Source organism: Promicromonospora xylanilytica, from assembly GCF_054782895.1.
Genome location: NZ_BAAGRP010000002.1, coordinates 173015 through 287124, shown reverse-complemented (window position 1 = coordinate 287124; position 114110 = coordinate 173015). Strand labels below are relative to the sequence as shown.

The following is a 114110-nucleotide window of genomic DNA, read 5'->3' as shown; positions in this document are numbered from 1 at the left end:
CCCCTTCGAGCGGGCGGTGCGCACGTGGTCGCCCTGGTAGGACTCGAGCTGGCCCGCGCGGACCAGGCGGATGAACGCCGCCGACCCGGCGAGGCCGAGCAGGATGCCCGGCACGAGGACGGTGGCCCACGGGTGCTCGGGGTCGAACGACGGCTTGAACCAGTAGGGGGGCCAGCTGTTCTCGCCGAAGGTCCGCTCGGCCCACCCGTTCAGCGGTACGGCGACGACGTAGCGGTAGACGATCAGCAGCACGAAGACGGGGAACGCGTCGATGAGCACCGAGGTGAGCCGGATGCCGTGGTCGCTGGGCGAGCCGCGCCAGCGCGCGGCGACGGAGCCGAGCACCATGCCGAGGGCGAGCCAGGTGACCAGGACGACGCAGAAGAGGCGGATCGTGTTCGGCGCCGCCGCGGCGACGATGTCCGAGACCTCACGGCCGCGCAGGTTGGTGCCGAAGTCGCCCTGTGCGTACTGGCCGAGGCGTTCCACGAACGGGCCGACGCACGGGTTGCCGACCTGGTCGAAGCAGGGGTCGTCGAGGTTGAAGCGCTGCTCGACGGCGGCGATCTGCGCCGGCGTCGCGACCTTGTCCCCGAAGAACGCCTGCGCCGGGTTGCCGTTGAGCTGGATGGCGACGGTCGTGAGCAGATGCAGCAGCAGCATCACGAGGAGCAGCGTGCCGACCGCCTGCAGCACACGCCTGAGGATGTAGCGACCCATGGTTTCCTTCGGGTGGTACTGATCTGTCACGTGTCAGACGTACAGATCACCGGGGTGACCTGTACGTCTGACACAGAGCGGGGTGGGTCGGTTACTCCGCGATCTCGATCTCGCGCAGGATCGGCGCGCCCGAGAACGGGTTGAGCTGCACGTTCTCCAGCCGGTCGCTGTAGTACGTCGCGCTGAAGCTCCAGGTGAACGGGATCGTCGGGAACTCGTCGGCGAGGATGCCCTCCGCCTCCTGGTAGAGCGCCACCGCGTCGTCGAGCGTCGGCGCGGCGTCCGCCTCGTCGAGCTTGTCCTCGAACTTCTTGCTGTACCAGCCGAACTGGCTGTCCTTCGCCGAGCCGGAAGCGTAGAACCTGAGGTAGTTCTCGTTCAGCGGGTAGTCGGGGAACCAGTTGTTCCGGAACATGCCGTCATAGCCCTGTGCGGCCCGGGTGCTGAAGTAGTCCGGGTCGACGTTGAGCTCGTACGGGATGCCGAGCACCTCCTCGATCGAGTTGCCGATCGCGGTGAAGCGCTCCACCTCTGCCTCGTCGTCGCCCAGGCTGATCTGCAGCTTCTCGCCCTTGGGCCAGCCGCCCGCCTTCTCGAGCGCCGCCTTGGCGGCCTCCGGGTCGAAGGTGCACCACTCGCAGGTGCCTGCCTCGCCGCCCGGCACGCCGTCGGGGACCACCCAGGAGTCGGCCGGGATCGCCTGGCCGGAGCCGAGCGAGGAGACGATGCCCTCGCGGTCGATCGCCATCGAGATCGCCTTGCGGAACTCCTTGTCGTTCCACGGGCCGTCCGTGTACCCGGAGAAACCGATGTAGGTCAGGGCGGAACCGGGGCGCTCGACGTACCGCTCGGAGAGTTCCGGGTCGTTCTTCGCTGCCTCGACCTCCGCGGTCGGCGGGAACGAGATGTCGATGTCGCCGGACTTGAAGTCGGCCCAGCTCGCGGTCTCACCCGCCGAGTACTCCGTCCAGTGGATCGAGTCGTACTCCGGGGTCTCTTCCAGCGGGTAGTCGGCCCACTTCTCGGCGGTGAGCTCCTGGCCCTGCTGCCAGTCGGTCACCTGGAACGGGCCGTTGCCGATGGGCGCCTTGGCGCACGCTTCGACGTCGTCCAGGCACTCCTGGGCGATCGGGAAGAAGCCGGTGTAGCCGAGCATCGTGGAGAATCCCGCGAACGGGGCGTTCAGCGTGACCTCGAGCGTCAGGTCGTCGACGACCTTCAGGCCGGACAGCTCGTCCGCCGCGCCCTCCTTGACGATCTCGTCGTTCTCGTCGGTCTCGGGCTGCATCTCCTCGTAGCCTTCGACGACGGTGAAGAAGTAGTTGGAGTACAGGCCGTTGTCGCCGTCGGCGGTGTAGTTCCAGGAGCGGGCGAACGCCTCGGCGTCGACGGGCTCGCCGTTCTGGAACGTGAGGTCCGGCTTGATCTTGATGGTCCAGACCGTGTTGTCGTCGCCCGCCTCGATCGACTCGGCCACGTAGTTGTACGGCTCCGTGGTCTCCGGGTCGTACCGGACCAGGCCGTCGTAGACGACGTCCAGCACGCTGATCGGGTCGTAGGACCCGGCATCGCCCGGAAACAGTGTCTCCATGTCCTGGCTGATCCAGGTCTCCAGCGTGACCGGGCCTTCGCTCTGGGACTCGGTGTCGTTCGGGGTGCACCCGGCGACCGTCAGAGCTACGGCGGCACACGCGGCGACCGTCGCGAGCGGGCCTCTTTGTCCAACTCGTGCTTGCCTCACTGCTTGCCTCCCCATGTCGGCTCCCCGATCCGGGGGACGGGGAGGTTTGGACCATATCGCCAGAGCGAGCCGGCTGCGCGAAAACTCGTGTAAACCGTCTGTAACGATTCGTCAGGATCCCTTCGCGAGGACCGGGCAGGAGGTCGCGGGGACGTCGTACGGGAGGATCGCAGCGCCGGGTTTGCCCCGCCCGGAGTTGTTTCCGCCCACTGCCGTACTTGGCGGAAACAACTCCGGTCGCGTCACGGGCCGGCCCTGAGCGCCCTGTCGGGCTCAGCGGCTGCCGTTCAGCACACGCCGAGGTCCTGCCACGGCCCCCACGGTGCGCCGCCCGGCTCCTGGTTGCGGCTGTACCACGTGGCGGCCCAGCGGTGACCGTCGTGGACGGCCGTCTCGCCCTCGTCGTACCGCCACGACGAGGTCCACGCGGGATACGTGCCGTCCGCGCAGGCCGTCGGGCTGCCGACCTCGGCCCACGGCCCCCAGGGCGTCGCACCGGGACGCTGGTCCCGCGTCCACCACAGCGCGCTGTACACGGCGCCCGCGTGGGCGACCTGGTCGCCCGCCCGGTACACGGTGTCCGCCGACCAGGCGGGAACGGGCAGACCCACGAGCTGCCCCACGCCCCACCGGGCGGTGGACTGGTAGCCGGCCCCGGTCGGGTCGGCCCAGTTGCGGATGGCGGTCCGCGCGCCGTCGGCCGCGTCGTTGACCTGGAAGTCCAGGCCGTGGAACGTGCCGAGCCCGCCGTAGGACAGCAGGTCGACGGACGCCTCGACGCGGTACCCGCCGTCGGTCAGCGTGGTAGCGCTCGCCACCCGTGCGCGCTGCGCCGCCTCGTCGCCCGTGCCGAAGGACACGGCGTTCTGCGCCGAGATGCGGATCTGCGTGTCGTCGGCCCGGTACCCGCCGTTCTTCGCGTTGCCCCCGTCCACATAGATCTCCACGGAGTCCTGGATCCACGGGTCGGACCCCGAGACGTCGACCACGGCGTCCGCGACGTCGGCCAGGACGTACAGCGACCCCTCGTGCCACAGGGTGCTGACGGTGGCGACCGCCCCGCCCGAGCCCTCGACCTCCTTGGTGGTGGTCACCACGCCTGCCGAAGCCCACAGGTCCTCGACCTCTCCGTCGACCACCGGTGCCTCGACGGCCTCGGGGACCTCCAGGTACGACAGCTCCTCGACCGGCGTCAGGGTGCCGAGCGCGCCAGGGGTGTTCCACGAAGACGTCGCGTCACCGCTGGTCACGCGGGCATCGAACGCGACCGCGGCGCCTTCTTCCAGAGCGGCCGGCAGGTGCACGACGACGTCGTAGCCGCCCTCCCGCTCGGCCACCACGGCCGCAGCGCCCTCCGCGCCGCCGGTCACCGAACCGTCCCGGCCCACGACGTACTCGTCCGCGTCGGCCCCGTCGCCCAGCACCAGCGTGACCGCGTCGCCCGCAGCCGCGTCGGCGTCGTCCACCGAGACGAACGCCGTCAGGTGATCGGGCGCCCAGCGCAGCTGGAAGGCGGTCTCTCCGCCGACCGGCGCGTCGAACGTGTGCCGCGGCAGCCGGTCCCACACCGGGGAACTCGTCGCCGCACCGTCCAGCGGCACGTCACCCGCGAACACGTTCGCGGTGCGCAGGCGCGCGGGCAGGTCGGCGCCCACCGCGCCGTAGTAGGCGGGCTTCGCCTGGTACCGGTCGTCGAAGATCAGCGGCGCCCCGCTGTCCACCCGCCACGACCGCCCGTCCGTCAGCCCCCACGCCGTCACGCAGAACAGGTCGCCCGCGTGCGCGCGAAACACCTCGAACGCATCCCGGAAGTAGTAGCCCTGGTCGATCAGCCTGGCCTCGGTCACCGGAGTGCCCGTGGTGACGTCCAGCTCCGTCACGGCCTGCGTCACCGGCAGGTCCGCGAAGCGCTCGAGGGCCGTCTCCAGCGCGCTCACCGGCATGGCGAGGGACACGTGGAACTGGTGCCCCACCCCGTCCACCGGCACCCCGCGCTCCAGCAGTCGCCCCACCAGGGCGCGGTACCGGTCCTGCTTGCCGCCCTGCTCCGTGTTGTAGTCGTTGATGAACAGCGTCACCGGCCGTTCCGCGACCGTGTCGGACGGCGCCGCGGCGTACGTCTCGTTGAACGCCTCGTCCGCGTACCGGAACGCCAGGTCGATGAACTCCTCGCCCAGGATCCGGAACCACTCGCTGCGCCGCAGGCCGTCCGCGTTCTCGCCGCCGTCGGACACGACCTCGTTGACCACGTCGAACGCGACCAGCGGGTTGGTGTCCGAACCGAACGGGCCGTAGTCGGCACTCAGGTTCTCCGCGATGCCGAACACGTGGGTGCGCAGGCGCTCGCGGAGGGCCGCCCGGCCCGCCTCGTCAGCGGCGAGCGGCTCGCCGGCGTCGTTCTGGAAGAACCAGTCGGGGGTCTGGCTGTGCCACACCAGGACGTGGCCGTAGACGCGAAGGTCGTTCGCCTGCGCGAAGTCCATGAGCGCCGTCGCCTCGGGATGGCGGCGGAACGCGCCGTCGGCGTCGTACCAGGCCTCGGGCTTCATGTGGTTCTCGGGCGTGATCTGGCCGAAGTGGCGGTCCAGGAGCTCCGCGGCCGTGCCCGACGTCTCGCGGCTGTCGATCGCGACGCCCACCGGGAAGTCGACGGTCTCCTTGATGCCGGTCAGGTCTTCGATCGACGGGGGCCGAGGGGCGGACACCACGATGTCGTCGATGAGCCAGTCGCTCGTGATGCCCCCGTCGTAGGCGGTCTCGAAGTAGAGCAGCGCGCTCTCGTGGGCCGGCATCGTGAAGGTGGTGGACACCTGGGTCCAGCCGGAGCTCGTGACCCCGGCGAACTGGTCGAGCGTCGCGAAGGTCTGGGCGCCCTCGGCGTCGGTGCTCGCCAGGCTCAGCCAGAGGTCGCCGGCAGCCTGACCCTCGGCATAGCGGACCCACGCCGAGACGTCGTAGGTCACCCCCGCCCGCAGGACTCCGGTGACGTCGCGGCCGATGCCGTCGCCGGTGGCGTCGCGGCCGGTGAGGGCCGCGGACCGGGTCGAGTCGTGCGCGTCCGAGTCGGTGACCGCGAGTGTGAAGTCGGACGTGTCGGTGCCGTAGCGGGGCGCCCAGCCGTCGAGCGTGCCGTCCTCGAAGTCGGTGCTGATCACCGCGCCCGACGCCGGGGGAGTGCCCTGCGGGAACGTGAACTCCCAGCCCGTGGCCAGCCGCTCCGTGACGACGGTCCGTACCGCCGCGAGCGTTCCTGACCGGTCACCGCCGCCGTCGTGCACCAGGACCAGCTCGCCGGGGACCATCGCGGCGCGCAGGTTCGCGGTCAGGGTGTCGACGTCCTGCGTCTCCCAGTCGGCGATGGTGTTCCGCACGGCGAGCGGCTGCATGCCCAGCTCCACGGCGACGCCGGGGGTCACGCCCCACGAGCCGTTCGGCGCGCGCCAGAACGGGACCTTCTGGTTCGGGTCGCCGAGGGCGTCACGGATGATGTCCAGGTTGGCGACGAGGTCGGCGCGCACCTGCTCCTCGGTCCAGGAGCCCATGTCGGCGTAGCCCGTCGAGTGGTTGCACAGCACGTGCCCGTCGGTGACGATCCGGCGCAGGATCGCGGCCCCGCCGTCGGCCTGGATGTTCTGGCCGATGACGCAGAACACCGCCGTGATCTCGTGCTCCGCGAGGAAGTCGAGCAGGGCGGGCGTGGTGCCGGGGTTCGGGCCGTCGTCGAAGGTCAGGGCGGAGACGTCGCCCGTGCCCTCCGCGAGGTACGCGGGCGTGGGTGTCGGGTTGACGGCGCCGCCGGGGACGACGTCGTCGGTGGCGGCGGGGTTTGAGGTGGCGGGATCTGAGCTGGTCACCATGTTGTCGGTCGTGGTCGTGGTCGTGGTCGTGGTCGTGGCGGTCGCCGGTGCGGCGACGAGGGCGACGGCGAGCACCAGGGTCGTGACGCTCGTGCCGGTTGCGGCTGTTAAACGATTTCTGGTCTGAGAACCGCGATGGGTGAAACGATTTCGACTAGGCATGCTGCGCTCCCTTGCGCGTGTCTCCGGTGGGGGCGAACGCCGGAGCGACGGTGCTGCGGCGGACGTAGTGGCAGCGTAGCCAGTAGGGGCGGCGCCGTCGAGAGTCTGCGTCGAGCGCCTCGGCGGACGGGCAGGGCGGGAGTAGGCCAGCGCGCTGGAAGGTCCGCTTCCAGCATGCGGTCCGGCATGGTTCGAGCGACAGAACCATGCCGGACCGCATNGGAAGGTCCGCTTCCAGCATGCGGTCCGGCATGGTTCGAGCGACAGAACCATGCCGGACCGCATGCTGGAAGCGGACCTTCGTCGGTGCCGGGGCCACCGCGCGGTCAGGCCGGGAGCTCCTTCATCGCTCCCTTCGCGATGCGCAGCCGTCGCGGGGTCCGCTTCGCGACCACGGAGTCGTGGGTCACCAGCACGATCGTCAGGCCCTGCTCCTTCCACAGGCCCTCGATGAGGTCGACGATCTCGTCGCGGGTCTCCTCGTCGAGGTTGCCCGTCGGCTCGTCGGCGAGCAGCACCTTCGGGTTCTTCACGAGCGCACGCGCGATGGCGACGCGCTGCTGCTGCCCGCCCGACAGCTCGCCCGGCAGGTGGTCGCCCCGGTCAGCGAGTCCCACCGAGTCCAGCGCGGCGAGCGCGCGCGCCGTACGGCTCTGCCGTGCGAGCCCCGACGGGACGAGCGCCGTCTCCACGTTCTCCGCCGCGGTGAGCGTGGGGATGAGGTTGAAGTTCTGGAACACGAAGCCGATGGTCTGGGCCCTGGCGGCGGTCAGCTGCGCGTCGGTCATGCCGGCGAGGTCCGTGCCGTCGAGTTGGACGCTGCCCGACGTCGGCCGGTCCAGCCCGCCCAGCATCTGCAGCAGCGTGGACTTGCCGCCACCGGTCGGACCCTGGACAGCCACGAGCTCGCCGTCGCCGATGGTCAGGGACACCCCTTTCAGGGCGCGCACCACGCGCCTTCCCTGGCGGTAGGTCTTGGTCAGGTCGTCGATCTGGTACATGGTTCGGATCAGCCTTTCAGGCGAGGGAACGGAGGGCTTCGGCGGGGCGCAGCCTGGCCGCGCGCTGTCCGCCGACGATCCCGGCGAGCAGGCCGCCCAGCACCGCCAGCCCGACGGCGGCGAGGACTATCCACAGGCTCACCGGCGCCTGGAGGACGACGTCGACGGCACTGTCCGCGGCGTCGGCGAGGCCGACGGGGGCGGCGCCGAAGCTGTCACCTGCCGGTGCGGCCCCGCCCCGCACGACACCTCCGGGAGGCTGCTCGCCCGGGCCGCCCATGAAGCCCCCGCCCGACGCGCCGCTCAGCGTGATGCCGGCGAGGTTGACGGCCCAGACGGCCAGCGTCCCGAGCGCGAGGCCCGCGCCACCGCCGATCAGTCCCTGCACCACGGACTCACCGGCGACCTGGCCGACCACGCGGTTCCTGCTCCAGCCGATCGCCTTGAGCGTGCCGAGCTCACGTGTCCGCCGGTTCACCCCCGAGACCGTGAACAGGATCGCGAGGCCGAAGGCCGCCGCGAGCACGATGACGCTCAGCCACGTGCCGAGCGTGGCGATCAGGTCGGACGCCGTGGCGAGCGATCCGGTGACGCCCTCGGCGAGGTCGGACTGGGTGCTCACCGAGGCGTCGGGAACCTCTGCCTCGATGGCGGCGGCGACGGTCTCCACGTTCTCGGCGGAGTCGACCTGGACGTAGACGTCGGTGACCTGGTCGGCGAGGTCGGCGAGCGTCGCGGCGACGGCGAGGGGGACGTAGACGTCGGACGCCGTCGCGACACCCTCGCCGGACGAGGACGCGACGATGCCCACGATCTCCAGGTCCCTGCCGCCCACGGCGATCGTGTCGCCGACGGCGAGGTCCTCCGACGTGGCGTAGGCGCTGTCGACGACGGCGACGTTCTCGTCGTCCGCCTCCAGCGTCCGGCCGTCGGTGACCTCTGCGGTGGTGAGCGGCCCGACGGCGGCGGCCTCCGGGTCCAGGCCGGTCACCGTGAACTGCTCGATCTCGAAGGGAGCGCCGCCGGGCTGGACGTCGTCCCCGCCCGGTTCCGTCGCGCCGCTGTCGCCGCCATCGCCGCTACCGACCGTGGCACCGGGTATCTCGCCGGAGAACGACAGGTTCTGCAGGTCGAGTGCTCCGGCGACCCCGGACACATGGTCGAGCCCGGAGATCTTCTCCAGCGCGGCGGCGTCGAAGGGCATCGCCCCCATCGCGGTTGTGAGGTGGTCCTCCTCGACACGGGTGTCCAGTGCCTCGCCCATGGGGCCGCCGAGCTTGAGCGTCCGGCCGCCTCCCTCCCCCGGTGCGCCGGGGGCTTGCGTGACCGTGATGTCGGTGCCGACGCCGTAGACGGACTCGAGCACCTCGGACTGGGCGTCCTTGACGCCGGTCGAGACCGCGTTGACGACGATGACCAGCGCGATCGCGACCGCGAGACCGATCGCGACCACGACGGTCTGCTTGCGTCGGTTGCGCAGCTCTCTGCGCAGATAGGTGAAGAACATTTCGCTCCTGCCTGGGGTCCGGAGAAGGACGTGCGGACGTTGGTGTCCGCGCGGACCGCCTCGTGGGCGCTGACACCCGGCCCTGGGAACCAGCGAACGGGCGGGGGCGGTGAGCCGTGCGGCGGTCCGCGCCGGACGATCGGAACGCTAGGGAGGCCGACTGTGGTGGGCCTGTCGCCAGCCTGTGGTGACCCTGTGAACCACGGGCGTACGGTGCCGGCGCGGGAGGCGGCGAACGCCGGACCCGCGGACGGTGGACGGTTGCCCGTGCTCTCGGCGGACGTTCTAGGCTGAGGCCGTAACCTCCGAGCAACATCCTTAGAAGGAGATTCCGTGGCTAGCATCGAAGCCGTTGGAGCACGCGAGATCCTCGACTCTCGCGGCAACCCCACCGTGGAGGTAGAGATCGTCCTGGACGACGACACCTTCGCCCGTGCGGCAGTCCCGTCCGGCGCATCGACCGGCGCGTTCGAGGCCGTCGAGCTGCGTGACGGCGACAAGGGTCGTTACCTGGGCAAGGGCGTCGAGAAGGCGGTAGCGGCCGTCAACGACGTGATCGCCCCCGAGCTCGTCGGGTACGACGCCGAGGAGCAGCGCATCGTCGACCAGGCGCTGCTGGACCTGGACGGCACGCCGAACAAGGGCAAGCTGGGCGCCAACGCGATCCTGGGCGTCTCGCTCGCCGTCGCGAAGGCCGCCGCCAAGAGCGCGGGCCTGGACCTGTTCCGCTACGTGGGCGGCCCGAACGCGCACGTGCTGCCCGTGCCGATGATGAACATCCTGAACGGTGGGTCCCACGCGGACTCGAACGTCGACGTCCAGGAGTTCATGGTCGCCCCGATCGGCGCCCCGACGTTCCGTGAGGCGCTGCGCACCGGCACCGAGGTGTACCACTCCCTCAAGTCCGTGCTGAAGGAGAAGGGCCTGGCCACCGGCCTGGGCGACGAGGGTGGCTTCGCGCCCAACCTCGGCAGCAACCGCGAGGCGCTGGACCTGATCCTCGTCGCGATCGAGCGGGCCGGCCTGAAGCCCGGCACCGACGTGGCGCTCGCGCTCGACGTCGCCGCCACGGAGTTCTTCTCCGACGGCGTGTACGCCTTCGAGGGCGGCAAGAAGACCTCGGACGAGATGATCGCGTACTACGAGCAGCTCGTGGCCGACTACCCGCTGGTCTCCATCGAGGACCCGCTGTCCGAGGACGAGTGGGACGCCTGGGGCGGGCTCATGAGCAAGGTCGGCGACAAGGTGCAGATCGTCGGTGACGACCTGTTCGTCACCAACCCCGAGCGCCTCGCCCGCGGCATCGCCGAGAAGTCGGCGAACTCGCTGCTCGTGAAGCTCAACCAGATCGGCTCGCTCACGGAGACGCTGGACGCCGTGACGCTGGCCCAGCGCAACGGCTTCACCACGATGACCTCGCACCGCTCCGGCGAGACCGAGGACACCACCATCGCGGACCTGTCCGTGGCGACCAACGCCGGCCAGATCAAGACCGGTGCCCCCGCCCGCGGCGAGCGGATCGCCAAGTACAACCAGCTGCTGCGTATCGAGGAGGCGCTCGACGAGGGCGGCACCTACGCCGGCCGCTCGGCGTTCCCGCGCTTCCAGGGCTGAGTTCTGGTGCGCCGTCGCTGAGCTGTCAGAGACGCGCGGACGTGTCAGAGGCACAGGTCACTCGGGTGACCTGTGCGTCTGACACGTCCGTCGGTGTCTGACGACTCTTGAGTTCCACAGGTTCGACACACGGCGCGCCGGAGGTAATGCCCGTACAAAGGCCCGGCGAATCGGCACAATCGACCCATGCCTTCCTCACGTCGCCCGGCGCGGCCCTCGGGTGCGGCGCGCGACCCGGGTGCGCGCCCGTCGTCGACCCCTCGTGCGGGTGCCGGCGCGGCCGGCGCGAAGAAGAAGAGCAAGGGCACGACGCCGACCGCCAAGGGGAAGGCCGCGCCCAAGAAGCCGTCCGGTGCCGCGGCGAAGGGCACGACGGCAAAGGGCACCGCGGCAAAGGGCACAGCGGCGAAGCGTGCTGCGGCCGGCGGCTCTGCCGCGAAGGGCGCGACAGCCAGGGCCTCGACGGCGAAGGGCGCCGGTCGGAAGCCCGCCGCGCCGTCGGCGAACAGTCGCTCCGCCGCCCAGCGGACCGCGCCCGCACGGTCGACGACCCGGACCGCGCCCGCACGGTCGACGACCCGGACCGCGCCCGCACGGACCGCGCCCGCACGCGCTGGCGCGGCAGCCTCCCGAGGTGCGCGGGCGACGTCGGGCGGCGGAGCGAAGCGGCCTACGCAGCCGCGCCGCCGTAGCGCGGTGACCGGCAGCGTCGCACCGCCCACCCGCCCGGCACGCGCTGACCGCAAGCGCGGCAGCTTCGGACTCGTGCTGCCCGAGGTGCTGACGGTCCGCGCGATGGTGCTGTCCGTCGTGGTGCTGCTCGCTGTGGTCCTGCTGCTGCCGACGGTGCGCGCCGTGGTGACTCAGCAGGCCGAGCTGCGCGAGCTGCGCTCCGAGCTGAGCCAGCAGCAGGAGCAGAAGGCCGAGCTGGAGACCGAGCTAGCCCGCTGGGACGACCGGTCGTACGTGATCGAGCAGGCGCGCTCGCGCTTCCGGTTCGTCATGCCGGGGGACAAGGTGTGGCGCCCGCTCGACACCGACGCGGTGCAGGAGAAGGAGCCGGCGGCCGGCGTCGTCGAGCCGTCGCCCGGTTCGGCTGAGAGCACGGACGCCCCCTGGTACACGAGCGTGTGGGACTCGGTGCGGATCGCGGGCGGCGACGAGTAGGCCGGACGGGCGAGCGCCGCGAGCGGGCGCTCGCTGGGGGCAGTGGGCGGACTGGGCCACAATGGGTGGGTGAACACCGCGACTGAGACCGTGTCCGACGACGACCTGCGCGTCCTGGCCGAGCAGCTCGGCCGCGAGCCGCGCGGCGTCGGGGGGATCGCGGCGCGTTGCGTGTGCGGCCGTCCCACGGTGGCGCGCACCGCCCCCCGGCTGCCGGACGGGACCCCGTTCCCGACGGTCTTCTACCTGACGCACCCCGGCGCGGTCGCCGCCGCCTCGACCCTCGAGGCGAACGGCGTGATGAAGGAGATGACGGCGCGGCTCGAGGAGGACGACGAGCTCGCCGCCGCGTACCGGAAGGCGCACGAGCACTATCTCGCCCAGCGTGAGGCCATCGGGCACGTCGAGGAGATCGCCGGCATCTCGGCCGGTGGCATGCCGACGCGCGTCAAGTGCCTGCACGTCCTCTTCGCGCACGCTCTCGCCGCGGGCCCGGGCGTGAACCCGCTGGGCGACGAGGCCCTCGCCCTCGCGAAGAACACGTGGCGTCCGGACCGCTGCACCTGCTGAGCCGCCCACGACCACGTGAGGTTCGTCGCGGAACCCGGCGTTCGACGCCATGACACGCCCGCGCCTGGAAGAATCCTCGCGTGACTTTCTCTCGCGTGGCCGCGATCGACTGCGGCACCAACTCGATCCGCCTGTTGGTCGCGGACGTCGACGCCGCCGGAAACCTCACCGAGCTCGACCGTCGCATGGAGGTGGTGCGCCTGGGCCAGGGGGTCGACCGCACCGGTGAGCTGGCGCCCGAGGCACTGCGCCGCACCCTCGCGGTGACCCAGGATTACGCGGCGGCGATCGAGTCCTCCGGGGCGCGGCGGGTGCGATTCGTGGCGACGTCGGCCACCCGCGACGCGCGGAACCGGGACGAGTTCTTCGACGGTGTCCGGTCGGCGCTGGGCGTCGACGTCGAGGTGATCTCGGGGGCGCAGGAGGCGCAGCTGTCCTTCCGCGGCGCCACCGGGGCGGTGGCCGAGGCACACGCAGGCCCGTTCCTGGTCGTCGACCTCGGTGGGGGATCCACGGAGCTGGTGCTCGGTACGGGTTCGGTGGACGCGAGCGTCTCGATGGACGTCGGGTCGGTGCGCATGACGGAGCGGCACCTGCACGGTGACCCGCCGTCGGCCACCGAGATCGCGGCGGCCCGCGCGGACGTGCGCGCCCACCTGGACGACGCCGCCCGCGTGGTCCCCCTCGCGAAGACGGCGACCCTGGTCGGTTTGGCCGGTTCGATCACCACGGTGACCGCACACGCGCTGGGGCTGACGGAGTACCGGCGCGAGCGGGTCAACCAGGCGGAGCTGCCCGTGTCGGCGGTGCTGGCCTCCTGCGAGGCGCTCCTCGCCGCCCCGCGGGCCGAACGTGCGGCGATGGGGTTCCTGCACCCGGGGCGGGTCGACGTGATCGCGGCAGGTGCCCTCGTGTGGTCCGAGGTGATCACGCGGGTCGCGGCCGACGTCGCGGCGGCGGGCGGGTCGCTGACCAGCGTCGTGACGAGCGAGCAGGACATCCTCGACGGGATCGCGCTGTCCATGGCGTGAGCCGCCGCCGGGCCGAAGGACGCAGACATCGTCGCGCTATTACGTATTGCACGGTACCGTGCAACTCGTGGATACGACGCAGCTGCTCAAGGGAGTGCTCGACGCCGCGGTGCTCGCGGTCGTCGAGCAGGAGGACGGGTACGGGTACGACATCGTCCGGCGCCTGCGGGCCAAGGGCGTCGAGTCCGGCGAGGCGTCCGTCTACGGCACGCTGCGCCGCCTCTACGCGGGCGGCTCGCTCACCAGCTACGTGGTGCCGTCGGAGTCCGGGCCGCACCGGAAGTACTACGGCATCACCCCGCACGGGCGGGAAGCACTCAAGACGCAGCGCAAGGAGTGGCAGGAGTTCGCCGACACGGTGGCCGGACTTCTCGGCGACAGGAACGAGGTAGCTCGATGAACACCATCACCAGCAGTGACGCGCTCTCGGCCCACGTGCGCGGCTACGCGCAGGCGGTGCGCCTGCACCTGGCGGACCTCGGCCCGGAGGTGGCCGACGACCTCACCGACGGCCTGGAGGCCGACCTCACCGAGGCGGTCCTGGACGAGGTGTCCGTTCCCACGGCCCCGGGGACCCAGGTGTTCGACCTGTCCGCGCGCTTCGGGCCCGCCGACGAGTACGCGGCCGAGCTGCGCGCGGCGGCAGGCCTGCCGGCGTCCGTCCCCGCGCGGAGCGGCGGACGCGGACCTGGCCGGGCAGTCACGGAGGCCTGGACCGTCGTGTCCGAGCGGGCGCGCGCCGTGTGGCGGCCCGTGGCGAGCACACGGGCCTGGACGGCGTTCGCCGAGCTTGCCCGGACCCTCGCCCCGGCCTGGTGGATCCTGCGCGGCTGGGTCGCCGCGCAGGTCGTCATCTGGTCGTACGGGATCAACGACGTGACCCTCTGGCCGTCGTCGGTGGCCGGTCGCGTCCTGGTGGTCGCCGCGATCGTCGTGAGCGTCCAGTGGGGGCGCGGCAGGTGGGCCCCGCGCTGGGCCTGGTTCCCCCGCGTGGTCGCGGTCGCGTCGGTCGCCGCCGGCGTCCTCGCGATCCCCATGGTGCTCGACGTCGAGGCGGACGCCCGCCCGGTCTCGGCCAACGGTATGGGCTACGACGTCGGGTGGAGCGACGGGTACCACAACGCGCAGGTCTCCGGGGCGAGCACGGCGAACGGAACGCCCCTCGCGGAGGCGGACGGCGTCTGGGTCGACGGCATGCAGGTCAGCAACATCTTCGCCTACGACGCGGAGGGCAACCCGATCCGCGACGTACAGCTCTTCGACGACCGCGGTCGGCCCGTCCGCACGATCGACGACAGCGCGACCTGGGACATCTGGTCGGTGTCCGACGTCGACGGCTCCTGGAGCTTCCAGCCGGCCACGGCGTCCGACGGGCGCTCGCGATGGAACGTCTATCCGCTCAGCGCGGTGCCCGCGGACGAGGTCGGGCTCGGTATCGACGGCAACAGCTTCTACGGCCCGCAGGGGCACAACACCCCCTATCCGCAGCCGCCCACGGGGGTGCGGGCGCAGGACATGCCGTGGCCGTTCCTCAAGGCGCCGACGGCCATCGAGGGCGATGCGACGACCTCCGGCTCCGAAGCGGCCGACGGCGCCGGCGCACCGACGGGCGAGCCGTCGCCCGACGAGCCTGCCACGGGTCCGGCCGGCGGCGACCGCCCGATGAGCCGTACGCATGGGGAGGCGGTGCACCCGGGTGAGGGCCCGACGCCGGGCACCGAGCTCCAGGAGCCGACGCTCGAGGCGACGCAGGCCGACTGACCGGCCCATCACGACGGACTTCCGCCGACCGGGAACTTCCGGTGGTGGTGGTCCGTTGTGATGGCCAGAGGATCGAGGAAGTTCCTGCAACGGCGACGACGGCGTGGTGTGCATCACCCACACGCCGTTCTTTGTCGTGTCAAGACGAATGCGTGGCGCGCGGTACCCTGGGAATCATGCCTCAGAACGACCTGACCTCGGTCAGCCATGCTTCCGACCCGGCGAGCACGCCGCGCCCGCGGAAGGTGCCGCGCATCGTGGTGCTCGGCGGCGGGTCCGTCGGCCTCTACGTGGCGCGCCGCCTGCGTAAGAAGCTGAAGAAGCGGGAGGCGGCCATCGTGGTCGTCGACCCCCGGCCGTACATGACGTACGCGCCCTTCCTGCCCGAGGCGGCCGCGGGGTCGATCGACGCCCGCGACGTCGTCGCACCGCACCGCAAGGCCCTCAAGGGCATCGACGTGCTGCAGGGCAAGGTCACCACGATCGAGCACGGGCGCAAGGCCGTGAAGATCCAGCCCGAGTCGGGCGACGAGTACGAGGTGACCTACGACCAGCTGGTCGTCGGCCTCGGCTCGGTGTCGCGCACGCTGCCCATCCCGGGGCTCGCGGAAGAGGCCATCGGCTTCAAGAACGTGGAAGAGGCCATCGCGGTCCGCAACCACGTCATCAACCGGCTGGACGTCGCGTCGTCGACGTGGGACGCCGACCTGCGCAAGCGCATGCTCACGTTCACGTTCGTCGGTGGCGGGTTCGCCGGGATCGAGGCGCTCGCCGAGATCGAGGACATGGCGCGCTACGCGACGCGGCAGTACAACACGATCGAGGCGTCCGACCTGCGGTTCGTCATGATCGAGGGCACGGGGCGCATCCTGCCGGAGGTCACGGAGCCGATGGGCGAGTACGCGCTCGCCGAGCTCAAGAAGCGCGGCATCGAGTTCCACCTCAACACGTTCCTCTCGTCCTGCGTGGACGGGCACGTGGTGACGTCGACGGGCGTCGAGTTCGACACCGAGACCATCGTGTGGACGGCCGGCGTCAAGGCGAACCCGGTCATCAAGGAGGCCTCCGACCTCCCGTACGACAAGATGGGTCGCGCCATCGTGCTCCCGACGCTGCAGATCGCGACGGAGGACGGCGAGGTCGTCGAAGGCGCCTGGGCAGCCGGTGACTGTGCCGCCGTGCCGGACGTCAACAACCCCGGCAAGTTCTGCCCGCCGAACGCGCAGCACGCGATCCGTGAGGCCGTGCAGCTCGCCGACAACATCGTGGCGCTCTACAAGGACAAGCCGGCGGTCGACTACGACCACAAGAACCTCGGCGTCGTCGCGTCGCTGGGTCTGTACAAGGGCGTGGCCGAGCTGTTCGGGTTCATCAAGCTGCGCGGGTTCTTCGCGTGGGTCGCGCACCGTGGCTACCACGTCATGGCGATGCCGACGGGCAACCGCAAGATCCGTATCCTGATCGGCTGGGTCGGACAGTTCCTCATGGGCCGTGAGCTCGTCTCGCTGGGCTCGCTGCACGACCCGCGCCAGGAGTTCCGCAGCGCGTCCGTACCGCCGAAGCCGGTGGGCGAGAAGGTCGAGCAGAAGGCGGAGTCCTCCGCCCAGCGCGCCGAGTCGGGTTCCACGGCCTGAGCTACGGTCCCGGTCCGTCAGGGGCCCGGTCAGGTGACTCTCGGCGGACCACGCCATCCTCTGCGTTTGCGACCCTGGAGCGCGGAGGATGGCGTGGCCCGCAGGCGATCGCATGGCCTGCGGTCGTTCGTGCGGAGGGCTAGGTAGTCTCTGCGGTGCGCCCCCATAGCCCAACTGGCAGAGGCAGCCGGCTTAAACCCGGCACAGTCCCGGTTCGAATCCGGGTGGGGGCACGCGGCGCCTGCTGGCCCAGGCGATAGTTCAGCCGACCAGCTCCGCGAGATGGCGGCCCGTCAGTGACCTCTCCTCGCGCGCCAGGTCGGCCGGGGTGCCCTCGAAGACCACGCGGCCGCCGTCGTGCCCGCCGCCGGGGCCCATGTCGATCACCCAGTCGGCTCGTGCGACGACCGACAGGTTGTGCTCCACGACGATGACCGACCGGCCCGAGTCGACGAGCCGGTCGAGCAGGCCGGCGAGGTTGTCGACGTCCTGCATGTGCAGGCCGGCGGTGGGCTCGTCGAGCACGAATGCCGGGGTGTCACCGCCCATCTCGATCGCGAGCTTGAGGCGCTGCCGTTCGCCGCCGGACAGGGTGTTGAGGTGCTGCCCGAGCGAGATGTAGTGCAGCCCGACGTCGAACAGTCGGGACAGCATCGGCTGCACCGTCTTCTCCGTGAAGAAGCCCAGCGCCTCCTCGACGGACATGCCGAGCACGTCCGCGATGTTCTTGCCGCGCAGCGTGTAGCCGAGCACCTCGTCGGTGAACCGCTTGCCGCCGCAGGCCTCGCACGGGCTCGCGACCCCCGCCATGAAGGCGAGGTCGGTGTAGATGAGGCCGACGCCCTTGCACTCCGGGCAGGCGCCGGCCGAGTTCGCGCTGAAGAGGGCGGGCTTGACGCCGTTCGCACGGGCGTACTGCTTGCGGATGGGCTCGAGGATTCCCGTGTAGGTGGCGGGGTTGGAACGCCGCGACCCACGGATGACCGACTGGTCCACGAACGTCACGCCGTCGCGCGGCAGGCAGCCGTGGATGAGTGAGCTCTTGCCCGACCCGGCCACGCCCGTCACCGCGACGAGCACCCCGAGTGGGACCTCGACCGAGACGTCCTGGAGGTTGTGCAGGTTCGCGTGCTCGATCCGGAGCGCGCCCGTGGGAGTGCGGGGTGTGGTCTTGAGCGTGACCGCCTGGTCGAGGTGCTTGCCGGTGGCCGTCCCGGATCTCCGCAGCCCGGCGAGGTCGCCCTGGTAGACCACGGTGCCGCCGTGCGTACCCGCGCCGGGCCCCATGTCGACGAGGTGGTCGGCCGCCGCCATGACCTCCGGCTTGTGCTCGACGACGAGCACCGTGTTCCCCTTGTCCCGCAGACGCTGGAGCAGCGCGTTCATCTGGCGCACGTCGTGCGGGTGCAGGCCGATCGTCGGCTCGTCGAACACGTAGGTCATGTCGGTCAGGGCCGACCCCATGTGCCGCACCATCTTGGTGCGCTGCGCCTCGCCGCCCGACAGCGACGACGACTCCCGGTCCAGCGACAGGTACCCCAGCCCGATCTGCTCGAACGTCGTGAGCAGGTCGCTGAGGCCGTCGAGGATGGGTTGCACGTGCGGGTCGGTGAGGTCACGCACCAGCTCGGCCAGGTCGGTGAGCTGCATGGCGGCTGCCTCGCCGATGTGCTTGCCCTTGACCAGCGACGACCGTGCCCGGTCGTTGAGCCGGGTGCCGCCGCACGCCGGGCAGGCCGTGAACGTGGCGAGCCGGTCGACGGCGGCCCGCATGGCGCCCTTCATCGACTCCACGTCCTTGACGAGGTAGAGGCGCGTGATCTTCGGGACGAGCGACTCGTAGGTGACGTTGATGCCGCCCGAGACGATCTTGCGCTCCGCGCCGTACATCAGGTCGTGCCACTCGGTCTCGCTGTACTCCGCCAGCGGCTTGTCGGCGTCGAACAGGCCGGAGTCGGCGTAGACCTTCCAGTACCAGCTGCCGACCCCGAAGTTGGGGAACGTGATGGCGCCCTCGTTCAGCGACTTGCTGCGGTCCACCAGGGCGTCCGTGTCGACGGCGGAGACGCGGCCCAGGCCCTCGCAGCCGCCGCACATGCCCTGCGGGTCGTTGAAGGAGAAGAGGTTGGACCCGCCGATGTGCGGCCGGCCGAGCCGCGACCAGATGACGCGCAGCATCGTGTAGGCGTCCGTGGCGGTGCCGACCGTGGAGCGGGCGTTCGCACCCATGGGCTCCTGGTCCACGACGATCGCCGCCGACAGGTTCGACAGGGTGTCCACGTCGGGCCGCGGGCGGGACGCCATGAAGCCCTGGAGAAAGGCCGGGTAGGTCTCGTCGATCAGGCGCCGCGACTCCGCGGCGACGGTGCCGAACACGAGCGAGCTCTTGCCTGATCCGGAGACCCCGGTGAAGACGGTGAGCTCTCGCTTGGGGATGTCGATCGAGACCCCCTGCAGGTTGTTCTCACGGGCCCCGCGCACCTCGATAGATCCGAACACCACTGTCCTTTCCTGGTCGGTGGTCTCATCGTGCCAGGAGCTACTGACACCCACCCGGCCGCGCCTGAGGGCCCCGAGCCGTGGGCCGGGACCTCGACGGCGTTACGCCAGGAGCAGACGCCGGAACGACCCGGCCTGTCGGTGAGGTTGGGTAGCGTGACGGGTACCAACGGCGGGAGTGGGCAGATGGCATTGATCTCAACCGGTACTGCACGTACTGCTGGGCTCGGCACCACGAACGAGAGCGGACCCGGGGCCAGACCCGGCACGCTCGAGCACACCCGAGAACCGCTGTTACGGGACCTGGTCGGTGGCATCCTGCGCACGACGCGTCGAGAGCAGCGCCGCACGCTGGCCGACGTCGCGACGGACGCGCGGGTCTCCACGGCCTACCTGTCCGAGATCGAGCGAGGGCGCAAGGAGGCGTCGTCCGAGGTGCTCGCCGCTGTGTGCGAGGCACTCGGCATGCGCCTGGTCGACCTCGTGGAGCGTGCCTGGGCGCAGCTCGCCCTGGCACTGGCGGCGCAGGAGGAGACCGGCAGGGTGCGTGTGCTGTCGTCGGCCGCGCGCCGGGCGGCCGGCTTCTCGTCGTCCCGGCACCCGGTCCAGCCCGAGCACGCGGCACCGGCGGGCAGCTCGGGTACCGGGCGACGTGGCGAGGTCGTGCTCCTGGCGGCGTGAGCCGGGCCCGGCGAGGGGCGGAGCCCGGCGATGATCAGAGCCCGGCGCGTCGCTTTCCGCCGGGCCGGACGTCGTTCACCTGGTCCACGACCCTGTCGATCATGCCGTAGGCCAGGGCCTGCTCCGCCGTGAACCAGCGGTCGCGCTCCGAGTCCGCCGCGACCGTCTCGACGGGCTGGCCGGTGTGCTCGGACTGCAGCCGGGTCACCAGGTCCTTCACATGCCGGATGTTCTCGGCCTGGATGACGACGTCGGCCGTCGTGCCGCCGATCCCGCCCGACGGCTGGTGCATCATGATCCGCGCGTGCGGCAGCGCGTACCGCTTTCCGCGGGTGCCTGCGGCGAGCAGGAACTGGCCCATGCTGCCCACGAACCCGACCGCGACGGTCGAGACCGCGTTCGGCAGGAGCTTCATCGTGTCGTGGACCGCGAGCCCGGCGCTGATGGAGCCGCCGGGGGAGTTGATGTAGAGGCTGATGTCCGCGCTCGAGTCCTCGGCGGACAGCAGCAGGAGCTGCGAGGTCACGCGGTTGGCGACGGTGTCGTCGATCTCCGTGCCGATCAGCACGATCCGCTGGTGCAGCAGACGCGTCGCGAGATGGTCGTCGAAGGGCTGGGCGGGGCTGGTCTCGGTCATGTCTCCACCCTTGCCCCGTCCGCTGCCGCGGGGTAGTCGTCTCTGCCCGTCGCAGATCTGCTCACGGCAGACCGCGGCGCCGAACGCATGCCGTCCGGCGCGTCGGACGGAGCCGCCTAGAGCGGGTTGCCCGCCGAGTCGATGGTGGGGAACACGTCGAAGTGGACCTCGAACGGCAAGGTGCCGGGCTTGCCCTCCTGCCCGCTCAGTGGTTCGAGGTGCTCAGCGGCGAACCGTTCCCAGGCCTCGATGACTGACTTCGCCTGCTCGGGTGTGGCCCACCTGTTGACCGTGATGAACGCGGCGGACCCGAGCCACCGCTGCAGGGACTCCTCGTCCACCTCCTGGATCGTGCGAGTGAAGGCCGCCACTCGCTCGTTGCGGAGGCGCAAGAACTCGATGTTGACGGCCTCGGCGGTCTGGCGAGCCGCCGGGGAGCTCTTTCCCGCGCTCGAGATGCTGAATCCGCCGGGCGTGCGTTCCCACCAGCGCTCCCTGGCCGTTCCCTTGCCCTCCACCTCGCGGACCAGACCGTGCTTGGCGAGCTGGCGCAGGTGGTAGCTCGTCGAACCGCTGGACTCGCCGAGGATCTCGCCGAGCTTGCTGGCCGTGAGCGGCCCGCGGGTCGGCAGCAGGTCGAGGATGCGGATGCGCAGCGGGTGAGCGAGCGTGCGCAGCGCGGCGGGGCTGAGCTCGGCGGGAGGTCCTGCGGCCGGCCCGGGCAGGTCCGGCACCGCACGCGGGGTCGGCTGCCCCGAACGTGCTGGGGCGTCCCGGTCCGCCGGTCTGCCGGGGGAGTCCTTGCGTGCTGTCGCCATAGGCAGGACGTTACCCACTCACCACCCGTCGGACCGGATCCCCGGCGCGGCGGTCAGCGCAGGGCGAGCGGGTGGCGCGCCGCCAGGTTGTCGCGCGCGCGTTCGGCATGCGCGCGCTGCCGGTCGGCTCGTTCGATCTCGCGGCGTTGCGCCGCCCGGTCGGCACTGCTCGTGCCGGTGCTGCTGGCGTCGGCGCCGCTCGCGTCGGCGGGGCGCCGACGAGCGGCGGGCGCCGCCGCGAGGCGGGCACTGACGGGCTGCGGTGCGGCGGTACGGAGGACTGGTGCGTAGACGCTCATCGCGGTGCTCCTGGCTCTGCTGGGGTGTGGTCCTGGCCGGCTCGTGCCTTCACCCTACGTATGCCAACGACTCTTTGCAAGGATCTCTTTGCAAAGAGTTCTTCGGTCTTCTGTGGTCGGCACGAGCCGCCCGCCAGGCGTCGCCGAGGCCTCCCCGGAAGCCCTCGGGCGAGCTCGCCAGCGCTTGCAGGCGGGGCAGGATACTGCCCTACTCTGTAACTTCGGTCAGTTTCACCCCGTTGGTCCGAAACCCGGTGACGACGGCGGCGGCGCGCCGTATGCCCGAACATCGTTCCGCACCGTGGAGTCCCCGTGTTCCGTCTCGCCCGGCTGTCCCTCGCGAACCGAGCCGTCGTGGCGCTGGTGACGATCGCGATAGCGGTGTTCGGGGTGCTCAGCATGACCTCCCTCAAGCAGGAGCTCATCCCGTCACTGCAGCTTCCGACGGGCATCGTGAGCGCGCAGTACCCGGGTTCCTCGCCGGAGGTCGTGGAGGAGCAGGTCACCGATGTGATCGAGGAGGCCGTCGCCTCGATCGACGGGACGGCGGCGGTCCGGTCGACGGCGTCCACGGGCGTCTCCCTGACCACCGTCGAGTTCACCTACGGCACCGACATGGAGGCCGCGACCCAGCAGCTCCAGGCCGCGGTGGCCGGCGTCCAGCCGAACCTCCCGGAGGACGTCAGCCCCCAGGTCACGACAGGTTCCGTCGACGACGTGCCGGTGGTCCAGATGGCCGTGTCCGGTGACGAGAGCGCCAACGCCCTCGCGGACACAGTCGAGAACGTGGTGGTACCCGCGCTCGAGGACGTCGACGGCGTCCGCGCGGTCTCGGTCACCGGTGAGCGCGAGACGGAGGTCAGCGTCCTGCCCGACCAGGAGAAGCTAGCGGCGGCCGGCCTCACGACGGCCGACCTGACCACGGTGCTGCAGGACAACGGCGTGGTCATGCCGGCAGGGCAGATCACCGAGGGCGGGCGGGCCTGGTCCGTCCAGCTCGGCAAGCCCGTCGACATGGTCGACCAGCTCAGGCGGCTGCCCGTGGTCCCGGGCGCGACCGGAGGTCCGGGCGCCGCGGACGGCGCCCCGGAGGCAGGTACCGCGCCAGACACAGGTACCGCCCCGGACACGGGTACCGCCCCGGACGTGACGGCCGGCGCCCAGCCCACAGATCCGGCCGCGCCCGGCACCCCTGCGCTGGTGGGCGACGTCGCCACCGTGGAGCTCCGGCCCGTCGACGCGACGTCGTACTCCCGCCTCGACGGCTCGGCGTCGCTGGGCCTGGCCATGACGAAGACGCCGGAGGCCAACACCGTCGAGGTGTCGCACGCGATCGAGCGGGCGCTGGCCGAGCCGGAGGTCGCCGACACCCTGGCCCAGCGTGACGTCAACACCGCCGTGGTGTTCGACCAGGCCCCGTTCGTCGAGGACTCGATCCACGGACTGGCGACCGAGGGCGGGCTCGGCCTGCTGTTCGCGGTCCTCGTGATCCTCGTCTTCCTGATGTCGGTGCGCTCCACACTGGTGTCCGCGATCTCCATCCCGCTCTCGCTCGCCGTGACCTTCATCGCCATGCAGGCGGGCGGCTACACCCTGAACATCCTGACGCTCGGCGCCCTCACGATCTCGATCGGCCGCGTCGTCGACGACGCGATCGTCGTGATCGAGAACATCAAGCGGCACATGTCGTACGGCGAGGAGCGCAGCGACGCGATCCTCGCGGCCGTGCGCGAGGTGGGCGGGGCCATCGCCGCCTCGACGATCTGCACCGTCGCCGTCTTCCTGCCGATCGCGTTCGTGGGCGGTGTGGTGGGGGAGCTGTTCCGGCCGTTCGCCCTCACCGTGTCCATCGCGATGCTGGCGTCGCTCGTGGTGGCGCTGACCATCGTGCCGGTGCTGGCGTACTGGTTCATCCGCCCGCCCAGGAAGGTCGGCCGCGGTGCGGCGCTCGCCCGTGCGGCAGCCGAGGAGAAGGAGAGCCGCGGCATCTGGCAGCGGGCCTACGTGCCGTCGCTGAACGGCGCGCTCGCACGGCCCGTCGTGACCATCGCGATGGCGGTGGCGGTGCTCGGCGGCACGTCCGCCCTCGTCCCCAGCATGGAGACCAGCTTTCTGGGGGAGAGCGGCCAGGACACCGTGACAGTGACGCAGCACTACGAGCCGGGGACGTCGCTCACGGGACAGGACGAGGCGGCGAAGCAGGTGGAGGCCGCGCTGGCGGAGGTCGACGCCGTCGACAGCGTGCAGGCGACGGTCGGCAGCGGCGGTGACATGGCGATGGCCGCGTTCGGCGGAGCGAGCGCGGACCTCAAGGCATCGTTCGCCGTCACCCTCGGCGAGGACGCCGACGGCGCCGCCGCGGCCGCGGACATCCGTGCCGCCGTCGGAGGTCTCACCGAGGCGCCCGCGACGGAGGTCTCCGTGTCCGCCGGCGACTCGGTGGGCACGTCGTCCATCGATCTGGTGGTCCGTGCACGCGACGAGGCGACCCTCGCCGAGGCCACCGGGCTGCTGCGGGACGCGATGAGCGGTCTGGACGGCGTCGCCGAGGTCAGCAACGACCTGGCCGCCGCACAGGAGATCGTCGAGGTGACCGTCGACCGCAAGGCCGCCGCGGCGTTCGGGCTCACGGAGACGCAGGTCACCGGGATCGCCTCGGCCGCCATGACGGGGGCGCAGGAGATGGGCGAGCTGCAGACGGCAGAGGGCCCCGTCGGGGTGACCCTCTCCGCCGCCGAGACGCCCGGCACGATGGCCGAGATCCGTGAGATCCCGGTGCCGACGGCGGTAGGCCCCGTGCCCCTCGGCGACGTCGCGAACGTCGAGGTCGCCAAGACGCCGACGTCGATCAGCCGGATCGACGGCGACCGGTCCGCGACCGTGTCGGTGACGCCGGCCGGGGACGACCTCGGCGCGGTGACGGACGCGGTGAACGCGGAGATCGAGTCGACCGACCTGCCTGCCGGTGCCACCGTGTCGGTGGGTGGAGCGGCCGCGGACCAGGCGGACGCGTTCAACGACCTGGGCATGGCGCTGCTGGCCGCGATCGCCCTGGTGTTCATCGTCATGGTGGCCGCGTTCCGCAGCCTGGCGCAGCCCTTCATCCTGCTGGTGTCCATCCCGTTCGCCGCGGTCGGTGCCCTGATCGCCCTGGTCGCCACGAACACGCCGCTGGGCGTGCCTGCCCTCATCGGCACCCTGCTGCTGGTCGGCATCGTGGTGTCCAACGCCATCGTGCTCATCGACCTGATCAACCAGTACCGCCAGGACGGCATGGGCCTCGACGAGGCGGTGCGGGAGGGCGCGCGGAAGCGACTACGGCCCATCGTCATGACCGCCCTGGCCACGGTGTTCGCGCTGGCCCCCATGGGCGTGGGGCTGACCGGGGGAGGGGCGTTCATCTCGCAGCCGCTCGCGCTCGTGGTGATCGGCGGGCTGGTGTCGTCGACCCTGCTCACGCTGTACGTGGTGCCGGTGATCTACACGATCTTCGAGCGCCGGGCAGAGCGCCGGCGGGCAGCCGACGACGCCGCCGGACGCACCGCCCGCAGACCGCTGACGGGCGCTTTTCCCAGCGTGGCGACGGGCGCGTTCCAGACCGTCGGACGCCAGGCGGCCGCGCAGCGGCGGGCGCAGACGGGCCGCCCGGCCCGGCACAGCAGGCCGACGCCGGCCCAGACGCCGCAGCAGATGCCGCAGCAGGTGCCGCCGACGTACGCGGCGCCCGAACGCACTCCGCCGCAGCAGGCCCCCCAGCACGCTCGCAGGCACGCGGCGCCGCATGTCGTGCCCCAGCACCAGGCTCAGCGGTATCCGCCCGACCCGTGGCGACCGGAGCCCGGCCAGGAGCCCCAGCCCGACTACCGGCGGCCACCGCCCCCGGCCTGGCCGCACCCCCGCGACCCGGTCGACTGATCGGACAGCGCGTCTGTCCGGTCGTCTGATGCCGGACGTCAACGAAGTCGGTCGGCTGCCTCGAGACCGGTCCGGTGATGAACCGATCTTGAGCAACCGACCGACTTCGCGTGACTGCCTTCGGCAACCTGCCCTCGGCTGCCCCCACTCAGCGAGCAGTGCTCAGAGCCAGGGCGGCCGCACGGCCAGGCTCCTTACGCGTCCTGGGTCTTGAGCCGCGTCGCCGCGCCGACCAGGACCAGCACCGTGTAGCCGGCCAGCACGCTGATCCCGACCCAGGGCTCGAGCACGTCGGCGAACGCGCCGGCGTTCGGGGTGATCTGCGTTCCGGCCACGCTCGGCAGGAGCTTGTTCACCGTGCCCACCCACTCCAGCTGGGCGGCGGCGAACGTGGCGATCTGAACGATCGTCGGGATCACGAGGAAGATCGCCACCACGGTGAAGATCGCGCCCGCCGTGTGCCGCAGCAGGGCGCCGAGCCCCAGCGCGAACAGCGCCACGAGCGTCACGTACAGCACCGTGCCGAACAGCGACCGCACCTGGTCGCCGTCGCCGAAGTCCACCGTGGCGTCGTTCGCGTTCAGGATCGGGTAGGTGACGAGCCAGCTCAGCGCGAGCGACACGGCGATGAGGACCGCCGTCACGAGCGCGAGCACCACTGCCTTGCCGAAGAACGCCGAGAGGCGCCCGGGAACCGCCGCGAACGTCGACCGGATCATCCCGGTGGAGTACTCACCGGTGATCATGAGCGCGCCGAGCACCGCGACCACGAGGGCCGCCATCTCGAAGCCGGCGCTCACGACCATGGTCCCGCCGAGCATCCCGCCCGCCGCCGCCTGGTCCTCGGGCGACGCGCCTTCCATCTCGTTGCCGACGAGCTGGACGATCAGCGCCATCATCAGGGCGAAGCCGACCATCACCACGACGGTCGAGCCGAGGGTCCACCACGTCGAGCGCAGTGTCCACAGCTTGATCCACTCCGAGCGCAGCACCCGCAGGAAGGTGACGTTCTGCACCGGCGTCTGCCCCGCCGTCGTGCCCGACGTCGGTCCGCCCGCCGGAGCCGTGACCGTCGCGCTCATGCCTTGCTCCCCTCAAGATCGGACCGCGTGCCCGTGTGGCCCGCGATGTCCTCGGACTGGTACTCGACCGAATCGGCGGTCAGCGACATGTACGCCTCCTCGAGCGTGGAGGCGACGGGCGTGAGCTCGTGCAGCACGATCTTCGAGGATGCCGCCAGCTCGCCGACGGCGGCCGCGTTGCTGCCGCGGACCTCCAGCAGCCCCGGCTCGACGTCGTCCACCTGGGCGTTCTGGCCCTTGAGGAGCTCGGCGAGCTCCGTGGCCTGCGGCGACCGGACCCGCACGAGCTTGCGCTCGGCGCCGTCGACGATCTCCGAGACCGGGGCGTCCGCGAGGATGCGGCCCTTGCCGATGACGATCACGTGGTCGGCCGTCAGGGCGACCTCGCTCATCAGGTGGCTGGACAGGAAGACGGTGCGGCCCTCGGACGCGAGGAACTTCGCGATGTTGCGGACCCAGAGCACACCCTCCGGGTCGAGCCCGTTGACGGGCTCGTCGAGGATGAGCGTGCGTGGGTCGCCCAGCAGGGCCGCCGCGATGCCGAGGCGCTGCCCCATGCCCAGCGAGAATCCGCCCACGCGCTTGCTGGCGACAGGCCGCAGACCTGTGAGCTCGATCACCTCGTCGACGCGCTTGGTCGGGATGCCGTGCGTCGCGGCCATGGCGAGCAGGTGGTTGCGCGCGGTGCGGCCGGTGTGCACCGCCTTCGCGTCGAGCAGCGCACCCACCTCCGCGAGCGGACGGCGGTGCGTCGCGTACGGCGCGCCGTTCACGGTGACGGACCCGGCGGTGGGCCGGTCCAGACCGACGATCATCCGCATGGTGGTCGACTTGCCGGCGCCGTTCGGGCCCAGGAAGCCCGTCACCTGGCCCGGCTGCACGGTAAACGTGACGCCGTCCACGGCGGTCTTCGCGCCGTACCTCTTCGTCAGGCCTCTGGCCTCGATCATTGCTTGCCCTTCCATCTGGCACGCGGGATGGCTTATGCGGTCACTGGCGTTCTTCACACGACTGGTCATTCAGAGACTAGGGACCGGATGGCCCCCGCCGCACGCATTACCGGCCGGGATCATCCCTTGGACGGACGCAGTTCATCCGAAGGTATGACCCGGGAACTCCTGAGAGGTCCCCAGCGTTCCCTAGGATGGTCAGACAGACCAGGAGGAGCAGATGAGCAACCCCGTCTTTTCGAGAAGCGACGTCTTCGGTGAGCCCCGTCGCACCGGTGCGGCCGGTGCACGCCGTGGCGGCACCGCCACCTACCCCAACCAGACTCCCGCATATGGCACAGCTCCGCAGCCTGGCCAGTACGGTCAGTACGGCGCAGCAGGCCAGCAGCCGATGGATGCGTCCGAGCTTGACGCGATGTACCAGTCGCCGTCCGCCACCACGGCGGACACGCGGCGAATGACCTATGACGACGTGATCATCAAGACCGGTGGGCTGCTCGCTCTCCTGGTCGTGGTGGCCGCGGCGACCTGGACGCTGGTGCCGGCGCCGATGATCACCCTCGTGATGATCGTCGGGGCGATCGGTGGTCTCGTCCTGGGCCTCGTGAACAGCTTCAAGAAGAACCCGAGCCCGGCGCTGATCGTGGCCTACACGATCTTCGAGGGCGCATTTGTGGGCGGCATCTCGCTGCTCATGGAGACCATCGCGCCAGGCGTCGTGGTGCAGGCAGTGCTCGGCACCATCGCCACCTTCGCGGCCGCGCTGTTCCTCTTCAAGAGCGGCCGGGTGCGCGTCACGCCCAAGTTCACGCGCTGGCTGCTGATCGCGGTCGCCGGCTACGCGGTGTTCTCGCTGGTCAACTTCGGCCTCGTGATGTTCGGCGTGCTGGACGGCTGGGGCATGCGGTCCGGCTGGCTCGGCGTCGTCGTCGGCATCGTGGCCGTTGGCCTGGCCGCCATGATGCTGATCCTCGACTTCGACTCCATCAAGCGTGGTGTCGAGGGTGGGGCCCCCGCCAAGATGGCGTGGGCGGCGGCCTTTGGCCTGCTGGTGACGCTGATCTGGCTGTACATCGAGCTGCTGCGGCTGCTGACGATCGTGCAGAGCCTCTTCAGCGGCGACTGACCGGTCCGAGCACGACCCGCTCGCCGTACCGACGACGGCCCGGCACCTTCTCTCGGAAGGTGACCGGGCCGTCGTCGTGCGTGGATCTATGTGTCCTGGACATTCTCGGCCGTGGCGAGCGCGGCGACCCCCGCGACGAGCATGTCGAGCAGCACGCCGAAGCTCTGGTCGACGTCCTCCCGCATGCGGAACCCGGCGCCGAGCTCCAGGGTGACGAAGCCGTGCACGCCGGCGCGGACCGCGCGGACGGCGTCGATGACGCGCTGCTCCGGCAGACCGAAGCCGTGCAGGACCGAGACGACCGTCCGGACGCTCTCCTCACCTGCCTCCCGGTGCGGTGCGGCGGCGGGGTCGTCGGGGTCGGCGCCGATCTGCGTGGCCGCGTACCGGCCCGGGTGCGCGTGGGCGTAACGGCGCCAGGCGTCGGCCAGCGCGTGGAGCGCGTCGGCCCCCGCCCTGCCCACGGTCGCCGAGGTACCCGCGGCGGTCAGCTCACGGACGGCGACCACGGAGACCTCGCGGCGCAGGTCGGCCAGCGAACCCACGTGCTTGTAGAGGCTGGGGGCCGCGACGCCGGCCTTCGCGGCGACCTTGGCGAGCGTGAGGTCGTCGAACCCGCTCGGGCCGCCCGCGTCGACCACCTCGAGGGCGAGGCGGACCACCGCGTCGGGTGACAGCCCGGCCCTAGGCACGTCGGCCGCCGTCCTCGGCCGGAGCAGCCGGAGCAGCCGGAGCGGCGGGGGCGCCAGGGAGCTCCGCGAGGAACTCGAGCACGGCCGCCACGACGACGGCGGGCGCCTGGTGCTGGGGGTAGTGGCCCACCTCGGGCACCAGCACTCCGCGGGCGTCGATCGTGCCCGTGATCCAGGCCAGCTCCGCGGCAGGGTCGGAGAAGTCGGGGTCGAGAGCGCCGACGACGGCGAGGGCAGGGGCCCGGACCTCGGACAGCCGGGCCTCGACCACGGAGTGGTCGAGTGCCACCGCGAGGTCGCGGAACGAGCGCAGCCTGCCCGGCTCGCTCAGCTTGTCGCGCACGGCGGCGACGTGCTCGGCGTGCCGGGGCGAGCGGCGCCCCTTGGAGATCATCGAGTAGTAGGAACCCCAGAACGCGGCTCCCCAGGGCCGGGCCAGCAGCAGCCGGTAGACGACCCCCATCACGTTCCGGAGGGCCGGTGATCCCGGCTGGCGCAGGTAGGGGCTGAGCAGGACCAGGCCGCGGACGAGGCCGGGTCGCTCCGCGGCGGCCCAGGTCGCGGCGGAGGCACCCATCGAGTTGCCGAGCAGCACGGCGGGGCCCGCGTCGAGGTGCTCGAGGAGCGCGAGGAGGTCCGCGCCGGTCACGTCGTCGCCGTGCGTGCGGAAGGTCGTGTCCGAGTCCCCGTGCGCACGCAGGTCGGTGACCACGACGCGGTATCCGGCGTCGGCGAGGGCGGGGACCACGTCGTCGTACGTGGACCGGAGGTCGCCCATACCGGGGACGGCGACGACGAGGGGGCCCGAACCGGTGTCGGTGTAGGCGATGCGGCCCTCGGGCCGGGGCAAGAAGGTGAGCGAACCGCTCCGGGTGTTCGTCATAGCCAGAAAGCTACGCCTGTTAGCCAAAGAGCGCAAGAGTCTGTCAGAACCTCGCGCAGGTGTCAGACGCTCAGGTCACCCGAGTGACCTGAGCGTCTGACACTGCGCGCAGTTCTGACAGTTCTGAGCGGCTCAGACCGGGCGGGAGACTCCGAAGTAGCCCTTCTCCGACTCGCCGGTCTCCGCCTTGATCACGTGCATCACGGCGTTGATCAGCGCGAGGTGCGTGAACGCCTGCGGGAAGTTCCCGAGGTGCCGCCCCGTGCCCGGCTCGATCTCCTCGGCATAGAGGTTCAGGGAGGACGCGTAGCCGAGCAGCCGCTCGCACAGCGACTTGGCCCGGTCCACCTCGCCGATCTCGACCAGTGCCGACACGAGCCAGAACGAGCAGATCGTGAAGGTGCCCTCCTCGCCCTGCAGGCCGTCGTCGGTCTCCTCGACCCGGTAGCGAAGCACCAGGCCGTCCTCGGTCAGCTCGTCCGCGATGGCGAGCACCGTGGCACGGACCCGCTCGTCGTCGGGCGGCAGGAACCGCAGCAGCGGGACCAGAAGCAGGGACGCGTCCAGCGCGGGGTCGCCGTAGCGCTGTGTGAACACACCGCGCTCGTCCACACCGTTGGTGCAGATGTCGTCGGAGATCTCGTCGGCGATCTTCTGCCAGGCGCTCGCGTAGTCGTGCTCGTCGTACAGCCGGGCGAGCTTGGCGCCGCGGTCCATCGCCACCCAGCACATGAGCTTGGAGCTCGTGAAGTGCTGCGGTTCACCGCGCACCTCCCAGATGCCCCGGTCCGGCAGGTGCCAGTGCTTGGCGGCCTCCTCGACCTGCCGCTTCAGGATGGGCCACAGCGACTCCGGGAGCTGTTCGCGCGACTTGGCGTGCAGCCACACCGAGTCGAGCACCGCGCCCCACACGTCGTGCTGCCGCTGGTCGTAGGCCGCGTTGCCGATCCGGACGGGCTGCGCGCCCTCGTAGCCGGAGAGGTGGGGCAGCTCGAACTCCTCGAGGGTCTCCTCGCCGCCCACGCCGTACATGATCTGCAGCTGCCGGTTGTCACGACAGACGTCCTGGATGAACGCGAAGAAGTCGTTCGCCTCGCGTTCGAGCCCCAGCGTGTACAGGCCCCAGAGGGCGAAGGTCGAGTCGCGGATCCACGCGTACCGGTAGTCCCAGTTGCGCTCGCCGCCCGGGGTCTCGGGCAGCGAGGTGGTCGCGGCGGCGATCAGGGCGCCCGTGGGGGAGTAGGTCAGGCCCTTCAGGGTGAGCGCCGACCGCTGCAGGTAGGCGCGCCACGGGTGGTCGGGGAACTCGCCCTGGGTGATCCAGTCGCGCCAGAACCGCTCCGTGCGCCACATCGCGTCGAGTGCGCCCGCGTACGTCGTCGGGGCGCTCTGCGAGCCCCACGACATGGCGACGAAGTGGGTGGCGCCCTCCGTCATGCGGGTGCGGGCGGTGGCCCGCTTGCCGTCCAGCCCGAACCGCAGGCTGGAGCGCAGGTGCAGGTCCGGGTTGGAGTCGCCGATGTGGGCCACCACCGACGAGTACCCGCTGTTCTCGTACTCCCAGTCCACCTCGGACCGGGCGTAGTCCGGGCGCGGCTCGCACACGACCTCGAGGTCCACCGTGCCCGAGACGCACTTGATGGTGCGCATCAGGATGTGCTCGGCGTCGTCGTCGGTGGGGGTGCGGCGGTGCGTGCCGGAGCGCGACTCGAGGTCGTGCCACGGGCCCATCAGCATGGCGTCCCGCACGACGAGCCAGCCGGTCGGCGTCTGCCACGTGGTCTCGAGGATGAGGGTGCCGGGCAGGTAGCGGCGGGCGACGGGCACCCGCACGCCGTGCGGCCCGACGCGGAAGTAGCCGGCTCCCCGGTCGAGGATCTTGGCGAAGATGCTGGGCGAGTCGGGTCGGGGAACGCACATCCACTCGACGCTGCCCGACGGCGCGATCAGCGCGTTGGTCTCACAGTCCGAGAGGAACCCGTACTCCCCGATGTGCGGAAACTTGCTGCGGCCGTCCCACGCGCGCGGGGAGGCGCCGTCGCTCGACGTGTGCCCCTTGACCGGACCCCGGTGCGTGGACTTCGGGGTCTGGCGGCGCCGAGGGGGCGTGTCGGGTGCCGTGGGAGCGGCGTCGGCCCCCACTGGCTCAATCGATTCGAGCGTCATGGGACTCAAGGGTTCCGCACGTTCAGCGCACGTGGCAAGCCGTACGTGTGTGACGCGCAGAACCCGTTGCCGTGCCCTGCACAGGGCTTGCACAAGCCCTGTGCACAGCCCTCGGCAGACCCACGCGAAGATGTTCGGCGAACAAGTTCTCGGACCGTGTCGATCGCCCGGTTTCCCGTTCGACCTGTGAGTGAGAAGGTCCCATCAGAGGGGCCGCCGACCACAGGAGCAGGAACCATGGCCAAGTACATGCTGATCATGCGCTCGACGGACGAGACATGGGCCGCGTTCGCGGACGTCGACTTCGAGACGATCATGAACGAGATGGGCAAGTTCAACTACGAGATGATCCAGGCTGGCGTGCTCGTCGCGGCCGAAGGGCTCGAGGACGCCGCCGACACCGTGGTCGTCGACTACTCGTCCGAGACACCCGTCGTGACGGACGGCCCGTACGGCGAGACCAAGGAGCTGTTCAACGGCTTCTGGATCCTCGACGTCGCCTCCAAGGAGGAAGCCGTCGAGTGGGCCAAGCGGGCGCCGCTCGCCGGCCCGGGCAGCAAGGCGGAGATCCGCAAGGTCAGCCAGATCGACGACTTTCCGCAGGACAACGAGTGGATCCAGAAGGAGCGCGCGTGGCGCGAGTCGACCGGTCAGCTCTGACCGGGCAGGACGGCGCCCGGCGCGCCGTCGAGGCGGTCTGGCGGATCGAGTCCGCCCGCATCGTGGGCGCGCTCGTCCGCTACACCCGCGACTTCGAGCTCGCCGAGGACGTGGCCCAGGAGGCGCTCGCCGCGGCGCTCGTCTCCTGGCCACGCGACGGCACGCCGCGGGACCCGGCGGCCTGGCTCATCGCGACGGCGCGCCGCCGGGCGATCGACGCCTACCGGCGTCGGGCCGGGCGCGACGAGCGGTACGCGGCGCTCGGGCACGGCCTGGCCGAGGGGGAGGCGACGTCGGGCATCGGCAGCGGCTCGGCCGTCGGGACGGGCATCGTTGCAGGTGAGCCAGGTCCTGACCCCGGAATGTTCGATCCCGACCGGATCGACGACGACGTGCTCGCCCTCATGTTCGTCGCCTGCCACCCCGTGCTGTCCAGGGAGGCACGGATCGCGCTGACGCTGCGCGTCGTGGGCGGGCTGACGAGCGACGAGATCGCCCGCGCGTTCCTCAACCCCGTCGCGACGGTGCAGGCGCGCATCACGCGCGCGAAGAAGACGTTGGCGGCGTCGCGGGTCCCCTTCGAGGTGCCCGACGGCGCGGACCGGGCCGACCGGCTCTCGTCGGTGCGCGGCGTGCTGTACGTGATCTTCACCTCAGGCTCGTCGGCGACGTCGGGCGACGACTGGATCCGGCACGACCTGGCCCGTGAGGCCGTGCGACTGACGCGCGTTCTCGCCCGGCTCTCGCCCGACCCCGAGACGTACGGCCTGCTCGCGCTGCTGGAGCTCACCGCCGCACGGTTCCCGGCCCGGGTGGGGCCGTCGGGCGAGCCCGTCCTCCTGGAGGACCAGGACCGGCGCCGCTGGGACCGGTCCGCGATCGTCCGCGGCAGGGCGGCGTTGCGCCGGGCGGCCGGCCCGGCAGGCATGGGCGCCTACGCCCTGCAGGCGGCGATCGCGGAGTGCCACGCGGTGGCGCGCTCCGTGCCGCAGACCGACTGGGAGCGGATCACCGTGCTCTACGAGGCGCTCGGCCGGATCGCCCCCTCGCCCGTCGTGGACCTGAACCGGGCGGTGGCGGTCGCGATGGCGCGCGGACCCGAGGTCGGCCTGCGCATCGTGGACGGCCTCGTCGAGCAGGGCGTGCTGGCGGGGTCGCACCTGCTGCCGGGCGTGCGCGGCGAGCTGCTGGCACGGCTCGGCCGCACGGCGGAGGCGCGGGGCGAGTACCTCCGCGCGGCGGAGCTGTGCGGCAACGCGGCGGAGCGCAGTGTCCTGACCCGCAAGGCCGAGGCGGCCCACCCCACCGCCCCGCCCCGCTGAGTGCTGGCTTTCTGCCCCCTCGGAACGGTTCGAGAGGGCAGATGGCCAGCACTCAACGGGCCGGGCGGGGCGGGGCGGGCCGGGCGGGTGGGTTAAGGAAGCCAGGTGAGGGTGTTTTCGGTGCGGGTCGTCGGGCGGTACTCGCAGCCGACCCAGCCCTCGTAGCCCGCCGCGTCCAGGGCGTGGAAGAACGCGGGGAAGTCGATGGTCCCGCTGCCCGGCTCGCCGCGCCCCGGGGAGTCGGCCACCTGGACGTGGCCCACGTCGGCGATGTGGCGCGCGACGTCGGCCACGACGTCGGACCCGTTGTTGTGCAGGTGGTAGGCGTCGAAGAGCACCGCTGCGCCATCACCCACCCGGGCGACCACCGCCAGCGCCTCGTCGAGCGTGTGCACCGGGTAGTCACCGTTCTCGCCGCGGGTGAGGGGTTCGACCAGGACCGTGGCACCCGCCTCGGCGAGCGTGCCGGCGGCACGCCGCAGGTTCCGCGTCGCCACCTCGTCCTGCTCGGCGGCGGGGACGCCGGGCAGGCGGTGCCCGTACAGCGCGTTGACGCGGTCGCAGCCGGTCGCCTCGACGATGGTGCGCACGACCGCCAGGTTCTCCTGGAACTCCTGGGTGCGACCCGGGTGCGACACGATGCCGCGCTCGCCGGCCGGCATGTCCCCGGCGAAGAGGTTGAGGCCGGTGAGGCGCACCTCCGCGGCGTCGAGCGCCGCGACGAAGGCGTCGACCTGGGCGGCGTCCGGGGCGGGGGTGGCGAACGGCCACCAGCACTCGACCGCCTCGAACCCGGCGGCGCGGGCCTCGGCGAACCGCTCGAGCAGCGGCACCTCGCTGAACAGCAGGGACACGTTGGCGCTGAACCTGGGCATGTAACTCTCCGATCGTCGGCATTGACCACGACAGGTATATCGAAATACCATCCGTGAAGCCAGCGAAAATTGGCTGGCGGTATGGCAGTGATCAATCGATAGATCATCGAACGAGGGAGTTCGGTCGTATGGCAGTCGTGGGCTTTGTCGGGCTCGGCGTGATGGGGCGGCCGATGGCCGCGAACCTCGTCCGTTCCGGTCATGAGGTGCGGGCGTTCAGCCGCGGGGCCGCGGGCCGCGCGAGCGCGGCCGAGCTGGGGGTCCCCGTCGTCGAGGGCCTCGCGGAAGCAGTCAGGGGCGCCGACGTCGTGATCACCATGCTCCCCGACACCCCCGACGTCCGGGCGGTCGCCCTCGGGCCGGGCGGCGTGCTCGAGCACCTCGCCCCGAACGCCGCCTACATCGACATGAGCACCATCGAACCGGGCGCCGCACGCGAGATCGCCGAACGGTTCGCCGCGGCCGGCCACGACGCGCTCGACGCGCCTGTCTCCGGCGGTGAGGCTGGGGCACGCGAGGGCACGCTGTCGATCATGGTCGGCGGACCGGCCGACGCCGTCGAACGCCGGCAGGACCTGCTCCGGGCGATGGGCACCACCGTCGTCCGCGTGGGAGACGCGGGCAGCGGCCAGGTCGTCAAGGCCGCCAACCAGCTCGTGGTCGCCACCCACCTGCAGGCGCTCGCCGAGGCGGTGGTCTTTCTCGAGGCCCACGACGCCGACGTCGCCACCGGGCTCTCCGTCATCGCGCGCGGCCTCGGCGGCAGCACCGTGATCGACCGCAAGGCCGACAGCGTGCTCGCCGGCGACTTCGGCCCCGGCTTCCGGCTGGAGCTGCACCACAAGGACCTCGGCATCGTCGAGGGCGCCGCCCGCGCCCGCGGTGCGGTGCTCCCCGTCACCGCCATGGTCGGCCGCCTGGTCCAGGCGCTCGTGCAGCGTGGCGACGGCGGCCTCGACCACTCCGCGCTGGTCACCCTCGCCCGAGAGCTCAACGGCTCCGGCACGCCCGGACAGCGGACCGCACAGCACGGGACGGGGCAGCGATGAGCGCCACCACCGAGCCCGCCGGTGCGCGGACCGTCGACCCCGACGGCGCTCGGCCCGGCTGGTGGGACGAGCCGTTCCAGGTGTTCCAGACCAACCTCCGCGAGATCGACGCGGGCCTCGACGTCGAGCGCACGCTGGACGCCGTCCAGGAGCACGGCGCGAACGTCTGGCTGCTCAACGTGGGCGGCATCCTGTCGCACTACCCGACCCGGCTCGGCTTCCAGACGCCCAACCCGCACCTCGCGGGACGCCCGGGCGGCGACCTCGTCGGCGACGCCCTCGCCGCGGCCCGACGCCGGGGGGTCCGGCTGCTGGCCCGGATGGACTTCTCGAAGGTCGCGCCCGCCATCGCCGACGCGCACCCGCAGTGGCTCTTCGTGTCCCCGTCGGGGGAGCGCCAGGAGTTCGAGGGCCTGGTCAGTGTCTGCCCCAGCGCCGAGTACTACCAACGGCGCATCTTCGACGTCCTCGACGAGGTGCTCGACCGCTACGAGGTGGACGGGTTCTTCTTCAACTGGTTCGGCTTCAACGAGACCGACTACGCCGGCCGGGTGCACGGCGTCTGCCACTGCGCCGCCTGCCAGGAGGGCTTCCGGGCGCACACCGGCCTGAACCGCCTGCCCGACCGTGCCGGCGACGACGGCTACCGCGAGTGGCGCGGCTACACGGCCGCGACGATCGAGACGCTCACCGCCCGGGTACGGGCCCACATCGCGGCGCGCCGGCCCGACGCGGGCCTCATCCTCGGCACCGCGGCCGACGTGCTGTTCCACGAGGCCAACAACGCCGTGGGGCGCCCGCTGTGGCCGTACGGGACGGGCGAGGCGGTCAGCGCGCTGCGCTCGGCGAGGCCGGGCAAGCCGGTCATGGTCAACGCCGTCGCGTTCTGGGACATGCCCTACCGGCTGGCCGACGAGCAGCCCGAGATGCTCGGCCAGTACCTCGCCCAGGCGGTCTCCCGCGGTGCCAACCCGTCCACCTACATCATGGGTCCGACGGACGGGATCGCATACGCCGGGCTGTCGGCGGCCGCCGCCGTGACGCGGTTCCACCGCGACCACCGGCGCGAGTACACCGGCCTGGTGCCCGCGGCGGAGGTGGGCCTCGTCCGCCCCGACCCGCTCGACGACGACGGCCGCTTCGGCACGGGTACCGCCGAGCACCGTGGCCTGCTGACCGGCCTGGTCGAGCGGCACGTGCCCTTCGACGTGGTGCCCGTCGGCGCGCTCGAGACGGCCCTCGACGCCGACCGGCCGGGCGGGCCGCTCCGCGTGCTGGTGCTGCCGGACGTGCCCACCCTGACCACTGGCGCCGTCGCGGCGCTCGACCGGTTCGTCCGGGCCGGTGGGGCGCTCGTCGCGACCGGCCGCAGCGGGATCCGCCCCGACGGCTCCGTCGTCGACTGGTTCCCCGGGCTGCGGGTGACCGGCGTCGACACCGACCGGGAGGCGATGAAGTCGAGCTACGTACAGCTCGAGGGTGGGCCGGACGTCGAGGGATCTCTCCTCGTGCCCCGCCACGGCAGGCACCACCGGCTCGCCTGGCGGTCCGACGCCGCGGCGCGGCACGTCCTGGTCGAGCGCGCCCCGTACGGCCCGCCCGAGAAGGCGTACGGCCACGTGCCGGGCAGCGAGCCGGTCTGCGGTCTGCGCCCGCACGGCGCGGGCACCGTGGTCCAGCTGCCCTGGACCGTCGGCACCGCCTATCACGACACCCGGCTCACCCGGCTCCGTGACGTGGCGGTGGACCTCGTCGTCGAGCGCCTCCTGCACCGGCCCGGTGGCCGGCTGCCCGTCACGCTGGCGGGTCCGGAGCAGCTCGAGCTGGTCGTCGGACGGTCCTCGGCCGGGCTGGTCGTGCACCTGCTCAACCACTCCGGCCAGCGCGGCAACGGGTACGGGCCGGTGGTACCGGTGCACCACGTCGTGCTGCGCGCCGCGGGCCTCGCCGGGCACGGCGCCAGGGCCCTCGCGGGCGCCGCGGACGTCGTGGACGACGGCGACGACCTGCTCGTCCGGATCGCTACGGTGGCCGAGCTCGAGGTGGTCGTCATCGAGGACGAGGTCGACGACGAAGGGGGTCCTCGTGCCTGAGGTGCTGGTGGTCCGGGGCGGCCAGGGTGAGCGGGTGGCGCAGCGGGTGCGGGCCGCCCACCCCGACGTGACGGTCGTGCCCGCCGACGACGCCGACGCGCTGCGTACGGCGACCCTGGCGGCCGGCCGGCTCACCGACGCAGAGGTGGCCGCCATGCCGCGCCTGGCGTGGGTGCACTCCTGGGCGGCCGGTGTCGAGTCCGACGTGGGCCAGGCGCTGCGCCGTCGCGCGACGGGTCCGGACGCCGTGACCGTGACGTCGTCGGCGGGCAACGGCGCGATCCCGCTGGCCGAGCAGGCCCTCATGCTGATGCTGATGCTGAGCCGCCAGGCCACCCGCTGGGGCGACGCGCAGCGTGCCCACCGCTGGGAGCGGTTCACGCACGACGAGCTGAACGGCCGCACCGTCGGCATCTACGGGTACGGCAACGTGGGCCACGAGCTCGCGGTCCGGGCGCGGGCGTTCGGCATGGGGGTCGTGGGGCTCCGCCGCAGGGCCGCCGCACCTGACGACCTCGTGGACCGGATGCTCTCGCCCGACGCCGTGGACGAGCTGGCCGCGGCCAGCGACTTCCTGGTCGTCGCGGCCCCGCTCACCGACCAGACGGCCGGGGCGATCGGCCTGCGGACGCTGCGCGCGCTCGGCCCGGACGGCCACCTCGTCGTGGTCTCCCGTGGTGGGATCGTGCGCGAGCCCGACCTGGTCACCGCCGTCCGCGAGGGCGTCGTCGCCGGGGCGGGCCTGGACGCCCACGCCACGGAACCGCTGCCCGACGACTCACCCCTGTGGGACCTCCCGAACACGATCGTCACCCCGCACAACGGGGCGACGACGCCGTCGACCGCAGACCGCGGGACGGCGATCTTCCTCGACAACCTGGACCGATGGCTCGCGCGGCGGCCGCTGCGCAACGTCGTCGACGTCGGGCGCCTGCCCTGACCCACACCGCGCACCGCGGTGATCCGTACACCGCAGTGATCCGTACAACGACGTACTGAAAGAAGGACACCATGTCAGACCTCACACGCCGGTCGTTCCTCACCTGGACGGGCGCGGGCGCGCTCTCGATCGCCGCCATGTCCCTCGTCGGCTGCTCACCGTCCGGCTCCGGCGGAGACGGCTCCGTCCGCTTCGCGTGGTGGGGCGGCTCCGACCGACAGCGTGCCTACCTGGAGGCGCTGGACGCGTTCACCGCCGAGCACCCCGAGATCAAGGTCGCCCCGGAGTTCGGCGACTACGACGCCTACCAGGAGCGCATGACCACGCAGATGGCGGCCAGGGACGTGCCCGACGTCTTCTGGATCCCGTCCGCGGCGGTGCTCACCTACCGTGACGCCGGGCTCTACCGCGACCTCGACGGCGCGGCGGGCCTGGACCTGGCCGCGTTCAGCGACGCGCAGCTCGAGACGTTCCGGCTCGACGGGGAGCTGAACACGCTGCCCAAGTCGCTGTTCAGCCCGGTGCTGCGCTACAACGCCACCTTCCTCGAGGACGCGGGCGCCGCGCTGCCCGAGCAGCTCACCTGGGACAACCTGGCCGAGTTCCTGGTCGACTACTCGGCGAACAACGCGGACGGCCGCAAGGGCGTGAGCTACGGCCCGTACCACGACATGCCGTTCGAGTCGTTCCTGCGGCAGCACGGCGAGGACCTGTGGACCCAGGACGGCACGCTGGGGGCGAGCGTGGACGGCGTCGGCGCCTGGATCGACTGGTGGGAGAAGCTCCGGCGCGCCGGAGCGACGACGACCATGAGCGAGCAGGACGGTATCGAACCGTCCTGGCCGCAGGTCGGCGACAAGGTGCTCACGACGTTCGCCAACTCCAACCACATCGTGGACGAGGCGCAGGCGTTCCCCGACTACGAGTTCGACCAGCGTGACGTGCCGGCGCTGGAGGACGCCGCCGCCGGCTACCACTTCACGTACTACAGCCGGTTCGCGATGTACTCGGGGGTCCCGGACGAGCGGGCCGAGGCCGCAGCCCAGCTGATGGGCTTCAACCTGAACTCGCCGGAGCTGCTGAGCCTGGTCGGACTGTCGGCGGGAGCGCCGCCGAACACCGAGCTGCTCGACCAGTACGAGCCCGACGCGACGCCCGACGAGAAGAAGGTCATCGCGATCACCCGGGAGATCGCCGAGACCGAGCAGCGCCCGCGGTTCGAGGCGCCGGCCGGTTCGGGCAACTGGCGCAACCTCCTGATCCGTGAGCTCGAGGAAGTGACCCTCGGGGAGAAGAGCGTCCCCGACGCCGCGGCGGCCTTCGTCGAGGCCGTCGAGGGCGAGATCGCGGGCGCATGATGACCCTCACGTCATCGCGGGACACCGGGCGCCCGGCGCGGGGAGCGCCGGGCGCCTCCGGGCCGGGCACGCGGCGCGGAACTGCGAAGAAGTCGGGCGGTACACGCCGCCAGGGGCTCGTGGCCCACGTGTTCCTGCTGCCCTGGATGATCGGCATGGTCTGTGTGACCGCCGGCCCGCTGATCGCGTCCGCCGTGCTGGCGTTCACCGACTACGACCTGCTGAGCCCGCCGCAGTTCATCGGGCTGGACAACTTCGTGCGGATGGCGGGCGACGACCAGTTCTGGGCGGCCGTGCGGGTCACGCTCGTGTACGTCCTGGTGTCGGTGCCGCTCCAGCTCGGGTTCGCGCTCTTCCTCGCCGTCGTGCTGGACAAGGGGCTGCGCGGCCTGTCGCTCTACCGCAGCGCGTTCTACCTGCCGTCGCTGCTCGGCGGCAGCGTGGCCATCGCGATCCTCTGGCGGCAGATCTTCGGTGAGTCCGGCCTCGTCAACAGGTTCCTCGGCGTGTTCGGCATCGAGCTGGGCTCCTGGTTGCAGGACCCGTCGCTCGCGCTGTCCACCCTCGTGGTCCTCAACGTGTGGACGTTCGGCTCGCCGATGGTGATCTTCCTGGCGGGCCTACGGCAGATCCCCGAGGAGCTCTACGAGGCCTCGATGATCGACGGCGCCGGGCGGGTGCGGCGCTTCGTGTCCATCACCGTCCCGCTGCTCACCCCGATCATCTTCCTGAACCTGATCTTGCAGATGATCAGTGCCTTCCAGGCGTTCACCCAGGCGCACGTGGTGAGCGGCGGCAGCGGCGGTCCGCTCGACTCGACGCTCTTCTACACGCTCTACATCTACCAGCGCGGCTTCGTCAGCTTCGACATGGGGTACGCGTCCGCGATGGCGTGGGTGCTGCTCCTGGTCATCGCGGCCGCCACCGCGGCGAACTTCATCGTCTCGCGGCGCTGGGTCTACTACGGAGACGAATGATGGCTGCCCCTACCTCAATGCTGAGCCGGACCGTGCGGCACGTGGTGCTCCTGGTGTTCGTGCTGCTCATGCTCTACCCGCTGCTGTGGATGCTGGTGAGCTCCTTCAAGCCGAACAACCTGATCCTGTCGCAGACGGGGATCTTTCCCACCGAGGTGACGTTCGCCAACTACCTGGACGGCTGGGACGCGCTCGGTGCCCCGTTCACGCTGTTCCTCGGCAACTCGCTGCTGATCGGGATCGGCTCGGTGCTCGGCAACCTGTTCTCGTGCTCGCTCACGGCCTACGCCCTGGCGCGGCTCGACTTCCGGCCCGGCAAGCTCTACCTGGCCCTGACGCTGCTGACGATCATGCTGCCGTTCCACGTGCTCGTGATCCCGCAGTACATCCTGTTCGCGGAGCTGGGGTGGATCAACACCTACCTCCCGCTGCTCCTGCCGAAGTTCCTGGCGACCGATGCCGTGTTCATCTTCCTCATGGTGCAGTTCATCCGGGCGCTGCCCCGGGAGCTCGACCAGGCGGCGATGATCGACGGCGCGGGACCCTTCCGCATCTTCTGGTCGGTGATCCTGCCGCTGATGCAGCCGGCACTGATCACCACGACGATCTTCACCTTCATCTGGACGTGGAACGACTACTTCGGCCCCCTGCTGTACCTGACCCGGACCGAGCTCTACACGGTCCCGGTGGCGCTGAAGTCGCTGGTCGACACCGAGACACAGAGCGGCATCGGCACCATGTTCGCGATGTCGCTCGTGTCGCTGGTGCCCATCGTCCTGTTCTTCATCTTCGCCCAGCGCTACATCATCAAGGGCATCGCGACGACGGGAATCAAATGAGCGCTGTGCGCAGAGGCCTGGACGGCCGGCTCCGCTGGACCCAGCTGACGTTCGTGGAGAACGATCCGCTCGACTTCGACCTCGACGCGTGGGCGGACGTGATGGAACGGACGGCGTCGACCGCCGTGTGCATCAGCGCCGGCGGCTACATCGCCTACTACCCGACCAAGGTGCCGCTCCACCACCGCAGCGTCTACCTGGGCGACCGGGACCTGCTCGGTGAGGTGGTCGACCTGGCCCGCTCCCGCGGGATGGCGGTGATGGCGCGGGTGGACCCGCACGCGGTGCACCGCGACGTCGTGGACCAGCGGCCCGAGTGGATCGCCCGGACCGAGGACGGCGAGCTCCAGGAGCACTGGGCGATGCCTGGGATCTACCTCACCGACGCGTTCGGCGGGTACAGCTGGGACCTGACGACGGAGGTGCTCCGCGAGATCGCGCGGGACTACGACGTGGACGCCCTGTTCGCCAACCGATGGCAGGGGCACGGCCCCGGCTACACCGAGTCGACCGCGCGGGAGTTCCGGTCCGCGACCGGGCGGGCGCTGCCGACGTCGGCCGACCCGGCGGGCGGCGAGGCGTGGGCGACCTACCGGGCGTGGCGGCGCAGCCGTCTCAGCGACCTCGTCGCGCACTGGGACCAGGCGGTCCAGGACGTCGCGCCCGCGGTCCGGTTCGTGCCGAACCTCGGCTCGTTCACCGCGGCGGACCTGGAGCCCCGGGTCGCCAGGTCCGTGCCGTTCCTGTTGGTGGACCATCAGGCGCGTGGCGACGGCGAGGCGCTCTGGGCGGCGGGCCGCGACGCCAAGCGGGTGCGTGCACTGCACCCGGGCAAGCCCGTCGGGCTCATCACCTCCGTGGGGCCGGAGTCGCACAGCTTTCGCTGGAAGGACTCGGTGAACGCGGCGGTCGAGACCACCGGGTGGATCGTCGACGGGTTCGTCCACGGCGCCTTCCCCTGGTACACCAAGTTCGCGGCCCGCATCCACGACCCGCGGTGGATCCCGGCCGTGGAGCGCGCGTTCGGGCTGCACCGTGCGGCGGACGCGGTCCTGGCCGGCGCGACGCCGGCGGCGGAGGTGCTCGTGTGGGACGCCGACGAGCACACGGCGTCGGCACGGGTGCGCGACGCGGCCACCGGCATCTACCAGATGCTCGTCGAGCTGGGTGTCCCGTTCGAGTACGTGGGGCAGGGCTCCCTGCCGACGCTCGCCCGCCCCGGCGTGCGCCTGGTCGTCCTGCCGGAGGTCGCGTCGCTCGACGCCGCGGCCGCCGACGCCCTGCGGGCCTTCGCCGAGGGCGGGGGCACGCTGCTGCTGACCGGCGGCGGGCCCGACGTCGCCGGACGCGGGGCGCTGGTGACCGAGCTGCTGGGTGTCGAGATCGCCGAGCGGCGCGACGGCATAGTCCGCAACAACTACGTCCAGCGGGAGCCGGGCGGAGCGATGCAGGAGGGCTTCGGCGACGCGGTGCGCATCGTCGGTGGCACCCGGCTGGTGCGGTTCGGCCCGCTCGGCGGAGACCACGGCGTCTCCTGGCGCTTCGTGCCGGACCACCCCGACCTGCCGATGGAGGAGGTCTACCCGAGGTCGCTGCCGACCGACCCCGCGGTGTTCAGCGCCGGTCTCGGCGCGGGGAGGGTCGACGTGGTCGGCTTCAACGTGGCCGAGCTCTACTGGCAGGCGCTCCAGGCCGATCACCTGGTCCTGCTGGGCAACCTCGTCCGCGGCGGGCTGGGCGGCGAGCGGTCCGTCGAGGTGCACGGCACAGGCGTGCTCGACGTCGCGACCTGGGCCGGCGACCGGTCGTTCACCGTGCTGGCGGCCAACCTGACCGACCCGATGATGATGCGCGGACAGCGCCGGGCGGTCTCGCCGCTGGACGGCGTGCGCGTGGTCGTCGACCTCGACCGCGTCGCCGCGCTGACGGGCGGGGCGCCCGCCGGCACGGAGGTGCGGGTGCGGGTCCTGTTCGGTCAGGAGTGGGCCGACGTCGACGCGAGCCGGTCCGGGCAGCGGCTCGAGCTGCTGCTGCCCCCTGTCCACGAGCTGGCGGCCGTCCACCTGGACTGGTAGGCGGTACGGCAGGACGGGCGGCCGCCCCCGCGCCGCGTCAGACGACGGTGGCGGGGGGCGGCGCCGTCGAGCCGCGGACCACGAGGGTGGGCTGCTCGAGCGGCACCGGCTCGTCCACCGTCTCGCCGAGGAGCGTCAGCACCTTGGCCGCGGCCGCCCGGCCGCGCTGGAAGGCGAACCGCTGGACCGTCGTCAGCGGGGGATCGACCCACTCACCGAGGGCGAGTCCCTCGAAGCCGACCACGGAGATGTCGTCGGGCACGCGCAGGCCGGCGGCCTGAAGGGTGCGCATCCCGGCGATCGCCATGGTGTCGGTGCCGTACAGGATCGCCGTCGGACGCTCGGCGCCGGCCAGGAGCCGCGTGGTCTCCTCGGCGGCCTTGGCGGGGGAGTACTCGAGCGGGATGACCGAGTGGGGGCGCAGGCCGTGGTCCGCCAGCCGCTGCACGAACGCCTCGCGCCGCAGCACCGGCAGCACGAAGTTCTTGGGCCCGCTGATGAACGCGACCCGTTCGTGGCCAAGGGCCACGAGGTGGTCCACCGTCTCCGCGATCCCCGCGCTCGGCGGGTCGGCGTCGACGTACTCGATCGCGCCCGGCTTCCACGGCGCGCCGACGAGCACGGCGGGCAGCCCGAGCCGAGCGACGAGCTCGGGCCGGGTGTCGCCCACCAGGGAGTTGGTGAGGATGATGCCGTCCATCCGCTGCCGCTCGGCGAGCGTGCGGTAGAAGTGGTCCTCCTCGTGCTGCCCGGTGATGAACACGTTCAGCAGCAGCCCGTACTCGCGGGGGCTGAGCACCGACTCGATGCCCGAGATGAAGTCCATGTTGCCCGCGCCGACACCCGGCACGGTGGAGTCGCTCGTCAGCACCAGGCCGATCGCCTGCGCGCGGGCCGTGCGCAGGGCGATCGCCGCGGCGTTCGGGCGCCAGTTGAGCTTCCGGGCGGCCTCGCGGATGCGCTCCGACGTGGCCTCCGAGATGCGGCCGGTCCCGTTGAAGACCTTCGAGACCGCACCGGGTGAGACCCCGGCGAGCGCTGCCACGTCACTGATGGTCGGGCGGCCGCTGCCGCGCGGCTTCTGTGGCGTTCTCGGTGCTGTCATCGGGCGCTCATCTCGAGCGCAATCCTACGTGGTTTATCGGTGCACCAACGGCTCAGCGCAGCCGCAGCGTCGCCACCAGCACGCCGGTGAGGCAGAGCGTCCCGCCGACCAGGGCGACCGGGGCCGGGACCTCGCCCAGCAGCGCCCACGACATGAGCACCGCGAGCGGCGCGGCCGCGTAGGTGGCCGCGCCGAGCCGGCCCGCCGTCGTACGGGTGAGGGCGAAGCCCCAGGTCGCGAACGCGATGGCGGTGGGGAACACGCCCAGGTAGACCATGCTCAGGGTGGCCGACGTCGGCGCCGTGGCGAGCTCGTCCAGGAGCGCCGGCGCGAACGGGAGGCACGCGACGGTTCCGGCGAGGCAGCCCAGCCACGTCATGGTCAGCGAGTCCACGTGGGGCAGCAGGCGCTTCTGCAGGATGGTGCTGCCCGCGTAGACGACGGCGGCGGCGAGGCCCAGCGCGACGCTGACCGGGCTGGAGGCGCCGCTCGACGTCGCCAGCGCGATCCCGGCGACGCCGACGAACGCGATGCCGATGCCGGCCAGGAGCCGGGCCGGAAAGCCCTCGCCGAGCGAGATGCCCGCGAACACGGCGATGAGGATGGGCGCCAGCCCGACGAGGAGGGACGCGGTGCCGGCGTCGAGGGTGCGTTCCGCGGCGTTCAGGGCGAGGTTGTACAGCCCGAACCAGAGCACGCCCCAGATGACGACGCCCGCCAGGGTCCGGCCCCTCGGCAGCCGGAGCTTGCGCGCGAGGGCGGCCATCACGGTGAGCGTGAGGGTGCCGACCAGGATGCGGCCCAGGGCGAGGGCACCCGGCGAGTAGTCGAAGCCCGCCGACCGGATGCCGATGAACGCCGACCCCCAGAGCACGACGGTGACGGCCGCGGCCGCGGGCACGAGCAGGCGGTGCGTGACGGGCGCGGGTGCCAGGGCCGTCGTGGTGGTGCTGGACATGGCCACAACCTTGCCGGGCGCGTCCGGCGCTGTCTGGCGGTGGTCGGCCGTCGTGTTCGTCATGGTCACGATGGTGACCCCGCAGCACCGTGAAGCACCAGCGATTGTTTCTTCATCTGAATTCAGTCGCGCTGTACAGTGGGCTCATGCTCGACGTCCACCGCCTCCGCGTGTTCCGCTCGGTCGTCGCCTCGGGTTCCATCGGGGCCGCCGCGGCGAACCTCGGCTACACGCCGTCCGCCGTCAGCCAGCACGTCTCGGCGCTCCAGCGCGAGACCGGCCTCAAGCTGCTGGCGCGGCACGGCCGCGGTGTGCGTCCCACGGCCGCTGGACATGCCCTGGCCGCCCAGGCGGACGGCGTGCTCGAACGGCTCGGCGAGGCGGAGTCCATGGTGGCCGACCTGCGAGCAGGCCGCACCGGCTCGCTCTCGGTCGCCTACTTCGCCTCTGTGGGCTCCGCCTGGCTGCCCGACGTCGTGCGCGCCGTCACCCTGGACTTCCCGGGCGTCCGCCTCGACCTGGAGCTGGCCGAGCACATCCCTGACAAGACGGAGGACCGCGCCGACCTGCAGATCTGCGTCGCGCAGACCGGGTTCGCGGCGGGCAGCGGGTTCACCGCGCACCACCTGATCGACGACCCGTACGTCGCCGTGCTGCCCCGGAGCCATCCGTTCGCGGACCGCGACGAGATCGAGCTCGCCGAGCTCGCGGACGAGTCCTGGGTCGACAACGACTTCGCACGCGGCTGGTGCCGGCGCAACCTCCTCGAGGCGTGCACGGCGGCAGGGTTCAGCCCCACGTTCCGCGTCGAGGCGCACGACTACTCGACGGCCGTCGCGTTCGTGGAGGCGGGAATCGGGATGACCGTGCTCCCCGAGCTCGGGGCGGTGCACCTGCCGCCGGCGACGGTCGCGGTGCCCGTGGTCCGGCCGACGCCCGTGCGCTCGATCTACGCGGTGGTGCAGGACGCGGTGGCGCACACGCCTCCGGTCGTCGCGGCCCTGGAGGCGCTGCGGCGGGCGGCCGTCGCTTCGCGGGCAGCCGTCGTCGCCGCATAGGGTGGGCGGGTAACGGCGCCGGGGCTGCTCGGTGCCACCCCGATCGAGAGGCAATCCTCGTGACCACGCTTCCTACCGCCTCCGGCGCCTTCGGTGACAAGCCGGAGCTGACGTTCCCCGAGGGCGGCGCGCCCGCCGGCCTGCAGGTGCAGGTGCTCTCCGAGGGCAACGGCCCGGTCGTCGAGTCCGGACGCACCATCGTGGTGAACTACCTGGGCCAGACCTGGGGCGGCCACGTCTTCGACAACTCCTACGACCGCGGCACCACCATCGACTTCCCGATCGGCGTCGGCGCCGTCATCGGTGGCTGGGACAAGGGCATGGTGGGCCAGAACGTCGGCTCCCGCCTCATGCTCTCGATCCCGCCGGAGCACGGCTACGGTGCACGCGGTGTGCCGCAGGCCGGCATCGGTGGCGGGGACACGCTGGTCTTCGTGGTGGACATCGTCGGGGTCCAGTAACCCCTTCGCCGAGCTAGTCGTCTGGCGAGGTAGTCGTCTGGCGAGGTAGTCACCCCGGGGTGACTACCTCGCTGCACGACTACCTCGCCAGACGACTACCTCGGCAGGGAGGGGTTACGGGTAGGCGACCACCTGGGTCCGCTGCGTTCCCTGCTGGACGGCGGCTCCCGTGTCGTTGATGACATGGTTGATGCCGCCCGAGCCGTTGAGGAAGACCGCGGTCATCGACCGGAACGACACGCCCGGCGCGTTCGGCGCCTGGATGCCGGACTCCAGGCGGATGTCCTGGCCCTGGTTGAAGAACGAGTACGTGCCGGTGCCGGTCGCGGTGTGGTTCTGCACGTCGTCGGCGACCCGGTAGGCGGCGTAGCCGAGGCGGTCGCCGTCCATCCACGCGGCCTGGTTCGGCACGTCATAGGGGATCTCGTTCTGGTAGAAGAGCGTCTGGCCGTCCTCGCCGTTCCAGATGGTCTGCTCCTCCTGGTAGTGCTCCACGAACAGGCCCGTCGCGGTGACCCGGTCACCGTTGACGATGACGCCGTGGGCGCCGGTGTTGACGTCCCATCCGATGCCGTTGCCGTGGTCGCCGCGCCACGCCCAGATGTGGTCGAGGAGCGTGTCGGGGCTGTTCACCTCGATGGAGGTGACGGCCTTGCCCGCCCAGGGGCCGCCCACGCGGACGAAGACGTCGGTCAGCGTGGTCGGGTCAGCGGCGTCGGAGACGGAGGCGCCCGTCGGACCCACCTTGATCAGCGTCTCCGACTCGGGGACGTTGGCGTCGGCGGTGATGCCGGCGATCTTGACGCCCGCCACGTCGCCGACCTCGACCACGGCGTTGCCGGCCGTCGGGGTGAGCGAGGCGTAGCCGAGGCCGAGGACGACCGTGTCGGCGCGGTCGATCCGCAGGGCCGCGTCGAGCTCGTAGACGCCGGGGGTCAGGATGAGGTTCTTGCCGGCGGCCAGCGCCGCGTTGATCGAGGCGGCGTCGTCAGAACCCTCCTTGGCGACGTAGAACTCGGAGACGTCGATCGACTGGCCGGCCTCCGGGCCGGTGGACCAGTCGGTGCCGGTGCTGTTGGTCTTCGCGTTCGGGACGAACACGGCGAGCTCACCGGAGCTGTCCCGGTACAGGAAGGGGGCCTCACGGCTGACCGGCGTGGAGTCGACCGCCGTCGTCACGCCGACGGTCTCGCCCACCTGCTGGCCGAAGTTGGTGGCGGGCGCACCCGTCACGCCGGAGAAGAGCATGTTCCAGACGCCGCCGTCCCAGGCGCCCACCTCGGAGTTACGGGTGAACCACTGCTGCTGCGAGCCGGACACGATGGTGCCGGACACGCGCGAGTTGGCCAGGTAGCCGCCGGAGGCGAACTCGCCGTACCGGCCGAAGATCGTCAGGTCGCCCTGGATGTCCATGCGCCGCATCGGCGCCGCCTGGGAGACGGCGAACCGCATCTGGTGCGGCTCGGTCACACCGGCGGGGTACGGCAGGGCCGCGTCCTCGCCGACCGGACGTTGGATCGGGTTGATCCCCATGTTGGAGATCGATCGCCAGAAGCGGGTCAGCGAGCCGGGGTCCGCGCAGGCCCAGGGCTCGTTGGGGCAGCCCACGACAGGTTCCACGTGCAGTGCGCCGTTGATGTGCACGTCGTCCGGCTGCGCGCCGAGGCCCGCGATCGACTCGTAGTAGCCCACGTGGGCGTTGACGATGCCGGTCGCGGTGGCCGGGTCGTCCTGCCCGGCGGCGCTGCCATAGGTGCCGGGCTCGAAGAAGACCTGATGCCGGTCGAGGCTGAACTCCTCCTCGTCGTTCACCGACTCGAGGAACTCGTTGATCCGGTCGGTCGTCCACGTCTCGTCGATGAACGTGACGTTGGGACCGAAGTCAGGGTCGGCCGCCACGTCCTTCACCTTCGGCTTCTTGGGTTTCTTCGGCTTCTTGGCCTTGTGCTCGGCCGCCGATGTGGCGTCCTGTCCAGCTTTCGCCAGGGATGCCTTGGCCATGGTTCTGCCCTCGTCCATGGTGGTCGGTGCGGCGGTGGCCGGCAACGCGGTCACCGCGGCTCCCGCGGCGAGCGACGCTGCGACGGCCGCGACGGCGGCGCCGCGCAGGGTGGTGCGGAGTGTCCTCATCGACAGATCCTTCGAGCTCGGGGCAGGCCGGCCAAGACCGGGCGTGCTGCCGGTGCGGATACGCCCGGGTGAGCGCCCAGCCAGGCTAGCCGCGTACTACTGACACGTCAGTAAGTGGTTTCCGCAGACTCCGGTTTCCGCAGGCTCTGGTTCCGCAGGCTCCGGGTCACCGTGAACCTCGGGTCCTGGGCGACGTGCTCCGTCGGCCCGACGGCGCGCTCCAGCGCGTGGCGGTAGTGCAGCCCGGTGTTGAAGACGGTCCACAGCTCGCCGTCGTCGCGTAGGAGCCGACCCGCGGTCGCGAACATGCGGTGCGCCGCGTCGGTGCTCAGCGCGGCGCGGTCGTGGAACGGCGGGTTGAGCAGGATGAGGTCCGCCGAGCCGTCGGGCACGGGGAGCGAGTCCCCCGCGTCACCCCGGACGACCGTGGCCCTGACGCCGTTCGCGGCGAGCGTCGCCCGAGCCGACGCGCAGGCGGCCGTGCTCCGGTCCGTCGCGATCACGTGGGCACCGGGGAAGCGCAGTGCCAGGACAGTGGCGAGGATGCCGGTGCCGCAGCCGAGGTCGATGGCGACCGGATGAGCGTCCATGCCGGGCACCGGGGTGTCGGACGGACCGATGGCGTCCCCGTCCGCAAGCTCGGGCCAGCGATGGGCCTGGGCCAGCAGGAAGCGGGTGCCGAGGTCCAGCGTGGCCCCGGCGAAGGCGGCTCCGTGCGCGACGACGGTCAGCCCGGTGTCCGGCGTCGCCGTCTTCCCGGCCGTACCGATCGCGCTCAGGATCTCGCGGTCGGTGAGCCGCGCGGTGACCGGGTAGGTGAGCGGGCCGACGTCGGACCGTGGCTCCCGCGCGATGAGCAGCCGTGACTTCTGTCGCGCGAGTGATGCGCTGACCTGCCCGAACGAGGCGCTGAGCACGTCGTTCATCGCGTGGGTCATGTGCTTGACCCGGCCGCCGGCGAGCAGGGTCACCGCAGGGTCGGCGTACCGGGCGACGTGCTCGGCGATCTCGGTCAGCTCGGCCAGCGACGTCGGCAGCTGGAGCAGCACGAGCCGCGCGCCCGCGAGCAGCTCGGGACCGAGCTCGTCGTGCACCGTGAAGCCGATCCGGGCCGGCTCGGGCGGGGCGTCCCCGGAGGCCCGACCGTGCCCGGCCCACAGGGTCCGGGACGCGCGCGCGGAGTTGGCGTTGGCGTTGGCGGAGAGTGCCGCCTCGGCGGTGATCGCGTCCTGGTACACGTCGACCTGGTCGGCGCCCAGCGCCAGGGCGCCCAGGGTGAGAGCGCCGAACCGGTCGCCGATCACCACCACCCCGTGCGGGTCCCGCTCGATCAGCGGAGCAGCCTCGTCGAGCAGGAGCCGGTCGGTCGCGTCGACGGCGACAGGTCCGTCGGCCCGTGAACCGTCCTCGGGGTAGGGGCGCAGCTCGGCCAGGACGGCGTCGACCTCGGGGCTCACCGTGCGGAGCGGGACTTCTTCTCCGCTGCCTTGCGGGCTTCCTCGACGCGCTCGTCCTCGGCGCGCACCTGGGCGGCGATCTCGCGCTCCTGCGTCAGCCACTCCGGCGGGTCCTCGCGCAGCTCGTTGATCTGCTCGGTGGTCAGCGGGTCCGTGATCCCACCGCGCGCCAGGCCGGCGATCGAGATGCCGAGCCGCCCTGCCACGACCGGCCGCGGGTGCGGGCCGTTGCGGCGCAGGTCGGCCAGCCACTCGGGCGGGTTGGTCTCCAGCTCCTCGAGCTCGGCACGCGTGATCGGCGAGTCCTGGAACTCCTGCGGCGTTGCAGGCAGGTAGACGCCGAGTCGCTTGGCGGCGTTGGACGGCTTGAACCGCTGCGAGGCGAAGGAGGAACTCATGGGCCCAGCCTACTGGGGCCTGGGCTCAGGCTTCCCGCTGACGGGGTGGGGGACGGTGTGAGGTTGGGAGGTGTGTGAGGTGGGCGGGGTACCCGATGCGCGGCCCGGTGGTCCGGCATAGTGGGGCTGCCCGGTGCGGGCTTGGTGGGCCGGCTCGCGGGACCCGGCATCGAGTGCAGAGTTAGCCGCGCTGCCCTCTGGCGACTGCAGAGTTTGGCGCGGTAGCGGCCTCCTCATCCGCGACCAACTCTGCACTCGGCAACGGGGGCCGCGTCAAAGTCTGCAGTCGCTGGCGGGGCGGGTGTTAGGGACCACGGGCGCGGTCCCGGTCTTAGGTCCAGAACTCCGGGACGTGCGACAGACCCGGTCGCGACAGACCGGCACGGCGGCGGGACAAGGGCTGGAGGGCTTCCACAGGCTTTGCGTTGTCCACAGGCGCGCTGTGAGGGCTCGCCACCGGCGTCGATCACGTTGTGATCTGTGAGTGAGGCATCCCGAGACCGTTCCCGCTCAGCTTCGGACCCTGGCGGCGTGCCAGGAAGACCTGGTAACCATCACGCAGTGCGCCGAGGCGGGTGTCAGCAAGCATGCGGTGCTGCGACTGGTGCGCTCGGGGGCGTGGGTGCGGATCACCCGCGGGGTCTACGACATCAATCCGGTCCCCGTCCGGGACCGGGTCTGCGCCGGCTATCACGACCACGTCCGCCGTCGGGCCGCGTGGATCGGGCTCCTGGCCTACCCGGACGGAGCGGCGACCGGAGGGTGCGCGTTAGCGCTTCTTGGAGTGGGCGGGCTGCCGGCGGAGCTGGCCCCGGAGGTCTCACGCCCGGCCTGGATGGACGCCGGGGTACGACCCGGAACGGTACTTCGTCGGTACGGAACGTTCCCAGTGGTACGGCGTCACGGGCGCGACGTCGCGGAGCTCGTGCACGCACTGGCCCAGGCGCTCCTGACGCTGCCGCGCGACAACGCCGTGGCGGCGATCTGCGACGCCCTGCGCGAGGACCGCATCTGCATGGCGGACCTCGGGCGGATTCGAGAGCTGATTCGCGGGCGGCGCGGAGTTGTCGCGGTGCGACCGTGGCTCGAGCTCGTTCCGGGACGCGACGCCTCGCCGTCGGAGACGTTCACGCGGCTGGCGCTCATCGACCAGGGAGTGCCGCCCGACGGGCAGCAGATCGTGTTCCGGTTGGGCGGCGAGTTCCTTGGCAGGGTCGACTTCGCGTGGATCCTGCCCGACGGACGCTACGTCGTTCTTGAGATCGACGGGCGGGAGTTCCACTCCGGTAACGAGATGCTCGCGGACGACGCGACGCGCCAGAACGGACTGGTGAGCACCGACCGTGTGATCCTCCTGCGATTCCCCGCGCCCAGGGACAGCGCCGACGGAGACATCGGCGGCCAGGTCGCCGAACGGCTCCACAGGCTCGGCTGGGTACCGGGCGGCAGTATCGGTCCGATCGTGCACCTGGACTGAGGTCGAGTGCAGACCTGGTTGCGCCCCACCGGCACCAGTGCAGAGTTCGTCGCGGTTCCAGGGCGCGGAGGAGCGACAAACTCTGCAGTCGGCGAACGTGGGCGCGACAAACTCTGCACTCGGCGGGTGAAGGGGAGGATGCAGGCCCCCGTAGCCTGGGGGTGTGAGCCACCCAGAGCCCCCGGAGCCGTTCCGTCTTGCGTATGTACCGGGCGCGACCCCGGGCAAGTGGGCGAGCGTGTGGCGGGAGCGCCTGCCTGACGTGCCGATCGAGCTGGTGCAGCTCGAGGCGGCCGACATCTCGGCTGCGCTGGAGGCAGGGGAGGCCGACGCCGCGATCGGCCGGCTGCCCGTGGACAAGGACGTGTTCTCCGCGATCCCGCTCTACGAGGAGGCCTCGGTGGTCTGTTTCTCCCGGGACCACCTGCTTGCCGCTCTGGCGGACGAGGAGACGGTGTCCAGCGCCGACATCGCCGAGGACCCGGTCTGGGTCCCCGCGGACGACGTCCTCTTCGCAGGTCGCCAGGTCCCCGGCGTCGTGCCGGCGGACCCGTCGGGCCAGCCGCTGGACGCGGTCCCGACCACCGCCGACGCCGTGGCGACCGTCGCGGCGAACGTCGGCGTCGCCGTCCTGCCGATGTCGCTCGCGCGCCTGCACCGTCGTAAGGACGTGACCTACCGCCTCCTCGCGGACGGGCCGACGGCGCCCGTGGGGCTGGTCTGGCCCACCGACCGCACCACCGACCTCGTCGAGGAGCTGATCGGCATCGTCCGCGGACGCACGGTCAACAGCTCGCGTGGACGGGGTGGCCCGACTGCGCGACCGGCCGCGGAGGGCGATCCGGCTTCAGGGGCGTCAGGGAAGGCGGCATCGGGGAAGGTCGGGGCGGCCAAGGCCGGCGCGAAGACGCCCGGGAAGAGCACCGCGAACGCTTCCGGCGGTCGCGCCAGTAGGAGCCATAACGGTACAAAAGGTGCAAGTCGTGGCGGTGCGCCGCGGAGCAGGGCTGCCCGTCCTGCGCCGAAGGGGAAGAAAAAGGGCAAAGGACGGTAGGGGTAGATACAAGCCCATGTAAGGCATTTCGGTAAGGTAACGACATATTGGCGTTCTGCACCATTATCGCTACGCTCCGGGAGGCGTGCCGAATCGTTGGCACGGAGAACACCCCCGTCTCGAAGGAGCGCTCAGTGCGCAAGATGACCGTCCTGGGAGCCTCCGCGCTCCTCGTCGCCGGCCTCATGGCCACCCCGGCAGCCGCGTTCGCCGCACCGATCGCAGCGGCTCCCGTCGCGAGCACCCCCAGCGGTGACGCGACCTGCCCGAAGGAGGGGAAGGTCGACGTCGGTGGCGAGCAGGAGACCCTGGTGGTGACCGCACCCGAGGGCTTCCTGATCACCGGCTACTGCGTCAAGGCGGGGTCGGTCGAGCAGGGCCTCGGCCCGGAGAACGTGGTCGTGGACCCGCCCGCCACCCAGGTGACGATCGAGCACTCGTCCGGCAAGGCGATCAGCCACTACACGCTGATCACGGTGAAGGCCGAGCCATCGCCCTCCCCGACGCCGTCGGTGCCGGGCGAGGACCAGACGCCGGTGCCGTCCGAGCCGGGTGACGACCAGACGCCGACGCCCACGGTTCCGGGCGACGACCAGTCGCCGGTGCCCTCCGAGCCCGGCACGGATGTCACGGAGCCGGCTGACGAGTCCGCGGCTCCTGTCGAGGGTGGCGCGACGCCGTCCGCCTCCGTCGAGGAGCCCGAGGTGCTCGCCGCAACTGGTAACAGCACAGCGGTCGGCATCACCCTCATCGCGCTCGCGCTCGTGGGCGGTGGCGTGACTCTGATCGTCCTGCGCCGTAAGGGCGTGCTCGGTAGCTGATCGCGGCGCACCGGCGTCGCTCGGCGGGCGCCTGGTCGGCCCTTGTCATCCTGGACCTCGGTCCGGACGGCAAAGGGTCCGCCAGGCGCCCGCCGTCTTTTCGTGAAGGGTGAACTTTTCTACGAGCGGGTGAACTTATCCCCGTCGCATCAGCCATTCTTTGGTGCAAATTTCACCCCTTTGTTAAACGGTTTGTCCCGCAATTGTGCGTGGCGCCAACCTGCAGCCAGGGCCTATTCCTCGGACATTTGCCTTTTAGGGCTCAGCTTCGCCTCGGGCCCGACGTCGGCTCTGGATGCCCGCGCCAGGGCATTGGCGCAGGTCGCCGCCGTGTATGGGCATCGTTGCTGGTGGCACGGGGTGAAAAGCGTCGCGTCTTGGTGTCGCGGGCGCGTGGACGGCGGCCCCCCCGTGCGAGTGCTTTGCGACTAGCGGTTTTTCGCCCGCAGTGTGGCGCGGACGGTGCCGGGAGAATGTCGGTTTGATGCCGTTGCATGGACCGTCTCCCGGATCTACCGTCACGAATGACAGGCGCGCCGCACCCCCCTTTCTGTGGCGCCGCAGCCACGGACAAAGGAGACCACGATGAAGCGCATACTTGCGCTGGGCGCTGCCGCGCTCCTGGGGTTGGGGCTTTACGGCACCGCCTCGGTCTTGGCGAGCGCTGCACCGGTAGTGGCGGGCGTCGAGGAGGTCTGCCCTGAGGAGGGCAAGGTCGAGCCGGACGGAAACCAGACGTCCATCCACGTCGTCGCCCCTGCCGGGCAGGTCATCACCGGCTACTGCGTGAAGGCTGGATCCGCCAACCAGGGTGACGGTCCGGAGACTGTGACGCTCCCAACGCCGGCCACCGAGGTGACGATCACGCACCCGTCCGGTAAGGACATCAGCCACTACACGGTGTTCTACGCGCCGGCTCCCTCCGAGGAGCCGTCGGAGGAGCCCTCTGAGGAGCCGTCGGAGGAACCTTCGGAGGAGCCGTCGGAGGAGCCCTCCGAGGAACCTTCGGAGGAGCCTTCGGAAGAGCCCTCCGAGGAACCGTCGGAGGAGCCGTCGGAGGAGCCCTCCGAGGAGCCGTCGGAGGAGCCGTCGGAGGAGCCGTCGGAGGAACCTTCGGAGGAGCCCTCTGAAGAGCCGTCGGAGGAGCCGTCGGAGGAGCCCTCTGAAGAGCCGTCGGAGGAGCCCTCTGAAGAGCCGTCGGAGGAGCCGTCGGACGAGCCGTCTGAAGAGCCGTCCGAGGAACCGACCCCCGTGACCACCCCCGAACCGACCGACAAGCCGGAGCCCGTGGTGCCGACGGTCCCCAACACACCCGACACGCCCAAGGCTCCTGAGCCCGCACCTGCTGGTCAGCAGACCACGACGCCCCCGCCGACGGTGCTGGCCTCGACCGGCCCGGCCGAGGTGATCGGTTACACGATGCTCGCGCTCGCACTGATCGGCGGCGGTACGGCATTCATCGTTCTCGCCCGGCGGCGCCTGGCCTGATCACCCGACGCTGGGCCCGTCCCGCCGAAGAGCCAGAACGGGTGAGCAACAGGGCGGGCAGGTACCGGAAGACCGGTTACCTGCCCGCCCTGTCGCGCGGGTGCGTGTGCGCGCGCCGTGCGGCTCTAGTCCGCCGCGGTGGTAGCCGTCACGTGGATGATCAGCGCCTGCATCGGCCACAGCGTGGGCAGCTGCAGTCCCACGCCGGTCAGGACCGAGCCCGGGATGTCGGTCGGCTCCTTGCCCAGCCAGCCCGGGGTGATGCCACCCAGCCACTTCGCGGAGCCGACCTCGTCGCGGACTCGCACGCTGTACCGCCTGTCGGGGTCGAGCCCGTCGAGCCGTACGCGTTCGGTCAACGCGTCCTGCGGCGACGCCACGGCCGCGACGGTCCACACCCCGGCGGCCCGGTCGGGCGCGACGAAGCCGGTGACGCGCAGGGCCGGATCCACCGTGTCGGCATGCACGACGGTGCCGGTGTGCACGAGGGACCTCAGTTCCTTGTAGAGCGTCGCGTACGCCGCGACGGCGACCAGCTCGTCGTCGGTGCAGGTCAGCAGGTCCCACTCGAAGCCCGCGTGCCCCTGCAGGGCCGTGGCCACGCGGAACGTGAGATCGGTGGTGCGCCCTGACGAGTGCGCGGGCGACGGGCCCACGTGCGCCCCGACCAGCTCGGGCGGCAGCACGAGCGATGTCCAGCGTTGGATGTCCTGGCGCTCCAGGGGGTCGTTGGAGTCCGACGCCCACACGCGGTCGGTGACCTCGAGGATGCCCAGGTCGGTCCGCGCGCCACCCGAGGAGCACGATTCGATCTCGAGTCCGGGGTGGTCCGCCTTGAGCCGCGCGATCAGCGCGTACGCGGCCCGCGTCTGCGCATGGGTGCCCGGTCGCGCCACGCCATCGGCGCCGACGTGGACCGGCTCGCTGAGGTCGCGGTTGTGGTCCCACTTGATGAAGTCGATGCCCAGCTGCGTGACCAGGGCGGAGATCTGGGCCCGCACGTGCTCCCACGCGTCGCTGTTCGCGAGGTCCAGCACGTACTGCGTGCGGAACGAGAGTCCGTCGGGCGACGGGACCGCCGCCGGGTTCGACAGGATCCATTCCGGGTGTGCCCGCGCGAGGTCGGAGTCGAGGTTGACCATCTCGGGCTCGAACCACAGCCCGAACTGCATGCCCAGCTCGTGCACCAGCCCGGCGAGGGGGTCCAGGCCGTCCGGCCAGACGTCGTGGTCCACCACCCAGTCACCCAGGCCGGTGGTGTCGTCACGCCGGGAGTGGAACCAGCCGTCGTCGAGCACGAAGCGCTCCACGCCCACCGCGGCGGCGCGCCGCGCGAGCCGCTCCAGCTTGGCCGGCGAGTGGTCGAAGTACACGGCCTCCCACGTGTTCAGCACCAGCGGCCGCGGGCTCGTCAGATGCTGGGGGCGCGCACGCAGCCACGTGTGGAACCGGTCCGCGACGCCGTCGAGACCCGCGGGTGACCACGAGAAGTACGCGACCGGGGTGCGATAGGTCTCGCCGGGTGTCAGCCGGATCTCGCCCGGCCGGACCAGCTCGCCGGCGCCGACGAGCGTGACGTGCTCGGTGAGGTGGTCCACCCGGTGGGTGACGTCGGCGCTCCACCCCAGGTGCGTGGCCCACACCTCACCCGTCCGGTTGCGCGGTGTGCCCGACGACGCGGCCGTCACCCAGGGTGCGTCGTGCCCCGATCGCCCGCGTCGTGTCTGGCGGGCCGTGCTGCCACCCGGCATCGCTGTGGTGACCGGCACCTTCTCGCGCGACCAGCGGCCACTGAACTGGGTGAGGTGGTCCGCGGACCTGGGCACCGGCAGCGTGGCCTCGAGCCAGTGCACGTCCACCGGGACCGGGCCGTCGTTGGTGACCTCGTGCCGCAGCAGCACCAGCCCGCCGGCGCCGATCTCCAGGTGCGACCGCAGCGTGAGCCCGAGCTCCGCGTCGCGGGCCGTGACCGACAGCTCCGCGGCGCCACGCTCCGGCCGGGCGGCGGTCCAGCGCGGGTAGAGCGGCACGCCGTCGGCCACCACGAGGAGGCCGGGGCGTCCCGCCCAGCCCTCCGACTCCTGCGGCAGCAGCGATGGCCGCCAGGCGGCGTCGAGGGTGCCCGGCGCGGTCTGCCTGCTGGTCGCCGCATCGAGGCTCCGCAGGTCGGCGGGCGAGAGGTCGCCCAGGTCCTGGCCCCAGTGGAGCACGAGGGGCAGGCCTGCCGCGGGGTGCGCCACCACCACCGCGACGCCGTCGCGGCGCAGTACCGACCAGCTGAGATCCTCGACGAGCTCGTTCATATGGTGTTCCTTCCGCCCCCTGGACCACACCGTATGCGCGGTCACTGACATCAAGTCGGCCCGACCCTAGCCCGCTGTGCGGACCAGGTCGTTCTCGGTGCGCAGCACCGGCAGCGAGACGAGGGCCTCGGGGTCGAGGCCCCTGCCGCTCGCCACGTGGAACACCGCCGTCGTGCCCGCCGGGAGGTCGACGACCTGGTCGTCCACCCGCGCGTCCGGGTCGAGCCGGTCGGCCAGCAGTGTCACGCCGAGCGCGAGCGACGTCGCCGTCACCTCGACGCGGTAGCCGCCGTCCTCGGCTGTGACCGTGGTCCGCAGCGGGGCGGGATCGAGCGCGAGGTCCTTGCTCTCCGCCCACCGGTGCAGCGCGCGGGTGTCGCCGAGCGTCGCCACCAGCACCTCGTTCGCCACGTCACCGACGGCGACCAGCTCACGCGCCAGCGGGACGAGGGTGACCGACCGGGGCTCGACGGTCACCGCCTGCGCGGCCGAGGCCGCCAGCGTCCGACCGCCGAGCGTGGTCCTGGCCGCCTCGAGCTGTCCGGTCCACGGCTCGTCGGTGTCGTTCACCAGGGCGGCGACCAGGTCGGACCCGCGCGGCTGCACGGTCATCATCCGGTCGGCGAACGCGTGCTTCATCGCGTACCAGAGCGGCTTGCGCCGGCCGTCGCCGTCGACGGCGGCCCAGGAAGTCACGGGCCAGCAGTCGTTGAGCTGCCACACGACCGCCCCCGCCGTGCGCGGCCACCACGACCGGTAGTGCTCGAGGGCGTACTGGATGGCACGTGCCTGGTTGAGCTGCGTGGCCCAGTGCCAGTCGGTGAAGTCCTCCGGGACACCCAGGTGCGGGGCCAGCCCGCGGTCGAGCTTTCCGTTGCCGTCGATGGCTTTCTGGTGCAGCAGGAACACCTCGGACTCCTTGAAGCCTGCCGGCACGGCAGCGCTGTCAGGAAGGATCGCGCGACGCATCGTCGCCCACGTCGCAGGGCCCTGGAAGCCGAACTCCGAGCAGAAGCGCGGCACGTCGTCGCGGTAGTGCGTCCAGTCGACCCGGTTCCAGACGTCCCACTGGTGGTGCGTGCCCTGGTCCGGGTCGTTCGGGTGCGCCTGCTCGGGCGTGAGACCGGGGGAGTAGGGCGAGCCGTCCGAGTACGGCCGCGTCGGGTCCACCTCGGACAGGACCCTCGGGAAGAGCTCGTAGTAGTAGCCGGCGCCCCACGTGAGGTCGCCCAGGGGCTCCTTCCACCCCCAGTCCTCGTGGCCCCAGATGTTCTCGTTGCCGCCGTTCCACAGCACGAGCGAGGGGTGCGGCGCCAGCCGGGAGGCGTTCTCGCGCAGCTCCGCCTCGAGCTCGGCCCAGTGCGGTTCCTCCTCGGGATACGCCGCGCAGGCCAGCAGGATGTCCTGCCAGACCATGACGCCCTTCTCGTCGCAGACGTCGTAGAAGTCGTCGGACTCGTAGATGCCGCCGCCCCACACGCGCAGCAGGTTGAGGTGCGCGCCGAGCGCCTGGTCGACGCGCTGCTCCAGGCGCTCACGCGTGATGCGGGTCAGCAGGTGGTCGTCGGGGATCCAGTTGGCCCCACGGGCGAAGACGCGCTTGCCGTTGATGACGAAGGTGAAGCTGGTGCCGTGCTCGTCGGGCGTGCGGTCGACCACGACGTTGCGGAACCCGACCCGCCCGGACCAGGTGTCCAGCGGGTCCGACCGGTCGTCGCCGTCGCCCTCGTAGAGGGCCACCTCGACCGGGTACAGGGGCTGCTCGCCGTGCCCGGCGGGCCACCACAGGTCGACGTCGGGCACCTGCACACGGACGTTGACGACACCTCCCGACCAGCCGGCCGGGATGCTGCCGGAGACGCCCCGGTCCCCGACGGACACGCCGAGGGTCAGTCGTCCGTCGTCCGACAGGCCGGACCTCTCGATCGCCACGCGCACGTCCACGACGCCGGTGCGGCGGCCCTCGGCGTCGGCGATGACCGTCCCAGGGGTGACCGGATCGTCGTCCGCCAGCTCGACGCGGCCCGGGACCACGGTGACCAGCGGTGTCACCTGCGCCAGACGGGCGACGCGCCAGCGCTCCACCCGCACGGGCTTCCACAGGCCGGCGGTCTGCAGGTCCGGTCCCCAGTCCCAGCCGAAGGAGCAGGCCATCTTGCGCACCATGTTGAACGGCTGGTCGTAGGCCATGGGCCGGGTACCGAGCCGTTCCGCCTCGGCCTCGGCCGTCTCGAGCGCGGAGTCCAGGCCGACCACCAGGTCGGCGGGCGCACCGACGAGCGACCGCACGTCGTACCGGTAGGTGCGGTGCATGTTCGCGGTGCGGCCGAGGCGCGTGCCGCCCAGCGAGATGTCCGCCACGGTGTCGACGCCCTCGAAGAGCAGGTCCACCCGTTCGTCCGGGGCAGCGGCGGGCTCGTCGAGGACGGTCGCGTACCGCCACGTGGATCGTTTCATCCAGGCGAGCGAGGTCTCGTTGGTGCCGAGGTACGGGTCCGGGATCAGCCCGCGCTCCAGCAGCGCCGTGTGGGTGGTGCCCGGGACGGTGGCGGGCACCTCGATCCCGGCCAGGTTCGCTGGGACGGGGCCACCGGTGGCCGTCAGGGTCCAGTCGGTCAGTTCGCGGCTGATCATCGTCGATCCTCGTCCCTCGAGGGCGTGAGCCCGGTACGTGTGCGAGCGGTCCCGAGCATAGGGCCGCGTGCCGCCTCGGCTCGAACCGTTCTCACGGGCTCGGGGCCGCTCGCACGGTCCCCACGGTGGACCGGGTAGACCGTGCGGCTCACCGCAAATCCGGTGACAGCACCGGCCGTGCGTGCCCAGGATGGCCGTCATGGACGAGGTCGAGGTCGTCGTCGCGCACAGCCAGCGAGCGACGCTGCGTGTCGGTGACCTGTTCCTGAAGATCGACGGCGACCCGGCGCATGCCGACGTCGAGATGCGCGCGATGGCCATGGCGCCGATCCCCACCCCGGAGGTCGTCTGGCACGAGCCACCGGTGCTCGCGATCGCCGCCGTACCGGGCCGCGCGCTCGGCCGGCTCGGCGAACCCTCGGCCGCGTCGCCGGAGGCGTGGTCAGCGGCCGGCGCCGCCATCCGAAGGCTGCACGACGCGCCGCTGCCGCCGTGGCCAGGGCCCCGGCTCGACGACGTGGCGGCGGAGCTCGACGGCGAGTGCGCCTGGCTGCTCGCCAACGACGTCCTGCCCGCGGAGGTGATCCGGCGCAACCGGGAGATCGCCGAGGCCGCGCTGCGGCCGTGGCGACCGGTGTTCATCCACGGCGACCTCCAGATCACGCACGTGTTCGTCGACGGCGACGAGGTCACCGGGGTGATCGACTGGTCCGAGGCCGCACCCGGCGACGCCATGTACGACCTCGCGATCGTGACGCTCGGGCACGAGGAACGCCTTGACGACCTGCTCGCCGGTTACGGCGCGGGGGCGGACCGCGACGTGATCCGTGCCTGGTGGTCGCTGCGCAGCCTCGTGGCGTCGCGCTGGCTCATCGAGCACGGCTTCGACCCGGACGCGACGGGGTGCGAGCTCGACGTGCTCAGGTCGCGGATGCGGGAAGGATGACCGGACGTCCGCGGTCAGTCCGGCCGGACCACGAGGCCGAGCGTCTCGGCGATCAGGATCGCCTGGGCCTCGCCGACCACGGCACCGGTGAGGTTCGCCGAGCGGGGGTCGAGCGCCGACAGGTCGCTGCCGCGCAGGTCGGAGCTGGTCAGATCGGCCTCCGCCAGGTCGGCGCCCGAGAGGTCGCACCCCGTCAGCACAGCACCGTTCGCCTTGACGCCGGCGAGGTCGGCCTCGCGGAAGCGGACGCCGTCGAACTGCACACCGCCCAGCGCGGCGCGGTGCAGGTCGGTGAAGGACCAGTTGCCGCCCTCGACCTTGAGCAGGTCGAACCGGCAGTCCGCGAACCGGGAGCCGACGAGCTTGCAGCGCTCCAGCTTCGCGTCGAAGAACACACACCCGTCGAACACGCACGACGTGAACGCGAACTCCGTGAGGTGCGCGCTGTTGAAGCGCACCCCACGGAACACGCACGAGTCGAACGTGGCGCCCGTCCCCGAGGCCTCCGTCATGTCGACGTCGGCGAACAGCGTGGCCATGTGGTCCTCACCGGACAGGTCACGGCTGTACCAGTCCTCGCCGGTGACGGAGAGCTCGGTCGCGGGCATCCGAATCATGGGGCCGACCTTACGGCTCGCCCCTGACACGGGCAGCGGTCAGGCCGGGAACGGGACGCCCGTCGTCGCGTGGCAGCGGTAGCCGTTCGGGTTCTTCGCGTCGGACAGGTACTGCTGGTGGTAGTCCTCCGCGTAGTAGAAGGAGCCTGCCTCCGCGGCGGGGGCGATCTCGGTCGTGATCGCGTCGTACCCCTTGGCGCTGAGCACCTCGGCGTAGCGCTTGGCCGTCTCCTGCGCGGCCTCGGCCTGCTCCGGCGTCGTCCAGTAGACCGCCGAGCGGTACTGCGTGCCGACGTCGTTCCCCTGGCGGAAGCCCTGCGTCGGGTCGTGCCGCTCCCAGAAGATCTTGAGCAGCTCCTCCTCGGTGACCTTGGCCGGGTCGTACGCGACGAGCGCGGTCTCCGTGTGGCCGGTCCGTGCGCTGCAGACCTCCTCGTACGTCGGGTTGGGCGTGGTGCCGCCCATGTAGCCGACGGCGGTGCTCACGACGCCGGGGACCTGCCAGTAGATCTCCTCCGCGCCCCAGAAACAGCCCATCGCCAGGTACAGCACGCGCGTTCCCGGCTCCCACGGACCGGTGATCGACGAGCCGAGCACCGTGTGGGGCCGCGGGGCCTGCAGCACCGGTGCGGAACGGCCCCGCAGGGCGTCCTCCGGCGCGACCATGGTGGTCTTCGTGGAGCCGGAACCAGGGCCGAAGAGGGAGTTCAGGAACGTCATCGGACACATCCTTTACGTCTGCTTGCGCGGGTAGCGCTTTCATCAGGTGCCAACGCGGCGCGGCGCGATGGTGTTCCGCGCCGGCCCGCACGGCGCTGCTGTCGGCAGATCTGGTGGCGCACGGCCGCTCGGCGCGGCATCGTCGCACCATGAGCACAGAGGTTCTCAGCAGCACACAGGTCGGTTCCGTCGCGGTGCTGTCGGACGTCCACGGGGTGCTCCCCGTACTGGAGGCGGTGCTCGCCGAGCCGGACGTCGCAGCGGCCGACCGCGTGGTGGTCACCGGTGACCACGCCGCCGGGCCCCAGCCGGTCGCCGTGCTGGACCGCCTACGGGCACTGGGGGAGCGCGCCCTGCTGATCCGCGGGAACGCCGACCGTGAGCTGGTCGCCCTCGCGCGCGGCGGCGGCACGAGCATCCCCGATCCGGTCGCGCCCTGGGCCGCCGCCCAGCTACGGCCCGACGACGTCGCGCTGCTCGCCGGCCTGCCCTACCCGGCAGAGCTGACCGTACGCGGGTTCGGGCGCGTGGTGTTCTGCCACGCCACACCGCGGGACGACGAGGAGGTGGTGCTCGTCGACTCCTCCCTCGACCGCTGGGCCGAGGTGCTGGGCGGGCTCGACCCCGCCGTGCGGACCGTCGTCATGGGGCACACCCATATGCCCTTCGTGCGCCTCGTCGACCGGCGTCTGTGCGTCAACCCCGGCAGCGTCGGCATGCCGTACGGCCGCGCCGGCGGGTCCTGGGCGCTCCTGCGGGACGGGCAGGTCGAGCTGCGCCACACCCCGGTCGACGTGGCGGCGGCGGTCAGGGCCGTCGCGACGGGAAGCACGTACCCCGACGCGGAGGGGTGGGCACGTGAGTACGTGACGTCGGCCAACAGCGACGCCGACGCGCTGCGGGCGTTCGCGCCGCGCGACGGCAGGGGGTAGCGCGGAGCCGCACTGTCGGTGGCTCCGCGTAGCGTCCTTCCCATGGCAGACACCGACCCAGAGCTCCTGCTTCCCGACGTCGCAGCATGGCGCGCCTGGCTCGACGAGAACGAGTCGACGTCGAACGGCGTGTGGCTGATCCTCGCGAAGAAGGGCAAGGACGCCCCGACCAGCCTGACCCGCGAGTCCGCGCTCGAAGAGGCGCTGTGCAGCGGCTGGATCGACGCACAGGCACTCGGCCGAGACGACGCGACCGCGCTGCAGCGGTACTGTCCGCGCAGGTCGCGCAGCCGCTGGTCCGCGCGGAACGTGGGCATCGTGGGCCGCCTGACCACGGAAGGCCGCATGCGGCCACGCGGCCAGGAGGAGGTCGACAAGGCCAAGGCGGACGGGCGGTGGGACGCCGCGTACGAGGGCAGCAAGAACATCGAGGTGCCGGCGGACCTCACCGAGGCGCTCGCGGCCAGCCCGCGCGCGGCGGCGATGTTCGAGATCCTCACGGCCCAGAACCGGTACGCGATCCTGTTCCGGATCACCGGCGTCAAGAGGCCGGAGACCCGGGCACGGAACATCGCCAAGTTCGTCGGCATGCTGGAGCGCGGAGAGACGGTGTACCCACAGAAGCGGACGCTGGACACCTGAGGCCGGACCAGGAGCCGCTGCGCGACATCTGTCGGATCCGTGCGCGCTCGGTGCACCTTTCGTGCGGCGGGTGAGCAGGCCACTGGCCGGCCCGTGTGCTCCCCTAGGGTGTTATCCGTGTCGCAGACCGAGGAGATCAGCGTGACGTCCAACCAGACCACCGCGCCGCCCACCGACGAGTCAGGAGCGGTCCCCCCGGCCATCCGGGCCGCCGCGTCCTGGTCGTGGCGCATGCTCCTCATCGGCGCGTTCATCGCGGCGGCGCTCTGGCTGCTCACACTGCTGAAGACCATCGTCGTCCCGGTCGCGGTGGCCCTGCTCCTCACGATCATGCTGACGCCGGTGCGCCGCGTCCTGAACGAGCGGCTGCGCCTGCCCCGCGGGCTGTCCGCCGGGCTGTCGCTGATCGGCCTGATCGTGGTGGTCGCCGGCCTCGTGACCCTGGCGGGGCAGTCCATCGCGAACGGCTTCGCCGACCTGACGGCGCAGGCCATCAGCGGCTTCGAGGAGCTGTGGGCGCAGGTCTCGGCGACGTTCGGGCTCGAGGACCAGCTGAACAGCTACAGCCAGGACATCCTCGCTCAGCTCGAGGCGCAGCAGGGCGCGATCGTGAGCGGCGCCCTGGGCGCCGCGGCGACCGCGGGAAGCGTTCTCATCGGGGCACTGATCGCGCTGTTCTGCACGTTCTTCTTCCTGCACGACCCGCGGGGCATCTGGACCTGGATCGTCGGCCTCCTCCCGATGTCGTCCCGTGAGCGGGTCAACCAGGCCGGGCGGCGTGGAGCCGTCACGCTGGCGGCGTACACCCGCACGCAGATCCTCGTCGCGGCGGTGGACGCCGTGGGCATCGGCATCGGTGCCGTGTTCTTCGTCCCGTCGCTCGCCCTCCCGATCGGCATCCTGGTCTTCGTCGGCTCGTTCGTGCCCGTGGTCGGTGCCATCGCGACCGGCGCCATCGCGGTCGTCGTGGTGCTCGTGTCGAACGGATGGGTCGCCGCCCTCATCATGCTCGGTGTGGTGCTGCTGGTGCAGCAGATCGAGTCGCACGCGCTGCAGCCGTTCCTCATGGGCCACGCCGTATCGCTGCACCCCGTGGCCGTGATCCTCGCCGTGGCCGCCGGCTCGTACGCCGCGGGCATCGTCGGCGCGCTGTTCGCCGTGCCGCTCGCGGCCGTGCTGAACACCGTCATCCTCTACCTCAACGGGCACGACAAGTTCCCCGAGCTCGGCGACGAGGACGCGCTGCCGATCAGGTGGCGTGCTGCCGACGCGCCACCCATCCCGCTCCGGCTGCGCCGCACGCCCGGGGTGGTGGCCGAGACCGCGGTCACGGACGTCGGCGTCGACGAGGATCACGATGTGCCGGAGGGCGACCCCAAGCGCTGAGCGTGCATCTTGAGGCACATTCGGGCAACATGCGCGCTGTGCCCTTGGATCCGTTCGACCTGGAGTCCTACGGCGGCCACCTCACGGTGACCGCCGACGACGCCCGCGCCGCCGCTGCCCTGCTCGACGGTGTCATCACCCGTACACCGATCACCGAGAGCCGCGCGCTCTCCACGACAGCAGGCACGAAAGTGCTGCTCAAGTGCGAGAACCTGCAGCGCGCCGGCTCGTTCAAGGTGCGGGGCGCGTACGTGCGGCTCGCCCGCCTGTCGCCCGCGGAGCGGGAACGGGGCGTCGTGGCGGCCTCGGCGGGTAACCACGCGCAGGGCGTGGCGGTCGCCGCGGGGATGCTCGGCATCGACACGGTCGTCTACATGCCGGTCGACGCCGCACTGCCCAAGGTCGCGGCGACGCGCGGGTACGGCGCCGAGGTGCGGATGGTGGGCTCGTCCGTCGACGAGGCGCTCGCCGCCGCACGGGTCGAGGCAGCTCGTTCCGGCCGGGTGCTCATCCACCCGTTCGACCACGTGGACGTCGTGGCAGGCCAGGGCACCGTCGCCCTGGAGATCCTGGAACAGGTGCCCGACGTCGCGACCGTCGTCGTGCCGCTGGGCGGTGGCGGGCTGGTGGCGGGGATCGCCGCCGTGCTGGCAGAGGCGGCACCGCACGTGAAGGTGGTGGGCGTGCAGGCGGCGTCCGCGGCCGCATATCCCGGTTCGCTGAAGGCCGGCAAGCCGCTGCCCGGCACGCTCGGCTCCACCATGGCCGACGGCATCGCCGTTGGTCTGCCGGGCGACGTGCCGTTCGGGATCGTGCAGAAGGAGGGCGTCGAGGTCCGGACCGTCACCGAGGACCAGCTCTCGCGCGCGCTGCTCGCGGTGCTGGAGCGCTCGAAGCTGATGGTCGAGCCCGCCGGTGCCGCTGCCGTCGCGGGCATCATGGCCGCGGGGCACGGGGCGTTCAAAGGGCCGGTCGTCGCCGTCCTGTCGGGCGGGAACATCGACCCGCTGGTGCTCCTGCGCGTGGTGCAGCACGGTCTGGTCGCGGCCGGCCGGTACCTGAAGCTGCAGGTGCGGCTGATGGACAAGCCGGGGGCGCTCGCGCGCCTGGTGGAGACGATCGCGGCGGCCGGCGCCAACATCGTGGCCGTCGACCACACGCGCACGGACGTCTCGCTCGCCGTGTCGGAGGTGCGGGTCAACCTGCAGCTCGAGACCAAGGGCGCCGAGCACCGGGCCGCCGTCGTGGACCGGCTGGAGTCGGAGGGCTACGACGTCGTCGCGAACTGAGTGGCGTGCGGGTGTCGTGCCGGCGTGCTCCCGTTCGTCGTCGGAGTGACGCGGCCGCTCCGGTCGCGCGACCATGACACCGGGGACCTCCCCGGAAGGGAGCACACCATGCGTTATCTCATGCTCGTCCTGGACACCCCCGACGCCCCGGCCGAACCGGCCGACGTGCCGGACATCGAGACCTGGGTGCGGGACACCTACGGTTCCGGCCGCGCCGTTCTCGGCGACCGGTTGCGTCCGCCGGCCGACGCCGTCGGAGTCCAGGTCCGCAGCGGTGAGGTGGTGGTGACCGACGGCCCGTTCACCGAGACCAAAGAGGTGATCGCGGGCTTCGACATCCTCGATGCCCCTGATCTCGACGAGGCGATCCGGATCGCCGCCGCCCACCCGATGGCGCACCTGGGTGCCGTCGAGCTGCGCCCCTTCTGGCCGCTCGGCCTGGACAGCGGCGCCGAGGGATGACCGACGTCGGGCAGGCCGTCACGGCGGCCTTCCGCGACGAGTGGGGCCGCGTTCTCGCGGCCGTGGCCCGTAGCACCGGCGACCTCGACCTCGCGGAGGACTGCGCCCAGGAGGCGTTCGCGGTCGCGCTGCGCACCTGGGGGCGCGACGGCGTGCCCGGGCGCCCGGGCGCCTGGCTCACCACCACGGCCCGCAACCGTGCGCTGGACCGGCTGCGGCGCCGCAAGGTCGAGGCGGAGAAGATCGCCGCGGCGGCACGGCTCACCGAGCGCCTCGGCCCGTCGGCGGGCGACCCGGCGCTCGAGATGCCCGACGTCGGCGGCGGTGTCGGGCCCGGCGGCACCGGGTGGGCCGCGGTGGAGGCGGAGGACCCGGACGGCGACCTGCTGCGCCTGGTCTTCACGTGCTGCCATCCGGCACTGCCGCTGGACGGCCGGGTGGCGCTCACGCTCCGGTCGCTCACCGGGATGACCACGGCTCAGGTCGCACGGGCCTTCCTGGTGCCGGAGGCGACCATGGCCCAGCGCCTGACGCGGGCCAAGCGCAAGATCCGCAGCACCGGCATCGCGTTCCGGGTACCGCCGCCGGAGCTGCTCCACGAGCGTGTCTCCGCCGTGCTCGCGGTGCTGTACGTGCTGTTCACCGAGGGCTACGACGCCTGGGCGGAGCCGGTGGACGACGTCGCGGGGGCCGAGGCCCGGCGTGCCCTGGCGGACGACGCGCTGCGCGTCGCCCGGCTCGTCGCGCGGCTGCTGCCGGACGAACCGGAGGCACGCGGGCTGCTCGCCCTGCTGCTGCTCCAGCACGCGCGGCGCCGGGCCCGGCTGGACGCGGGCGCCGCGGCGGTTCCGCGCACGCTCGAGGAGCAGGACCGCTCGCTCTGGCGGCACGACGAGATCGCCGAGGGCCTGACGGTGCTCGACGACGCGCTCGCCGCTCGTCGCCCCGGGCCGTACCAGGTACAGGCGGCCATCGCGGCCCTGCACGCACGGGCGGCGGGGGCCGACCAGACCGACTGGTCGGAGATCGAGGCGCTCTACGCCGTCCTGGCGGGCATGACCCGGTCGCCGGTGGTGGCACTCAACCGGGCGGTGGCCGTGGGGATGGCCAGGGGACCCGAGGCGGGTCTGGCCGTGCTCGACGACGTCGCGTCCGCCCCCGAGCTGAGGTCCTACCACCTGCTCCCGGCGATGCGGGCAGACCTGTTGCGACGCGCGGGCCGGTCCGCCGAGGCCGCGGCGGAGTACCGGCGGGCGCTCGGCCTGGTGGACCGGGAAGGTGACAAGAGGTTCCTCGGGCGGCGTCTGGCCGGCCTGGCGGGCGAGGCAGGGCCGGGACGCGCCGACGGGCCTGCCGGACGTTCCGGTCACCGTGGTGACCCGAGCGTCTGACAGACCCGTCGGTCTGCGCTGCGGTCAGCCCTGGAAGGGCTTCGCTCCCGTGATCTCCACGGGGATGTCGCGCCCGTTGGGAGCGAGATAGCTGGTCTTGGCGCCGATCGACTTGCCGTCGATCGCCGCACCGAGCGGCGATGTGGGCGAGTAGACGTCGAGGTCCGTCGACCCCGCCATCTCGCGCGAGCCGAACAAAAAGTTCATCTCGTCACCCGCGACCACCGCGGTCACGACCATGCCCGGCTCGACCTTGCCGTCGTCCGCGGGAGTGCCCACCTGGACGTGGCGAAGCTTCTCGGTGAGCTCAAGGATGCGCGCCTCGTTCTTCGCCTGCTCCTCGCGCGCGGCGTGGTAACCGCCGTTCTCCTTGAGGTCGCCCTCGTCACGGGCGGCCGCGATGCGCTCGGTGATCTCCGCCCGATAGGGGCCGGAGAGATGCTCCAGCTCAGCCTTGAGCTTGTCGTGCGCCTCCTGGGTGAGCCAGGTGACAGAAGCTTCGGCCACGGGGGCTCTCCTTTCGTCGTTGCTCGATCGAGCCACAGTTACGGCCGCACGCAAACCCCGACCGACGGAGCGGATCGGGCACGCGCGTCAGCCGGTCAACACAGCGTGTGAAACGACCAGAATACCAATCCCTGGGAAAGACATGCCGAAACTGCCCCGGGTTCCGCTGTGAGCGGACGGTGCAGCCGGTTCGACGGCCCTGCGGTCAGCGCACGTCACAGTGGTCGACGAGCCCGGTGGTCGCGAGCTCCGTCGTGGCGATGGTCACGCTGTGCCGTGTGGTACGCGCCGACTCCGGCCCCACCTCGACGTCGACGGCGCCCACCTCCGCGTAGCTCTTGCTCAGGGCGGTCACCGTGCACACCGCCTCCGTCCCCGGCGGCATGCTCACGTCGAAGGTGACGTCCACCGCCTCGGCGCTCGTCACGGAGAACCCGACGTCGTTGAAGGTCACGGGGTCGCGCTGGGTGTCGACGATCGTGAACCACGCCGCGATGGCCACACCGGCGGCCAGCGCCAGGGCGACCGCGATCCGGGCCCCCACCGACAGCTTCGGCCGGGGACGGACGTCGTCGGACTCGTCCCACGGGTCAGTTCCGCCAGGCGCGGCCGCCGCCTGCCGCGGTCCGGGCCTCGCCCGGCCGTAACGCTCGGCGAGGTCAGACGCCTGCACGGGTGCCGCACCGTTCGGGGCGGCGGGGTCTGGGTCGGTCATCACGGCTCGCTCGGTTCGAGGTGTCAGTGGTTCGTAGCAAGATTGTCCCTGGACCATCATGGTCCATGTGAGTGATTCTCCCAGCAGTCATCCCACACAGCCTCATCCCACACAGGAGGACCCAGTGTCCGTACCCGAGCGCGAGCCGCTCCGTCTGATGGCGGTGCACGCGCACCCGGACGACGAGTCGAGCAAGGGGGCCGCCACGACGGCCCGCTACGCCGCAGAGGGGGTGGAGGTCCTCATCGTGACGTGCACGGGGGGCGAGCGGGGCGACATCCTGAACCCGGCCTTCGAGGTGCCGGAGGGCCACGAGTTCGAGTCGATCGAGGGCCGCCGCGCGGTGCGCGAGCTGGAGATGGCGGAGGCCGCCGCCGCGATGGGTGTACGCCAGCAGTGGCTGGGCTTCGTGGACTCGGGCCTGCCGGAGGGGGACCCCCTGCCCCCGCTCCCCGAGGGCAGCTTCGCGCTGGTCCCGCTGGAGGAGGCGGCCGCGCCCCTGGTGCGGGCCGTGCGCGAGTTCCGGCCGCACGTCATCACGACGTACGACCCGTCGGGCGGCTACCCGCACCCCGACCACATCAAGTGCCACGAGGTGTCCTTCGAGGCGTTCGCCGCTGCCGGCGACCCTGACCGCTACCCGGGCACCGGCGAGCCCTGGGAGCCGCTCAAGCTGTACTACAACCACGGTTTCTCGATGAAGCGCATCCGTGCGGTCCACGAGGCCATGGAGGGCGCGGGGCTCGAGTCCCCCTTCGGTGACTGGGTCGAGTCGCGCGACGCGCGCGAGATCCCGGAGCGCCAGGTGACGACGCTGGTCCCCGTCGCCGACTACTTCCCGAACCGGGACGCCGCCCTGAGGGCGCACGCCTCGCAGATCGACCCGACGGGCTTCTTCTTCGCGGTGCCGCGCGACCTCGAGATCGACGTGTGGCCGTGGGACGAGTACGAGCTCGCGGAGTCCCGCGTGCCGCTGCCCGAGCGCCCTGCCGGCGAGTACGAGGAGGACCTCTTCGAGGGCGTCCGGTCGGAGGTGCCCGCATGAGCCCCCTGGTCACCGGTGCGCTCGCGCTCGCGACCGAGCCGTCGCCGAACCCCACGGAGGGCACGCTCCGCCCGGGCCTGGAGGAGTGGCAGGTCTCGCCGGGGCTCATCGGCTTCGTCGTCACCTTCGTGCTGGCGCTCGCGTGCGTGGCCCTGTTCCTGAACCTGAGCAAGCACCTGCGCCGGGCCGGCCACAACGCCCGCCAGCAGGGGCTCCCGGTCCCGGAGCCGGAGGTCATCACCTTCCGCCGCGCTGACGACGCCACGGCGCAGGGCGCCGAGACCGCCGGCACGCGGGAGTCGGGCACCTCACCGTCCGACGCGAGCAGCACGTCGCCCTCCGAGTCGGGCAGCTCGTCCGGCGGCGGGTCGGGGGACTGACGTGACGGCGCCGGGCACCGCCACCGGTGTCGTCCGCGTCACGGTGGCCCAGGTGTCCGTCACCACGGACCACGAGGCCAACCGCCGGACCGTGGTCGACGCCTTCGAGGTGGCGGCGCGTGCCGAGGCAGACCTCCTGGTGCTGCCGGAGTACGCGTCCGCGTACGACCCGCACGGCGTGGGGCCGGAGCAGGCCGAGCCGCTCGACGGCCCGTTCGTCACGCTACTGCGGGCCAGGGCGCGCGAGCACGGGGTCGCCGTGATCGCGGGGGTCACGCTGCCCGGTTCCGACGGGGCGCGCGCGGTGAACGCGCTCGTCGTCGTCGACGGCGCGGGCGAGCTCGCCGGCGTGTACCGCAAGGTGCACCTGTACGACGCGTTCGGGTACCGGGAGTCGGACCGGCTCGAACCCGGCCCCGCCGGCGCCGAGCCGGTCACCCTGCGGCTGGGCGGCCTCACCTTCGGCGTGCTGACCTGCTACGACCTGCGGTTCCCCGAGTCCGCCCGCCGGTTGGTCGACGCCGGGGCGGACGTGCTGGTGTATCCGGCGGCATGGGTCGCCGGCCCGCTCAAGGCCGACCACTGGCGCACGCTGCTCCGGGCGCGGGCGATCGAGAACACGGCCATGGTGCTCGGCGTGGGGATGACGGGAGAGGCCGTCACCGGACGCTCTCTCCTTGCCGGACCGGACGGGGTGGCCGGGCTGGAGATGGGCGAGGAGGAGGCCTACCACACGGTCGACCTGGACCCCGCTCCGCTCGCCGCGGTCCGCAAGACCAACCCGTCCCTCACGAACCGGCGCTACGCCGTCGTGCCCACCGAGGCCTGACCGGCACCCAGGAGGTCGACATCCGGATCGACCCGGCGGCGGCCCGCCACGTCAGATCGCGAGGTTGGCCAGGTAGATCGCGACCAGGTGGCACAGGAACCCGATCACGGTGAACACGTGGAAGATCTCGTGGAAGCCGAACCAGGCGGGGCTCGGATCGGGCTTCTTGGTGCCGTAGACGATCGCGCCGATCGTGTACGCGAGGCCGCCCGCGAGGATGAGCCAGACGATCGCGGGGCCGCCGGTTGTCCAGAACTGGCCCATGTAGGCGACGGCCACCCAGCCGAGGGCGAGGTAGACCGGCACATAGACCCAGCGGGGCGCGTTGAGCCAGAAGACGCGTGCCAGCAGCCCCAGCAGCGCGCCGCTCCAGACCAGCCAGAGCAGCACCGTCCCCTGGTCCCTGGGCAGGAGCAGTACCGCGAGGGGCGTGTAGGTCCCGGCGATGATGAGAAAGATGTTGGTGTGGTCGAGGCGCCGGAGCACGGCGTCGGTCCGCGGTGACCAGTTGCCGCGGTGGTAGACCGCGGAGACGCCGAACAGCAGGCAGGCGCTCAGGCCGAACACCGACGCGGAGATCTTTCCGGGCACGGTCGGGGCGAGCGCCACCAGCACGATGCTCGCCGCGAGGGCCAGGGGAAAGGTGCCTGCGTGGATCCAGCCGCGCAGCCGCGGCTTGATCTTCCGCTCGACCTTCTCGACGGTGGACGACACCGAGGTGGAGATGACCTGCACCACGTCGGTGGCCTTGTCCCGCACGTCGTCGAGCATGCCCGAGTGCTTGTCCGACGCCTCGTCCGAGCCGCCGGCCGAGGCGTCGGACCCGTCCGTGTGAGCTCGCACGCTGCTCTCCTCTTCGTTCGGCAACCGGCGCCCTCCTGGTGCCGGGGCACAACCTACGGTTGCGTAACTTACTCTAGCGTAGGTTGGTCGGGCGCCCGCTGGCAGGGGCCTTGTGAAGATCCTGCGCCGGGTTGGCGGGAGTCGCTCGCGGGGGCCTCGGAGAGGGCTCTGGCGAGCGGGACACCCCGCGTTCGGGGAGTACCTTTGTCCACGTCCTGCCGGGTACTCGACCCAGCGCAAGAGCTGTCGTGCGGACCGCGTACCCGCGGCTCCCACGGCCTGACCCCCTGAGGTATCCGTGCGCCTGCCCAGCCCGTTGTACCGCCTCTACGAGCGACGCCTGGCGTCAGCGCTGCACGGCGCGACCCTGCCCCGGCACATCGGCGTGATGCTCGACGGCAACCGACGCTGGGCGCGCTCGTTCGGCGAGACGGCGGCGACGGGACACCGCCGCGGCGCCGACAAGATCACCGAGTTCCTGGGGTGGGCCGAGTCGCTCGGTATCGAGGTGGTCACGCTGTGGATGTTGTCGACGGACAACCTGAGCAGGTCGGCCGACGAGCTGAGCAACCTGCTCGACATCATCGAGGACGCGGTGTCGGACCTCGCCGAGTCCGGCCGCTGGCGGCTGCGTGTCATCGGGCGGCTCGACCTGCTCCCGGCACGGCTTGCCGGTGCGCTGCGGTCGGCGGCGGACCGGACGGCGGGCGTCAAAGGGCTGCAGGTCAACGTCGCGATCGGTTACGGCGGGCGCACGGAGATCGCTGACGCCGTCCGCTCCTACCTCGCGGAGCGTGCGAAGCAGGGAGCCACGGTCGCGGACCTCGCCGAGTCGATCGACGTCGAGCACATCGCGGAGCACCTGTACACCAAAGGGCAGCCCGACCCGGAGCTGGTCATCCGGACCTCCGGCGAGCAGCGCATCGGTGGGTTCCTCATGTGGCAGAGCCAGCACACGGAGTTCTACTTCTGCGAGGCGTACTGGCCGGCGTTCCGGCGCGTCGACTTCTTGCGCGCGCTGCGCGACTTCTCGCTCCGGGAGCGCCGGCTCGGCCGGTGAGACCCTGTCGTCGGTGGCGGGACACGACGCCCTTGTCGTCGATATTCGACATGGTGAAATTCGCCACCACGGGTGCAGGTAGGTGAGTGAAAGTTCAGTCAGGTAGCGTGCCGTGGATGACGAGGAGTGCGCGTTGATGACCGAGCGGCGTGAGCCGTCGGCTCGCGAGGCGGCCGAAGCGTGGGAGTCGCTGTTCCGCGCCCAGGTGACGGTGATGCGCCGCCTCCTGGCGGACGACATCTGGGGCGACCTGAGCATGCGCGAGTACGACGTGCTGTTCACGCTCTCCCTCGCGCCGGGGGAGACGCTCCGCCTGCGCGAGCTCAACGAGAACATCCTGATGGCCCAGTCCTCGCTGTCGCGCATGGTGGAGCGGCTCGAGAAGCGCGGTCTCGTACGCAGGCACCCCTCTCCGGACGACGGCCGGGGTGTGCTGGTGAGCCTCACGGAGGAGGGCTCGGCCACCCAGAAGGAGCTCGGCCGGCGGCACGTGCGGTCCATCGCGCACTACGTGACGCCGGCGATGGACGCGGACGACCTGCATCGGCTGCGTGAGCTGGCGGAGGCGCTCCGGGCGGCCCAGTCGGACATCGACGACTTCTGACGGGACCCGGTCCTGGCCGGTCGCAACCCCGGTGACCTGGCATGACGCCCTCACGCCGAACGTGCATGGAGGCGGAGCGCGTCCACGACGGCCCGCACGGCGGCCCGGTCCATCGTGGTGCGGCGCGCGATGAGGTGGATGTCGCGGCGGGGCGGGTCGACGAGGTCCAGCGTGCGCACGGCGTACCGGTCGTGGACGGCGAGCAGCGGCAGCAGCGTGACCGACAGACCTGCCTCGACGTGCCCCAGCAGCGTGCCGTGGCTCTCGAACCGGGCGACGGTCCGCGGTGTGAAGCCGGCGCGCCCGCAGAGCCGTTCGGCGAGGTCGGCCAGGTGGGCGCCCGGGTGCTCGAAGGCCCACGGCTCGTCCGCGAGGGCGGACAGGTCGACGCGACCGGTCCGTTCCCCGAGCGCGGTCTCGCGGGCGGTCACGAGCACCACCCGGTCGCCCGTCAGGGGAAGGCGCGTGAGGTCGGCACCGGGCGGGACGGGGGCGTCCGGGAAGTCGGCGCAGACGGCGACATCCACCTCACCTCGCTGCAGCGCAGGCCTGCTGACCTGGGGTTCTGCCTCGGTGAGGTCCACCTGGACGCGCGGGTGCTCCTGAGCGAGCGCGGCGACGGCGGGCAGGACGATGCCGTGCAAGGCGCTGCTGAAGGCGGCCAGGCGCACCACGCCGGTGGCCTCGGAATGCAGGCCGGCGAGGTCGGCCTCCGCGGCGGCGATCCGGTCGAGGATGTCGGAGGCGTGGCCGGCGAGCGTGAGCCCCGACGGGGTCAGCCGGATGCGCCGGCCCACGCGTTCGAAGAGCTGGGCCTTCGCCTCGGTCTCCAGCGTGGCGAGCTGCTGGGACACGCTCGACGGGCTCATGTGAGCCGCTTCGGCTACGGCACGCACCGTGCCGAGCAGGTGCAGCTGGTGCAGGAGGCGCAGTCGCCAGGGGTTGAGCATGTCCCCATCTTTGTGCAGAGGCGCCGAACATTCTATTCGAGAATGGGGTCCGGACCCGTACACCGCGCCTGAGTGCGCAACCCGGACGCGTCACCAGCGCCGCCGTGGCGCAGGGGTCCGGCGCGGACGCGGTACCAGTGGCCGAGATCCTGGCCGTCAGACCGCCCGGACCGCCTACGATCAGCGCGTGGAGCCTCTGCACGTCGTTGTCTGTCCCGACTCGTTCAAGGGCAGCCTGTCTGCTGCCGAGGTCGCGTCCGCCGTCGCCGCCGGGGTGCTGGACGCCGCCCCGGACGCCGTCGTGACCCGCCTGCCCATGGCCGACGGCGGCGAGGGCACCCTCGACGCGCTGCTCGCCGTCTGGGGTGGTGCCGCCCTGGTCACCGAGACGGTGGACGCCATCGGACGGCCCACATCGGCCCGGTGGGCCGTGTCGCCCGACGGCCGCACCGCCGTCGTCGAGCTCGCCGAGGCCAGCGGTCTGCCCGGGGTCTCGGACGCACCCCCGCAGCCGCTGCACGCGAGCACCCGCGGCACCGGGGACGTCGCGCGCGCCGCGCTCGACGCGGGCGTCAGCGAGATCCTGCTCTGCCTGGGCGGCTCCGCGTCGACGGACGGCGGTTCCGGCATCCTGACCGGCCTCGGTGCGCGTCTTCTCGACGCCGCGGGCCACCAGGTGCCCGACGGCGGGGAAGGGCTGGCCTCCGTGGCGACGCTCGACCTGACCGGGCTGCACCCACGGGCCCGCGAGGTGCGCTGGCGGCTCGCCGTCGACGTAACCAACCCGCTGGTGGGCGAGCACGGTGCCGCGCACGTCTTCGGGCCGCAGAAGGGAGCGCGCGACGGGGCGGCGGAGTTCCTCGACGACGCGCTCCGGCACTGGTCGGCGGTGCTGGAGCGGGAGACCGGCGCCACGGTGTCCGACGTGCCCGGTGCCGGCGCGGCCGGTGGCGTGCCCGCCGGACTGATCGCCGTGCTCGGCGCCGAGAACACCCCGGGCGCCGTGCTCGTCGCCGAGGCGGTCGGCCTGCCCGCAGCGCTCGCGGACGCCCACCTGGTGATCACGGGCGAGGGGTCGTTCGACTCACAGTCGGTGCGCGGCAAGGTCGCGGACGGCGTCGCCCGGCTCGCCGCGGCGTCGCCCACCCGGCCGCCGGTCGTGGTCGTGGCCGGTCAGGTGCTGCTGCCGGAGGCGCAGGCCCGGGCGGCAGGCATCGCGGCGGCGTTCTCCATAGCTCCCGGCCCGGTCGAGCTGGACGACCTGATCGCACGGACCGGCCCGCGCCTCCGCGACCTGGCTGCCGCGGTGACCAGCCTCGTCAGCGCCGGGCGCCGCTAGCCGGTTCGGTCAGCCGGACGGTGTCGTGGGGGAGCACCGGCCTCGAGCGGCCACGCAGCCACAGCACCGCCGCCACGGCCGCGAACACCTGCATGAGGCCGGTCACCACCAGGACCGGCCCGGCGCCGAACGCGCCGATCAGCGCGCCGCCGACGAGCAGCCCGGCCGAGGCGCCCCCGCCGTGCAGCACGGTCTCGGCGGTGAAGGCGGTCCGCCGCTCGGCGCCCGTCGTCCGGTCCACGATGAGCGCGTTGAGCGCCGCGATCCCGAACGGCATGGTCAGGCCGCCCACGGCGGCGACCAGCGCGACCGCGACCAGGTTCGGCGCGGCCACGGGCAGCGCCAGGTACGCGATCCCCAGCATCACCCACGAGACCACGATCGCCGGGAGGCGCGGGACCCGGTGCACCACGAGCGGTACGACGAACGACACGCCGACGGTCGCGGCGCCGTAGCCCGCCATGCCTGCCGCGACCAGCTCGCCCGGCCGGTCGAGCTCCGCACCGAGCAGCGTGAGTCCCAGCGTGAACGCGAACCAGGTGATGCCGCCGATCCCCGCGAGCCCGACACCCACGGCCAGCTCCGGATGGGCACGCAGCACTGCCCGCACGGACGGTGCGGTCCCGGCCGGCCCGTCAGCGCCGGCCGGCCCGTCGACCGCGCCGGAAACCCCGGGGCTCCGCGAGGCCCCGGGCACCGTCAGCATGGCGACCGCGCCCAGTCCCACCGCCGCGGCCTCCCACCACAGCAGCGGCTCCGCGCCCCACACGACCAGCAGCCATGCGCCGAGCGGCGGCGCGAAGATCATGGACGACCGGTGCGCGAGGTCCTGCCAGGCGAGGGCACGCGCGCCGACGTCGGGCCCGTTCCCCGGCAGCTCGGCGAGATCCGCGGTGAGGGCGCGCTGCGCCGGCGCGAGCAGGGCCGACGTCGCCCCCGTGACCAAGCCCGCCGCGCACAGGACCACGGCGCCGACGCCGACGGTCGCCGCCGCCACGGGGACGAGCATCAGCCCGACAGCCTGGACGGTGAGCAGGACGGCGAGTGCGCGGCCCGAGGTCAGCCGCGACCGCAGGCGCCGTCCCCACCACGCGGAGGTGAGCAGCGGCAGACCGGCGAAGCCGCCGACGAGCCCCGTGGTCCAGGCGTCGCCGGTCTGGTCGAGCGCCACCAGCGGCAGGGCGACGGCGGTGATGCGCTGGCCGGTCCAGGTGACGAAGGTCGTGGCGGTCAGCGTGAGGAGGTGTGGGTTGCGCACGGTGTCATCCTGCGTCGGCCCCCGGACCCCCGGTAGACGGTGGTCGAGCACGACCGGACATAGGCTGAAGCTATGACCTCATATCCCACCGTCGAGGACCTACGGCTGGTCGACGCCGTCGCACGGCACGGCTCGCTCGGCGCGGCGGCGCGCGAGCTGCTGGTGAGCCAGCCGTCGGCGAGCCAGCGGCTGGCCGCGCTGGAGCGGCGGGTCGGCGCCGTCCTGTTCGACCGGGACACCACGGGGGCACGTCCGACGGCGGCGGGGCTCGCGTTCTGCGACCAGGCCACGCACGTGCTCGACCACCTGGGGGCGATGGTGGAGCGCACGCTCGTGGCGGCCCGGTCGCGCACCGTCTCGGTGGGCACCATCCCGAGCCTCGCGGGCACGCTGTTCGCGGCACTGGACGTCCTGCTCGACGACCTCGTGGTCCAGCCGGAGGTCGAGCACGGTCCGCGGCTGCTGGAGTGGGTCGAGCGGGGCACGCTCGACGCGGCGTTCGTGACCATCGCCAAGCAGGTCCCGATCGCACGGGGCCTGGTGGTCACGGAGGTGGGACAGCACGACCTGGTCACGCTCCTGCCCGACGGGGCGCCCGGCCGGGGGCAGGGCCGCAGACCGTACTCGGGGCAGACCGTGATCTGCTGCGCGCTCGACCTGTCCAGGGACGTCCTCCTGCGCAGGCTGACCGATCTGGGTGCCCACGCCCGGCACTCGGCCACGGCGGAGTCCGCGGTGCGCACGGCGCGGGAACGGCGCTGCGCCGTCGTGGTGCCGGACCTGGTGGCGCGCTGGTACGCGGCCCCCGGCGACCGGATCGAGCCCGCGCCGGTCCGGTCGAGGGTCCGGCTGTCGCTGGTGACGCGCAGCCCGGTGCCACCGGGCCTGGTCCACGTGCTCCCAGGCCTCCGGGAACGGCTGGACCACGGCAACGTGCATGCGCGGGGGACAGCGTCGTGAGACCGGAGACCGGAGACCGCCGGACGGCGGCTCAGCGGGCGCGGCGCTCGATCTGGTCGCCGTACTCCAGGACCAGGACCTGGACGGACCGGTAGAGCTCGTCGCCCACGTGCTCGCGCCGGTGGTCGATGTACTCGCGACAGCACTCGTAGCAGCGGCTCATGGCACCGCCGCGCAGGCCGAGCAGCATGCGGACATCCACGTAACCGCGCAGGGCGAGCGATGACAGGAACTCGTAGTAGTCGAGCATCGTGACCACGTGGTGCTGCTCGTCGGCCGGCAGGTCAGGGCCCACCGCCTCGCCGGACTGGATGCGGTCGGCCATCCAGACGTCGGCAGTGACGAGCGCGTCGGTGGTCTGGAAGTTCATGATCAGCTCGACGCTGTGCTGTCTGCGCTGGGTCTGCCGGGTCTGCAGCACCGTCGCCGCCCCGAAGACCACCGCCACCAGGATCGACGCGGCGGTCTCGTTCACGCCTCGGACCGGGGCCCGCAGTGCGCCGAAGATCAGTACCACCAGGCCGGCCGCGGCCAGGGACTGGACCACGATCCGCAGCCTCGGGTCGACCTGCTGCCAGCGCAGGTACAGGCGGTTGTACCTGGTGTCCGGGCGGGAGATCATGTGGCTCCGATCAGGTCGTCGTTCAGGTCCACGAGCCGGGCGAGCTCGGCCACCGGTGCCTCGGCGTCGTCGACGCGCAGGTCCGCCAGCACCTGCGTGCCCTCGCCGATCGCCCGCCCGGCGCCCACGACGAGGAGCGCGGCGCTCTGCCGACCGCGACGGTCGCCGCCTGCCCCCTCGCCGGCCGCGAGCGCGATCAGCAGCCGGCGCCGGAGTGGAGTCCCGGCGGAGCCGGTCCATGCCGCCTGCATGGCGTCGAGCACCTCGGGACCGGTGAGCAGGTTGCCCTGGAGCGCGTATCCGGCGCCGGTACGGTGTCCGGCGTACTCGGCGCACTCCGGCCCGGTCCAGGCTGCCGCCTCGCCGTCCCTGCCGACCACGCCGACCTGCCGGCGACAGCGGCCGGAGTCGTCGGCCAGGAGGGCGGCGAGCGTCCGCTCCGCCGTCTCGCCGGCCCCGAGCAGGGCCAGGCCCTTTTCTCGGTAGGCCATGTTGGTGTATGCCTGGGTCGCGAGCGCGCCGGCGCCGGGAGCGGCGGCGGGCACCATCGCCCCGACTGCCAGGTATTTCGACGCGACGGCTACGCCCCAGGCGGTCTCGCGAGGGCTGTGCGCCACGATCGAGAACGTCATGGTGAGAGGTTATGCCGGGTTCCGTCCCGGGGTGCGGTGCGTGCGCCTCTGCCTGCCGGGGTCGTGGTCGACCGCAGGGTTTCCTGACAGTGCGTCGCATCGATGTCACGTCCCGTTCGCCCGTCTCCGGACCGTCCTGCGCCCCGGACGGTGGAAGGATGAGCGCATGCCCGCGAATTTCCCCCAGCCTGCGGCGCACGACGCCGCGCCGTACGACGCCCTGCTGCTCTACTCCTTCGGTGGACCGAACGAACCGGAAGACGTGGTGCCGTTCCTGCGCAACGTCACCGCCGGCAAGGGCATCCCGGACGAGCGGCTCGAAGAGGTGGGCGAGCACTACTACGGGTTCGGCGGCAAGAGCCCGATCAACGAGCAGAACCTCGCGCTCAAGGCAGCGCTCGAGGCAGAGCTCGCCGCCCGCGGCATCGAGCTCCCCGTCGTGTGGGGCAACCGCAACTGGGCGCCGTACACGAACGATGCGGTCGACGAGCTGGAGAAGCTGGGTGCCCAGCGCGCCGTCGCACTGGTGACCAGCGCCTTCTCGTCGTACTCCGGCTGTCGCCAGTACCGCGAGGATCTGGCCGTCACCCTGGACAAGCGCGGGCAGCTCGGCCCCGACGGGTCGACGGGCGTGCAGTTCGACAAGATCCGTTCGTACTTCAACCACCCGGGTTTCGCACGCGCCAACGTCGACGCCGTCGTCGAGGCCTACGCGGAGCTCGAGGCGAAGGGCGGGTCCGGCGCCGCCGCGAGGCTGGTGTTCGTGACCCACTCGATCCCGGACACCATGGAGGCGGCGTCGCGGATCTCGCACGCCACGTACTCCGAGCAGCACCTGGACCTCGCGGAGGTCGTCGCCGCCGAGGTCGCTGAGCGCGTCGGCCACGAGGTCCCGTGGGACCTGGCGTACTGCTCGCGGTCCGGCCCGCCGAGCCAGCCGTGGCTCGAGCCGGACGTCAACGACCACCTGGAGGCCCTCGCTGCCGACGGGCTGCGCGACGTGGTGCTGTCACCGATCGGGTTCGTCTCCGACCACATGGAGGTGGCCTACGACCTCGACACCGAGGCGCTGGCCACGGCGGACGGCCTCGGCATGACCGCCGTGCGGGCCGGCACGGTGGGCACGCGCGAACCCTTCGTCAGCGGTCTGGTGGACCTCCTGCTGGAGCGCGCCGCCCTCGCTCGCGGCGACGACGTCACCGAGGCGACCGTAGGCTCGCTGCCGGCGCTCCGCTCGGTCTGTGCCCCGGGCTGCTGCCTGCGCCGTGACGGCGAGCCGAGCGGCGTCCCGGCGCTGTGCGGTACCGACCTGTACTCCTGAGGCCCTGTACTCCTGAGGCCCGCCCGCGGGCCATGATCGAGAGGCACCCATGAACGACACCCACGTGCACGGAGACACCGGGCACGAGATCGACCCCACCGCCATCAACGAGAGCATCCGGTACACGATGTTCTCGGTCTTCTCCGTGTCGGAGACGCTCCCGGCGGACGAGGCCGAGCGCAAGGCCCTCGTGGCCGAGGCCGAGAACGCCGTCGGCGGTGGTGGCGACCCGGCCGCGACCACCGGGGACCTCGTGACCCGCGGCTGGTACGACGTGGGCGGTCTGCGGTCCGACGCCGACCTCATGCTGTGGACCCACGGCCCGTCGATCGAGTCCGTGCAGGGTGCCTACCAGGCGCTGCGCGCGTCGGAGCTGGGCCGCTCGCTGGAGCCCGTGTGGTCGGTCGCCGCCCTGCACCGCCCGGCCGAGTTCAACCGTGGCCACGTCCCCGCGTTCCTCGCGGGCGAGGCGCCGCGCGACTACATCTGCGTCTACCCGTTCGTGCGCTCCTACGACTGGTACCTGCTGCCGGAGGACGAGCGCCGCACGATGCTGCGCGACCACGGCATGGCGGCCGCCGGCTACAAGGACGTGCGGGCCAACACCGTCTCGGCCTTCGCGCTCGGCGACTACGAGTGGGTCCTCGCGTTCGAGGCCGACGAGCTGCACCGCATCGTCGACCTGATGCGCGACCTGCGTGCCACGGAGGCCCGCCGGCACGTGCGCGAGGAGGTCCCGTTCTTCACGGGACCCCGCACGAGCCTGGAGTCCTGGGCGTCCCGCCAGCCCCTGAGCTGATTCAGCGTCCGCGCACGCCGGCCCGGCGTGCGCGGGTTGCGGACGGCGAGTCGGGCTCGGGTGGAGTCGCCATGTCGGCTCATCCGCCGTGCCGTGCCGTGCGACTACTCCGGCAGGGTTCCGGCAAGCGCCGTGGCGCCCAGCTCCTCGTCGGTCAGGACGGTCGCGATCAGCCCGGCCGTCGTCATGTGCCCCACGGCGGCGCTCACCTGACCGTCGCCCGTCTCGACGAGCAGGTGTCCGCCGGGGCGAAGGAGCCTCGGCGCCAGGTCGATGACGCGGCGCAGGATCGTGAGCCCGTCGTCGCCGCCGTCGAGCGCGACGTGCGGCTCGTGCTCCCGGGCCTCCGGCGGCATCGTGCTGATCGCCTCGGTCGGGACGTACGGCGCGTTCGCGACGAGGACGTCGACGCGCCCCCATACCTCGGCCGGGAGCGGGCCGGCGAGGTCGCCCGTGAAGACGTGTGCGGTGAGACGGCCGGCGCCGGGCGGGACGTCGTCGTCGGACAGGGCCTTGAGGTTGTCGTGTGCACAGGCCACGGCCACCGGGTCGATGTCGGCGGCGTAGATCTCGACGTCGCGGCCGGCGGTGCGCAGCCGGGCCGCCACCGCGCCGCCGAGCGCCCCGCAGCCGCAGCACAGGTCGACCAGGACGAGGGCACCGCGCACGAGTGGGCTACCGGCGCCCTCGCCGAGAGCGGCGGCGGCCCCGGTCGCGCTCAGCCCGGACGGCGTCCCGGCCGGCCTGGCGGCCGCACGCTCCGCCGCCTCCCGGACCAGCAGCTCGGACCGTTGGCGCGGCACGAACACCCCTGGCACGACGAGCCAGCGCCGGCCGTCCAGCTCGCCCCAGCCGACGAGGTGCTCCAGCGGGAGCCCGCCGACCCGTGCGGAGACGAGCCGTTCGAGGCGCGCCGCGTCGCCATCGGCAGCCTCGGTCAGGATTCGCGCCTCGTCCTCGGCGAAGACGCAGCCGGCGGATCGAAGCCGCGTCACGAGTTCGTCCATGACCTGAGGGTAGGCGAGCGGAGCTCCAGGTAGGCCGTCCCTGCTCGTCCGTGCGCGACAGTCGGGCAACCGACCCCCGGACAGGCCGAATCCCCAGGGCGCCGGAGCGCCCTGGGGATCCGACAACGCCGTGGTCAGGGGTACAGGCCCCGGATCTGGTGCGCCTCGGCCACGCGCTTGACGCCGATCACGAGCGCGGCGTCGCGCAGCGACAGGCCCTCGCGCTGGGCGAGCGCCGAGACCTCGGCGAACGCGGTGGTCATGCGGTGCTCCAGCTTGTCCGCGATCTCGGCCTCGGTCCACCAGTACGTCTGGTTCGCCTGCACCCACTCGAAGTACGAGACGACCACACCACCGGCGTTCGCCAGGACGTCCGGCACCACGGTCACGTCGTTCTTCGCGAGCAGGGCGTCGCCGGCCGCCGTCGTCGGGCCGTTGGCGCCCTCGACAACCCAGCGGGCCTTGACGCTGCCCGCCGTCGTCTCGTCCAGCACGCCCTCGATCGCGGCGGGGACCAGCACGTCGACGTCGAGCGCGAGCAGGTCGGTGTTGGAGACGGGCTCCGCGTCGGGGAAGTCCACGACCGAGCCCGTGCGCTGCATGTGCTCCATCAGGCGGGGCACGTCGAGGCCGCCGTCGGCCTTGATGCCGCCGTACTGGTCGCTCACGGCGACGACGCGTGCGCCGCGCGCCGCGAAGATCGCCGCCGCGTGCGAACCCACCTTGCCGAAGCCCTGGACGGCGACGGACACGTCGCCGAGGGTCATGCCCGCCTCGGCGAGCGCCGCCGACGTGACGTGCACGATGCCGGCGGAGGTGGCGGTGCCGCGGCCCAGAGAGCCGCCCACCTCGAGGGGCTTGCCGGTCACGACAGCGGGGATCGTGTACCCGCGGTTGACCGAGTAGGTGTCCATGACCCAGGCCATCGTCTGGGCGTCGGTGCCCATGTCCGGAGCCATGATGTCGGTGTCCGGACCGATCATGGGCATGATCTCCGACGTGTACCGCCGGGTCACACGCTCCAGCTCGGACTGCGAGTAGCCGCGGGGGTCGATGGCGACGCCGCCCTTGGCGCCGCCGTACGGCAGGTTGACCACCGCACACTTCCAGGTCATCCACATGGCCAGCGCACGTACCTCGTCGACGTCGACCGAGGGGTGGTAGCGCAGGCCGCCCTTGCCGGGGCCGAGGCTGACGTTGTGCTGCACGCGGAAGCCGTGGAACAGCACGGTCTCGCCGGAGTCGCGACGGAGCGGCACCGCGACATGGATCTCACGGCGCGGTGTCGCGAGCATGCGGTGCAGACCCTCGTCGTAGCCGAGGATCTCCGCCGCCGAGGCGAGCTGCGCGTGCGCGGTCGCGAGGGCGGAGCCCTCGGTGGGAGATCCAGCCGGTGCGAAGCTGGGTGGTGCGGGAGTGGACGTCGTTGTCGTCGTCACGTGGGTCCTCCGGGGAGAACGGCGCTTGCCGCCTTTCGAGCGGGGCGCGGGCTGCGCGGCGCGGGGTTTGCGCCTCGGTATCACCGTATCGCTTCGATGGGCCTCGCTGCGCGACGGCGGGAATCTGTTTGGTGATGATTCGGTGGCCGCAGGGCTGGTAAGGAGAAAGTCTGCCGCCCCCAAGGGTGCACACCTGGAATTTTTGCGCCAGATGTGCCGCTTGGTGACGGCAGACCGTTGCCGGGGTGCCGGGAAGCTCAGCGCTCCGTGAGCCGCCAGGCACCTGGGAGCACCACACCGGCCAGGGCTGCCTTGATCGCGTCGCCCACGAGGAAGACGCCGGCACCGGCGACGAGGGCGGCGCCCGGCGCCATCCCCGTCGTGACCGCGAGCCACGGCACGCCGATCGCGTAGATCGTCGCGGTGCCTGCGGCGAACGCGAGGAAGGTGCCGAGCACGCCGCGGTCGAGGCCGCGCTTCGCGAGGGCGCCGACCACGATGCTCGCCACGACGAAGCCGACGATGTAGCCGCCCGAGGCGCCGAGGACGACCTCGACGCCCGAGGCGCCACCCGTGAAGACGGGCAGGCCCACCACACCGAGCGCCAGGTACAGCACCTGCGCGAACGCGCCGCGCACCGGGCCGACCGCTGCGGCACCGAGGAGCACGGCGAAGGTCTGACCGGTCACCGGGACGGGCAGGCCGGGGATCGGGACGCGGAGCTGGGCCGCCAGGGCGGTCAGCGCGGCGACACCGACCACGAGCGCGATGTCGCGTGCGAGTGTGCCCGGCAGCAGGTCGGCCAGCACGCGGCGCGGGTTGGAGCGCGGGACCAGGGGGAACGCGATGGTCGTCATAACAGACGAGGTTATGCGGCCGGGGCGCGTCGCGTCGTGGTCCTGGGCCGCCTGTGATCGACCGTGTTCGTTGTGCGGATCGCGCAAGGAACGATTCGGCGCAGGCGCAGGCTCAGCCGCGCCGCGACCGGCTCCGGAACGACGACGGCGTCTCGCCGGTCAGCCGGGCGAAGGTGCGGGAGAAGGACGGCTGGTCGTAGAACCCCGCCGCCGCCGCGACCTGCGCCAGCGGCACCGTGCTGGAGGTCAGCAGGTGCGCCGCCCGGTCCACCCGCAGCCGGAGCACGAGCTGCCGTGGCGAGAGCCCGAAGACCCGGCGCACCCGGCGGTCGAGGGAGGCGGGGGTGCAGTCGGCGAGCACGGCGAGGTCGGCGACCGAGGGCACCTCGCCACGCTCCAGCAGGTCCTCGATGTCGCCCCGCAGCCGCGCCATGGCCTGGATCGTCGCGTCGTCGGCGTCGCCGGAACGCAGGTCCTGAGAGACCGACACGAGCCCCACGTACCTGCCGGACTCGTCGTGCAGGGGCAGCTTGGACGTGAGGAACCAGCCGGGCGCCCCACCCACGTGCCGGATCAGCTCGAGCTCTCCCCGCAGCGGCTCGTGGGTCGTGCGGACCCGCAGGTCCTGGCTCTCGTAGCGCTCGGCGAGCTCCGGCACGAACAGGTCGACGGCACGCTTGCCGATCACGTCGCGCCGCGACCGCTCCCGTGTGCGCCCCACGAAGACCTGGTTGACGAGCACGTACCGTCCGTCGGCGTCCTTGGCGCAGAACATCACGCCCGACAGCTCGTCCATGAGGGAGACCATGGCGGGATTCAGTGCGTCCAGCAGGGCCTGCGTCTCAGGCCGAGCGGCGCCGTTCGACGGGTTGCTCATCGCGATCCGATGCTACGCGGCGGGACCGCTCGCCGGCGCCGGCACTTGGCCGAAACCGGTGCGGATAGCGAGTGATCCCGCCAATACATCCGACCGCGATCGGGTGCACCCTGGAAGCATGAAGACCTCTGCTCGGCGCGAGAGCGCCGCACCCGCCGCAGTCCCGACCGGGGGCACAGGCGCACCGGACAGCGCCACACGGCAGGCTCCGACCGAGCCGCCCGTGCAGCCCGCCGCCGACACGCTGGTCGAGGACGCCGTAGCCCTCGCCAGGACGTGGATCGGTACCGCCACCGGCCCCGCCGCCGGTGACACCGCCGGCAGTGCAGCCGGCAGCACCAGGACCGGCCGCACCAGGACCGACAAGGCCGTCGCCCGCGCGTCCGCTGCCCTCGGCGCGCTCGTCTCCGACCCGGCGGGCCTGGAGCTCGCCGTCGGGTTCGTCGACGACGTCGCCCGACCGCAGGACACCCAGGTCGCCGCGAAGGCCCTGGCCCGGCTCGGCAAGCAGGCCGGCAGCGCCACGTTCCTCAGCCCGGCGGACCGCGCCCTGTTCCGGGCCGGCGCCCTCGCCGCGCCGCTGTTCCCCGGCATCGTGGTTCCCGCCGCGCGCGCTCGTCTGCGCCAGCTCGTCGGGCACCTCGTGGCCGACGCCGGATCCGGGCTCACCGCGCACCTCGCCCGCACGCGCGCCGAGGGCTACACCCTGAACGTCAACCTGCTCGGCGAGGCGGTCCTCGGCGAGGAGGAGGCGGCGGCGCGCCTGGCCCGCACCATCGCGCTGGTCGAGCGGCCGGACGTCGACTACGTGTCGGTCAAGGTCTCCAGCGTCGCGGCGCAGCTCGTCACGTGGGACCTCGAGGGTTCACGGGACCGCGTCGTCGAGCGCCTGCTGCCGCTCTACCGTGCGGCCCGCGACCACGGCGTCTTCCTCAACCTCGACATGGAGGAGTACCGCGACCTCGCCCTGACCACGGCGGTGTTCACGGAGATCCTCGGCCGCGACGAGTTCCGCGACCTGGAGGCCGGCATCGTGCTGCAGGCCTACCTGCCCGACGGCCTCGGGGCGCTGGACGGGCTCACCGAGTTCGCGACCCGGCGCGTCGCCGACGGCGGTGCGCGCATCAAGGTCCGCGTGGTGAAGGGCGCGAACCTCGCGATGGAGCATGTCGAGGCCACCCTGCACGACTGGGCCCAGGCGCCGTACCCGACCAAGGCCGACGTCGACGCCAACTACGTGCGCATGATCGACCACGCGCTGCGCCCCGAGCGCGCGCACGCCGTCCGCATCGGCGCGGCGTCGCACAACCTGTTCCACGTCGCGCTCGCGATCCTGCTCGGCCGTGCGCGCGGCGTCTCCGAGGCGCTCGACGTCGAGATGCTGCAGGGCATGGCGCCCACCGAGGCGGCGGCGGTCCGCGACGAGGTCGCCAAGGACGACGGCCGGGTGGTCCTGTACACCCCGGTCGTGCGGGACGAGGACTTCGACGTGGCGATCTCCTACCTGGTGCGCCGCCTGGAGGAGAACGCGACGGAGCAGAACTTCCTGCACGCGGCGTTCGCCCCCGCGACGACCGGCTCCGAGCCCGCGATGGACCGACAGGAGGCCGCGTTCCGCGCGTCCGTCGAGCTGGGTGTGCACTACGCGCCGGCCGACGTCACCCCGCGCCGCCGTCCGCGCCACGCGCCGCAGCCGGTGGCAGGACCGTTCCGCAACGCCGTCGACACCGACCCCTCCGTCGAGGCGCACCGCGCGTGGGCGCGACAGGTGACCGGCACGGGTTCCGGGTACGCACCCGCCCTGGCGGAGCCGCTGGCGACACCCGCCCAGGTGGACGACGTCGTGGCGCTCGCCCGACGCGCGAGCGCCGCCTGGTCCAAGGTCTCCGGGCCGGACCGTGGACGGGTGCTGCGTGCCGCGGCCGAGCACCTCGAGGCCGCGCGGACCGACCTCGTCGCCGCGATGGTGCACGAGGCGGGCAAGACGGTCGCGGAGGCGGACCCCGAGGTCAGCGAGGCCGTGGACTTCGCCGCCTACTACGCCCAGGCGGCCGAGGCGCTCGACCCGACCTCGGAGGCGTGGCCGGGTGCGCGCTTCACGCCTGACGGCGTCACCCTGGTCACTCCGCCCTGGAACTTCCCCGTCGCGATCCCGATCGGTGGGGTGCTGGCGGGGCTCGCGGCCGGGACCGCGGTGATCGCGAAGCCCGCGCCGCCCACGCCGCGCTGCCTGGAGATCGCCGTCGAGGCCGTGCACGCCGCGCTCGACGAGGTCTGCCAGGAGATCGGGCTCGACTCGGCGCTCGCCCGCGACGTCGCGCAGTTCGTCCGGGTACCGGACGGCGACCTCGGCCGCCGGCTCGTGACGCACGACGGCGTGTCCCGCGTGATCCTCACGGGCGCCATCGAGACCGCCGAGATGTTCGCCTCGTGGCGGCCGGAGCTGCCGGTGCTCGCGGAGACGTCGGGCAAGAACGCGCTGATCGTCACCCCGTCGGCCGACCTCGACCTGGCCGTCGCCGACGTGGTGCGCTCCGCCTTCGGGCACGCGGGGCAGAAGTGCTCCGCCGCGTCGCTCGTGATTCTCGTCGGTTCCGTGGGCGACCCTCGCACCGTGACGGGCGAACGGTTCCGGCGGCAGCTGACCGACGCCGTCGCGTCGCTCGCCGTCGGACCTGCCACGGACCTGGCGACCGTGATGGGACCGCTCACCGAGCCCGCCCAGGGCAAGCTGCTGCGCGCCCTGACCACGCTGGAGCCCGGCGAGGCATGGCTGGTGCGACCGCGTCGGCTGGACGCCGTCGCTCAGGAAGCGGGGCTGGGCCGCGGCAGGCTCTGGACCCCCGGTGTGCGGGACGGCGTCCGTCCCGGCTCGTTCTTCCACCTCACCGAGTGCTTCGGCCCGGTGCTCGGCATCATGACGGCGCGCACCCTCGACGAGGCGCTCGAGCTGCAGAACGCCGTGTCGTTCGGCCTCACGGGTGGCATCCACTCCCTGGACGACGCCGAGGTGGACCGCTGGCTCGACCGCGTCGAGGTCGGCAACGCGTACGTGAACCGGCACATCACCGGCGCGATCGTGCAGCGCCAGTCGTTCGGCGGCTGGAAGGCCTCGTCGGTCGGACCGGGCGCCAAGGCCGGCGGGCCCAACTACGTCGCACAGCTCGGCCGCTGGGAGGACGCGCCCGACGTGCCCTCCCGCACGGCGGACCCGGCCGGCTGGCTCGCCTGGGCCCGGGCCGACGACGACCGCGCCTGGGTCACCGAGTTCGCGCCGGAGCACGACCCCTCGGGGCTCGGTGTCGAGACGAACGTGTTCCGCTACCGGCCCGTCCCCGGCATCACGGTGCGGGTCGGCGCGGGCGCGCAGGACGTCGAGGTGCAGCGCGTGCTGGCGGCGGCCGCTCGTGCGGACGTGCCCGCGACCGTCGTCGGGCAGCGGGAGATGGCGGACGAGACGTTCGCCGAGGCCGTCGCCGACGGCAGGGTGACCGGCCGGATCCGGGTGGTGGGTGAGGCGCCCGGCCTGCGTGACGCGGCGGCCAGCCGCCTGGGGTCGACCACGGTGCTGGACGCCCCGGTCCTGGCGAGCGGCCGCCGGGAGCTCCTGACGATGCTCCGCGAGCAGGCGGTAAGCCGCACGATGCACCGCTACGGCCACCTCCGCACCACCTAAAAAACGCCGAGGTAGTCCTCTGGCGAGGTAGTCATGCAGCGAGGTAGTCACGCAGCGCGAACTGAGTGACTACCTCGCCAGACGACTACCTCGCCAGACGACTACCTCGCCAGACGACTACCTCGGCGGGGCGAGGGTCAGGCCGAGTCGCCCTCGATCAGGCGGGGGGCGAAGATGCGGCGCTCGTCCCGGACCGGCCGGCCCGCGACCAGGTCGACCAGCATGCTCGTGGCCGCCCCCACCATCTGCACCACCGGGTTGTGGACCGTGGTGAGGCGCGGGGAGGTCGTCTCGGCGATGCCGAGGTCGTCGAACCCGACCACGGAGACGTCACCGGGCACGGACCGGCCGCGCTCGGCGAGCACGCGCAGCGTGGCCTCCGCCATCAGGTCGGAGGCGGCGAAGATGCCGTCCAGGTCGGGGTGCTGGTCCAGCAGCCGGCCAGCCGCCACGACGGCTCCCGCCGACGTGAAGTCGCCCTCGACCATGGCGTCGCCGGGCAGCCCGGCGTCGCGGAGCGCGTCGCGCCACCCGATCATGCGGTCCACGCCGGCCGGCATGTCGAGCGGTCCCGTGATGGTCCCGATGCGTCGCCGCCCGCGGTCGATCATCCGCTGGGTGGCGATGCGTCCGCCCGCGACGTTGTCGACGTCCACGTAGCGCAGGCCGCGGGAGAACTGCGGGTCGGGCTCGAAGAGCCGCCCGACGAAGACGGCGGGCAGCATGGTCGGGCCGAGCTCGGTCTCCAGCTGGTCGCCTTGGTGGTGCGACGCCACGATGACGCCGTCCACGTGGCCGCTGCGCAGGTAGCGCCCCACGCGCCCGCGCTGCTCGCCCGGCCGGGCGAGCAGCAGCACGAGCTGCAGGTCCGTCCCGGCCAGCCCCTCGCTGACCCCCGCGAGGGTGCCGCTGAGGAACGGGTCGGTGAGGATGCGCTGGTCCGGCTCGGGCACCACGAGGGCTATCGAGTCGGTCCGCCGGGTCACGAGCGACCTGGCGGCACGGTTGGGCGCGTACCCGAGGCGCGCGACGGCGTCGTCCACCGCCGCCTGCGCCTCGGGAGAGACTCGCAGGCCACCGTTGATGGCACGCGACGCGGTCGACCGGGATACCCCGGCCGCCTGGGCCACGTCGTCCAGGGTGGGTGGGCCTGAGGTCGTCACGCCTGGGAAACCGCCTTGTCTCCGCCGTTGTCGTCGCGCTCGTGCGCCGAGGGCGTCGCCGTCCGCTCAGGAACGGCGTTGGCCCGCGCGACCTGACCGTACCAGCGGCCCGACGCCTTCACCGTGCGCTCCTGCGTCTCGTAGTCGACTCGCACGAGGCCGAAGCGCTTGCCGTAGCCCCACGCCCACTCGTAGTTGTCGAGCAGCGACCAGCCGAAGTAGCCGCGCACGTCGGCGCCCTCGTCGATCGCGTCCTTGACGGCGCGCAGGTGCACGTCGATGAACTCCAGGCGCTGCTGGTCGTCCACGAACCCGTCCGGCCCGGCGACGTCCTCGTAGGCGCTGCCGTTCTCGGTCACGTACAGCGCGATGCCGCGCGGTCCCGTGTAGTCCTCCTGCAGCCGCAGCAGGAGCCGGGTCAGCCCCTCGGGCTGGACCTCCCAGTTCTGGTCCGTGACCGGCAGGCCGCGCGGGTGCGTGTACGCGCCGTCGCCGCCGGGGAACGGGGACGACGACGGGCGGGTCACCGGGGCACCACCCTCCAGCGGCCGCTCGGCGGGCGTCGCCGAGACGGCGTTGCCGTGGTAGTAGTTCACCCCGAGCGAGTCGATGGGCGTCGAGATGATCTCGAGGTCACCCTCCTGGATGTGCCGCTCGAGCCCGTACTCGCGCACGTCCTCCAGCACGTCCGCGGGATAGGCCCCGCGCAGGATCGGGTCGGCGAAGATGCGCGTGAACCCGCCGTCGAGCCGGCGCGCGGCGTCGACGTCGGCGGGGTCGTCCGGGTTCAGTGGGTCCTCGACCTCGAAGTTGAGTGTGATGCCGAGGTTCGCGTCGGGCGCCCGCTCGCGCAGGGCCTGCACGGCCAGGCCGTGGGCCAGCGACAGGTGGTGCGCGGCCGCGAGGCCGTCCTCGCGGGACTGCCGGCCCGGTGCGTGCTGGCCGCCCGTGTAGCCGAGGAACGCGGCGCACCACGGCTCGTTGAGCGTGGTCCACACGTCGACGCGGTCACCGATCGCCTCGTGCATGGTCACGGCGTAGTCGCGGAACCGGAACGCGGTGTCGCGGTTCACCCAGCCGTTCGACTCGGCCTCGATGGCCTGCGGCAGGTCCCAGTGGTAGAGCGTGAGCCAGGGCAGGATGCCCGCGCCCAGCAGCTCGTCCACGAGCCGGTCGTAGTACGCGAGACCCGCCGGGTTGACCTCGCGGCCACCGGGGACCACGCGGGCCCACGACGTCGAGAACCGGTACGCCTTGATGCCGAGGTCCTTCATGAGCGCGACGTCGGCCGGGTAGCGGTGGTACTGGTCGCAGGCGACCTCGCCGTCCTCCTGGCCGAGCACGGCGCCGGGGACCTTGGCGAACACGTCCCAGACGGAGTCCTCGCGACCGTCCTCGTGGGCGGCGCCCTCGACCTGGTAGGCCGCCGTGGCGGCGCCCCACAGGAACCCGTCGGGGAACGGGACCGTGCCGGACGCGTTCGACGTCGGCACCGTCCGCGGAGCGGTCGGGGTGTACGGCAGGGCGAAGCCGGGCGCCGGCGCCCGGAGCGTCCCCGTGGTCTTGACGTTCAACGTCATCTCCTGAGTCATCCCTTCACGGCTCCCTGCATGATGCCTGCCACGAGCTGCTTGCCGACGAAGGCGAAGATCACGAGGAGCGGGAGCGTCACGAGGAACACACCACCCATGACCAACGAGTAGTCCACGAAGTAGTTCGACTGCAACGACTTTACGACGAGCGGAAGGGTTGGATTTTCTGAGTTGAGCACGATCGAGGGCCAGAAGTAGTTGGTCCACTGCTGGACGAACGTGAACAGCCCGAGCATCGCGGCCGCCGGGCGGGCCGCGGGCAGCGCGATGGACCAGAACGTGCGGATCATGGAGGCGCCGTCGACACGGGCGGCCTCGATCAGCTCGTAGGGCAGGGCCTCGGACAGGTACTGCGTCATCCAGAACACGCCGAACGCGGCGACCAGGGCCGGCACGATGACGGCCTGGAGCTTGCCGATCCAGCCGAGGTCGGACATCAGGATGTACAGCGGGATCACGCCGAGCTGGGTGGGCACGGCCATGGTCGCGATGACGAACACGAGCAGGGGCCCGCGGCCGCGGAAGCGCAGCTTGGCGAACGAGTACCCGGCCAGCGTGGAGAACAGCACGACCGACGCCGAGACGAGGATCGCGATGATCAGCGAGTTGGCCAGCGCGAGCCAGAAGTTGATCTGGGTGGCCTCGATGACCGTGCGGAACTGGGTGAACAGCGACAGGTCCGGCAGCCACTGCGGCACCGCGTTCTGCGAGATCGCCACGGGGTCGGACGAGCCGAGCAGCAGCGTGAAGTACAGCGGGAAGACGGAGATCAGCAGCGTGATCCCGAGCAGCGCGTAGACGATCCAGCCGGCACGGCGGGTGCCTGCGCCGTAGGACCTCCGCGCCCGACGGCGGACGGCGGCCTTGGCGGCGCCCGGGCCGGCGGTCTGGGCGGTGACGGCGACGGAGCTCATGCTTTCCCTCCGGTGATGCTCTTGCGCTTGGACTTCTTGGCGGGGCCCGCCGACGAGATCCGCTGGGTGACCATGAAGTTCACCAGGCCGATCACGACGATCAGGAGGAACAGCAGCCAGGCGACGGCGGAGGCCCTGCCGAGGCTGTGCTGGTTGCCCCAGGCCGTGTCGTAGAGGAACACGACGGTGGTCATCCAGTTGCGGTCCGGTCCGCCGAGGCCGATCGGGTCGAACAGGCGCACCTCGTCGAAGATCTGCAGTCCGCCGATGGTGGAGGTGATGACGACGAAGATGATGGTGGCGCGGATCTGCGGCACGGTGATGGAGAAGAACTGGCGCACGCGGCCGGCGCCGTCGATCACGGCGGCCTCGTAGAGGTCGCGGGGAACCGCCTGCATCGCGGCGAGGAAGATCAGGGCGTTGTAGCCCATCCAGCGGTAGTTGACCATCGTGGCGATGGCGACGTGGCTGGCGATCCGGTCGCCGTGCCAGGCGATCGAGTCCAGCCCGATCGTGTTGAGCGCCGAGTTGATGAGGCCGTACTGGTCGGCGAACAGGCGGCCGAAGATGATCGACACGGCCACGGGCGCGACGACGTAGGGGATCAGGACGCCCATGCGCCAGAACGTCGCCGCGCGGAGGTTCTGGTCCAGCAGAGCGGCGATGGTGATCGCGATGACCACCTGTGGCACCGAGGAGAACACGAAGATCGACAGCGTGTTGACCAGGGACTTCCAGAACGTCGGGTGGGCCAGCACGTCCGCGAAGTTCTGCAGGCCGACGAACTCGCCCTGTCCGCCGAGCAGGCTCCACTCGTGCACCGACACGAAAGCGGTGTAGGCGAGTGGGAACAGGCCGGTCACCGCGAACAGGATGAAGAACGGCGAGATGTACAGGTACGGGGAGAGCTTCACGTCCCAGCGGCCCAGCCGCTGGGAGAAGCCGATTCTGCGCGACTCGCGCTGGGACGCACCGGAGCCCGGTGCCGATCGTTGAGGTGTCAGGACAGCCATTTCATCTTCCGCCGCGTCATCGTCGGTGTGGGTCACTTGTGGGGCGCACCCGTGAGGTGCTCGCGCACGATCCGGTGGCCGAGCTGGACGGGACAGCGTCCCGACCAGCTCGACCACCGGATCACGTCAGCCGTAGGTCCGGCCCGGGTCCAGGCCCGGTCCCGGCCAGGGGCTCAGGTTCAGCCGAGGGCCGCGGCCTTCTCGACGGCCTCGTCCCAGGACTTCTGGGCGTCCTGCGACTTGGAGATGTCGACGCGGTTGAGCGCGTTGGTGACCTCGTCACGGATGGCGAAGTAGTTGGCGCCCTTGTAGGGGGCACCGTCGATGTTCTGGGCGCGGGTGGAGAAGATCTCACCCACCGGTGCGTCGTTGAAGAACGGGTTGGTGAAGCTCTGGACGGCCTCGGATTCCTGCGCCTCGAGCTGCGACGGGAACGTACCGGCCGACTCGAAGGCCTTGGTCTGCTGCGCGGGGTCGGTCAGCCAGGCGGCGAGCTCCTTGGCGGCCTCGGTGTTCTCGCCCGAGGCGGGCACGGTCAGGAACGAACCGCCCCAGTTACCGCCGCCACCGGGGAAGACGTCGGCGACGTCCCAGCCCTCGACGCCACCGGAGCGCTCCTCGATCGGGCCGGTCATCCAGGCCGGGCAGAGCATCGTGGCGAAGGCGTTGTTCTGGAAACCAGCGTCCCAGTCGCCGCCCCACTGCTCGAGGCCGGCCGACAGGTCGTCCTCGACGGATGCGGTGATCTCGTCGTAGATCGCCTTGACCTCGGTGTTGTCGCCGAGCACCTTGGGCTCACCCGTCTCCGGTTCCTCGAACGCGGCGGGCAGCTGGTTGACCATGCCCTGGAAGGTGCCGGCGGCGCTGTCGTACCAGGCGGCGTCGGACTTCTTCACGAACTCGCGGCCCGCGGCGAAGTAGTCCTCCCACGTGGCGCTCTCGCCACCGAGCAACTCGGCGACCTCTTCACGGTCGGTCGGCAGGCCGGCCTCCTTGAACAGGTCGGCCCGGTAGCAGATGGCCTCAGGGCCGATGTCGGTGCCGTAGCCGATGACCTTGCCCTCGGGCGTCGTGGCCTGCTGGACCTTCCAGTCCACCCAGCGGCCGTCGAGCGCGGGGTCGGCCAGGTCGGTGAACAGGTCGGGGTACTGCATGAGCTCCGGCAGCCAGTCGACCTCGATGGCCTCGATGTCGGCCAGGCCCTCGCCACCCGCGGCGAGCTTCGTGGTCATGTTGCTGCGGGCATCGTCGGTCGTGGCCGCCGTGATGTGCTCGACGGTGACGTTCGGGTGCTCCTTCGTGTACTCGTCGAGCATCTCTTCCGTGTAGCCGAAGTCGTTGAACGTCGCGACCTTCAGCGTGATGGGGCCGTCCTCGCCGGATCCGCCTTCGGATCCTTCGGCAGCCCCACCGCAGGCGGTGAGGGCGAGGGCGACGGCGGCGACACCGGCCGTCGCCTGGAGGGTGCGGGCTGCGGCGCGCCGCGTGGGTCGGGTACTGCTCAGCACAGGGGACTCCCTTGTCGTGCGGTCTGGGGCTTGCGGTCAAGCGTGTGCGGTCGCGTGACGTGCGAGCACGTCGGCGTACCTGCGCTGGAAGCGCTCCCAACAGGATGGTGTGGTAGCGCTTCCACGGACACTGATCGTTGCGTCAGGGGCTGTCCTGTGTCAAGGGCGGTCCCGGGCGAAGACTGCTTCTGTCACTCCTTCACCCGCAGATCACCCACGGTCTGGACTGCCTGGTTCCAGGCGATCTCCGGGCCGCTGCTGCCCGTGTCGACGGCGGTGAGGGCGTTGTTCACCTCGTCGCGGATCGCGAAGTAGTACGGGCCCTTGTACGGCGCGCCGTCGATGGACTGCGACCGGTCGGTGAAGATCTTGCCCACCGGCGCGTTGTTGAAGAACGGGTTGGTGTACCCCTGGACGGCCTCGGAGTCCTGCGCCTTGTGCTGCGACGGGAACGCACCCGCCTCGGTGAAGGCCTTGGTCTGCTGCTCGGGTGCGGTGAGCCACGCGGCGAGCTTCTTCGCCTCCTCGGTGTAGGCGCCCGCCGACGGAACGGTCAGGAACGAGCCGCCCCAGTTGCCGCCGCCACCGGGAAAGACGTTCGCGACGTCCCAGCCCTGCACACCTTCCGAGTAGGACTCGATCGGGCCCATCATCCAGCCGGGGCACAGCATCGTCGCGAACGCGTCCTGCTGGAACCCTGCGATCCACTCGGGTGTCCACTGCACCAGGCCGGCCGAGAGGTCGTCACCGATCGCCGACGTGATCTGGTTGTAGACCGAGCGGACCTCGTTGTTGACCGCGAGCTCGGTCGGCTTCTGCGTCGCCGGGTCCTCGAACGCGGCCGGAAGCTGGTTGATCATGCCCTGGAACGTTCCGGTGGCGCCGTCGAACCACGCGACCTCGGACTGCTCGGTGAACTGGCGCCCCACCTCGAAGTAGCGCTCCCACGTGGCGTCCTTGCCGCCGAGGAGCGCGGCGACCTCTCCGCGCTCGGTCGGCAGGCCCGCGGCCTCGAACATGTCGGCGCGGTAGCAGATGGCCTCCGGGCCGATGTCCGTGCCGTACCCGAGCAGCTTGCCGTCCGGTGTGGTGGCCTGCGCCACCTTCCAGTCCACCCAGCGCTTGGTGACCTCCGGGTCCGTCAGGTCCTCGAAGAGGTCGGGGTGCTGCATCAGCTCAGGCATCCAGTCGACCTCTGCCGCCACGACGTCCGCGAGCTCGGCGCCGTCACCCGTGGTGAAGGCCTTGAGCATCTGCAGGCGCGCCTCGTCCGAGGTGGGAGCCACGACGTGCTCGACCGTGACGTTCGGGTTCTCCTTCGTGTACGCCGCGAGGAGCTCGTCGGTGTACCCGAAGTCGTTGAACGTCGACACCGTGAGCGTGATGGGCGCGTCGGCGTCCTCCACATCTGCGGGACTCTGCCCGAGGAGCGAGCCACAGGCCGTGAGGGGCAGGACGAAGACCGTCACCGCGGCAAGGGCCGCACGTCGGGGGGTGACGGTCCGGCTTCGGACCGGTCCGTGTTTGCTGGGCACTGGGACTCCTCGTGATCGGGACGCGTGTGTCGGGGCGGAAAGCGATATCAGAGCACAAAGTTGCCCACATCCGACACGAATGTTCGCTCAGGTTCTAGCACTCGCCCGGCGAAAAGGGCAGAGGCTGAACGAACCGCAGGTTGCAATTGGGAAACTATGTCCGAGATGGGGCGGTTGCGCCAGGTCGGGGGAAGGAAGTGGTCAGGAGTCCGGCAGCGGTGCTCGACGCGGCCGGCAGCGGGCGCCCTCGTGGGGCGTCCGGAGCGGGACGGCTCAGGCCGTGCCGGTGCGCTTGCCCGCGAGCCAGTCGCGGCCGGCCTCGGCCTCGGTCTCGAGGGTGGTGCGTACCGCGCTGACCGCCGCCTCCTCGATCACCGCGCCGAACAGGGGCACGGTGGCCCGCACGTCGCCCGCGTAGGTGAGCCGCGTGCCGCCGTCGGGCAGGGAGGTCATGGCCGCCGTCGCGGTCACGCGGACCGGTGCCCCCATGATCTCGACGGCCACCGTGCCGGTGCGCCGGCCCTCGGCCGCCGCCTCCCAGGCCTCGGCCTGGCGGATCTCGAGGTGCGCGCCCACGAGCGGGCGGGCCTGCACGGGGATGATGTCGGTCGGCAGGGTGCGCCGGACCACCACGGTGAACCCGGTGGCGGCGCTGCCCGTGACGTCGGCCTGCTCGACCGTGCCGTTCACGGATCCGGTGGAACGCTGGGCACGCCACCGCACGAACGACTCGTCGGCGAGCATCGCGGAGACGTCGTCGATGTTCGCGGGGAACGTCAGGTCCACTGTCAGGTGCACGGGCTTTCCTCCTCGCGCCGACGGAGCATGCCGGTGGTGGAACTCTAACCGACGCTTTGCGGGCGTTCGCTCCGCGGGGGTGGCGGCCCGACCGCGGGTACGCGCCGTGCACGCGACGGGCCATGGATGGTTCCGCATAGGCTGGGCGCGTGTCCGCCATGAGTGACCTGATCCTTGAGCACGCCGACCTCGAGCCGGCCGACGTGGAGTGGCTGCATCTCCTGGTCGGCGACTGGCAGGTGGTCTCGGACCTGGCGTTCGCGGACCTGGTGCTGTGGCTGCCCACCGACGACGGCCGGTTCGTGGCGGTCGCCCAGTGCCGCCCCTCGACGGGGGCGACGGTGCACTACGACGACATCGTGGGCTCCTTCGCGCCGGAGGGGCAGCGTCCGCAGCTCGCCAAGGCGATGGCCGAGGCCAAGGCGCAGCGCGCCAGGGAGCCGCGCTGGTTCGGTGCCTACGCGGTGCGCGAGGAGGCGATCCCCGTGGTGCACAAGGACACGGCGGTGGCGGTGATCGCGCGGCAGACCAACCTCGGTTCGGGGCGCACGCCGTCCCGGCTGGAGCTGAATTACGTCGAGGCCGCCGATGACCTCGTGGCGATGATCCCCCGGGGTGAGTTCCCCCTGCCGAACGCGGCGACGGGTTCACGACGCGGCGCCCCGCGCGTCGGCGACGGGCTCATCCGCCTCAACTCCGAGGGCGAGGTGCTGTACGCGAGCCCGAACGCCCTGTCGTGCTTCCATCGGCTCGGCGTGATCGGCCCGCTCGTGGGGCAGTCGCTCGTCGAGGTGACGGCGGACATGGTCGAGCAGCTCAAGCCGGTCGACGAGTCGCTGCCCCTCGTGGTGATGGGCCGGGCACCCTGGCGCACGGACATCGAGGCGCACGGGGTGTCGCTGTCGCTGCGGGCGATGCCGCTGACCGACCGCGGTCAGCGCATCGGCGCCGTGCTGCTCTGCCGTGACGTGTCCGAGCTGCGCCGGCGCGAGCGTGAGCTCATCACCAAGGACGCGACGATCCGCGAGATCCACCACCGGGTGAAGAACAACCTGCAGACCGTGGCGGCGCTGCTGCGGCTGCAGGCCCGGCGCATGGACGTGCCGGCGGCGAAAGAGGCGCTCGAGGAGGCCATGCGCCGCGTCTCGACCATAGCTCTGGTGCACGAGAGCCTGTCGCAGACCCTGGACGAGCAGGTGGAGCTGGACGACATGGTCGGCAGGGCCCTGCGGCTCACCGCGGACGTCGCCTCGGCGGGCACCTCGGTCCGCACCGTGCGCAACGGCTCGTTCGGGATGGTGCCGGCGCAGGACGCGACGCCGCTCGCCCTGGTGCTCACCGAGCTGGTCACCAACGCGGTGGAGCACGGGTTCGTCGGTCGCACGGTCGGCACGATCGAGATCGGTGTGGAGCGCAGGCACTCGGACCTGCGGGTGGTCGTGGCCGACGACGGCGTGGGCCTGCCCGAGAACGGTGGTGCCGGCGGGCGAGGCCCCGGCAGCGGTCTGGGCACGCAGATCGTGCGCACGCTCGTCACCAACGAGCTCGGGGGGACCATCGAGTGGTCGGCCCGCGAGGGCGGGGGCACCCAGGTGGAGCTGCAGCTCGTGCTGCGGGTGGCCGACTCAGGGCGACCCTGAGCGGAACCTCGGGGGACGCGGAGCGGAGCGCGAAAGGAATGACGCGAGCCGCGCCCGAGCGAAGGGGGAGTGCTCAGGCGCGGCTCGCGGAAAAGCTGGGGCGGGGAGTCAGCCCGCGCGGCGGGCGCGCGCGGTGCGGCGCTTGAGCGCGCGGCGCTCGTCCTCGCTCATACCGCCCCAGACGCCGGCGTCCTGGCCGGACTCGATGGCCCACTTGAGGCAGGTATCGACAACGTCGCAGCGACGGCACACTGCCTTGGCTTCCTCGATCTGCAGCAGGGCCGGGCCCGTGTTGCCGATCGGGAAGAACAGTTCGGGATCTTCTTCGAGGCATGCTGCGCGGTGGCGCCAGTCCATGGTCACGTACTCCTTGGAAGGAACTACCCGCCGTCCGGCTCGCCAGTGGGAGCGTCGTCGTCGTGCGTCTGGGGCGCACAGGTCTGGTTATGGATCGATTGTCTCGATCCCTGTGCGCCAGGCGGCGACCGACGGGGGTCTGTTCGGGGGTGTGGTGGATTGCTGCGTCTAGGTTCACACGCTCGTGAACGCTCGCACAAGGGGTTACGGGCAAGTTTCTGCGCAGTGAACCCTGAGGTATCCGTCACACTATTGTGAATAGCCCTCTCACCAGTATCCTAGTCCGTCGTGCCAGTACTGGAAGCCTTTTTCGCGCATCGTGTCCCGGCGTTTCTTCGTGCCCTCGTGATCGGCGTCCTGGTCGAGGTGATCGGCCTCGTTGCTTTCGGCGTGGTGTTACTTGGTGAACTCCTTACGGGCGGTTCCTCATCTGTCGGCGTGAGTCTCTTTCTGGTTCTCTTCCTCCTGGGTGTTGCCTGGGTTCTTGTGGTGTCCGCGCGGGCACTTCTGGCCGGCCGTCGTTCGGGTCGCGGACCCGTCGTGACCTGGCAGCTCTTTCAGATCATCGGGTCCGTCGCCGCGATCGGCAGTGGCACGGGCATCGCCGTCACGGGCGGCTGGGCGGCTCTCGTGATCGCCGTGGTCGTGGGGGCCCTGCTCATGACGCCCTCCGTCACGGCGGCGACGTCGGAGACCGGCTCCGAGCACTGATCCCCGGCTCCAGAACCTGGCAGAGCACCGGGTCACCGCGGCCGCACCACGCGGCCCGGCCCGGTGGGCCGCCCGCTCCGGCGAGCGCCACCGGCACCCCGAGCACGACGTCGGCGGCGCGGTCGGTGCCGAGCAGCACCAGGCGCGGACCCACGCGCGACGCCAGACCGCCCACCGACGGGGCGTCCGCCGAGAGGGCGAACGCGACCCCCGACCGCAGCGCGGCCGGTGGCAGGGTGCCGCGTGCGTCCTCGGCGCCGTCGACGAGCACGAGCGTACGGACCGGGCCCACCCCGCCGTCCCCGCCCTCGCCCACCCTCTCGTCCGCGGCGGAGAGCAGATGGGCCACCGCCTCCGCGTCGTCCGGGCGGGCCGTCCGGCCGTAGCCCGGATGTCTGCCCAGCGGCGCGAGCGCCGCTGGGTCGCGCGTGATCCCGTGCACCGTCCAGCCGCGCCGCAGTGCCGCCAGCGCGACGGTGACCAGCGCGGTCGTGCGCCCGGAGCGGGCCCGGCCGACGACCGCGAGGTGGCCGTCGTCCGGGTCCCACGTGACGGTCGTGCGCCGCTGTCGTCCGGGGTCGTCGCCGAGGGCGAGCACGAGCCCCGCCCGGCTCCTGCGGGTGGCCGCCGGCAGGTCCGCGACGGAGGCTCGCCGGGGAAGCTGTGGGAGCCACGGCGGCGGGCCGGGCACGTGCCCCAGCGCGCCTGCCGCGCGCCGGGCGGCGTCGACCACGGCGACGTCGGGCGCCACGGGGGCGAGCCGGCCGCCTGGCGGGTGCGGCGCGAGGTAGGCAGTCGGCCGGGGGTGGCCCGGTGCGCCGCGGCCGCCGGGCCAGGCCGGGGCCCGGCGCACCGGTGGCATCTCGGCCGCGGGCGGTGCCGTGGCGTGCGCGCACTGCAGCGGCACCGGCGGCGCAGATCCCAGGCGGAGCACCGCCCGGCCCGGGGTGGCGACCGGGATGCGTGCGGCGGCAGGATCGTCGAGCACGTCGCGCGACTCCAGCGTGTCGGTCACGCGGAGCGCGAGGCGCGCGCTGACGTTCGCCCGCAGGTCCGGTCCCACGGCGCCACCGGGGCGTTGCGTGGCGAGCACGAGGTGCACGCCCAGCGACCGCCCTTGCGCCGCGACGCGTAGCAGGCCGGGCAGAAACTCGGGCAGGTCATCGGCCAGCGCCCGGAACTCGTCGATCACCACCACGAGCCGGGGCAACGTCCCGGGTGGCAGCAGGGCGACGTCGGGCACGGCGCGCCCGGCGAGGACCTGTTCGCGACGGCGCAGCTCCGCCCGCAGCCCGGCCAGCGCCCGCGCGGCCAGACCGGGCTCGAGGTCGCTGACCTGGCCCACCACGTGCGGCAGGCCGGGGCACGCGCCGAGGCTCGCACCACCCTTGAAGTCCACCAGCACGAGGGCGAGGTCCGCGGGGGACCGGGTCAGCGCGAGCCCGAGCACGAGGGTCTGCAGCAGCTCCGACTTGCCCGACCCGGTGGTGCCGGCGACGAGCAGGTGCGGCCCGTCGCGGAGCAGGTCGAAGCACACGGGCGCGCCGTCAGCTCCGATGCCGAGCGGCACGGTCCATCCGCCTGGGGCTGCCCATCGCGCCGTGAGCCGTTGCGGTGAGGGCACCTCGGCGAGCTCGTGCGCCCTGGTCAGGGGAACGACGGCGGGCAGGGCGGATCCCTCCGGCCGCTCGATGCCGGCGGTCCGGCCGAGCCGGGCGGCGCCGGCCAGCAGGCGGGCCAGGTGCTCGGCCCACTCCGTCGTGACACCGACGAGCGGCACGGTACGCGCCGCTCCGTCCGGCCCGGAGACCCGGACGCGGCGGGCGTCGAGGACGCGCGCGACCACGCGGCACCCGGGCGGGACCGCGCCGACGGACACCACGAGGTCGGCGGCGGGCGAGGCACCGGACGTCGGGGTGGTCAGGGCGGCCGGGGCGGCCGGGGCGTGCCCGCCCGGGCCGGGAGTGCTCTCCAGCACCAGGACCACCGGCCCACCGTCAGGCAGCCAGCGCACCCAGGACCAGCCCCGTGCTCCGTCGCCGACCCGAACCGTCGCGCCCCTGGCCGCACGCCCGGCGACCACCGCGCGAGCGACCGACCGGGCCAGGTCGCGAGGGCCGAGCACCGCGACGGACCCGTCGTGCAGCAGCGGCTCCCAGGGGTCGTCGGGCAGTTGCGGCGGGACGTCCGGACCGTGGCTCGTGGCGTCGCCGACGTCTGCGGGGCGGGTACCACGAGCCCCTCGCGCCGCCTCCCACGCGCCCGGCGAGACGTGGAGCGCCGCGTGGGCGAAGGCCAGGAGCCCGCCAGGTCCCGGTAGCGCCCGCCGTCGGCTCCTCGGGCTGGCTGCGGTCGTCGCCCGCTGCCGGGCGGCGCGGAGCTGTGGAAGTGCCACAACCACGCCTACCAGCGCGAACACCGCCAACAGCGGCTGGCGCAGCACCGCGGCGAGGGTGAGCGAGGCCAGCGCGGGGAGCAGGGTGAGCGCCCAGGGGACGCCGCCGTCCGGCGGCGCCGGCGGGGGTGCGAGCCAGGTGGCCGGGCCTTCGGTCCGCCGGATCGCGAGGCGCCCGCCGGCCCGCAGCCGGGCCCAGGTCCGGAGTGCCGCCAGGAGGCTGTCGGCGCCCACCACCGACCCGGCGCCCGGCCCGGTGACCCGGGTGACCAGCCAGGGCCGGCTCGCGGCCGACCGGAGGCCAGGACCGGGCGCGGGCTCGGCCACCGGCCTGCCCGGCTGCCGCACCCGGACGACCGCTCCGGGCAGCAGGGGGCGCTCGCCGACCACCTGGTCGTCGGTCAGCGGCGCGCCGTCGACCACGAGGGCGGCGTACCGCAGCTCCGGCCGCCGGGCGAGCGTCGCGAGGGGCGCACGCAGGTCGGCCAGGCGGGTGCCGGGTCGCAGCAACAGGTCCTCGCCGGGGTGCAGGGTGACGCGCACGGCGCCGTCGGAGGGCGTGGTGGGGCGGAGCATGCGTCCAGCCTCGTGGTGCGACCGTCCGGTGCGGGACCGTCACGGGGTGTCCTGTGCACGATCAGCGTTTCCACAGGTAGGGCGTCGTGCTCCTCGCGGTGGGACCCCTGGGGGTGTGCCCTTAGTCGGGACGCCCGGACGTACGACCAGGGGATGACACCGCCCGGGAAGGATCAGGCCGAAACCCGATGTCCAGACGGCAGCCGGCTCCGTAAGTTCGTTGCTGCCGGCCGTACCGGGGTCAACCCCGGGAAAGCCGGACCACTTTTCGCCGACCCCAGCAGCATCGACTCGAGGAGCAATCTCGTGGACACCACCGTGTACGTCCCGGCGGACCAGCCGGCCCCTGTGCCGGGCGGCGCCGCCCGCGCCGTGCGGGCTCGGAGCCTGACGAAGACGTATGGCAAGGGCGAGGCGACCGTGCGGGCGTTGGACGGTGTGGACGTGGACTTCGAGCAGGGTCGGTTCACGGCGATCATGGGCCCGTCCGGGTCGGGCAAGTCGACGTTGATGCACCTCCTGGCCGGGCTGGACTCCGCGACCAGCGGTCAGGCGTTCCTCGGCGACACGGAGATCACCGGTCTGAACGACAAGGCCCTGACGCGGTTGCGTCGCGACCGCGTCGGGTTCGTGTTCCAGCAGTTCAACCTCCTGCCGATGTTCACCGCCGAGCAGAACATCACGCTGCCCGTCGAGCTCGCCGGCGGCAGCGTCGACAGGGCCTGGCTCACCACCCTGGTCGACACCCTCGGCCTCGCCGGCCGGCTGACGCACCGCCCCGGAGAGCTCTCCGGCGGGCAGCAGCAACGCGTCGCGATCGCCCGCGCCCTGATCGCGCAGCCTGATGTGGTGTTCGCGGACGAGCCGACGGGGAACCTGGACTCGCGTTCGGGGGCCGAGGTCCTGTCGTTCCTGCGCCGTTCGGTGCGTGAGCTGGGTCGCACGATCATCATGGTCACGCATGACCCGTCGGCTGCGGCGTACGCCGACCGCGCCGTGCTGATCGCGGACGGTCGTATCGCGGGTGACATCAGCGACCCGACGCCCGAGTCCGCGATGGCCGGCCTCGACGCCCTGCGCACCCTCGAGCCTGAGGCGACCACGCGCGGGTCCGGAGCGGGCGCCTGATGGCCACCTCCATGCCCGCGGCACGCCTCACGCTCGCGCAGATGCGCCGCAGCGCCGGCCGCCTGGCGTCGGCAGGCATCGCCATCGCCATCGGTACGGCGTTCGTCGCGGCCACGCTGCTCACCGGAAGTCTCATCAACAGCATCACCCAGAACCAGGTCACCGCCACCTTCGCCGACGCGGACCTGGTGGTCTTCGGCGACGAGTCGCTGACCCCCGCCGACCTCGAGGCCACCCGGAACGTCGACGGCGTCGCCGCGGCGGATCCGCAGGTGCCCCAGTTCGCGGAGCTCAACCACGCGGGGAAGTCGGTGTGGCAACAGCTCATCGGCGTGGCGTCGGACGAGCGCCTCGCTGCGCTCGAGCTGACCGACGGTGCCTGGCCGGCGGCGGACGACGAGGTGGCACTTCCCCCGGACGTCGCGGAGCGTCTCGGGGTCGGCCTCGGTGACGTCGTGGCCTCGTCCCGGTGGGTCATGGACGACGAGCCCACCACCTTCGAGGACGGCAGCGAGGGCTACGACGGCACACAGGTCATCGACAAGCTGATCGTGACCGGGTTCGTGGACGACCCCTTCCACGCCTACCCCGGCGGCGGCGCTGCGGTGCTGACCCAGGCCGCGATCGCGGACCGGCTCACCGACGAGACCGAGCCGGGCGAGGAGCCCGCCGTCGGCGCGATCGTCGTCGCGCTCGACGGCTCGGCCGACGCGGCGGAGACCGACGCGGCCATCGCGGACGCCGTTCCCGGTGCCCGCGACGTGATGGCCACCGAGGAGTACTCCACGAAGGTGGTGGCAGACATGTCGGGCGGGGCGGACATCATCTACCTCGTCTTCGTCCTGGCCTTCGCCGCCGTCGCCCTGGTCGTCGCCGGCCTCGTCATCGCGAACACGTTCCAGGTGCTCGTCGCGCAGCGTGCTCGCACCCTGGCACTCCTGCGCTGCGTCGGTGCCAGCACCGGACAGCTCTACCGCAGCGTGCTGCTCGAGGCCGTGGTCCTCGGCACCATCGCCTCCCTCGTCGGCATCACCGGCGGCACGGCGCTGGTCCAGGCGGGGCTCATGGTCGCCCCGGCCTTCGACCTCGACGTAGCACTGCCGGAGGCCGTCGACCTGAGCGCGGCAGTGTTCGTCTGGCCGCTCGTCGTCGGCATCGGCGTGACCCTCGCCTCCGCACTGGCCCCCGCACGCTCCGCGGCCCGCGTGGCCCCGCTGGCCGCCCTCCGGCCCGCCGACGCACCCACGCTCCGCAAGGGTGCCGGACGCCTCCGCGCCGTGTTCGCGGCCCTCGCCACCCTTGGCGGGCTCGCGGCGATCGCCGGTGGAGTCTCCACCGCGCTGGGATCGGACGGCAGCGCGGACCCGACGCTGCCGCTGGCGGCTGTCGTGGGCGGTGGCTGCCTGTCACTGATCGGCGTGATCGTCGGCTCGGTGTTCTGGTTGCCGAAGGTCACGGCGGGCATCGGCAGGTTCGTGGGTGCCGCCGGCCCGTCGGCCCGGCTCGCGACGGCGAACACCTTGCGCAACCCCCGGCGGACGGCGGCGACGGCGACCGCCCTGCTGATCGGCGTCACCCTCGTCGGCATGATGACGACGGGCGCCGCGACCGCACGCACCACCCTGGACAACGAGCTGGACACGCTGTACCCCGTCGACATCCAGGTCGCGACCACGACGTCGGACGACGACGGGCAGCAGGCCACGATGCCACCCGCCGTCACCGACGCGGTGGGCGGTGTCGAGAAGCTCGCGGCCGTCGCCCAGGTGACCACGGCGAGCGTGGACACGCCCGACGGGAGACGGCCTGCCATCGACGTGCTCGCGGCGGACCCGGACGAGCTGCGTGGCGTCGTGAACGACCCGGACGGCCTGAGGGACCTGCGGCCCGGCACCCTCGTGGTCCCGGAGGAGCTCGCCAGGACCCAGGAGATCGACGGTCTCGACGAGATCGTGCTCGACGGGCCCGGCGGTACCACGACCCTCCACGTCGTGACCGCCGACCTGACGTACGGGACGGCGTTCGTCACGGCACAGGACCTCGCCGTGGTCCACCCCGACCTGCGGCCCAACGAGGTCTGGGCGGACGTCGCGGGCGAGCAGGAGGTGGAGTCCGCCATCTCGGCGGTGCAGGACGCCGTGGCGACCACGGACGAGGTGGTCGACGTGGGCGCGGCCGTCGCCGAGCGGGACAGCATCCAGCAGGTCATCGACATCATCCTGGCCCTCGTGGTCGGACTGCTCGCCGTCGCGGTGCTGATCGCGCTGATCGGCGTGGCCAACACGCTGTCGCTGTCCGTCATCGAGCGGACCAGGGAGAGCGCCATGCTGCGGGCGATCGGGCTCTCGAAGGCGCAGCTGCGGACCATGCTCGCCATCGAGGGGATGCTCATCGCGGGGGTCGGCGCCGTGCTCGGCATCGTCCTCGGCCTGCTGTACGGCTGGGCCGGTGCGATCAGCGTCCTGAGCTCCGTCGGCGACGTGTCGCTCGTGGTCCCGTGGGCCGAGATCGCGGCCGTCCTCGGCATCGCCCTGCTGGCGGGCCTCGTCGCCTCTGTCGCACCGGCACGCGCGGCCGTGCGCACCCACCCCGTGGCGGCGCTCGCCGCGGAGTAGCCGACACAGCACGCCCGGTCAGCACGCGGCAGCCGCAAGGACTCGAGGGAGACGAACGTGACCACCATCGTGCACGTCCCACGGAGCCGGCAGGCCTCCGCGTGCTGACCGCCGACCCCACCACCCGCGTCGCCGTCGGCCAGATGCGTCGCAGCATCGGCCGGCTGGCGGCGGCGGGCCTCGCCATCGTCATCAGCACGGCGTTCGTGGCCGCGACGCTGCAGGCGGGCACCATCATCACCAGCACGACCTACGCCCAGGTGGCCGCGCAGTACGCCGACGCGGACCTCGTGGTCTTCGACCGGGACGGCACGATGGTCCCCGCGGACACGAACGCCGTGCGCGACGTCGAAGGGGTCGCGGCGGCCGACGGGTTCCGTGGGACGTACGCGGAGCTGAGCCACGGTGGCAGGACCGTCTACCAGTCGGTCGTCGCGACCCCCTCCGACGAGCGGCTCTCGCCGCTGGTCCTGGCCGACGGCGAGTGGGCGGACGGTCGCGACCGCATCGTGCTGCCCGTCGAGCTCGCCGGCCTCTTCGGCGTCGGCGTCGGCGACACCATCGCCTCGACCCGCTGCCTGCGGGGCAGCCAGCAGGCCATGGACGAGAACGGCGCGGAGTGCTACGGCGGCAAGGAGGTCGCCGAGGAGCTGACGGTGTCTGGCCTCGTCGCCGACCCGCTCGGCACCTACGCGGCGGGCGGCGGAGTCGCCGTCATCGGCCCCCGGGCGTTGCGCGAGCGGCTCACCGACGACGCGGGCGGCAGTGAGCCACCCGGCATGCGGACCCTCGTCGTCGCCCTGGACCGGCCGGGCGACGACGACGCGGTCGGGGCGGCCGAGAAAGCCCTCGCCGCGGCCGTGCCGACCGCCACGGGGGTCACCACACCCGAGGAGTACGCGGAGGACGTCGTCGCGGGGATCTCGGACGGCCAGAACATCGTCTACCTCGTGTTCGCCCTCGCCCTGGCGGCTGTCTCCCTGGTGGTGGCAGGCCTCGTCATCGCGAACACGTTCCAGGTCCTCGTCGCACAGCGGTCGCACACCCTCGCGCTCCTGCGCTGCGTCGGCGCGAGCACCGGGCAGGTCTACCGCAGCGTCCTGCTCGAGGCGGCGCTCCTCGGCGCGGTCGCCTCGGCGGCGGGCGTCGTCGTCGGCTCGCTGCTCGTCCAGGCAGGCCTCCTGATCGCGCCGGGCTTCGACATCGGGGTGACGCTGCCCCGGACGATCACACCGGACGCGCCCGCGCTCCTCGTCCCGATCGCCGTCGGCCTGCTCGTGACCCTCGCCGCCGCGCTCGCCCCGGCGCGGGCCGCCTCGCGCGTAGCCCCGCTCGCCGCGCTGCGACCCGCCGCCACACCCGGCCGGCACGCCACGAGCCGCGCCCAGGCGTTGTTCGCGGCGCTCGCGACCGTAGGCGGACTGGTGGTCATGGCCGGGGGCGTGACCCTCGGGCGCTCCGGCACCATCGACGCGGGGCTGTTCGCCGCGGTGCTCGGCGGCTCCGTGTCCCTGGTCGGCGTCATCGCGGGGTCGGTGTTCTGGTTGCCGCGCGTCGCCGCCGGCTTCGGCCGGCTCGTCGGCGTCGGCGGACCCACCGCGCGCCTCGCGTCGGCCAACACGCTGCGCAACCCCCGGCGCACCGCCGCGACGTCCACCGCCCTGCTCGTCGGCGTCACCCTGGTCTCCATGATGACGACAGGCGCCGCCAGCGCGCGCCTCGCCATGGACGACGAGCTGGACGCGCGCTTCCCCGTCGACCTCCAGGTCAAGAGCACGACGTACGACGAGAACGGAGCGAGCGCCGTTCCCGCCACCGTGCTCGACGCCCTCGCCGGCGTCGACGGGCTGACGGCACTGACCACGGTGACGAACGTGTCCGCCGGACGGGCGGACGAGGGCAGGCCCGTGCAGGTCGCCGTGGTCAGCCCGGCGGCTCTGCGCGCCGTCGCCAACACCCCCGTCGACGCCGAGCTGCTGCGGCCCGGCACCATCGTGGTGCCGCAGCGCGCGGCCGCGCTGTACGGGCTGGAGGGCCTCGGCACCCTCGAGCTCACCGGACCGGACGGCGACGTGACGCTCCACGTCGCGCACAGCGGGTCCGATGCCGACCGGGCCTACCTGACGCCGCAGGACCTCGCGGCCTTCGACCGTGGGGCCGCGGCGGGCGAGGTCTGGGCGAGGACCGACGACGGCCAGGACGCGGCTGAGATCGTCAGCACCGTGCAGGACGCGGTCTCCACGACCGGCGCGACCGTCGCGGTCACCGGAATCGTCGTCGAGCGGGCCGCGTACCAGCGGATCGTCGACGCCATCCTCGCGATCGTGGTCGGGCTGCTCGCCGTCGCGGTGCTGATCGCGCTGATCGGCGTGGCCAACACCCTGTCCCTGTCTGTCATGGACCGTGCCAAGGAGAACGCCGTGCTGCGCGCGATCGGGCTCTCGAAGGGCCAGCTCCGGGCCACGCTCGCCGTCGAGGGCACGGTCATCGCCGGGGTGGGCGCGGTGCTCGGCGTCGCGCTCGGCCTCGTGTACGGCTGGGCCGGCGCCACCACCGCGCTGTCCGCGCTCGGCAGCGTGCCGCTCGTGGTGCCGTGGACCGAGATCACGGTGGTCCTCGCCGTCGCTCTCGGTGCGGGGCTGGTCGCCTCGGTGGTCCCGGCGCAGGCAGCGGCCCGCACCCGTCCTGTGGCGGCGCTCGCGGCGGCCTAGCGTCGGGAGGAGCCAGACGTCAGCTGTTGGGGCGGACCAGACCCGTCTCGTAGGCCGTCACCACCGCCTGTACGCGGTCCCTGGCGTCGAGCTTCGACAGGATGCGTCCCACGTGCGTCTTGACCGTCGCCTCGGCCACGAACAGGTCCGACGCGATCTCGGTGTTGGACCGTCCGCGCGCCATGAGCACGAGCACCTCGCGCTCGCGGCCGGTCAGCGCGGCGAGCGCCTCGTGCGGGCCCGCCGCCTGCTCGGGCGGCAGGGTCGTGACCAGACGCTCCATGAGCCGGCGCGTGGACGACGGCGCGATCACCGCGTCCCCCTGGTGCACCGTGCGGATCGCCGTGAGCAGCTCCTCCGGCTGGGCGTCCTTGAGCAGGAACCCGCTGGCGCCCGCCCGGATCGCGTCGAGCACGTACTCGTCCAGGTCGAACGTGGTGAGCACGACGACGCGGGGGTCGCCCGCCGCCGCGGCGGCGCCGTTGGCGAGGAGCGCGCGGGTGGCGGTCAGCCCGTCCATCGCGGGCATGCGCACGTCCATCAGCACCACGTCGGTGGCCGTCGTGGCCAGCCGGCGCAGGGCGTCCCGGCCGTCGTCGGCCTCGGCCACGACGAGCAGGTCGGGCTGGGAGTTGATCACCATGCGCAGACCGGCCCGGACCAGGGGCTGGTCGTCGACGAGCGCGACGCGCACCGGTCGGTCGGGGGCGTCGGGGCTGTGGGTCATCGGGCTCCCTGTTCGTGGTTCTGGTCGGGGGTGTCGTCCGTCGTGCGGTCGGTCGTGCCGTCCGTGGCCTGGTCCGCGGCACTCGTGCGGTCCGTGTCGGGCTGGTCGCTCGTGCGGTCCTCGAGCGCGCGGGGGATCGGCACCACGAAGCGCACCGAGAACCCGCCGCCCCTGCGGGGCCCGGCCGCGAGCTTCCCGCCGAACATCTCCGCGCGCTCGCGCATCCCGAGCAGACCGTACCCGGCGGTCGGTGCCGGCACGTCGGGGGTGGCGGAGTCGTCGGCGGCCAGGCCACGGCCGTCGTCATCCACCCGCAGCTCGACCTCCTCCTCGCCCCAGCGCAGCAGGACGGTGACCTTGGGCCGGGGGCCCGCGTGCTTGCGCACGTTCGTGAGGGCCTCCTGGCAGACGCGGAACAGCGTGAGCCCGACACCGGGCGGCAGGCGGCGCTCTGCGCCCACCCGTGCCCACGAGACCGTGAGCCCGTCGTCGCGGGCCTGGTCGACGAGCCCGCCGATGTCGGCCGCGTCGGGCTGCGGCCGTAGGGGGGCCGCGCTGCCCGACGGCGGGGCTGTCG

At 72.0% G+C, this 114110-nt stretch carries 93 protein-coding genes and 1 tRNA gene (2 of these 94 running past the window's edge); 48 read left to right on the top strand and 46 right to left on the bottom strand.

From position 1 onward, the window contains the following. From ACYVK7_RS02985 to ACYVK7_RS02965, 5 genes are all read right to left on the bottom strand, one after another. Window positions 1–720, bottom strand: the 5' portion of a protein-coding gene (locus tag ACYVK7_RS02985) for an ABC transporter permease (protein ID WP_460886186.1). The gene continues 285 nt to the left of window position 1, outside the view; the window shows 720 of its 1005 coding nt (coding positions 1–720); its start codon is at window positions 718–720; the stop codon falls past the left edge of the window. A 91-nt stretch (window positions 721–811) separates the two neighbouring features. Further along, a complete protein-coding gene (locus ACYVK7_RS02980; RefSeq protein WP_460886185.1) occupies window positions 812–2311 on the bottom strand; it encodes a peptide ABC transporter substrate-binding protein in 1500 nt (499 codons plus the stop codon). Between the two features lie 437 nt (window positions 2312–2748). After that, window positions 2749–6393: an endo-1,4-beta-xylanase gene (locus ACYVK7_RS02975; RefSeq protein WP_460886184.1), complete on the bottom strand. Its 3645-nt coding sequence runs from the start codon at window positions 6391–6393 to the stop codon at window positions 2749–2751. Between the two features lie 413 nt (window positions 6394–6806). Then, window positions 6807–7481 carry an ABC transporter ATP-binding protein gene (locus ACYVK7_RS02970; RefSeq protein ID WP_460886183.1) on the bottom strand — a complete coding sequence of 225 codons (675 nt, stop codon included), beginning with the start codon at window positions 7479–7481 and terminating at the stop codon, window positions 6807–6809. 16 nt (window positions 7482–7497) lie between these two features. Further along, the gene (locus ACYVK7_RS02965; protein WP_460886182.1) at window positions 7498–8988 is read right to left on the bottom strand and encodes an ABC transporter permease; all 1491 of its coding nucleotides are present in this window, start codon (window positions 8986–8988) and stop codon (window positions 7498–7500) included. A 333-nt stretch (window positions 8989–9321) separates the two neighbouring features. Between ACYVK7_RS02965 and eno the strand changes: the two genes are divergently transcribed. The 8 genes from eno (at window position 9322) to ACYVK7_RS02925 (ending at window position 16998) form a co-directional block, all read left to right on the top strand. Next, window positions 9322–10602, top strand: a complete 1281-nt coding sequence (gene eno, locus ACYVK7_RS02960; protein ID WP_460886181.1) for a phosphopyruvate hydratase — start codon at window positions 9322–9324, stop codon at window positions 10600–10602. 186 nt (window positions 10603–10788) lie between these two features. After that, entirely contained in the window at window positions 10789–11769 is a 981-nt protein-coding gene (locus ACYVK7_RS02955) for an FtsB family cell division protein (protein ID WP_460886180.1), read from the top strand. Window positions 11770–11838: 69 nt separating this feature from the next. Further along, entirely contained in the window at window positions 11839–12339 is a 501-nt protein-coding gene (locus ACYVK7_RS02950; protein WP_460886179.1) for a DUF501 domain-containing protein, read from the top strand. A gap of 80 nt (window positions 12340–12419) precedes the next feature. Further along, window positions 12420–13370: a Ppx/GppA phosphatase family protein gene (locus ACYVK7_RS02945; protein ID WP_460886178.1), complete on the top strand. Its 951-nt coding sequence runs from the start codon at window positions 12420–12422 to the stop codon at window positions 13368–13370. Window positions 13371–13437: 67 nt separating this feature from the next. Then, a complete protein-coding gene (locus ACYVK7_RS02940) occupies window positions 13438–13770 on the top strand; it encodes a PadR family transcriptional regulator (RefSeq protein WP_460886177.1) in 333 nt (110 codons plus the stop codon). After that, window positions 13767–15131, top strand: a complete 1365-nt coding sequence (locus tag ACYVK7_RS02935) for a hypothetical protein (RefSeq protein ID WP_460886176.1) — start codon at window positions 13767–13769, stop codon at window positions 15129–15131. Before ACYVK7_RS02940 ends, ACYVK7_RS02935 begins: the two co-directional genes overlap by 4 nt. A 176-nt stretch (window positions 15132–15307) precedes the next feature. Then, a complete protein-coding gene (locus ACYVK7_RS02930; protein ID WP_460886175.1) occupies window positions 15308–16765 on the top strand; it encodes an NAD(P)/FAD-dependent oxidoreductase in 1458 nt (485 codons plus the stop codon). A gap of 159 nt (window positions 16766–16924) precedes the next feature. After that, window positions 16925–16998 (top strand) — tRNA-Leu (locus ACYVK7_RS02925). A gap of 28 nt (window positions 16999–17026) precedes the next feature. On the opposite strand, the gene ACYVK7_RS02920 is transcribed toward ACYVK7_RS02925, so the two are convergent. Continuing rightward, window positions 17027–19267, bottom strand: a complete 2241-nt coding sequence (locus tag ACYVK7_RS02920; RefSeq protein ID WP_460886174.1) for an excinuclease ABC subunit UvrA — start codon at window positions 19265–19267, stop codon at window positions 17027–17029. A 183-nt stretch (window positions 19268–19450) separates the two neighbouring features. Between ACYVK7_RS02920 and ACYVK7_RS02915 the strand changes: the two genes are divergently transcribed. After that, window positions 19451–19945, top strand: coding sequence for a helix-turn-helix domain-containing protein (locus tag ACYVK7_RS02915; protein WP_460886173.1), 495 nt, complete (start codon window positions 19451–19453; stop codon window positions 19943–19945). Between the two features lie 34 nt (window positions 19946–19979). Here ACYVK7_RS02915 and ACYVK7_RS02910 read toward each other — a convergent pair whose 3' ends face one another. The 3 genes from ACYVK7_RS02910 to ACYVK7_RS02900 all read right to left on the bottom strand — a co-directional run bounded on the left by ACYVK7_RS02910 (window position 19980) and on the right by ACYVK7_RS02900 (window position 21699). After that, window positions 19980–20582, bottom strand: a complete 603-nt coding sequence (locus tag ACYVK7_RS02910) for a ClpP family protease (protein ID WP_460886172.1) — start codon at window positions 20580–20582, stop codon at window positions 19980–19982. 116 nt (window positions 20583–20698) lie between these two features. Then, window positions 20699–21400, bottom strand: coding sequence for an ArsR/SmtB family transcription factor (locus tag ACYVK7_RS02905; protein ID WP_460886171.1), 702 nt, complete (start codon window positions 21398–21400; stop codon window positions 20699–20701). 53 nt (window positions 21401–21453) lie between these two features. Continuing rightward, a complete protein-coding gene (locus ACYVK7_RS02900; RefSeq protein WP_460886170.1) occupies window positions 21454–21699 on the bottom strand; it encodes a hypothetical protein in 246 nt (81 codons plus the stop codon). 312 nt (window positions 21700–22011) lie between these two features. On the opposite strand from ACYVK7_RS02900, the gene ACYVK7_RS02895 reads away from it, so the two are divergent. Next, complete coding sequence (locus tag ACYVK7_RS02895; RefSeq protein ID WP_460886169.1) at window positions 22012–25614, top strand: efflux RND transporter permease subunit; 3603 nt, start codon at window positions 22012–22014, stop codon at window positions 25612–25614. A gap of 194 nt (window positions 25615–25808) precedes the next feature. Here ACYVK7_RS02895 and ACYVK7_RS02890 read toward each other — a convergent pair whose 3' ends face one another. Both ACYVK7_RS02890 and ACYVK7_RS02885 read right to left on the bottom strand, forming a co-directional pair. Next, window positions 25809–26696, bottom strand: coding sequence for an ABC transporter permease (locus tag ACYVK7_RS02890; RefSeq protein ID WP_460886168.1), 888 nt, complete (start codon window positions 26694–26696; stop codon window positions 25809–25811). Further along, window positions 26693–27646 carry an ABC transporter ATP-binding protein gene (locus tag ACYVK7_RS02885; protein WP_460886167.1) on the bottom strand — a complete coding sequence of 318 codons (954 nt, stop codon included), beginning with the start codon at window positions 27644–27646 and terminating at the stop codon, window positions 26693–26695. The genes ACYVK7_RS02890 and ACYVK7_RS02885 overlap by 4 nt, the downstream gene beginning before the upstream one ends. Before the next feature lie 220 nt (window positions 27647–27866). Here ACYVK7_RS02885 and ACYVK7_RS02880 point away from each other — a divergent pair, with 220 nt between their 5' ends. Continuing rightward, window positions 27867–28772 (top strand): Bax inhibitor-1/YccA family protein, encoded by a 906-nt coding sequence (locus tag ACYVK7_RS02880; RefSeq protein WP_460886166.1) that lies wholly within the window; start codon window positions 27867–27869, stop codon window positions 28770–28772. 86 nt (window positions 28773–28858) lie between these two features. Here the strand turns inward: ACYVK7_RS02880 and ACYVK7_RS02875 are convergent, their stop codons facing one another. The 3 genes from ACYVK7_RS02875 to ACYVK7_RS02865 all read right to left on the bottom strand — a co-directional run bounded on the left by ACYVK7_RS02875 (window position 28859) and on the right by ACYVK7_RS02865 (window position 32513). After that, on the bottom strand, window positions 28859–29464 hold the full coding sequence (locus ACYVK7_RS02875; protein ID WP_460886165.1) for a TetR-like C-terminal domain-containing protein: 606 nt from the start codon (window positions 29462–29464) through the stop codon (window positions 28859–28861). Next, window positions 29457–30347, bottom strand: coding sequence for an alpha/beta fold hydrolase (locus ACYVK7_RS02870; protein ID WP_460886164.1), 891 nt, complete (start codon window positions 30345–30347; stop codon window positions 29457–29459). The genes ACYVK7_RS02875 and ACYVK7_RS02870 overlap by 8 nt, the downstream gene beginning before the upstream one ends. Before the next feature lie 132 nt (window positions 30348–30479). Further along, entirely contained in the window at window positions 30480–32513 is a 2034-nt protein-coding gene (locus ACYVK7_RS02865) for a glycoside hydrolase family 15 protein (RefSeq protein ID WP_460886163.1), read from the bottom strand. Window positions 32514–32750: 237 nt separating this feature from the next. On the opposite strand from ACYVK7_RS02865, the gene ACYVK7_RS02860 reads away from it, so the two are divergent. Both ACYVK7_RS02860 and ACYVK7_RS02855 read left to right on the top strand, forming a co-directional pair. Further along, window positions 32751–33173 carry a YciI family protein gene (locus ACYVK7_RS02860; protein WP_357475439.1) on the top strand — a complete coding sequence of 141 codons (423 nt, stop codon included), beginning with the start codon at window positions 32751–32753 and terminating at the stop codon, window positions 33171–33173. Continuing rightward, complete coding sequence (locus ACYVK7_RS02855; RefSeq protein WP_460886162.1) at window positions 33146–34495, top strand: RNA polymerase sigma factor; 1350 nt, start codon at window positions 33146–33148, stop codon at window positions 34493–34495. Before ACYVK7_RS02860 ends, ACYVK7_RS02855 begins: the two co-directional genes overlap by 28 nt. A 92-nt stretch (window positions 34496–34587) precedes the next feature. Here ACYVK7_RS02855 and ACYVK7_RS02850 read toward each other — a convergent pair whose 3' ends face one another. Next, the gene (locus ACYVK7_RS02850) at window positions 34588–35370 is read right to left on the bottom strand and encodes a hydroxypyruvate isomerase family protein (RefSeq protein WP_460886161.1); all 783 of its coding nucleotides are present in this window, start codon (window positions 35368–35370) and stop codon (window positions 34588–34590) included. 128 nt (window positions 35371–35498) lie between these two features. Here ACYVK7_RS02850 and ACYVK7_RS02845 point away from each other — a divergent pair, with 128 nt between their 5' ends. The 7 genes from ACYVK7_RS02845 to ACYVK7_RS02815 all read left to right on the top strand — a co-directional run bounded on the left by ACYVK7_RS02845 (window position 35499) and on the right by ACYVK7_RS02815 (window position 44701). Next, window positions 35499–36419 (top strand): NAD(P)-dependent oxidoreductase, encoded by a 921-nt coding sequence (locus tag ACYVK7_RS02845; protein WP_460886160.1) that lies wholly within the window; start codon window positions 35499–35501, stop codon window positions 36417–36419. Beyond that, window positions 36416–38512, top strand: a complete 2097-nt coding sequence (locus ACYVK7_RS02840; RefSeq protein WP_460886159.1) for an alpha-amylase family protein — start codon at window positions 36416–36418, stop codon at window positions 38510–38512. The genes ACYVK7_RS02845 and ACYVK7_RS02840 overlap by 4 nt, the downstream gene beginning before the upstream one ends. After that, complete coding sequence (locus tag ACYVK7_RS02835) at window positions 38505–39452, top strand: D-2-hydroxyacid dehydrogenase (protein ID WP_460886158.1); 948 nt, start codon at window positions 38505–38507, stop codon at window positions 39450–39452. Before ACYVK7_RS02840 ends, ACYVK7_RS02835 begins: the two co-directional genes overlap by 8 nt. A 71-nt stretch (window positions 39453–39523) precedes the next feature. Continuing rightward, window positions 39524–40810, top strand: a complete 1287-nt coding sequence (locus tag ACYVK7_RS02830; protein ID WP_460886157.1) for an ABC transporter substrate-binding protein — start codon at window positions 39524–39526, stop codon at window positions 40808–40810. Further along, on the top strand, window positions 40810–41787 hold the full coding sequence (locus tag ACYVK7_RS02825; RefSeq protein WP_460886156.1) for a carbohydrate ABC transporter permease: 978 nt from the start codon (window positions 40810–40812) through the stop codon (window positions 41785–41787). Before ACYVK7_RS02830 ends, ACYVK7_RS02825 begins: the two co-directional genes overlap by 1 nt. Further along, window positions 41787–42626, top strand: a complete 840-nt coding sequence (locus ACYVK7_RS02820) for a carbohydrate ABC transporter permease (RefSeq protein ID WP_460886155.1) — start codon at window positions 41787–41789, stop codon at window positions 42624–42626. Before ACYVK7_RS02825 ends, ACYVK7_RS02820 begins: the two co-directional genes overlap by 1 nt. Next, window positions 42623–44701, top strand: coding sequence for a family 10 glycosylhydrolase (locus ACYVK7_RS02815; protein ID WP_460886154.1), 2079 nt, complete (start codon window positions 42623–42625; stop codon window positions 44699–44701). Before ACYVK7_RS02820 ends, ACYVK7_RS02815 begins: the two co-directional genes overlap by 4 nt. Before the next feature lie 37 nt (window positions 44702–44738). Here ACYVK7_RS02815 and ACYVK7_RS02810 read toward each other — a convergent pair whose 3' ends face one another. Further along, window positions 44739–45806, bottom strand: a complete 1068-nt coding sequence (locus tag ACYVK7_RS02810) for a LacI family DNA-binding transcriptional regulator (protein ID WP_460886153.1) — start codon at window positions 45804–45806, stop codon at window positions 44739–44741. Window positions 45807–45858: 52 nt separating this feature from the next. Further along, window positions 45859–46827 carry a DMT family transporter gene (locus ACYVK7_RS02805; RefSeq protein WP_460886152.1) on the bottom strand — a complete coding sequence of 323 codons (969 nt, stop codon included), beginning with the start codon at window positions 46825–46827 and terminating at the stop codon, window positions 45859–45861. Between the two features lie 83 nt (window positions 46828–46910). Between ACYVK7_RS02805 and ACYVK7_RS02800 the strand changes: the two genes are divergently transcribed. Together ACYVK7_RS02800 and ACYVK7_RS02795 are read left to right on the top strand one after the other, a co-directional pair. Further along, window positions 46911–47822: a LysR family transcriptional regulator gene (locus ACYVK7_RS02800; RefSeq protein ID WP_460886151.1), complete on the top strand. Its 912-nt coding sequence runs from the start codon at window positions 46911–46913 to the stop codon at window positions 47820–47822. Between the two features lie 59 nt (window positions 47823–47881). After that, complete coding sequence (locus tag ACYVK7_RS02795) at window positions 47882–48283, top strand: FKBP-type peptidyl-prolyl cis-trans isomerase (RefSeq protein WP_460886150.1); 402 nt, start codon at window positions 47882–47884, stop codon at window positions 48281–48283. Between the two features lie 114 nt (window positions 48284–48397). Here ACYVK7_RS02795 and ACYVK7_RS02790 read toward each other — a convergent pair whose 3' ends face one another. The 3 genes from ACYVK7_RS02790 to ACYVK7_RS02780 all read right to left on the bottom strand — a co-directional run bounded on the left by ACYVK7_RS02790 (window position 48398) and on the right by ACYVK7_RS02780 (window position 52268). Continuing rightward, the gene (locus ACYVK7_RS02790) at window positions 48398–50413 is read right to left on the bottom strand and encodes an adenylyl cyclase (RefSeq protein WP_460886149.1); all 2016 of its coding nucleotides are present in this window, start codon (window positions 50411–50413) and stop codon (window positions 48398–48400) included. 107 nt (window positions 50414–50520) lie between these two features. Beyond that, complete coding sequence (locus ACYVK7_RS02785) at window positions 50521–51870, bottom strand: class I SAM-dependent methyltransferase (RefSeq protein WP_460886148.1); 1350 nt, start codon at window positions 51868–51870, stop codon at window positions 50521–50523. Beyond that, entirely contained in the window at window positions 51867–52268 is a 402-nt protein-coding gene (locus ACYVK7_RS02780) for a DUF5997 family protein (protein ID WP_460886147.1), read from the bottom strand. Before ACYVK7_RS02780 ends, ACYVK7_RS02785 begins: the two co-directional genes overlap by 4 nt. 484 nt (window positions 52269–52752) lie before the next feature. Between ACYVK7_RS02780 and ACYVK7_RS02775 the strand changes: the two genes are divergently transcribed. The 4 genes from ACYVK7_RS02775 to ACYVK7_RS02760 all read left to right on the top strand — a co-directional run bounded on the left by ACYVK7_RS02775 (window position 52753) and on the right by ACYVK7_RS02760 (window position 57108). Then, window positions 52753–53745, top strand: a complete 993-nt coding sequence (locus ACYVK7_RS02775) for a type IV toxin-antitoxin system AbiEi family antitoxin domain-containing protein (protein WP_460886146.1) — start codon at window positions 52753–52755, stop codon at window positions 53743–53745. A gap of 163 nt (window positions 53746–53908) precedes the next feature. Then, the gene (locus tag ACYVK7_RS02770) at window positions 53909–54799 is read left to right on the top strand and encodes a LysR substrate-binding domain-containing protein (protein ID WP_460886145.1); all 891 of its coding nucleotides are present in this window, start codon (window positions 53909–53911) and stop codon (window positions 54797–54799) included. A 134-nt stretch (window positions 54800–54933) separates the two neighbouring features. After that, window positions 54934–55620 (top strand): hypothetical protein, encoded by a 687-nt coding sequence (locus tag ACYVK7_RS02765; protein ID WP_460886144.1) that lies wholly within the window; start codon window positions 54934–54936, stop codon window positions 55618–55620. A gap of 585 nt (window positions 55621–56205) precedes the next feature. Continuing rightward, complete coding sequence (locus tag ACYVK7_RS02760) at window positions 56206–57108, top strand: hypothetical protein (protein ID WP_460886143.1); 903 nt, start codon at window positions 56206–56208, stop codon at window positions 57106–57108. Between the two features lie 125 nt (window positions 57109–57233). On the opposite strand, the gene ACYVK7_RS02755 is transcribed toward ACYVK7_RS02760, so the two are convergent. Both ACYVK7_RS02755 and ACYVK7_RS02750 read right to left on the bottom strand, forming a co-directional pair. Continuing rightward, window positions 57234–59411: an alpha-galactosidase gene (locus ACYVK7_RS02755; RefSeq protein ID WP_460886142.1), complete on the bottom strand. Its 2178-nt coding sequence runs from the start codon at window positions 59409–59411 to the stop codon at window positions 57234–57236. A 66-nt stretch (window positions 59412–59477) separates the two neighbouring features. Further along, complete coding sequence (locus ACYVK7_RS02750) at window positions 59478–62045, bottom strand: glycoside hydrolase family 2 protein (RefSeq protein ID WP_460886141.1); 2568 nt, start codon at window positions 62043–62045, stop codon at window positions 59478–59480. A 199-nt stretch (window positions 62046–62244) separates the two neighbouring features. Here ACYVK7_RS02750 and ACYVK7_RS02745 point away from each other — a divergent pair, with 199 nt between their 5' ends. Continuing rightward, window positions 62245–62991, top strand: coding sequence for a phosphotransferase family protein (locus ACYVK7_RS02745; RefSeq protein WP_460886140.1), 747 nt, complete (start codon window positions 62245–62247; stop codon window positions 62989–62991). Window positions 62992–63005: 14 nt separating this feature from the next. Here the strand turns inward: ACYVK7_RS02745 and ACYVK7_RS02740 are convergent, their stop codons facing one another. Together ACYVK7_RS02740 and msrA are read right to left on the bottom strand one after the other, a co-directional pair. Further along, on the bottom strand, window positions 63006–63608 hold the full coding sequence (locus ACYVK7_RS02740; RefSeq protein ID WP_460886139.1) for a pentapeptide repeat-containing protein: 603 nt from the start codon (window positions 63606–63608) through the stop codon (window positions 63006–63008). A 39-nt stretch (window positions 63609–63647) separates the two neighbouring features. Beyond that, window positions 63648–64328: a peptide-methionine (S)-S-oxide reductase MsrA gene (gene msrA / locus ACYVK7_RS02735; RefSeq protein ID WP_460886138.1), complete on the bottom strand. Its 681-nt coding sequence runs from the start codon at window positions 64326–64328 to the stop codon at window positions 63648–63650. A 149-nt stretch (window positions 64329–64477) separates the two neighbouring features. Between msrA and ACYVK7_RS02730 the strand changes: the two genes are divergently transcribed. From ACYVK7_RS02730 to ACYVK7_RS02705, 6 genes are all read left to right on the top strand, one after another. Then, a complete protein-coding gene (locus ACYVK7_RS02730) occupies window positions 64478–65260 on the top strand; it encodes a metallophosphoesterase family protein (RefSeq protein WP_460886137.1) in 783 nt (260 codons plus the stop codon). A gap of 42 nt (window positions 65261–65302) precedes the next feature. Next, complete coding sequence (locus tag ACYVK7_RS02725) at window positions 65303–65902, top strand: YdeI/OmpD-associated family protein (RefSeq protein WP_460886136.1); 600 nt, start codon at window positions 65303–65305, stop codon at window positions 65900–65902. Between the two features lie 117 nt (window positions 65903–66019). After that, the gene (locus tag ACYVK7_RS02720; protein WP_460886135.1) at window positions 66020–67288 is read left to right on the top strand and encodes an AI-2E family transporter; all 1269 of its coding nucleotides are present in this window, start codon (window positions 66020–66022) and stop codon (window positions 67286–67288) included. 29 nt (window positions 67289–67317) lie between these two features. Next, window positions 67318–68577: a threonine ammonia-lyase gene (ilvA, locus tag ACYVK7_RS02715; RefSeq protein ID WP_460886134.1), complete on the top strand. Its 1260-nt coding sequence runs from the start codon at window positions 67318–67320 to the stop codon at window positions 68575–68577. Between the two features lie 108 nt (window positions 68578–68685). Further along, on the top strand, window positions 68686–69039 hold the full coding sequence (locus ACYVK7_RS02710; RefSeq protein ID WP_460886133.1) for a YciI family protein: 354 nt from the start codon (window positions 68686–68688) through the stop codon (window positions 69037–69039). Further along, on the top strand, window positions 69036–70430 hold the full coding sequence (locus tag ACYVK7_RS02705; protein ID WP_460886132.1) for an RNA polymerase sigma factor: 1395 nt from the start codon (window positions 69036–69038) through the stop codon (window positions 70428–70430). The genes ACYVK7_RS02710 and ACYVK7_RS02705 overlap by 4 nt, the downstream gene beginning before the upstream one ends. Window positions 70431–70454: 24 nt before the next feature. Here the strand turns inward: ACYVK7_RS02705 and greA are convergent, their stop codons facing one another. Then, a complete protein-coding gene (greA, locus tag ACYVK7_RS02700) occupies window positions 70455–70937 on the bottom strand; it encodes a transcription elongation factor GreA (protein ID WP_460886131.1) in 483 nt (160 codons plus the stop codon). A gap of 205 nt (window positions 70938–71142) precedes the next feature. Continuing rightward, window positions 71143–71652: a DUF4307 domain-containing protein gene (locus ACYVK7_RS02695; RefSeq protein ID WP_460886130.1), complete on the bottom strand. Its 510-nt coding sequence runs from the start codon at window positions 71650–71652 to the stop codon at window positions 71143–71145. Window positions 71653–71809: 157 nt separating this feature from the next. Here ACYVK7_RS02695 and mca point away from each other — a divergent pair, with 157 nt between their 5' ends. The 3 genes from mca to ACYVK7_RS02680 are packed head-to-tail and all read left to right on the top strand — an operon-like array spanning window position 71810 to window position 73906. Next, on the top strand, window positions 71810–72697 hold the full coding sequence (gene mca, locus ACYVK7_RS02690; protein ID WP_460886309.1) for a mycothiol conjugate amidase Mca: 888 nt from the start codon (window positions 71810–71812) through the stop codon (window positions 72695–72697). After that, entirely contained in the window at window positions 72694–73077 is a 384-nt protein-coding gene (locus ACYVK7_RS02685; RefSeq protein ID WP_460886129.1) for a hypothetical protein, read from the top strand. The genes mca and ACYVK7_RS02685 overlap by 4 nt, the downstream gene beginning before the upstream one ends. Before the next feature lies 1 nt (window position 73078). After that, window positions 73079–73906 (top strand): carbon-nitrogen hydrolase family protein, encoded by an 828-nt coding sequence (locus ACYVK7_RS02680; RefSeq protein WP_460886128.1) that lies wholly within the window; start codon window positions 73079–73081, stop codon window positions 73904–73906. Between the two features lie 51 nt (window positions 73907–73957). On the opposite strand, the gene trhA is transcribed toward ACYVK7_RS02680, so the two are convergent. Continuing rightward, window positions 73958–74677: a PAQR family membrane homeostasis protein TrhA gene (gene trhA, locus ACYVK7_RS02675; protein WP_460886308.1), complete on the bottom strand. Its 720-nt coding sequence runs from the start codon at window positions 74675–74677 to the stop codon at window positions 73958–73960. 370 nt (window positions 74678–75047) lie between these two features. Between trhA and ACYVK7_RS02670 the strand changes: the two genes are divergently transcribed. Both ACYVK7_RS02670 and ACYVK7_RS02665 read left to right on the top strand, forming a co-directional pair. Next, window positions 75048–75809, top strand: coding sequence for an isoprenyl transferase (locus ACYVK7_RS02670; RefSeq protein WP_460886127.1), 762 nt, complete (start codon window positions 75048–75050; stop codon window positions 75807–75809). Window positions 75810–75945: 136 nt separating this feature from the next. Beyond that, window positions 75946–76413, top strand: coding sequence for a MarR family winged helix-turn-helix transcriptional regulator (locus ACYVK7_RS02665; protein ID WP_460886126.1), 468 nt, complete (start codon window positions 75946–75948; stop codon window positions 76411–76413). Window positions 76414–76463: 50 nt separating this feature from the next. Here ACYVK7_RS02665 and ACYVK7_RS02660 read toward each other — a convergent pair whose 3' ends face one another. Beyond that, a complete protein-coding gene (locus ACYVK7_RS02660; protein WP_460886125.1) occupies window positions 76464–77363 on the bottom strand; it encodes a LysR family transcriptional regulator in 900 nt (299 codons plus the stop codon). Window positions 77364–77550: 187 nt separating this feature from the next. On the opposite strand from ACYVK7_RS02660, the gene ACYVK7_RS02655 reads away from it, so the two are divergent. Further along, window positions 77551–78702, top strand: a complete 1152-nt coding sequence (locus ACYVK7_RS02655; RefSeq protein WP_460886124.1) for a glycerate kinase — start codon at window positions 77551–77553, stop codon at window positions 78700–78702. Here the strand turns inward: ACYVK7_RS02655 and ACYVK7_RS02650 are convergent. Then, window positions 78683–79960 (bottom strand): MFS transporter, encoded by a 1278-nt coding sequence (locus ACYVK7_RS02650; protein ID WP_460886123.1) that lies wholly within the window; start codon window positions 79958–79960, stop codon window positions 78683–78685. The genes ACYVK7_RS02655 and ACYVK7_RS02650 overlap by 20 nt on opposite strands. A 72-nt stretch (window positions 79961–80032) precedes the next feature. On the opposite strand from ACYVK7_RS02650, the gene ACYVK7_RS02645 reads away from it, so the two are divergent. Next, on the top strand, window positions 80033–80920 hold the full coding sequence (locus tag ACYVK7_RS02645) for a LysR family transcriptional regulator (protein WP_460886122.1): 888 nt from the start codon (window positions 80033–80035) through the stop codon (window positions 80918–80920). Window positions 80921–80951: 31 nt separating this feature from the next. Here ACYVK7_RS02645 and ACYVK7_RS02640 read toward each other — a convergent pair whose 3' ends face one another. Next, entirely contained in the window at window positions 80952–81542 is a 591-nt protein-coding gene (locus tag ACYVK7_RS02640) for a DUF4760 domain-containing protein (protein WP_460886121.1), read from the bottom strand. After that, on the bottom strand, window positions 81539–82174 hold the full coding sequence (locus ACYVK7_RS02635) for a DUF1028 domain-containing protein (protein ID WP_460886120.1): 636 nt from the start codon (window positions 82172–82174) through the stop codon (window positions 81539–81541). Before ACYVK7_RS02635 ends, ACYVK7_RS02640 begins: the two co-directional genes overlap by 4 nt. Window positions 82175–82340: 166 nt before the next feature. Between ACYVK7_RS02635 and ACYVK7_RS02630 the strand changes: the two genes are divergently transcribed. Then, window positions 82341–83495 carry a ferrochelatase gene (locus tag ACYVK7_RS02630; protein WP_460886119.1) on the top strand — a complete coding sequence of 385 codons (1155 nt, stop codon included), beginning with the start codon at window positions 82341–82343 and terminating at the stop codon, window positions 83493–83495. A gap of 49 nt (window positions 83496–83544) precedes the next feature. After that, window positions 83545–84294 (top strand): hydrogen peroxide-dependent heme synthase, encoded by a 750-nt coding sequence (hemQ, locus tag ACYVK7_RS02625; protein WP_460886118.1) that lies wholly within the window; start codon window positions 83545–83547, stop codon window positions 84292–84294. Window positions 84295–84398: 104 nt separating this feature from the next. On the opposite strand, the gene ACYVK7_RS02620 is transcribed toward hemQ, so the two are convergent. The 4 genes from ACYVK7_RS02620 to ACYVK7_RS02605 form a co-directional block, all read right to left on the bottom strand. Continuing rightward, window positions 84399–85301, bottom strand: a complete 903-nt coding sequence (locus ACYVK7_RS02620; RefSeq protein WP_460886117.1) for a class I SAM-dependent methyltransferase — start codon at window positions 85299–85301, stop codon at window positions 84399–84401. Between the two features lie 134 nt (window positions 85302–85435). Then, window positions 85436–86740 (bottom strand): Glu/Leu/Phe/Val family dehydrogenase, encoded by a 1305-nt coding sequence (locus ACYVK7_RS02615; RefSeq protein ID WP_460886116.1) that lies wholly within the window; start codon window positions 86738–86740, stop codon window positions 85436–85438. 257 nt (window positions 86741–86997) lie between these two features. Then, on the bottom strand, window positions 86998–87597 hold the full coding sequence (locus ACYVK7_RS02610) for a biotin transporter BioY (RefSeq protein WP_460886115.1): 600 nt from the start codon (window positions 87595–87597) through the stop codon (window positions 86998–87000). A gap of 112 nt (window positions 87598–87709) precedes the next feature. Continuing rightward, window positions 87710–88474 carry a helix-turn-helix domain-containing protein gene (locus ACYVK7_RS02605; RefSeq protein WP_460886114.1) on the bottom strand — a complete coding sequence of 255 codons (765 nt, stop codon included), beginning with the start codon at window positions 88472–88474 and terminating at the stop codon, window positions 87710–87712. 118 nt (window positions 88475–88592) lie between these two features. On the opposite strand from ACYVK7_RS02605, the gene ACYVK7_RS02600 reads away from it, so the two are divergent. Further along, window positions 88593–92150: a bifunctional proline dehydrogenase/L-glutamate gamma-semialdehyde dehydrogenase gene (locus tag ACYVK7_RS02600; RefSeq protein ID WP_460886113.1), complete on the top strand. Its 3558-nt coding sequence runs from the start codon at window positions 88593–88595 to the stop codon at window positions 92148–92150. Between the two features lie 137 nt (window positions 92151–92287). On the opposite strand, the gene ACYVK7_RS02595 is transcribed toward ACYVK7_RS02600, so the two are convergent. The 7 genes from ACYVK7_RS02595 to ACYVK7_RS02565 form a co-directional block, all read right to left on the bottom strand. Beyond that, window positions 92288–93313: a LacI family DNA-binding transcriptional regulator gene (locus ACYVK7_RS02595; RefSeq protein WP_460886112.1), complete on the bottom strand. Its 1026-nt coding sequence runs from the start codon at window positions 93311–93313 to the stop codon at window positions 92288–92290. Next, window positions 93310–94893, bottom strand: coding sequence for a GH1 family beta-glucosidase (locus ACYVK7_RS02590; RefSeq protein WP_460886111.1), 1584 nt, complete (start codon window positions 94891–94893; stop codon window positions 93310–93312). The genes ACYVK7_RS02595 and ACYVK7_RS02590 overlap by 4 nt, the downstream gene beginning before the upstream one ends. Before the next feature lie 8 nt (window positions 94894–94901). Further along, window positions 94902–95819 carry a carbohydrate ABC transporter permease gene (locus ACYVK7_RS02585; protein WP_460886110.1) on the bottom strand — a complete coding sequence of 306 codons (918 nt, stop codon included), beginning with the start codon at window positions 95817–95819 and terminating at the stop codon, window positions 94902–94904. Beyond that, window positions 95816–96832: a carbohydrate ABC transporter permease gene (locus ACYVK7_RS02580; RefSeq protein WP_460886109.1), complete on the bottom strand. Its 1017-nt coding sequence runs from the start codon at window positions 96830–96832 to the stop codon at window positions 95816–95818. The genes ACYVK7_RS02585 and ACYVK7_RS02580 overlap by 4 nt, the downstream gene beginning before the upstream one ends. Before the next feature lie 179 nt (window positions 96833–97011). Next, entirely contained in the window at window positions 97012–98340 is a 1329-nt protein-coding gene (locus ACYVK7_RS02575; RefSeq protein WP_460886108.1) for an ABC transporter substrate-binding protein, read from the bottom strand. 191 nt (window positions 98341–98531) lie between these two features. Next, window positions 98532–99875 carry an ABC transporter substrate-binding protein gene (locus tag ACYVK7_RS02570; protein ID WP_460886107.1) on the bottom strand — a complete coding sequence of 448 codons (1344 nt, stop codon included), beginning with the start codon at window positions 99873–99875 and terminating at the stop codon, window positions 98532–98534. 273 nt (window positions 99876–100148) lie between these two features. Beyond that, window positions 100149–100673 (bottom strand): DUF2505 domain-containing protein, encoded by a 525-nt coding sequence (locus ACYVK7_RS02565; RefSeq protein ID WP_460886106.1) that lies wholly within the window; start codon window positions 100671–100673, stop codon window positions 100149–100151. Between the two features lie 158 nt (window positions 100674–100831). Between ACYVK7_RS02565 and ACYVK7_RS02560 the strand changes: the two genes are divergently transcribed. Beyond that, window positions 100832–102313, top strand: coding sequence for a sensor histidine kinase (locus ACYVK7_RS02560; protein WP_460886307.1), 1482 nt, complete (start codon window positions 100832–100834; stop codon window positions 102311–102313). 108 nt (window positions 102314–102421) lie between these two features. Here ACYVK7_RS02560 and ACYVK7_RS02555 read toward each other — a convergent pair whose 3' ends face one another. Further along, the gene (locus ACYVK7_RS02555) at window positions 102422–102670 is read right to left on the bottom strand and encodes a WhiB family transcriptional regulator (RefSeq protein WP_026365970.1); all 249 of its coding nucleotides are present in this window, start codon (window positions 102668–102670) and stop codon (window positions 102422–102424) included. A gap of 288 nt (window positions 102671–102958) precedes the next feature. Between ACYVK7_RS02555 and ACYVK7_RS02550 the strand changes: the two genes are divergently transcribed. Beyond that, entirely contained in the window at window positions 102959–103381 is a 423-nt protein-coding gene (locus ACYVK7_RS02550; RefSeq protein WP_460886105.1) for a hypothetical protein, read from the top strand. Here the strand turns inward: ACYVK7_RS02550 and ACYVK7_RS02545 are convergent. After that, on the bottom strand, window positions 103344–106352 hold the full coding sequence (locus ACYVK7_RS02545) for an FtsK/SpoIIIE domain-containing protein (RefSeq protein WP_460886104.1): 3009 nt from the start codon (window positions 106350–106352) through the stop codon (window positions 103344–103346). The genes ACYVK7_RS02550 and ACYVK7_RS02545 overlap by 38 nt on opposite strands. A 306-nt stretch (window positions 106353–106658) precedes the next feature. Here ACYVK7_RS02545 and ACYVK7_RS02540 point away from each other — a divergent pair, with 306 nt between their 5' ends. The 3 genes from ACYVK7_RS02540 to ACYVK7_RS02530 all read left to right on the top strand — a co-directional run bounded on the left by ACYVK7_RS02540 (window position 106659) and on the right by ACYVK7_RS02530 (window position 112806). Then, window positions 106659–107480, top strand: a complete 822-nt coding sequence (locus ACYVK7_RS02540) for an ABC transporter ATP-binding protein (protein WP_460886103.1) — start codon at window positions 106659–106661, stop codon at window positions 107478–107480. Continuing rightward, window positions 107480–110095 carry an FtsX-like permease family protein gene (locus tag ACYVK7_RS02535; protein ID WP_460886102.1) on the top strand — a complete coding sequence of 872 codons (2616 nt, stop codon included), beginning with the start codon at window positions 107480–107482 and terminating at the stop codon, window positions 110093–110095. Before ACYVK7_RS02540 ends, ACYVK7_RS02535 begins: the two co-directional genes overlap by 1 nt. A 101-nt stretch (window positions 110096–110196) precedes the next feature. Then, window positions 110197–112806, top strand: a complete 2610-nt coding sequence (locus ACYVK7_RS02530) for an FtsX-like permease family protein (protein ID WP_460886101.1) — start codon at window positions 110197–110199, stop codon at window positions 112804–112806. 19 nt (window positions 112807–112825) lie between these two features. Here the strand turns inward: ACYVK7_RS02530 and ACYVK7_RS02525 are convergent, their stop codons facing one another. Both ACYVK7_RS02525 and ACYVK7_RS02520 read right to left on the bottom strand, forming a co-directional pair. Continuing rightward, entirely contained in the window at window positions 112826–113533 is a 708-nt protein-coding gene (locus ACYVK7_RS02525) for a response regulator (protein ID WP_460886100.1), read from the bottom strand. Beyond that, window positions 113530–114110, bottom strand: partial view of a sensor histidine kinase gene (locus ACYVK7_RS02520; protein WP_460886099.1) — the 3' portion only. 928 nt of this gene lie beyond the right edge of the window; 581 of the gene's 1509 nt are visible here — the last part of the coding sequence; its start codon lies beyond the right edge, outside the window; it ends in the stop codon at window positions 113530–113532. The genes ACYVK7_RS02525 and ACYVK7_RS02520 overlap by 4 nt, the downstream gene beginning before the upstream one ends.

Excerpts from the sequence above, each read along its gene's own strand:
- ACYVK7_RS02880 (WP_460886166.1), top strand. The coding sequence starts at position 27,867 with ATGAGCAACCCCGTCTTTTCGAGAAGCGACGTCTTCGGTGAGCCCCGT.
- ACYVK7_RS02780 (WP_460886147.1), bottom strand. The coding sequence starts at position 52,268 with ATGAGTTCCTCCTTCGCCTCGCAGCGGTTCAAGCCGTCCAACGCCGCC.
- ACYVK7_RS02800 (WP_460886151.1), top strand. The coding sequence starts at position 46,911 with ATGCTCGACGTCCACCGCCTCCGCGTGTTCCGCTCGGTCGTCGCCTCG.
- ACYVK7_RS02805 (WP_460886152.1), bottom strand. The coding sequence starts at position 46,827 with ATGACGAACACGACGGCCGACCACCGCCAGACAGCGCCGGACGCGCCC.
- ACYVK7_RS02850 (WP_460886161.1), bottom strand. The coding sequence starts at position 35,370 with ATGCCCAGGTTCAGCGCCAACGTGTCCCTGCTGTTCAGCGAGGTGCCG.
- ACYVK7_RS02730 (WP_460886137.1), top strand. The coding sequence starts at position 64,478 with ATGAGCACAGAGGTTCTCAGCAGCACACAGGTCGGTTCCGTCGCGGTG.
- ACYVK7_RS02740 (WP_460886139.1), bottom strand. The coding sequence starts at position 63,608 with ATGATTCGGATGCCCGCGACCGAGCTCTCCGTCACCGGCGAGGACTGG.
- ACYVK7_RS02870 (WP_460886164.1), bottom strand. The coding sequence starts at position 30,347 with ATGACGAACACCCGGAGCGGTTCGCTCACCTTCTTGCCCCGGCCCGAG.
- ACYVK7_RS02745 (WP_460886140.1), top strand. The coding sequence starts at position 62,245 with ATGGACGAGGTCGAGGTCGTCGTCGCGCACAGCCAGCGAGCGACGCTG.
- ACYVK7_RS02605 (WP_460886114.1), bottom strand. The coding sequence starts at position 88,474 with ATGAGCAACCCGTCGAACGGCGCCGCTCGGCCTGAGACGCAGGCCCTG.
- ACYVK7_RS02790 (WP_460886149.1), bottom strand. The coding sequence starts at position 50,413 with ATGAGGACACTCCGCACCACCCTGCGCGGCGCCGCCGTCGCGGCCGTC.
- ACYVK7_RS02755 (WP_460886142.1), bottom strand. The coding sequence starts at position 59,411 with ATGAACGAGCTCGTCGAGGATCTCAGCTGGTCGGTACTGCGCCGCGAC.
- ACYVK7_RS02915 (WP_460886173.1), top strand. The coding sequence starts at position 19,451 with ATGGCATTGATCTCAACCGGTACTGCACGTACTGCTGGGCTCGGCACC.
- ACYVK7_RS02665 (WP_460886126.1), top strand. The coding sequence starts at position 75,946 with ATGACCGAGCGGCGTGAGCCGTCGGCTCGCGAGGCGGCCGAAGCGTGG.
- ACYVK7_RS02535 (WP_460886102.1), top strand. The coding sequence starts at position 107,480 with ATGGCCACCTCCATGCCCGCGGCACGCCTCACGCTCGCGCAGATGCGC.
- ACYVK7_RS02660 (WP_460886125.1), bottom strand. The coding sequence starts at position 77,363 with ATGCTCAACCCCTGGCGACTGCGCCTCCTGCACCAGCTGCACCTGCTC.
- ACYVK7_RS02845 (WP_460886160.1), top strand. The coding sequence starts at position 35,499 with ATGGCAGTCGTGGGCTTTGTCGGGCTCGGCGTGATGGGGCGGCCGATG.
- ACYVK7_RS02815 (WP_460886154.1), top strand. The coding sequence starts at position 42,623 with ATGAGCGCTGTGCGCAGAGGCCTGGACGGCCGGCTCCGCTGGACCCAG.
- ACYVK7_RS02760 (WP_460886143.1), top strand. The coding sequence starts at position 56,206 with ATGAAGCGCATACTTGCGCTGGGCGCTGCCGCGCTCCTGGGGTTGGGG.
- ACYVK7_RS02965 (WP_460886182.1), bottom strand. The coding sequence starts at position 8,988 with ATGTTCTTCACCTATCTGCGCAGAGAGCTGCGCAACCGACGCAAGCAG.
- ACYVK7_RS02840 (WP_460886159.1), top strand. The coding sequence starts at position 36,416 with ATGAGCGCCACCACCGAGCCCGCCGGTGCGCGGACCGTCGACCCCGAC.
- ACYVK7_RS02610 (WP_460886115.1), bottom strand. The coding sequence starts at position 87,597 with ATGACGACCATCGCGTTCCCCCTGGTCCCGCGCTCCAACCCGCGCCGC.
- ACYVK7_RS02725 (WP_460886136.1), top strand. The coding sequence starts at position 65,303 with ATGGCAGACACCGACCCAGAGCTCCTGCTTCCCGACGTCGCAGCATGG.
- ACYVK7_RS02860 (WP_357475439.1), top strand. The coding sequence starts at position 32,751 with ATGGCCAAGTACATGCTGATCATGCGCTCGACGGACGAGACATGGGCC.
- ACYVK7_RS02900 (WP_460886170.1), bottom strand. The coding sequence starts at position 21,699 with ATGAGCGTCTACGCACCAGTCCTCCGTACCGCCGCACCGCAGCCCGTC.
- hemQ (WP_460886118.1), top strand. The coding sequence starts at position 83,545 with ATGAACGACACCCACGTGCACGGAGACACCGGGCACGAGATCGACCCC.
- ACYVK7_RS02820 (WP_460886155.1), top strand. The coding sequence starts at position 41,787 with ATGGCTGCCCCTACCTCAATGCTGAGCCGGACCGTGCGGCACGTGGTG.
- ACYVK7_RS02635 (WP_460886120.1), bottom strand. The coding sequence starts at position 82,174 with ATGACGTTCTCGATCGTGGCGCACAGCCCTCGCGAGACCGCCTGGGGC.
- ACYVK7_RS02935 (WP_460886176.1), top strand. The coding sequence starts at position 13,767 with ATGAACACCATCACCAGCAGTGACGCGCTCTCGGCCCACGTGCGCGGC.
- ACYVK7_RS02705 (WP_460886132.1), top strand. The coding sequence starts at position 69,036 with ATGACCGACGTCGGGCAGGCCGTCACGGCGGCCTTCCGCGACGAGTGG.
- ilvA (WP_460886134.1), top strand. The coding sequence starts at position 67,318 with ATGCGCGCTGTGCCCTTGGATCCGTTCGACCTGGAGTCCTACGGCGGC.
- ACYVK7_RS02710 (WP_460886133.1), top strand. The coding sequence starts at position 68,686 with ATGCGTTATCTCATGCTCGTCCTGGACACCCCCGACGCCCCGGCCGAA.
- ACYVK7_RS02970 (WP_460886183.1), bottom strand. The coding sequence starts at position 7,481 with ATGTACCAGATCGACGACCTGACCAAGACCTACCGCCAGGGAAGGCGC.
- ACYVK7_RS02955 (WP_460886180.1), top strand. The coding sequence starts at position 10,789 with ATGCCTTCCTCACGTCGCCCGGCGCGGCCCTCGGGTGCGGCGCGCGAC.
- msrA (WP_460886138.1), bottom strand. The coding sequence starts at position 64,328 with ATGACGTTCCTGAACTCCCTCTTCGGCCCTGGTTCCGGCTCCACGAAG.
- ACYVK7_RS02905 (WP_460886171.1), bottom strand. The coding sequence starts at position 21,400 with ATGGCGACAGCACGCAAGGACTCCCCCGGCAGACCGGCGGACCGGGAC.
- ACYVK7_RS02620 (WP_460886117.1), bottom strand. The coding sequence starts at position 85,301 with ATGGACGAACTCGTGACGCGGCTTCGATCCGCCGGCTGCGTCTTCGCC.
- ACYVK7_RS02555 (WP_026365970.1), bottom strand. The coding sequence starts at position 102,670 with ATGGACTGGCGCCACCGCGCAGCATGCCTCGAAGAAGATCCCGAACTG.
- ACYVK7_RS02630 (WP_460886119.1), top strand. The coding sequence starts at position 82,341 with ATGCCCGCGAATTTCCCCCAGCCTGCGGCGCACGACGCCGCGCCGTAC.
- ACYVK7_RS02750 (WP_460886141.1), bottom strand. The coding sequence starts at position 62,045 with ATGATCAGCCGCGAACTGACCGACTGGACCCTGACGGCCACCGGTGGC.
- ACYVK7_RS02640 (WP_460886121.1), bottom strand. The coding sequence starts at position 81,542 with ATGATCTCCCGCCCGGACACCAGGTACAACCGCCTGTACCTGCGCTGG.
- ACYVK7_RS02885 (WP_460886167.1), bottom strand. The coding sequence starts at position 27,646 with ATGATCGAGGCCAGAGGCCTGACGAAGAGGTACGGCGCGAAGACCGCC.
- ACYVK7_RS02695 (WP_460886130.1), bottom strand. The coding sequence starts at position 71,652 with ATGACCGACCCAGACCCCGCCGCCCCGAACGGTGCGGCACCCGTGCAG.
- ACYVK7_RS02560 (WP_460886307.1), top strand. The coding sequence starts at position 100,832 with ATGAGTGACCTGATCCTTGAGCACGCCGACCTCGAGCCGGCCGACGTG.
- ACYVK7_RS02585 (WP_460886110.1), bottom strand. The coding sequence starts at position 95,819 with ATGAGCTCCGTCGCCGTCACCGCCCAGACCGCCGGCCCGGGCGCCGCC.
- ACYVK7_RS02525 (WP_460886100.1), bottom strand. The coding sequence starts at position 113,533 with ATGACCCACAGCCCCGACGCCCCCGACCGACCGGTGCGCGTCGCGCTC.
- trhA (WP_460886308.1), bottom strand. The coding sequence starts at position 74,677 with ATGCTCGACGACGTGCGGGACAAGGCCACCGACGTGGTGCAGGTCATC.
- ACYVK7_RS02865 (WP_460886163.1), bottom strand. The coding sequence starts at position 32,513 with ATGACGCTCGAATCGATTGAGCCAGTGGGGGCCGACGCCGCTCCCACG.
- ACYVK7_RS02600 (WP_460886113.1), top strand. The coding sequence starts at position 88,593 with ATGAAGACCTCTGCTCGGCGCGAGAGCGCCGCACCCGCCGCAGTCCCG.
- ACYVK7_RS02645 (WP_460886122.1), top strand. The coding sequence starts at position 80,033 with ATGACCTCATATCCCACCGTCGAGGACCTACGGCTGGTCGACGCCGTC.
- ACYVK7_RS02810 (WP_460886153.1), bottom strand. The coding sequence starts at position 45,806 with ATGACAGCACCGAGAACGCCACAGAAGCCGCGCGGCAGCGGCCGCCCG.
- ACYVK7_RS02890 (WP_460886168.1), bottom strand. The coding sequence starts at position 26,696 with ATGAGCGCGACGGTCACGGCTCCGGCGGGCGGACCGACGTCGGGCACG.
- ACYVK7_RS02830 (WP_460886157.1), top strand. The coding sequence starts at position 39,524 with ATGTCAGACCTCACACGCCGGTCGTTCCTCACCTGGACGGGCGCGGGC.
- ACYVK7_RS02580 (WP_460886109.1), bottom strand. The coding sequence starts at position 96,832 with ATGGCTGTCCTGACACCTCAACGATCGGCACCGGGCTCCGGTGCGTCC.
- ACYVK7_RS02825 (WP_460886156.1), top strand. The coding sequence starts at position 40,810 with ATGACCCTCACGTCATCGCGGGACACCGGGCGCCCGGCGCGGGGAGCG.
- ACYVK7_RS02980 (WP_460886185.1), bottom strand. The coding sequence starts at position 2,311 with ATGGAGACACTGTTTCCGGGCGATGCCGGGTCCTACGACCCGATCAGC.
- ACYVK7_RS02910 (WP_460886172.1), bottom strand. The coding sequence starts at position 20,582 with ATGACCGAGACCAGCCCCGCCCAGCCCTTCGACGACCATCTCGCGACG.
- ACYVK7_RS02685 (WP_460886129.1), top strand. The coding sequence starts at position 72,694 with ATGAGCCCCCTGGTCACCGGTGCGCTCGCGCTCGCGACCGAGCCGTCG.
- ACYVK7_RS02545 (WP_460886104.1), bottom strand. The coding sequence starts at position 106,352 with ATGCTCCGCCCCACCACGCCCTCCGACGGCGCCGTGCGCGTCACCCTG.
- mca (WP_460886309.1), top strand. The coding sequence starts at position 71,810 with ATGGCGGTGCACGCGCACCCGGACGACGAGTCGAGCAAGGGGGCCGCC.
- ACYVK7_RS02930 (WP_460886175.1), top strand. The coding sequence starts at position 15,308 with ATGCCTCAGAACGACCTGACCTCGGTCAGCCATGCTTCCGACCCGGCG.
- ACYVK7_RS02590 (WP_460886111.1), bottom strand. The coding sequence starts at position 94,893 with ATGACGTTGAACGTCAAGACCACGGGGACGCTCCGGGCGCCGGCGCCC.